Source organism: Oculatella sp. FACHB-28 (genome assembly GCF_014696015.1).
GTDB lineage: Bacteria > Cyanobacteriota > Cyanobacteriia > Elainellales > Elainellaceae > JAAUTN01.
In genome coordinates this window covers 1-115,343 of record NZ_JACJPJ010000043.1, presented here as the reverse complement: position 1 = coordinate 115,343, position 115,343 = coordinate 1, and the positions used below count along the sequence as shown (strand labels likewise).

At 49.9% G+C, this 115,343-nt stretch carries 93 protein-coding genes, 1 tRNA gene and 1 pseudogene (1 of these 95 running past the window's edge); 42 read left to right on the top strand and 53 right to left on the bottom strand.

What is annotated here, in order from left to right; translation table 11 throughout:
• Both H6F88_RS06800 and H6F88_RS06795 read left to right on the top strand, forming a co-directional pair.
• Positions 1-194, top strand: partial view of an NAD(P)-dependent oxidoreductase gene (locus tag H6F88_RS06800; RefSeq protein WP_190641981.1) — the 3' end only. It extends 679 nt beyond the left edge of the window; the window shows 194 of its 873 coding nt (coding positions 680-873); its start codon lies off the left edge, out of view; its stop codon occupies positions 192-194.
• A 216-nt stretch (positions 195-410) separates the two neighbouring features.
• Positions 411-764 carry a hypothetical protein gene (locus tag H6F88_RS06795; RefSeq protein WP_190641980.1) on the top strand — a complete coding sequence of 118 codons (354 nt, stop codon included), beginning with the start codon at positions 411-413 and terminating at the stop codon, positions 762-764.
• Positions 765-851: 87 nt separating this feature from the next.
• Here the strand turns inward: H6F88_RS06795 and H6F88_RS06790 are convergent, their stop codons facing one another.
• Positions 852-4,622, bottom strand: a complete 3,771-nt coding sequence (locus tag H6F88_RS06790; protein ID WP_190641979.1) for an NB-ARC domain-containing protein — start codon at positions 4,620-4,622, stop codon at positions 852-854.
• A gap of 562 nt (positions 4,623-5,184) precedes the next feature.
• Between H6F88_RS06790 and H6F88_RS06785 the strand changes: the two genes are divergently transcribed.
• Positions 5,185-5,649 carry a DUF4347 domain-containing protein gene (locus tag H6F88_RS06785; protein WP_190641978.1) on the top strand — a complete coding sequence of 155 codons (465 nt, stop codon included), beginning with the start codon at positions 5,185-5,187 and terminating at the stop codon, positions 5,647-5,649.
• A gap of 147 nt (positions 5,650-5,796) precedes the next feature.
• Here the strand turns inward: H6F88_RS06785 and treS are convergent, their stop codons facing one another.
• The 5 genes from treS to H6F88_RS06760 all read right to left on the bottom strand — a co-directional run bounded on the left by treS (position 5,797) and on the right by H6F88_RS06760 (position 12,931).
• Positions 5,797-9,282, bottom strand: a complete 3,486-nt coding sequence (gene treS / locus H6F88_RS06780) for a maltose alpha-D-glucosyltransferase (protein WP_190641977.1) — start codon at positions 9,280-9,282, stop codon at positions 5,797-5,799.
• A gap of 208 nt (positions 9,283-9,490) precedes the next feature.
• The gene (locus H6F88_RS06775; protein ID WP_190641976.1) at positions 9,491-10,696 is read right to left on the bottom strand and encodes a helix-turn-helix domain-containing protein; all 1,206 of its coding nucleotides are present in this window, start codon (positions 10,694-10,696) and stop codon (positions 9,491-9,493) included.
• Between the two features lie 156 nt (positions 10,697-10,852).
• Positions 10,853-11,563 carry a TVP38/TMEM64 family protein gene (locus tag H6F88_RS06770; protein ID WP_190642050.1) on the bottom strand — a complete coding sequence of 237 codons (711 nt, stop codon included), beginning with the start codon at positions 11,561-11,563 and terminating at the stop codon, positions 10,853-10,855.
• Between the two features lie 118 nt (positions 11,564-11,681).
• Positions 11,682-12,650 carry an arsenosugar biosynthesis arsenite methyltransferase ArsM gene (gene arsM / locus H6F88_RS06765; RefSeq protein WP_190641975.1) on the bottom strand — a complete coding sequence of 323 codons (969 nt, stop codon included), beginning with the start codon at positions 12,648-12,650 and terminating at the stop codon, positions 11,682-11,684.
• A gap of 74 nt (positions 12,651-12,724) precedes the next feature.
• A complete protein-coding gene (locus tag H6F88_RS06760; protein WP_190641974.1) occupies positions 12,725-12,931 on the bottom strand; it encodes a hypothetical protein in 207 nt (68 codons plus the stop codon).
• 406 nt (positions 12,932-13,337) lie between these two features.
• On the opposite strand from H6F88_RS06760, the gene H6F88_RS06755 reads away from it, so the two are divergent.
• The 5 genes from H6F88_RS06755 (at position 13,338) to accC (ending at position 19,321) form a co-directional block, all read left to right on the top strand.
• The gene (locus H6F88_RS06755) at positions 13,338-15,098 is read left to right on the top strand and encodes a protein kinase (RefSeq protein ID WP_199333485.1); all 1,761 of its coding nucleotides are present in this window, start codon (positions 13,338-13,340) and stop codon (positions 15,096-15,098) included.
• A 93-nt stretch (positions 15,099-15,191) separates the two neighbouring features.
• Positions 15,192-15,899, top strand: coding sequence for a magnesium protoporphyrin IX methyltransferase (bchM, locus tag H6F88_RS06750; RefSeq protein WP_242050433.1), 708 nt, complete (start codon positions 15,192-15,194; stop codon positions 15,897-15,899).
• Positions 15,900-16,212: 313 nt separating this feature from the next.
• Positions 16,213-16,689, top strand: a complete 477-nt coding sequence (locus H6F88_RS06745; protein ID WP_190641973.1) for a hypothetical protein — start codon at positions 16,213-16,215, stop codon at positions 16,687-16,689.
• 273 nt (positions 16,690-16,962) lie between these two features.
• On the top strand, positions 16,963-17,679 hold the full coding sequence (locus tag H6F88_RS06740) for a heme oxygenase (biliverdin-producing) (RefSeq protein WP_190641972.1): 717 nt from the start codon (positions 16,963-16,965) through the stop codon (positions 17,677-17,679).
• A gap of 286 nt (positions 17,680-17,965) precedes the next feature.
• Positions 17,966-19,321 (top strand): acetyl-CoA carboxylase biotin carboxylase subunit, encoded by a 1,356-nt coding sequence (gene accC, locus H6F88_RS06735; protein WP_190641971.1) that lies wholly within the window; start codon positions 17,966-17,968, stop codon positions 19,319-19,321.
• Between the two features lie 129 nt (positions 19,322-19,450).
• Here accC and H6F88_RS06730 read toward each other — a convergent pair whose 3' ends face one another.
• The gene (locus H6F88_RS06730; protein ID WP_190641970.1) at positions 19,451-19,738 is read right to left on the bottom strand and encodes a YggT family protein; all 288 of its coding nucleotides are present in this window, start codon (positions 19,736-19,738) and stop codon (positions 19,451-19,453) included.
• 183 nt (positions 19,739-19,921) lie between these two features.
• Here H6F88_RS06730 and H6F88_RS06725 point away from each other — a divergent pair, with 183 nt between their 5' ends.
• The 5 genes from H6F88_RS06725 (at position 19,922) to H6F88_RS06705 (ending at position 24,297) form a co-directional block, all read left to right on the top strand.
• A complete protein-coding gene (locus H6F88_RS06725) occupies positions 19,922-20,041 on the top strand; it encodes a photosystem II reaction center X protein (RefSeq protein ID WP_190641969.1) in 120 nt (39 codons plus the stop codon).
• A gap of 367 nt (positions 20,042-20,408) precedes the next feature.
• Entirely contained in the window at positions 20,409-21,257 is an 849-nt protein-coding gene (locus H6F88_RS06720) for a Ycf66 family protein (RefSeq protein WP_190641968.1), read from the top strand.
• A gap of 106 nt (positions 21,258-21,363) precedes the next feature.
• Positions 21,364-21,825: a biopolymer transporter Tol gene (locus H6F88_RS06715; protein ID WP_347277672.1), complete on the top strand. Its 462-nt coding sequence runs from the start codon at positions 21,364-21,366 to the stop codon at positions 21,823-21,825.
• 70 nt (positions 21,826-21,895) lie between these two features.
• Positions 21,896-22,438, top strand: a complete 543-nt coding sequence (locus tag H6F88_RS06710; protein WP_347277252.1) for a Tol biopolymer transporter periplasmic protein — start codon at positions 21,896-21,898, stop codon at positions 22,436-22,438.
• A 338-nt stretch (positions 22,439-22,776) separates the two neighbouring features.
• Positions 22,777-24,297, top strand: a complete 1,521-nt coding sequence (locus tag H6F88_RS06705) for a trypsin-like peptidase domain-containing protein (RefSeq protein WP_190641967.1) — start codon at positions 22,777-22,779, stop codon at positions 24,295-24,297.
• Here the strand turns inward: H6F88_RS06705 and H6F88_RS06700 are convergent.
• Positions 24,294-24,497, bottom strand: coding sequence for a chlorophyll a/b-binding protein (locus tag H6F88_RS06700; RefSeq protein ID WP_190641966.1), 204 nt, complete (start codon positions 24,495-24,497; stop codon positions 24,294-24,296). The two genes, H6F88_RS06705 and H6F88_RS06700, sit on opposite strands and share 4 nt — an antisense overlap.
• 80 nt (positions 24,498-24,577) lie before the next feature.
• Positions 24,578-25,591 carry a succinate dehydrogenase/fumarate reductase iron-sulfur subunit gene (locus H6F88_RS06695; RefSeq protein ID WP_190641965.1) on the bottom strand — a complete coding sequence of 338 codons (1,014 nt, stop codon included), beginning with the start codon at positions 25,589-25,591 and terminating at the stop codon, positions 24,578-24,580.
• Positions 25,592-26,516: 925 nt separating this feature from the next.
• Here H6F88_RS06695 and H6F88_RS06690 point away from each other — a divergent pair.
• Both H6F88_RS06690 and H6F88_RS06685 read left to right on the top strand, forming a co-directional pair.
• The gene (locus H6F88_RS06690) at positions 26,517-26,927 is read left to right on the top strand and encodes an AbrB family transcriptional regulator (protein WP_190641964.1); all 411 of its coding nucleotides are present in this window, start codon (positions 26,517-26,519) and stop codon (positions 26,925-26,927) included.
• Between the two features lie 248 nt (positions 26,928-27,175).
• Positions 27,176-28,021 (top strand): CPBP family intramembrane glutamic endopeptidase, encoded by an 846-nt coding sequence (locus H6F88_RS06685; protein WP_190641963.1) that lies wholly within the window; start codon positions 27,176-27,178, stop codon positions 28,019-28,021.
• Here the strand turns inward: H6F88_RS06685 and cbiE are convergent.
• The 4 genes from cbiE to H6F88_RS06665 form a co-directional block, all read right to left on the bottom strand.
• Positions 27,993-29,276, bottom strand: a complete 1,284-nt coding sequence (gene cbiE / locus H6F88_RS06680) for a precorrin-6y C5,15-methyltransferase (decarboxylating) subunit CbiE (RefSeq protein ID WP_190641962.1) — start codon at positions 29,274-29,276, stop codon at positions 27,993-27,995. The genes H6F88_RS06685 and cbiE overlap by 29 nt on opposite strands.
• Positions 29,277-29,282: 6 nt before the next feature.
• Positions 29,283-29,960, bottom strand: a complete 678-nt coding sequence (locus H6F88_RS06675; protein ID WP_190641961.1) for a response regulator transcription factor — start codon at positions 29,958-29,960, stop codon at positions 29,283-29,285.
• Positions 29,961-30,558: 598 nt separating this feature from the next.
• Positions 30,559-30,918: a carbon dioxide-concentrating mechanism protein CcmK gene (locus tag H6F88_RS06670; RefSeq protein ID WP_190641960.1), complete on the bottom strand. Its 360-nt coding sequence runs from the start codon at positions 30,916-30,918 to the stop codon at positions 30,559-30,561.
• A 118-nt stretch (positions 30,919-31,036) separates the two neighbouring features.
• Positions 31,037-31,345, bottom strand: coding sequence for a BMC domain-containing protein (locus tag H6F88_RS06665; protein ID WP_190641959.1), 309 nt, complete (start codon positions 31,343-31,345; stop codon positions 31,037-31,039).
• A 170-nt stretch (positions 31,346-31,515) separates the two neighbouring features.
• On the opposite strand from H6F88_RS06665, the gene carB reads away from it, so the two are divergent.
• Positions 31,516-34,848, top strand: coding sequence for a carbamoyl-phosphate synthase large subunit (carB, locus tag H6F88_RS06660; protein WP_190641958.1), 3,333 nt, complete (start codon positions 31,516-31,518; stop codon positions 34,846-34,848).
• Positions 34,849-34,981: 133 nt separating this feature from the next.
• Here carB and H6F88_RS06655 read toward each other — a convergent pair whose 3' ends face one another.
• A complete protein-coding gene (locus H6F88_RS06655; protein WP_190641957.1) occupies positions 34,982-36,619 on the bottom strand; it encodes a peptide ligase PGM1-related protein in 1,638 nt (545 codons plus the stop codon).
• A gap of 735 nt (positions 36,620-37,354) precedes the next feature.
• Between H6F88_RS06655 and dacB the strand changes: the two genes are divergently transcribed.
• From dacB to H6F88_RS06630, 5 genes are all read left to right on the top strand, one after another.
• Positions 37,355-38,854, top strand: a complete 1,500-nt coding sequence (gene dacB, locus H6F88_RS06650; RefSeq protein ID WP_190642045.1) for a D-alanyl-D-alanine carboxypeptidase/D-alanyl-D-alanine-endopeptidase — start codon at positions 37,355-37,357, stop codon at positions 38,852-38,854.
• Positions 38,855-39,269: 415 nt separating this feature from the next.
• Positions 39,270-39,662, top strand: coding sequence for a BON domain-containing protein (locus H6F88_RS06645; RefSeq protein ID WP_190641956.1), 393 nt, complete (start codon positions 39,270-39,272; stop codon positions 39,660-39,662).
• Positions 39,663-39,815: 153 nt separating this feature from the next.
• Positions 39,816-40,352: a DUF937 domain-containing protein gene (locus H6F88_RS06640; protein ID WP_190641955.1), complete on the top strand. Its 537-nt coding sequence runs from the start codon at positions 39,816-39,818 to the stop codon at positions 40,350-40,352.
• Between the two features lie 41 nt (positions 40,353-40,393).
• On the top strand, positions 40,394-41,515 hold the full coding sequence (locus H6F88_RS06635; protein ID WP_190641954.1) for a DNA topoisomerase IB: 1,122 nt from the start codon (positions 40,394-40,396) through the stop codon (positions 41,513-41,515).
• Between the two features lie 153 nt (positions 41,516-41,668).
• Positions 41,669-42,850, top strand: a complete 1,182-nt coding sequence (locus H6F88_RS06630) for a ferrochelatase (protein WP_277881903.1) — start codon at positions 41,669-41,671, stop codon at positions 42,848-42,850.
• A 127-nt stretch (positions 42,851-42,977) separates the two neighbouring features.
• On the opposite strand, the gene H6F88_RS06625 is transcribed toward H6F88_RS06630, so the two are convergent.
• From H6F88_RS06625 to H6F88_RS06605, 5 genes are all read right to left on the bottom strand, one after another.
• A complete protein-coding gene (locus H6F88_RS06625; RefSeq protein ID WP_190641953.1) occupies positions 42,978-43,379 on the bottom strand; it encodes a fasciclin domain-containing protein in 402 nt (133 codons plus the stop codon).
• Between the two features lie 110 nt (positions 43,380-43,489).
• Positions 43,490-44,797: a CO2 hydration protein gene (locus H6F88_RS06620; RefSeq protein WP_190641952.1), complete on the bottom strand. Its 1,308-nt coding sequence runs from the start codon at positions 44,795-44,797 to the stop codon at positions 43,490-43,492.
• 164 nt (positions 44,798-44,961) lie between these two features.
• On the bottom strand, positions 44,962-46,518 hold the full coding sequence (locus H6F88_RS06615; RefSeq protein WP_190641951.1) for an NADH-quinone oxidoreductase subunit M: 1,557 nt from the start codon (positions 46,516-46,518) through the stop codon (positions 44,962-44,964).
• Between the two features lie 16 nt (positions 46,519-46,534).
• Entirely contained in the window at positions 46,535-48,397 is a 1,863-nt protein-coding gene (locus tag H6F88_RS06610) for an NAD(P)H-quinone oxidoreductase subunit F (RefSeq protein WP_190641950.1), read from the bottom strand.
• 598 nt (positions 48,398-48,995) lie between these two features.
• Complete coding sequence (locus H6F88_RS06605; RefSeq protein WP_190641949.1) at positions 48,996-49,631, bottom strand: peroxiredoxin; 636 nt, start codon at positions 49,629-49,631, stop codon at positions 48,996-48,998.
• 270 nt (positions 49,632-49,901) lie between these two features.
• Here H6F88_RS06605 and ureE point away from each other — a divergent pair, with 270 nt between their 5' ends.
• The 3 genes from ureE (at position 49,902) to ureG (ending at position 51,809) form a co-directional block, all read left to right on the top strand.
• A complete protein-coding gene (gene ureE / locus H6F88_RS06600) occupies positions 49,902-50,396 on the top strand; it encodes an urease accessory protein UreE (RefSeq protein WP_190641948.1) in 495 nt (164 codons plus the stop codon).
• Between the two features lie 76 nt (positions 50,397-50,472).
• Positions 50,473-51,120, top strand: a complete 648-nt coding sequence (locus H6F88_RS06595; protein WP_347277671.1) for an urease accessory protein UreF — start codon at positions 50,473-50,475, stop codon at positions 51,118-51,120.
• Between the two features lie 68 nt (positions 51,121-51,188).
• Positions 51,189-51,809, top strand: coding sequence for an urease accessory protein UreG (gene ureG, locus H6F88_RS06590; RefSeq protein WP_190641947.1), 621 nt, complete (start codon positions 51,189-51,191; stop codon positions 51,807-51,809).
• Positions 51,810-51,885: 76 nt separating this feature from the next.
• Here the strand turns inward: ureG and infB are convergent, their stop codons facing one another.
• From infB to H6F88_RS06565, 5 genes are all read right to left on the bottom strand, one after another.
• Complete coding sequence (gene infB, locus H6F88_RS06585) at positions 51,886-54,996, bottom strand: translation initiation factor IF-2 (protein WP_190641946.1); 3,111 nt, start codon at positions 54,994-54,996, stop codon at positions 51,886-51,888.
• A 448-nt stretch (positions 54,997-55,444) separates the two neighbouring features.
• Positions 55,445-55,708: a YlxR family protein gene (locus H6F88_RS06580; protein ID WP_190641945.1), complete on the bottom strand. Its 264-nt coding sequence runs from the start codon at positions 55,706-55,708 to the stop codon at positions 55,445-55,447.
• Between the two features lie 113 nt (positions 55,709-55,821).
• The gene (nusA, locus tag H6F88_RS06575) at positions 55,822-57,204 is read right to left on the bottom strand and encodes a transcription termination factor NusA (protein WP_190641944.1); all 1,383 of its coding nucleotides are present in this window, start codon (positions 57,202-57,204) and stop codon (positions 55,822-55,824) included.
• 128 nt (positions 57,205-57,332) lie between these two features.
• On the bottom strand, positions 57,333-57,794 hold the full coding sequence (gene rimP, locus H6F88_RS06570) for a ribosome maturation factor RimP (protein WP_190641943.1): 462 nt from the start codon (positions 57,792-57,794) through the stop codon (positions 57,333-57,335).
• A gap of 257 nt (positions 57,795-58,051) precedes the next feature.
• On the bottom strand, positions 58,052-59,551 hold the full coding sequence (locus H6F88_RS06565; protein ID WP_190641942.1) for a hypothetical protein: 1,500 nt from the start codon (positions 59,549-59,551) through the stop codon (positions 58,052-58,054).
• Between the two features lie 170 nt (positions 59,552-59,721).
• On the opposite strand from H6F88_RS06565, the gene H6F88_RS06560 reads away from it, so the two are divergent.
• Entirely contained in the window at positions 59,722-60,612 is an 891-nt protein-coding gene (locus tag H6F88_RS06560) for an alpha/beta fold hydrolase (protein ID WP_190641941.1), read from the top strand.
• 151 nt (positions 60,613-60,763) lie between these two features.
• On the opposite strand, the gene H6F88_RS06555 is transcribed toward H6F88_RS06560, so the two are convergent.
• The 3 genes from H6F88_RS06555 to H6F88_RS06545 form a co-directional block, all read right to left on the bottom strand.
• The gene (locus tag H6F88_RS06555) at positions 60,764-61,543 is read right to left on the bottom strand and encodes a circadian clock KaiB family protein (RefSeq protein WP_190641940.1); all 780 of its coding nucleotides are present in this window, start codon (positions 61,541-61,543) and stop codon (positions 60,764-60,766) included.
• A 27-nt stretch (positions 61,544-61,570) separates the two neighbouring features.
• Positions 61,571-62,902, bottom strand: coding sequence for a type IV pilus twitching motility protein PilT (locus tag H6F88_RS06550; RefSeq protein WP_190641939.1), 1,332 nt, complete (start codon positions 62,900-62,902; stop codon positions 61,571-61,573).
• 342 nt (positions 62,903-63,244) lie between these two features.
• Positions 63,245-66,364: a response regulator gene (locus H6F88_RS06545; RefSeq protein ID WP_199333483.1), complete on the bottom strand. Its 3,120-nt coding sequence runs from the start codon at positions 66,362-66,364 to the stop codon at positions 63,245-63,247.
• A gap of 317 nt (positions 66,365-66,681) precedes the next feature.
• Here H6F88_RS06545 and dxs point away from each other — a divergent pair, with 317 nt between their 5' ends.
• Positions 66,682-68,589, top strand: coding sequence for a 1-deoxy-D-xylulose-5-phosphate synthase (dxs, locus tag H6F88_RS06540; protein ID WP_190641938.1), 1,908 nt, complete (start codon positions 66,682-66,684; stop codon positions 68,587-68,589).
• 182 nt (positions 68,590-68,771) lie between these two features.
• Positions 68,772-69,722 carry a PleD family two-component system response regulator gene (locus tag H6F88_RS06535; protein WP_190641937.1) on the top strand — a complete coding sequence of 317 codons (951 nt, stop codon included), beginning with the start codon at positions 68,772-68,774 and terminating at the stop codon, positions 69,720-69,722.
• 7 nt (positions 69,723-69,729) lie between these two features.
• Here the strand turns inward: H6F88_RS06535 and H6F88_RS06530 are convergent, their stop codons facing one another.
• Positions 69,730-73,326, bottom strand: a complete 3,597-nt coding sequence (locus tag H6F88_RS06530) for a PAS domain S-box protein (protein WP_190641936.1) — start codon at positions 73,324-73,326, stop codon at positions 69,730-69,732.
• A gap of 726 nt (positions 73,327-74,052) precedes the next feature.
• Between H6F88_RS06530 and H6F88_RS06525 the strand changes: the two genes are divergently transcribed.
• A complete protein-coding gene (locus H6F88_RS06525) occupies positions 74,053-75,288 on the top strand; it encodes an S-layer homology domain-containing protein (protein WP_190641935.1) in 1,236 nt (411 codons plus the stop codon).
• 248 nt (positions 75,289-75,536) lie between these two features.
• Here H6F88_RS06525 and H6F88_RS06520 read toward each other — a convergent pair whose 3' ends face one another.
• The 4 genes from H6F88_RS06520 to H6F88_RS06505 all read right to left on the bottom strand — a co-directional run bounded on the left by H6F88_RS06520 (position 75,537) and on the right by H6F88_RS06505 (position 78,556).
• Positions 75,537-76,160 carry an L-threonylcarbamoyladenylate synthase gene (locus H6F88_RS06520; protein ID WP_190641934.1) on the bottom strand — a complete coding sequence of 208 codons (624 nt, stop codon included), beginning with the start codon at positions 76,158-76,160 and terminating at the stop codon, positions 75,537-75,539.
• A gap of 77 nt (positions 76,161-76,237) precedes the next feature.
• Positions 76,238-77,140, bottom strand: a complete 903-nt coding sequence (gene prmC / locus H6F88_RS06515) for a peptide chain release factor N(5)-glutamine methyltransferase (protein ID WP_190641933.1) — start codon at positions 77,138-77,140, stop codon at positions 76,238-76,240.
• Between the two features lie 130 nt (positions 77,141-77,270).
• Positions 77,271-78,077 carry a Tic22 family protein gene (locus H6F88_RS06510; RefSeq protein WP_190641932.1) on the bottom strand — a complete coding sequence of 269 codons (807 nt, stop codon included), beginning with the start codon at positions 78,075-78,077 and terminating at the stop codon, positions 77,271-77,273.
• Positions 78,078-78,482: 405 nt separating this feature from the next.
• A tRNA-Pro gene (locus H6F88_RS06505) sits at positions 78,483-78,556 on the bottom strand.
• A gap of 141 nt (positions 78,557-78,697) precedes the next feature.
• Between H6F88_RS06505 and H6F88_RS06500 the strand changes: the two genes are divergently transcribed.
• The gene (locus H6F88_RS06500) at positions 78,698-79,138 is read left to right on the top strand and encodes a DUF4332 domain-containing protein (RefSeq protein ID WP_190641931.1); all 441 of its coding nucleotides are present in this window, start codon (positions 78,698-78,700) and stop codon (positions 79,136-79,138) included.
• Positions 79,139-79,193: 55 nt separating this feature from the next.
• Here the strand turns inward: H6F88_RS06500 and H6F88_RS06495 are convergent, their stop codons facing one another.
• Positions 79,194-79,712, bottom strand: a complete 519-nt coding sequence (locus tag H6F88_RS06495; RefSeq protein WP_190641930.1) for a GNAT family N-acetyltransferase — start codon at positions 79,710-79,712, stop codon at positions 79,194-79,196.
• Between the two features lie 308 nt (positions 79,713-80,020).
• Between H6F88_RS06495 and H6F88_RS06490 the strand changes: the two genes are divergently transcribed.
• Positions 80,021-80,746 carry a hypothetical protein gene (locus tag H6F88_RS06490; protein WP_190641929.1) on the top strand — a complete coding sequence of 242 codons (726 nt, stop codon included), beginning with the start codon at positions 80,021-80,023 and terminating at the stop codon, positions 80,744-80,746.
• Positions 80,747-80,762: 16 nt separating this feature from the next.
• Here the strand turns inward: H6F88_RS06490 and H6F88_RS06485 are convergent, their stop codons facing one another.
• From H6F88_RS06485 to H6F88_RS06475, 3 genes are all read right to left on the bottom strand, one after another.
• Positions 80,763-81,371 (bottom strand): DUF3318 domain-containing protein, encoded by a 609-nt coding sequence (locus H6F88_RS06485; RefSeq protein ID WP_190642041.1) that lies wholly within the window; start codon positions 81,369-81,371, stop codon positions 80,763-80,765.
• A gap of 22 nt (positions 81,372-81,393) precedes the next feature.
• Positions 81,394-82,605, bottom strand: coding sequence for a M20 family metallopeptidase (locus H6F88_RS06480; protein ID WP_190641928.1), 1,212 nt, complete (start codon positions 82,603-82,605; stop codon positions 81,394-81,396).
• Positions 82,606-82,782: 177 nt separating this feature from the next.
• Positions 82,783-83,913: a glycosyltransferase family 4 protein gene (locus tag H6F88_RS06475; RefSeq protein WP_199333482.1), complete on the bottom strand. Its 1,131-nt coding sequence runs from the start codon at positions 83,911-83,913 to the stop codon at positions 82,783-82,785.
• Between the two features lie 219 nt (positions 83,914-84,132).
• On the opposite strand from H6F88_RS06475, the gene H6F88_RS06470 reads away from it, so the two are divergent.
• Positions 84,133-84,498: a VOC family protein gene (locus tag H6F88_RS06470; protein WP_190641927.1), complete on the top strand. Its 366-nt coding sequence runs from the start codon at positions 84,133-84,135 to the stop codon at positions 84,496-84,498.
• A gap of 12 nt (positions 84,499-84,510) precedes the next feature.
• On the opposite strand, the gene H6F88_RS06465 is transcribed toward H6F88_RS06470, so the two are convergent.
• Positions 84,511-87,267 carry a CHAT domain-containing protein gene (locus H6F88_RS06465; protein ID WP_190641926.1) on the bottom strand — a complete coding sequence of 919 codons (2,757 nt, stop codon included), beginning with the start codon at positions 87,265-87,267 and terminating at the stop codon, positions 84,511-84,513.
• An 821-nt stretch (positions 87,268-88,088) separates the two neighbouring features.
• Positions 88,089-88,301, bottom strand: a complete 213-nt coding sequence (locus H6F88_RS06460) for a hypothetical protein (protein ID WP_190641925.1) — start codon at positions 88,299-88,301, stop codon at positions 88,089-88,091.
• 213 nt (positions 88,302-88,514) lie between these two features.
• Between H6F88_RS06460 and H6F88_RS06455 the strand changes: the two genes are divergently transcribed.
• Complete coding sequence (locus tag H6F88_RS06455) at positions 88,515-89,402, top strand: Ycf66 family protein (protein WP_190641924.1); 888 nt, start codon at positions 88,515-88,517, stop codon at positions 89,400-89,402.
• A 13-nt stretch (positions 89,403-89,415) separates the two neighbouring features.
• Here the strand turns inward: H6F88_RS06455 and H6F88_RS06450 are convergent, their stop codons facing one another.
• A complete protein-coding gene (locus tag H6F88_RS06450; RefSeq protein ID WP_190641923.1) occupies positions 89,416-91,026 on the bottom strand; it encodes a S8 family peptidase in 1,611 nt (536 codons plus the stop codon).
• A gap of 293 nt (positions 91,027-91,319) precedes the next feature.
• Between H6F88_RS06450 and ileS the strand changes: the two genes are divergently transcribed.
• Positions 91,320-94,259 (top strand): isoleucine--tRNA ligase, encoded by a 2,940-nt coding sequence (gene ileS / locus H6F88_RS06445; RefSeq protein WP_190641922.1) that lies wholly within the window; start codon positions 91,320-91,322, stop codon positions 94,257-94,259.
• A gap of 32 nt (positions 94,260-94,291) precedes the next feature.
• On the opposite strand, the gene H6F88_RS06440 is transcribed toward ileS, so the two are convergent.
• On the bottom strand, positions 94,292-95,257 hold the full coding sequence (locus H6F88_RS06440) for a hypothetical protein (protein WP_190641921.1): 966 nt from the start codon (positions 95,255-95,257) through the stop codon (positions 94,292-94,294).
• Between the two features lie 300 nt (positions 95,258-95,557).
• Between H6F88_RS06440 and H6F88_RS06435 the strand changes: the two genes are divergently transcribed.
• The 3 genes from H6F88_RS06435 (at position 95,558) to H6F88_RS06425 (ending at position 100,937) form a co-directional block, all read left to right on the top strand.
• Complete coding sequence (locus tag H6F88_RS06435; protein ID WP_190641920.1) at positions 95,558-95,734, top strand: hypothetical protein; 177 nt, start codon at positions 95,558-95,560, stop codon at positions 95,732-95,734.
• Between the two features lie 417 nt (positions 95,735-96,151).
• Positions 96,152-98,806 carry an ATP-binding protein gene (locus H6F88_RS06430; RefSeq protein ID WP_190641919.1) on the top strand — a complete coding sequence of 885 codons (2,655 nt, stop codon included), beginning with the start codon at positions 96,152-96,154 and terminating at the stop codon, positions 98,804-98,806.
• A 373-nt stretch (positions 98,807-99,179) separates the two neighbouring features.
• Positions 99,180-100,937 (top strand): protein kinase, encoded by a 1,758-nt coding sequence (locus H6F88_RS06425; RefSeq protein ID WP_347277670.1) that lies wholly within the window; start codon positions 99,180-99,182, stop codon positions 100,935-100,937.
• Here H6F88_RS06425 and H6F88_RS06420 read toward each other — a convergent pair.
• Entirely contained in the window at positions 100,920-101,864 is a 945-nt protein-coding gene (locus H6F88_RS06420) for a phosphorylase (RefSeq protein WP_190641917.1), read from the bottom strand. The genes H6F88_RS06425 and H6F88_RS06420 overlap by 18 nt on opposite strands.
• 209 nt (positions 101,865-102,073) lie before the next feature.
• On the opposite strand from H6F88_RS06420, the gene psaI reads away from it, so the two are divergent.
• Positions 102,074-102,187: a photosystem I reaction center subunit VIII gene (psaI, locus tag H6F88_RS06415; RefSeq protein ID WP_190641916.1), complete on the top strand. Its 114-nt coding sequence runs from the start codon at positions 102,074-102,076 to the stop codon at positions 102,185-102,187.
• A gap of 83 nt (positions 102,188-102,270) precedes the next feature.
• Positions 102,271-102,756: a photosystem I reaction center subunit XI gene (locus H6F88_RS06410; RefSeq protein WP_190641915.1), complete on the top strand. Its 486-nt coding sequence runs from the start codon at positions 102,271-102,273 to the stop codon at positions 102,754-102,756.
• Between the two features lie 160 nt (positions 102,757-102,916).
• Here H6F88_RS06410 and H6F88_RS06405 read toward each other — a convergent pair whose 3' ends face one another.
• From H6F88_RS06405 to bioB, 9 genes are all read right to left on the bottom strand, one after another.
• On the bottom strand, positions 102,917-103,036 hold the full coding sequence (locus H6F88_RS06405; protein WP_190641914.1) for a photosystem II reaction center protein J: 120 nt from the start codon (positions 103,034-103,036) through the stop codon (positions 102,917-102,919).
• Between the two features lie 88 nt (positions 103,037-103,124).
• Positions 103,125-103,250: a photosystem II reaction center protein L gene (locus H6F88_RS06400; protein WP_190641913.1), complete on the bottom strand. Its 126-nt coding sequence runs from the start codon at positions 103,248-103,250 to the stop codon at positions 103,125-103,127.
• 8 nt (positions 103,251-103,258) lie between these two features.
• Complete coding sequence (gene psbF, locus H6F88_RS06395) at positions 103,259-103,393, bottom strand: cytochrome b559 subunit beta (protein ID WP_190641912.1); 135 nt, start codon at positions 103,391-103,393, stop codon at positions 103,259-103,261.
• Positions 103,394-103,535: 142 nt separating this feature from the next.
• Positions 103,536-103,781, bottom strand: coding sequence for a cytochrome b559 subunit alpha (psbE, locus tag H6F88_RS06390; protein WP_190641911.1), 246 nt, complete (start codon positions 103,779-103,781; stop codon positions 103,536-103,538).
• A 159-nt stretch (positions 103,782-103,940) separates the two neighbouring features.
• Positions 103,941-104,954 carry a photosynthesis system II assembly factor Ycf48 gene (locus H6F88_RS06385; RefSeq protein ID WP_190641910.1) on the bottom strand — a complete coding sequence of 338 codons (1,014 nt, stop codon included), beginning with the start codon at positions 104,952-104,954 and terminating at the stop codon, positions 103,941-103,943.
• 60 nt (positions 104,955-105,014) lie between these two features.
• A complete protein-coding gene (locus tag H6F88_RS06380; RefSeq protein ID WP_190641909.1) occupies positions 105,015-105,380 on the bottom strand; it encodes a rubredoxin in 366 nt (121 codons plus the stop codon).
• 122 nt (positions 105,381-105,502) lie between these two features.
• Positions 105,503-105,997, bottom strand: a complete 495-nt coding sequence (gene lspA / locus H6F88_RS06375) for a signal peptidase II (RefSeq protein WP_190641908.1) — start codon at positions 105,995-105,997, stop codon at positions 105,503-105,505.
• A gap of 74 nt (positions 105,998-106,071) precedes the next feature.
• Positions 106,072-106,656 carry a biotin transporter BioY gene (locus H6F88_RS06370; protein ID WP_190641907.1) on the bottom strand — a complete coding sequence of 195 codons (585 nt, stop codon included), beginning with the start codon at positions 106,654-106,656 and terminating at the stop codon, positions 106,072-106,074.
• A gap of 83 nt (positions 106,657-106,739) precedes the next feature.
• Positions 106,740-107,843: a biotin synthase BioB gene (bioB, locus tag H6F88_RS06365; RefSeq protein ID WP_190641906.1), complete on the bottom strand. Its 1,104-nt coding sequence runs from the start codon at positions 107,841-107,843 to the stop codon at positions 106,740-106,742.
• Positions 107,844-108,537: 694 nt separating this feature from the next.
• Here bioB and H6F88_RS06360 point away from each other — a divergent pair.
• The 4 genes from H6F88_RS06360 (at position 108,538) to H6F88_RS06345 (ending at position 112,619) form a co-directional block, all read left to right on the top strand.
• Positions 108,538-110,646, top strand: coding sequence for a BamA/TamA family outer membrane protein (locus H6F88_RS06360; protein ID WP_190641905.1), 2,109 nt, complete (start codon positions 108,538-108,540; stop codon positions 110,644-110,646).
• A gap of 472 nt (positions 110,647-111,118) precedes the next feature.
• The gene (locus tag H6F88_RS06355; protein WP_190641904.1) at positions 111,119-111,367 is read left to right on the top strand and encodes a hypothetical protein; all 249 of its coding nucleotides are present in this window, start codon (positions 111,119-111,121) and stop codon (positions 111,365-111,367) included.
• A gap of 288 nt (positions 111,368-111,655) precedes the next feature.
• Entirely contained in the window at positions 111,656-112,438 is a 783-nt protein-coding gene (locus tag H6F88_RS06350) for a class I SAM-dependent methyltransferase (protein WP_190641903.1), read from the top strand.
• 40 nt (positions 112,439-112,478) lie between these two features.
• A complete protein-coding gene (locus H6F88_RS06345; RefSeq protein WP_190641902.1) occupies positions 112,479-112,619 on the top strand; it encodes a hypothetical protein in 141 nt (46 codons plus the stop codon).
• Here the strand turns inward: H6F88_RS06345 and H6F88_RS06340 are convergent.
• From H6F88_RS06340 to H6F88_RS06330, 3 genes and pseudogenes are all read right to left on the bottom strand, one after another.
• Positions 112,595-113,734, bottom strand: coding sequence for an alkene reductase (locus H6F88_RS06340; RefSeq protein ID WP_190641901.1), 1,140 nt, complete (start codon positions 113,732-113,734; stop codon positions 112,595-112,597). The genes H6F88_RS06345 and H6F88_RS06340 overlap by 25 nt on opposite strands.
• Positions 113,735-113,961: 227 nt before the next feature.
• The gene (locus H6F88_RS06335) at positions 113,962-114,261 is read right to left on the bottom strand and encodes an isochorismatase family protein (protein ID WP_347277251.1); all 300 of its coding nucleotides are present in this window, start codon (positions 114,259-114,261) and stop codon (positions 113,962-113,964) included.
• Positions 114,262-114,360: 99 nt separating this feature from the next.
• Positions 114,361-114,855, bottom strand: a pseudogene (locus tag H6F88_RS06330) (transposase).
• Positions 114,856-115,343 lie beyond the last annotated feature (488 nt).

Genomic DNA, 115,343 nt, shown 5'->3' with positions numbered 1-115,343 from the left:
ACGAATTCGGCTGTTTGATGGTAAAGGTTTTGGAGCTTTCGATGGCAAAAGTTAGCGCTTGCCGTCAAGCAGATGTGAAAATGGCTGCACCCAGACCCGCCGACCTTTCTATGGATAGCTCATTGGCATTCAAGTTAGGATTTAACCCGGCATCAGTTGAAGCTGAGTTACAGACTTTAAAAGAACGACTGTGAGGGGGAAAGGGGCGATCGCACTGCCCTATAAATAGGTTAAGCAACAGCCAATCATCTTCCAGGCTTTCATCCTCGCGCCCATACAATTCCTCGAATGTGCTTTCCGCAAAATATTGCATTAAAACTTCTCATGCAAATGATGAAAGCCGCTTTTTGTAGCTTTTGTAACAGTTTTGTAAATTAGGAGTATTGAAAGCGATGTAAGGAGGGAACGGCATGAAACCGTCCACGAAACCATCTATGACCTGGCAAGAATATCAGGAAGTAGAACTAGTCTCTCGTCAGTCACCCAACGGGAAACTACCCAAGTTCGGGGCAAAACTTAATAGCCTTTGGCAAACCATGCTAGCGCACCTCAAAGTATCCTCTGAGCCACAAGTTTGGCAGACTCGCAACACAGCAGGGGAAATTGTCTGGAATGCCTACAATCCCACAACGGGACAATCCCTTGATCAGGTCTCTGAACAAGAAGTGCGAGCTTGGCTGGAAGAACGTCACTACCAATACAGCCTCACTGCTCGTAAAAATCTCCAGCAGCTTAAGATGCAGCAGCTTTGCCAAATGCCGTAGCACGGTGTGCCCTGATTAAAGTTCGTCGTTATGCAGAAGCCCCCGCACAGCGAGGGCTTCTGCATAACATGACGAGAATGACTACAGCTATTCCACGGCTCCAAGTGCTTTTAGGGTTGCTTTTTGAGCTTCTGTCAGCCCCACTACATCTGTAATGACCATTCCTTCATAGGGTCGGGCAGCTCTTAAAGTTTGTAAACATTCGGCTGTTTCAGCATTCCAAAGTTTGATTCGCTCGTCAAAGCTGCCGCTGAGCAAGATGGAGTCCGTAGATTCGTTGCTCTCATTTTCCGGACTTGTTTCGGAAAGAGATTGACTAGAAGCAAACCCCAGTGCAGAAACTAGGTTAGTGTGTCCGCGTAAGGTTTGAGTGCAGGTTCGGGTAGGAAGATCCCAAAGTTTAATGGTTTGGTCAAAGCTACCGCTAGCCAATTTGTCTGCACCACTGAACACAACAGAAATAACAGGTGCTGTATGCTCCTGAAGTGTGGAAATACAATCCCAGGTAGAAGTGTCCCAAATTTTGATGGTCAGGTCATAGCTACAGCTTGCAAACTGCTGTCCGTCGGGGCTAAAGTCTCCTGCCCAAACTGTGTTGGTATGTTCTCGCAGAATATGAATGCATTGCCCCGTTCCGATATCCCAGACTCGAATGGTGCGATCGAACCCAGAACTCACTAACCAGCGCAAGTCGGGACTAATATTTACAGATGTGACAGGGGCAACGTGTCCCTGCATGACGCTGATGCATTTGCCGGTTTGCACTTCCCAGAGCCGCACGGTTTGGTCGTAGCTGCCGCTAGCTAGCAGTTGTCCGTCGGGGCTAAAGGCGATCGCCCACACCCAGCTTGTATGTCCTTTCAAGGTTTGTAAGCACTGTCCAGTTTGCCAGTTCCAAAGTTTGATTGTGCGATCGGCACTACCGCTGGCTAAAACGACTTTCTTGTTCTGCTCTGCATCAGGATAAATGCTGATCGGGATAGGGGAAAAGGCGACTGACCAGACTCGGTTGGTGTGTCCTTGCAAAACTTTATGAATCTGACCCGTCTTTAGATTCCATAGCTTGACGGTCTGATCTTCGTGACCAGCCGCCACAATAGACTGCGTTGCATTCAGGCTTAAAGATAGAATGGCGTTGGTGTGTCCTTTCCAGGTTTTGGTGCACTGCCCCGTTTCAACATCCCACAGTTTCGCAGCATGATCATCACCGCCACTGGCAAGCAACCGTCCATCGGGGCTAAAGGCAACCGACCAAACGCGATTGCTGTGTCCCTGAAGCGTTCTGATGCACTGCCCCGTTTTCAGATTCCATAGTTTGATCGTCTGGTCATAGCTGCTGCTAGCTAACTTCTGTCCATCCGGGCTAAAGGCAACGGAAGTGACTGTACTAGAGTGAGCTTGCAGTATGTTAAGACAGTTACCTGTCTCTGTATCCCAGAGCTTCACCGTTTGGTCAAAACTGCCGCTAGCTAGCGATCGCCCATCGGGGCTAAAGACGACGGATTTAATCCAGTTGGTATGTCCTAAAAGGGTTTGCTGACATTCTCCCGTGCTGGCATTCCACAATTTGATTGTTTTATCTTCAGAACCGCTGACTAAGGTTTTGCCATCAGGGCTGAAGGCAATCGACCAGACTCGGCTTTCATGGTCGGTAAGGATGTGAGCACACTCATCCACAATTCCTAGCAGGCTTTTGTCGGTGTCAACCTGAAGGCGATTAACAGGAGCATTCACGTCCCAGATGCGGATGGTCGCATCCTGACTGGAGGTCGCAATTCGCTGTCCGTCGGGGCTAAAGGCGATCGCGTTCACCGAATACGTATGTCCCCGAAATGTCTTCAGGCATTCCCCGGTTTTAACCTCCCAGAGCTTTACCAGATAATCATCGCTGGCACTCGCTAAGAATTCACCATTGGGGCTGAAAGCGAGGGCCCACGTCCAGTGAGCGTGACCGCTACAAATGAGTAACTGCTTGCCCGTAGCAATCTGCCAGATATGAATTTCGCCGCTGGTGTCACTGGTGGCAAGCTGCTGTCCATCTGGGCTAAAGGCGACGGAAATCACGCCTCCAAAGGTTTCCGCAAACACAGATTTAGAGAGATCTGAGCCAGCAAAGTTGACCTGACTCAAGTTTGTTGCAGGTAGATACGCCTGCCAAATGCTGAGGTGAGAAAAATCTGCTCCCGTCAAATTCACCTGAAGTTGGCTCATCAGGTTGAGTACGTTACCACCAAGATATCCAGCCGATGCCCCAGACTGCCGCAGCGATAATACCATCTGATTTAGCTGGTCTACCATGTCTTGCTTGCTGTCATAGTGAGAGATCAGACGGTCGATCAGCGGCTGCAAAATCATTCGGGTCTGGCTATGACGGACATAATCTTTAGACTGCGCTTTGATCAGGGCATAACGATTGAGCAAAGCGATTTCGGTTCTGGCGATCGCCCAACTCATCTGCTCAATCAGTTCATCGGTCATGTATTCCATCACCACGGGCTGCTGGGTAAAGCTAGCCAATCCTCGTCCCATTAAGATAGGTGAGCTTTCAATCAGCGATCGCTGCTGCAATAACTCCAGCACTGCCGCCAACTTTGCCTGCGGAATTTGAGGCACGATGTCGGACTGAAGTTCTGCCAGGGTGACAGGTTCCCGGTTTATAGCTAACCAGTACATGACCTGAAGCTCCAGAGCAGACAGCCTGTTGATTTGGTGAGACAACAGATCGCGAATCCCGTCAAAGATGATGTTGCCTTGAGTCAGAAATTCAGCAATGTTGCCAGATAGCGAATCTTTGATTGAGGTAGCAGCAATTTTCAGCGCAAGGGGATTGCCGCGATAACACTCCACCAATCGGCTGGTTTCATTCTGCGACCCGATTAGCCCTTTTGCTTGAAGGATTTTTTGTCCTGCTGCCTCGTCTAGCCCACCTAACTGAAGCACTCGCACAGGCAAAATGTCCCCTTCTAGGTACGCAATTTCGGGTGGCTTTTCGCGACTGGTGATGACCAAACAGCTCTGGTGAGCGACTTCACCCACTCGCTGTAAAAATTCTCCGTAGTCCTCATAGTTGACTCGATAGCGGCTTGAACGCTGACGCAAATCGCTATCAGTTTCCCCGCGCAAAACCGTGTCAAAATTGTCTAGCACGATGAGACAACGGTGCTGCTGAAGATAGGGAAGCAGTTGTGAAAGCTGTCCCTCAACTGTATCCGCCAAGTTGATTTCTTGATGGTCAGAAAAGAACTGAATCAGCATTTGCAGCAGTTCGCGCAGGGGAGGTGCATTGCGGAGCGATCGCCAAATCACATACTCAAATGCATCCCTTTCACTCGTTACTAGCTGTTGCGCCAGTTTCACCGACAGAGCAGTCTTACCCACACCACCTAAACCCAAGATGGCAACGAGGCTAGAGCGCTGCTGCCCCTCTACCGCCTTATCCCCGACAATCCAGTTTTCTAGCCGCTGCAGTTCTGCTTCTCGACCATAAAACACCGCAATGTTGAGCGCTTCTCCCCAATCGGTCTTGGGTGAAACAGGCAGATTCGGTTCTAACGCAACCAGGTTGGGAAAGAGTTGACCGCTCCCTTTTACTTCAGGGACTTTCTCCTGCCACTGCGATCGCTTCAGGACACTTTGAAAGTTATGTTTGGTTACCTTCTGCCCCAGCGCATCAGACAGCAACTGCCATAGTCGAGAGCCTGTGTCCTTGATGTAGCCAAAATCGTAATCCGATGATTTGGCTATTTCCCTATATGACTGTCCTGCCCAGGACTGCCGAAACACCAGCTCTTGAACTTTTGTTAAGCGCCCTTGCTCTAAAAGCCGCTCAACCCGATCTAACGCTTCGTCAACTGTCATCAACTTCAAGGCTTAGGGGCAACGTTGAACTTAATTAAAAGAATAAGAAGTGGGGAGTAAGAAAGAATTTAAATTAACAGATTGTCAGAGAAGCAGTTTGAAAGCAAGATCTGCTTGAATTCAAGCTGTTACAAAGATTACAGAATGCTTATTAAGGCTATCTGGGTAGAAGAAAAATAATTACAGTACAAAAACCAGAAACTCCTCTTAATTCTGAAGTGGGACAACGTTTTCCGCACCACCCAAAATCAGGGTTTTTACCAACATTTGCAGATTTTGTTCTGTATCAATGAAATCTAGATCAACAGGCGCTTAGGTATGTTACCGCACTTTTACCTAGATTCTGCCTGACATTATCAGACCTTTACCTGACCTTTTGCCGACCGACAACCGTAACCTTAGCCAGCTAATTTGGGAACGATAGATGTGAGGACTGTAGTATATCCAACTCCTTCCCCAACTCTGCATCTATCCAAGGATGTGTTTGGTTCAAGCCTTACTAAGGACCTGTGGACATCACCACAACGGTTACAGCTAATAACAATTCTCTTATCACACACCTATGGACCATAAAAACGCTGGTAAAAGTTCCCATAAATCTCAACGCGATCGCTTATCCGATAAACCGAATGCACTGGTTGTAATCGATCCAACTGCTCAAGATCAGCAAGCTTTAGCTTCAAAAACGCTGCCACAGGCAGAAATTCTCCTGCTCGACCCTCAGCGAGACGGAGTACAGCAAATTACTGAAGCTTTACAGCAGCACCAGGATTTAACCCAGGTTCACATCTTCTCGCATGGCTCCTGTGAAAACCTCAGCCTGGGCAGTGCCCGCTTGTGTTTAGACACCCTGGAATATTACGCCTGGGATTTGCAAGCCTGGTTTCCTGCCCATGCCTTTGCCGCGCCCTCAGTCCAGCTACACGGCTTTGGTGCCGCTAGAGGAAACGCAGTTGAATTTCTGGAACGCCTACACCAACTGACTGGTGCCAGCATCGACACTTCAGATTTAGCGAGTTGCGTGTAGGAAGTTATAGCGTTTCTTCAAAGAGGAGCTACACATGGAAGGGCACCCCGCTTTGCGGGGTGCCCTTCCATATGTAGACCTAATTCTTGGAAAGTAATTTTTTGTGGGCTTAGCGCGCAAAAAATTACTCTCTAGAGTTTTTAAACCCTATTCCCCCACTTCCGTCAAAATTCGTCGTAGCGGATTCTCCACCCAATCGGGACGGCTGTTGAGTTCGCAACTGAGACTGTACAGCATTTTTTCGAGCAGGTAGCTGTCAAGCAAAACCTGTAGCTCTTGTTGAGATTTGGGTAGGAAGTTAGAACTGTTAGCCGTATTCAGGTAGGCATGGAGGAATGCAGCGCTGACCCAACGTTCCCAAAACTGCACCCACTGCTCCATCACAGGCAACATTTCAGGGCGAATCATGCCGTTCTCGACTTCGTTTCGTAGGGCTACATTAGCCGCATAACCAAAGGATTGCAGCATTTCGGCTACGTCTCGTAGGGGCGATCGCTTCATCCGCCGTTCGCTCAGGTTGCGACTAGGTTCTCCCTCGAAGTCAATGATGACAAAATCTTTGCCCGTATAAAGCACCTGCCCCAAATGGTAATCTCCGTGGGTGCGAGTCCGCATCGCGGTAATTTTTTGATTCAGCACAAGCTGAAATCGGCTCATCAGATGATCCTGACGGTTGAGGACAGTTCGTGCTAGCTCCTGCGTTTTGGCGGGCAAGAATTTGAGCCGTTGCTTCAGTAATAGCAACGTTTGTCCAGACAGGTTTCGTGCATATTGGTAGATTGAGCGCTGATAAAAGGACGAAAACGGCTCTGGGGCAAAGTCAGGATTTTCTGCATCAGAAGCCAGCGCAATGTGAAGCTCAGCCGTACATTGTCCTAGTAGCTTGGCGTTGGCAAGGTAAGAGCCAATCACCTGAGAGGCGAGAAGCTGAGTTGAGGGATCGAGGTTGTGAGAGGTTTCCGGAGAAGATGGATAGGAGCGGGAAGCCATCGAAAAGGCGGTAGACGAGTTTCCATCCCAGTGTTTGCCAGTCTCTGAATCCTCAAAGTTTTCTACCAAGGCAAAGCTGGACTGCAACTCTAGCAATGAACCAGACGGTACAGGGACCTCGGTCATACCGGAGTGCTGCACCATGATGTGTTCAAAGTAGTCGCGCAAACTATCGAGGGTGTAGTCCCAGGTGTTGCGGGCATCCAGGATGTATTCCTGCAAGATGCCGACGGTCATGGTGTCTGTCTGAGGACGACGATATTCTAGTACGCCCGCAATTCGGGTGAAGTGCTGAATCTGTTTTTTGTCGCTAAGGAAGCGTCGCACTTCCAGGTCAGGGTTGTTACCAACTTCAATTTTGCGGAAGAGCTTCAGGATCAGATGATCCCCATAAATGATTGAGGTGTTGCGAGTAGCCGAACGCAGCAAGGTTGGCTCAAACTGGGTTGCACCTTCCATAAGCTGAGGGAACAGATCCGTAACGCTGGCACTGAGTTCGCCCAGTTTGCCCTGATAGGAATGGTTGTGGACGATCGCATTCAGTAAAGAAGCCAAAAAGTCTTTATCGGCGATCGCATCATACAAAACCTTAGTTTCATCCTGCCCCTTAAGCTCAAGTTTTGCTACGACGGTATAGGACAAGTCTGTTAGCAGGTGTTGTGCCTCTTTGCCCTCTGCGTAAGCAAGCAGCAAAATGTACGTTTGAGGCTCTCCCTGAATGTATTCCACCTCTAACCAGACAATCTGAGCTTCGGTGTCTTTGTAGGGCACTGGCACAATTTCGGTGATGTGGGCAGCCTGTATTGCCCGACCATTGCCGATATACCAGCGACACTGATTTAAGTAGTCTGGCAGGACAGACTCTAGAGCGATTCGCGCTTCTCGCTGGGCAAACACATTTTGCCAGGGCGCATCAACCGCCAAAACAGGCAGTTGGCTTTGCGGTTTAGCAAGCTGAGCATCATTGGGCTGATACTTCAGCGTAAACCAGTAAAAGGTATGGGGAGCGATGCTGAGGAAGTAGGGAGCTTCGCCGATCGCCGGAAACTCGGTGCGCCCAAAAATCTCAACCGGCACCATGCCTTTAAACGCAGACAGGTCTAGCTCTACCGTCTGGACAAAGCGAGACAGGTTAGCGACAACGAGAATATGCTCATCCTCATAGGTGCGGGTGAAGGCCAACACCTTCCGGTTTTCGGGATGCAGTAGCTCAAAGGTGCCACGCCCCATTGCCTTAAACCGTTTGCGAGTGGCAATCAGACGCTTCATCCAATACCAGAGGGAGTTAGGATTCGCCTGTTGCGCCTCGACGTTAACAGCTTCGTAGTGATATTCTGACTCGACGATTACGGGCAGATAGAGGCGATGGGGATTGGCGCGGCTAAAGCCTGCATTACGGTCAGAGCTCCACTGCATTGGGGTACGAACGCCGTTGCGATCGCCCACATACACGTTATCGCCCATGCCAATTTCGTCACCGTAGTACAGCACCGGAGTTCCAGGCAGGGCTAGCAGGAGACTGTTCAGCAGCTCAATCCGACGGCGATTGTTACCCAATAGCGGAGCCAAACGGCGACGAATCCCCAGGTTCACCCGCATTTCCTGGTCTTGGGCGTAGACCCGATACATATAGTCGCGGTCTTCATCTGTCACCATTTCCAGCGTTAGCTCATCGTGGTTGCGTAAAAACAGCGCCCACTGGCAGTTGTCGGGAATCGAAGGAGTCTGCTGAAGAATGTCAAAAATTGGGAAGCTATCTTCCATCCGCAGCGACATAAACAGGCGAGGCATTAACGGAAAGTGAAAGTTCATGTGGCACTCGTCGCCTTCGCCATAGTAGGCGGCAGCATCTTCCGGCCACTGGTTTGCTTCAGCCAACAGCATTCGGTTAGGAAACTTGGCATCAACCTGCTGTCGCAATTGCTTGAGGAAGTTATGAGTTTCTGGCAAGTTCTCACAATTGGTGCCCTCTCGCTCGTAGAGGTAGGGCACGGCATCCATTCGCAAGCCGTCTACGCCCATTTCAAGCCAAAAATCGAGAACTTCAAATACTGCCTGCCGAACTGCGGGGTTGTCGTAGTTCAAGTCCGGCTGGTGAGAATAGAAGCGGTGCCAGTAATAGGCTTTAGCGAGAGGATCCCAAGCCCAGTTGGAGGTTTCAAAGTCCTGGAAGATGATTCGGGCTTCCTGGTATTTTTCGGGGGTGTCGCTCCAGACATAAAAATCGCGTTCGACGCTGCCTTTGGGAGCCCTTCGGGCCCGTTGAAACCAGGGATGCTGGTCGGATGTGTGGTTGACGATTAGCTCGATGATGACGCGGATGTCGCGCTGATGAGCCGCAGCGAGAAATTCTTTGAAGTCATCCAGGTTGCCATAGATGGAGTTGACGCTGGTGTAGCTGGAAATGTCGTAGCCATCATCTCGCAAAGGTGAAGGAAAGAAGGGCAGCACCCAGACCGCAGTGACTCCCAGGTCTTGCAGGTAGTCGAGCTTTTCGGTTAGCCCCCGAAAGTCGCCAATGCCATCGGCGTTACTATCGGCGAAGGCGCGGACGGGCACCTCATAGATGATGGCATCCTTGAACCACAGCGGGTCTTCTTGGAGGACTGAGTTATGTACTGCGTTTTGTGTTGTCTGCACCATTCAGTTCAATTCCCTCTATGCGTCCTTCGCAAACTATGTAAACGGGATGCGTTCAGATTCCCAGGTCAGTTATTCCAGCCTAATGAGCTATTCCAGCTCAATGAGCAACTGATGTCATCTGCAAAAAGCAAAGCCCGATGCACGTGTATTTTACGAGAGAACTGGGGGCGATCGCCTCCGACTCCCGATGTAAACTTGAGGACTTTTGCTATATCTTGATCGACTGCGATCGCAGCGATCGCAACAGCAAACAGAGCCGCATCTGCACCGCGTCATCAAATCGATGAGGATCTAACCCAGTGAGCGAAGCAATCTTACCCAAACGATAGCTGAGCGTATTTCGGTGAATTGAAAGCCGTTTTGCAGTTGAGGATGGGCAACAGTCTTCGGCAAAGAAGGCATCCAGTGTAGTTAGCAAATCTGGCTCATGGTCAAGTGGACTGAGCAAATATTTAGCCAGATCGATTTTGGTTGCTTCGTCTGCGACACCGACAAAGGCAGCAACGCCCAATCGCCCTAAACAATGAACTTGGTTTTGTCCCTGCAAGCGGCTTCCCAGAGACAGAGCCGCCTGAGCATCCTGATAAGACTGCGCTAACCCCCGAATGCCCGGATGATAGCGACCAATTCCCAGGTTGATCGACGCTCCGCCTGTATCGCTTCGCAGCCGCGCTAGCAGCGCATCTGCCGCCCGCCTCAACGCCGTTAAATTTGCCCAGGAAGAGTTAGTTGAAGGATCAGAATCATCATGACTCGCCCAACTGCCCAAGTTTTTGGTGTTGCTTGCTTTCAGGACAGCAACTTCGCCTCCGCCTAAGTCGGCGCAAATCGTGTCATTGGGCAAATGAAAGAAACTCACAATGCTGCCGATGACTAAGTGTGTGCGTCGCCGTTTGTCTGCCTCGCTGACCGTTTCTCTCACTCCCAACTTAGAAACATAATCAGTTGCGTCCACCAGAATGACTGCGCGGGGAGGCGACAAATCCATTCCCAGGTCCTTAGCCTGACGCAAGGCAACTTCGTCTTGAACCCGACCATGCAGCAAATCATAAATCAGCTGATTCTTAAACTTCTGTTGATTGGGTAACTGATCGAGGATGGCAGCCTGATTGATCACCAATTCCACTAGAGCTTGAGCTAACCGAGGAGAAATCGGTTCTCGATTCAACGATTCTCCAACCACCACCTCTCCCACTTGCGTATCGTAATGGAGAGGAATGCGGAGATGCTGACTAACCGTTTTCCATTGATTCCAATCAAAAGCAAGTCCCACCAGATAAGGATCGCTACTGGTGAGAATGGTGCCCTGGTCATCGATCACAAAAACGGGGGCACACAAAAGCTCGGCAACCCTAGCGGTGACGATGTTAGCAAGTTGGACAAAGCGAGTAGAGGCAAGCGATAAAGCTCTCATGGTTGGATAACTGCCACAAAATTCAAAGTAGTGCCCCAGGTAAAATACTTTGATTAAAGATGACAGTATCCGTGAGTCTTCGTAGGGCTGTCATCTTTCCAAAGAGGCAGACGGAAAGCGCAGCATCCCCCTAAGTGCAGACTCCTCGAACCGAGGCTATTGTAAGTTTTCTGCTAGCGCTTTGCGGGCGAGGTGGGTGGTGTAAACGGTGACTGCAACAGTTGCGAGAAACCCAATGATCCGAATTGCCCATTGAACACTCAAGTTAGTGGGTTGGTTTTCGGTACCAATTTGGGCAAGGTTACCTGCCAGGGAACCAATGTAAACATACAGAATGGTGCCGGGAATCATGCCGATCGCCCCCAACACATAATCTTTGAGTGAAACGCCTGTGAGCCCAAAGGCGTAATTCAATAAGTTGAATGGGAAAATCGGGGAAAGCCGGGTGAGCAAAACTATCTTTAAGCCTTCTGCGGCGACAGCTTTGTCAATTGCTGCAAATTTCTGATTGCCAGCAATCTTTTGGCTAACCCAGCCTCGCGCCCAATAACGTCCGATTAGGAAGGCGGCGATCGCCCCTAAAGTTGCCCCAATAAATACATAAACGGCTCCCAGCACTACACCAAATACGACCCCTGCGCCTAAGGTTAGGATAGAACCGGGAAGGAAGGCAACAGTCGCCACGATGTAAAGGGCAATGAATGTGATGCCACCCAACATACCCAGGCTCTCAATCCATTCCAATGCATTCTGAAGCAGGTTTTGAGGATAAAACCCTGGTGATGTGGCACTGTTGGCTAACGCTGGAGATGTGATTAAGAGAAGGGCGATCGCTACTCCTGCTAACCCATACACAAATTTGAGCATCCAATAAAACATCTGACTGAGCAGCATAGTGGAATAGCAATGACTAAAAACGGAGTCTGCTGCCCAGATCTGCAACTTCGTTAGAGAAGTCACAGATCCTCTTTAGGGCATGAGTTTTTTAACAGCATCCACCACCGGTGTAGTGCCAGGTGGAGTCTGTGACGATCACGTCTTGCGGAAACTGGTGACTAAACTGAGCAGCGGTTTTATCACACACTGCCAGGGGAACTCCTCGCTCTAACCTGTGACCCGCACCATCATTTAACTCAGGTTCAGCACCGCTGTAGATTGCGGTTTTACCTGTAAAAACACAGGCTCCATCATCGGGCACCGGTACCTTAAAGGAAACAGAATCTAAGCTTTCTAGCAGGAGGGGAGTATCTAAACTATAGCTTTGAACATCTAGTAGCCGATAAGGACGACGGGCACGAATTTCTACCTGTCCAAAGCCAATCGCGATTAGATGTTGAATATATTCGTCATAAGTGAGTGCTCCAGATAGGCAAAGGGCGCGTAATCGCTCGTCTTGCTGAAGGTGGGACGGAATCGGACGGGTGGCGATCGGGTCACTCATGATCAGTCGTCCACCCGGTTTTAATACTCGATATGCTTCGGAGAGGGCTTGCTTTAGGTCAGCTGGCTCGAAGATGTTAAACAGGCAGTTTTGCGCCACTACGTCTATTGAGGCATCGGGTACTGGCAACGCAAAGGCATCTCCTTCTAGGATTTTGACGAAGTCGGGGGTAAACCAGTCGTTTTCTTGAGCCGCAAGCTGTAGGTTACGAGTCGCGGCGAGTCGCATTTCGGCGACGGGGTCAACGGCGACGACTCCTGCTGGTTGGCGACAGAAGTAAGCAAATTGCAGGGCTTCGAGTCCGCCTCCTACGCCGATGTAAAGTACGGTGGGGTTGCCAAAGAGTTCGGTGGGATGCACCGTCGAGCCGCAGCCGTAGTTCATCTGCTGCATAATTTTTGGGATTTTTAGCCCTGGCAGTCGGATGGGGGGTGTACTGACGCAGCACAGCCCAATTTGAGGGATTTCGGCGGCTTCGGCGTAGAGTTGGGCAGTGGTTTCGAGATAACTCATGAGGAGAGGGGGAGTCTTATATTTTCCAGGTGATCATAATATGTTTTCTTGATTTCACATTTGGGTGGGGTGGGTTAGGCAATGCCGTAACTTACTGTGGATTTTATTTGTTTGTTTAGCGGGATTTGCTGCTGGGGGGTTCCCCCAGACCCCCGTTGGGGGACGGGCGCGTCCCCCACGCCCCCTCCGCAAGGAATTGGGATGGGTGGCAGGACGCGCTTCGCATCGGTGAGTGGCGAGGGGGTTGCTTGGGGGGAAGGGCGATCGCCCTTCTCTTTCATCCTCAGCCTTCCGTCCTCATTCCCTACTCTTGGCAGTATCACAGTGTTAATTTCAAATGCAAAACTTTCGGTGCTTTTTCAGACACGATTACACTAGATGTTGATGGGTGTAATACGCTGCTGCTCAAATTGATTGGATCGGGCCATTGGTCCCCAACGAATTTCAACTGAACGGGTGATTCTGTCAAACCGGATCGACCCGTTAGCATCAGGAAAGATGTGAGTAGAACAGAATTTTAATCAGGGTGTATGGGTAGGGGCGAAGCGTTTGGTAGATAAGCTCTGAATTAGAGTAAGGATTTTTGCCCGAACGCTTCGCCCCTACGGAAATGTTTGTACGCCGTTAGCGATCGCCACCTCCCCAGCAAAATTAACAGTCCAACCCACCCAGCCATAGCGCCGCCCTATGGACAGCCAAGCTCCACTGCTGAAACGAGGCAACCGCGCCCTGGCCGCTATTGTGATTACCGATAGCGTCGGTTTTAGTGCCCGCATGTCAAGCGACGAAGAGCATACGCTGAACCTAATTCAGCGTGACCTCCAGATGATGCGACAGATTTGCCAAAACACCGAAGGGCAGGTACTCAAATCCACTGGAGACGGCTTGCTAATGTATTTCGTTAGCGCAGTCCAGTCCGTTGCCTGTGCCATGAAAATTCAGACTACTATCGCTGAGCAGGCAGACCAGCGATCGCCCGAAGACGTGCTAATTCACCGCATTGGCATCCACCTGGGCGACGTGTTTTTTAGCGAAACCGACGTAATGGGCAACGGGGTCAACATTGCCGCTCGTCTGCAAACTGAAGCAAAACCCGGCGGCATCTGCATTTCCCAAACCGTCTACGACGTGGTGAAAGATCGGCTAGTGATGGAAGCGGTCTATGCTGGGCCATTGAAGCTAAAAAACATCCAGCAGCCTGTTCCCGCCTACCAGATTTTGCCTGCCCGTCATTCTGACGCGACTTCCGTCCATCCTTTGGACACTTCAGCCCCTTCTAATCTGCTCGGCTCTGCCTCCGAAGAAACGCTCCTCGACACGATCATTGACGGTCGCTACCAAATTCATCGAGTTCTAGGAAGAGGTGGCTTTGGGCGAACCTACTTAGCCTCAGACATGCAGCGCTTTGGTGATCTGTGCGTTCTCAAAGAATTTGTGCCAACCAGCCGCGCCGACTACACAGTACAAAAGTCGCGCCAACTGTTTGAGCAAGAAGCCAGAGTCCTCTACGAAATTCAGCATCCGCAAATTCCTCGCTTCCTCGCCTGGTTTGCCGAAAAAGGGCGGCTGTTTCTCGTACAGGAATACATTGATGGCAAAACCTACGCCACCCTCTTGAGAGAAAAGCTGCGCCAAGGGGCCGCTTTTTCCGAAGCCGAAGTGACTCGATGGTTGGCTGATTTGCTACCCGTTTTGGAGTATCTGCACAGTCTAAACATTGTTCACCGAGACATTTCACCTGACAACGTAATGTTGCCAGATGGTCAAACACACCCGATGCTGATCGACTTTGGCTTGGTCAAGCAAGCGGTAAATCAAATTTGGGCAGCTTACGCAGAAGAGGGTTCAACCGTGAGCCAGGCTTCCTTTGTCGGCAAGCTAGGCTATGCGCCTCCAGAGCAGATTCGCATGGGGCAGTGTTATCCCTGTAGTGACCTGTATGCACTGGGCGTAACGGCGATCGTTTTGCTTACGGGGCAAGAGCCGAATACCCTCACCGAGCGCGATTCCTTAGAATGGTGCTGGCAGTCCTATGTGCAGGTGAGCGATCGCCTTACCCAAATTCTCAACAAAATGCTGTCTGAAAAGCCCAAAGATCGCTATCAGTCTGCCGCTGAAGTAATGACAGCGCTGGGACTAACAGGCGCAGCCAGCAGCCCTCTTCCCAATCCCTCTGTCCGCTCTAGCCGACCAACAAGCAATGTCACCCAGCAGCAGCGCTCGCCTATTCCCCCTCCTAAACCCTTACCCGTCCTCGATCCTAAATTTGTCGAACGCTGCCGCACCGAGCTAGCCCGCTGCATTGGACCGATGGCAGACTACATCGTGGAAGACATTCTGTCCCAAACGCCTCACCTGAAACCTGAACAGCTGGTGCAGGCGATCGCTGCTGAAATTCCCAATTCCAAGCAAGCAGAAACATTTCAGCAGAAATTGCGATCGCGTTGACGCGATTGAGCAGTTGTACCGCGCATCATTCGTCATAAAGTATAGGAAAGTTTGCTTAAGTCAAACAGCTGTTGCCTACGCTCAAAAAACTTTATGAATTCGATGAACACAGTTAGCGATAAAACAGTGGATGACAAGGCGGTTGTCCAGGAATACTTTAACGCCACAGGCTTTGATCGCTGGCGGCGCATCTACGGCGACGGTGAAGTCAACAAAGTTCAGCTAGATATCCGCAAAGGGCATCAACAGACCGTTGATACCGTGCTGGCATGGCTCCAGGCTGATGGCAATCTAGCAAACTTGACAGTTTGCGATGCGGGTTGTGGAGTCGGCAGTCTCAGCATTCCGCTAGCAGCAGCAGGTGCAAAAGTTTACGCCAGCGATATTTCTGAAAAAATGGTAGGAGAAGCCCAGACCAGAGCCACAACGGAATTGGGGCAGTCAGACAATCCCACCTTTGCCGTGCAAGACCTGGAAGCGCTGAGCGGCAACTATCACACCGTGATTTGCCTCGATGTGCTGATTCACTATCCCCAAGATAAGGCGATCGCCATGATCGATCACCTCAGCAACCTGGCAGACTCTCGCCTGATCCTCAGCTTTGCCCCTAAGACCTTTGCCTACAGCCTGCTGAAAAAAATCGGCGACTTTTTCCCCGGACCCAGCAAAGCAACCCGTGCCTACCTGCACAAAGAATCCAACATCGTCAAAGGGTTGGAGGCAAGAGGCTGGAAAGTACAGCGCAACGCCATGACAAAAACCAGCTTCTACTTCTCTCGGCTACTAGAAGCCACTCGTTAAGCTCTACATCTGGAATAGCGAAAGGCAAAAGGGTGAGGGATGAAATGGACTTTCATCCCTCACCCTTTTACCTCCCTGTAACCTTGTTCACGAACGATAAGGACTCATACCAATTCCAAAAACAGATGGAAGGGCACCCCGCTCCACGGGGTGCCCTTCCATCTGTTTTTGGAGAAACGTTATCATACGGTTGACGCAATCATGGACTAGCCGTTTGAATAGGCAGGCTAGGAGAACAAATTGGCGATGGCCCGGTCTTCTAACTAAGCCTTCTAACTCAGGCTGTAATTCTGACCCCACTCCAGCTAGAGTGATGCGAACAAAAAAACTTTTGGCAGGTCTGTTTCTCGCTGCGGGTTCCGCTATTGTTATCGCCTTCGCCCACAGTGTCATCACCGGAGACACTGGAACTAGATCCTCCCGACTAGTGGGAGGACTCCTATTTGGGGCACCCCCGATTGCCCTGGGAGGCTGGCTACTCGTTGGCGCATCCCGTCCTAACCCACGCCACGATCACATTAATTTACGTTCTATTTTTTACCGGTTGCTCAAGCAAAACAGCGGATATTTAACCGTGACGCAATTTGCTGCTGCTGCCAACCTGCCCAGAATGACTGCGCAATCCTATTTGGATGAGAGAGCCAAAGAATTTGATGCCAAATTTGCCGTCAGCAAAGACGGTAGCCTTGCCTATCAGTTCTACGTGCAAGACCAAAAAGGGGCGCATCTCACTGAAACTTTACGCGAACGACTCGCTAACTCTGACTTTAACGACATCACCATCATGTAAGGTGCTAGCTCTAAGCAGTTTGTGAGAACACCTTACCGCCGGACAGGTGTTCTCACAAACTACTTATGAAGCCGACAAGCATGAAGCCAACAAGGTTGTGTGGCTAGCAAGAATTGTCGCGTAAGAATTTTTAACAAAATCTCTCATCAAATCGGATTACTCTAACAATTTGGGAAGCTTTTTAACATTGTTTCTTAGCATTGTTAAGTAGCCTTGTTAAGCTTCGGCACTCCAGCAGGCAAATTTAATGTTGGGATTAGTAGGACTTTAATAATGACCAGTAATTTAGCAACCAAGCTGCGAGAGGGCACCAAAAAGGCCCATACAATGGCTGAGAACGTCGGCTTTGTGAAGTGCTTTCTCAAAGGAGTTGTAGAAAAGAACTCCTACCGAAAGCTGGTCGCCGACCTCTATTTTGTCTACTCGGCAATGGAAGAAGAAATGGAGCGCCATCAGCAGCATCCAATCGTTTCTAAAATCCATTTCCCAGAGCTAAATCGCAAGGAAAGTCTGGAGCGCGACCTGCACTTTTACTACGGAAACAACTGGCGCGACCAAATTGCTCCGACCCCTGCGGCTAAAGCATATGTAGAGCATATTCGTCAGGTCTCTGCAACGCAGCCTGAGCTACTCGTAGCACATTCCTACACCCGCTACCTGGGTGACCTGTCAGGCGGTCAAATCCTCAAAGGCATTGCCCAGCGTGGCATGAACCTGAGCAACGGTGAAGGAACCGCTTTCTACGAATTCAAAGACATTCCTGACGAAAAGCAGTTCAAAGCAAAATATCGTCAGGCAATGGATGAATTGCCCGTGGACGAGGCGACTGCCGATCGCATTGTTGACGAAGCAAATGCCACCTTCGGCATGAATATGAAAGTCTTCCAGGAACTTGAAGGCAACCTGATTAAGGCGATCGGTCAAATGCTGTTTAACAGCCTCACCCGTCGTCGCGGTCGCGGCAGCACCGAGTTGGCAACTGCTGACTAACTCATCAAGCTCTAAGCTCCTATCCTAAAAACTATTTGGGGAGGTTAATTTTTCGTAGACTAGCCTGCGAAAAATTAACCTCCCCAAGTTGCTTTAAGCCTGGTGGTAAGACAAGCTACAAGCGGTGTCTGCCGCATGATAGGATTAACTACTGGTTACGGACTTCCGATCCCTGTCTCTAAACATTTGAGTGGCTAGATGCCTTCGTCATTTCGCTGAAGCATGACTTCCCAGGGTGACTCGGAAAAGTTTGTCTCGCCTGACCCTCACCCGCTAAAGCTGGAAGATGCGTTTTTCCAAAATTTTGATTGCCAACCGTGGGGAAATTGCCCTTCGCATCCTTCGTACCTGCGAAGAGATGGGAATTGCCACCGTTGCCGTTCACTCCACAATCGATCGCAATGCGTTACATGTTCAGCTGGCAGATGAGGCGGTCTGCATCGGTGAGCCTCCCAGCAGCAAAAGCTATTTGAATATTCCCAATATTATTGCCGCAGCCCTGACTCGCAACGCTACTGCGATCCACCCGGGCTATGGTTTTTTGGCAGAAAACGCCCGTTTTGCTGAAATTTGCGCCGATCACCAGATTGCCTTTATCGGTCCTTCCCCTGAAGCAATGCGGGCAATGGGCGACAAATCAACTGCAAAAGAAACGATGCAGCGGATTGGTGTGCCTACTGTACCCGGAAGTGATGGGCTGCTAACCGATGATCAGGAAGCCTTGGCGATCGCCAACAAAATTGGCTATCCCGTCATCATTAAAGCAACAGCGGGCGGTGGCGGTCGCGGAATGCGTCTAGTTCGAGATGAAAGCGAATTAGTGAAATCTTTTCTAGCGGCTCAGGGTGAGGCGGATGCCGCTTTTGGTAACCCCGGCGTTTATCTAGAAAAATTCATCGAACGACCCCGTCACATCGAGTTTCAAATTCTTGCTGACAGCTACGGCAACGCCATTCACCTGGGAGAGCGAGACTGTTCCATTCAGCGACGGCACCAAAAGCTGCTAGAAGAAGCTCCCAGCGCTGCTCTCACCGCAGAACTGCGCGAAAAAATGGGATCTGCTGCTGTCCGGGTCGCTCAAGCGATCAACTACACGGGTGCAGGCACTATCGAATTTCTGCTTGACCAATCGGGACATTTTTATTTCATGGAGATGAACACCCGCATTCAGGTTGAGCATCCCGTCACCGAGATGATTACTGGCTTAGATCTAATTGCTGAGCAAATTCGCGTCGCCCAGGGAGAAAAGCTACGTCTGACACAGGAGCAGGTGGTATTTCGCGGACATGCGATCGAGTGCCGCATCAATGCTGAAGATCCTGACTACAACTTTCGTCCGCACCCCGGACGCATTAGCGGCTATTTGCCTCCTGGCGGTCCCGGCGTGCGAATTGATTCCCATGTTTATACCGACTACGAAATTCCGCCCTACTATGACTCGTTGATTGGCAAGCTGATTGTCTGGGGACCCGATCGCCCTGCCGCAATTCAACGAATGAAGCGAGCCTTACGAGAATGCGCGATCACAGGTTTACCCACCACGATTGGCTTTCACCAAAAAATTCTGGAAACTGCCGAATTTGGGCAAGGCAAGATCTACACCAACTTTGTTGAGCAAATGATGCGTCCCCCTGAAAAGTAAGTCTGTGGATGCGAAGCATTCGGTCAAGATTCAGTGCAATGACCGACATTTTGATCGAACGCTTTGCCCCTAACCCGCTAGAACTCAAGCATTTTCAGTCTTGCAGTAATTTCCTGCCTGGAAATTGCCTCAGTAAGCCATCATCGTCAGTAGCCCCTGCTGCCCCAGCAAAATTTCACGCAGCAGACTAAAAATTCCAACCCAAATAATAGGGGTGATGTCTACTCCACCTAAAGGAGGCACAAGCTTACGCAGTGGGATCAAAAAAGGTTCTGTGGGCAAAGCCACCAGAATGAATGGCATCCGATTCAGTTCGGCTTGAGGATACCAGGTCAAGACGATGCGAATAATGAACAACAAAATCAGCAGCCCCAACAGAGGAGCCAAAACCCAATTGGCGATTGCAACAGAGGTCATAGGTGCTAAAAATTAAGCTTTGTAACCGAGTCTATTCATATTCTACCGCCCCTCGAACGCGGCTTTAGACCTGCTCCAACTTAGAATTGCAGTAAAATCTAAAGCCAAATAGACTTCTCAAAGGATTAACAGCCCGATAAGATTATTAATGAAATAGCCTTCCAAATTTGGGGATCAAAACTCATGACACCATCTTTAGCAAATTTCCTATACAGCCTGCTTGCAGGAGCAGTCATCATCATTATTCCAGCAACCGTTGCCCTGATCTTCATTAGCCAAAGAGACAAGATCCAGCGCTCTTAGTCGGATGAGGTTATTTGACTCAGGTTTGTGAATTGAGCAGAGCCAGAGATTTTCAGAGTAGAAGTCATTTGATTCTGAAAATCCCTGGCTTTGTAGATCTAAGCTTCCGCATGACTTTTAGGACTGTTTAGATAAACTTCTAACCCAACTCCTGAAGTTTTAGTGTCTAGGTAGTCTTGACACAGAGCAGTATCCTCATTTAGCTTGGCTAGTTAATGCTTGTAGCGGTTTGGCTGAAAGACTTAGGTCAGTCAGCGATTCGGTTAGAGTAGAGATCATTACAAAATCAACAAGCGAATTGGTTAAACAAGCAAATCGATTTAACTAAAAGTCGCTTAGGATTAGGACATACTTACGGAGAACTGCAATGGTGGATGCTGGGCTGGGTTTGAACAGCATGATTACCCCGACGCTAGCAACGGTCAACATCATCTCAAACGCAAGTAGCCTTGTGGGGGTTGGTTTGGCCCTCTCAGGCGTAGGGCTTTATTTCCTGCGTTCGGTGCGCCCTAACTTGGCGCGAGATCATGACATTTTCTTTGCAGCAGTGGCGCTGGTTTGCGGTGGCATTCTGTTCTTCAATGGCTGGCGGCAAGACCCGATTTTGCAGTTTGGTCAGTTTATGCTGACGGGTTCTGCCATTTTCTTTGCGGTTGAGAGCATTCGTCTGCGGGCTGTCGCCACAGAGCAGGCAAAGCGCACAACGCCTGTTGTCGATGATGATCGTCCTGTGAGCCGAGTTTATCGGGCTGAGTTAGACGAACTGGATGCCCTAGATGAAGAACCTCGGCCTATCACCCGCCGGATCAGAGGCACACGCGATGCTCGCCCAAATGACGAATACGGTGAGGAAGTGCGTCGTCGTCCATCCAGCCGAGGCAGCAGCGATCGCCTCGGTTCTGGTGACCCTTACAGTGATGCGTCAAGCCGCCCTCGTCGCCGTCGTCCTCCCTCTAGTGGAACCGAGCGTCCAGTGTCCCGCCGTCCTGATGTAGACGAGTACTGGGGTGATACAGAGGACAAACCGATTCGCAGCAGTCGTCCTAGCCGCAGTTCCGATTCTCCCCCATCTTCAAGACCCAGAAGAACCCGCCCTCCTCAAGATGCGCCTCGCCGCAGTCGAGTTGAGTCAGAGCGATCGCCCTCTGACTACGTTGACTATCAGCCAATTGACTACACCAGCGAAGACCAGGATAATCCACGTGATTATGATTAGCGACAACTAAACGCTAGCTCCTCAAGTGGTCAGGCATTTTGGCATTTTCAAGCGCTTTCAGCAGTGGATAGGGTTAAGCATTGGCTTGATCCTGTTCACTTTTCTTATTAACTGCCAACAAGATGTAGCTTGGGCTGATGACTCCTTAAATGGTTTGAACAGCCTGTATACCGATGAGCAACCAGCCTTAAGCGGCAATAGGCAATTTATTGCTTACGTATCTAACCGAAACGGTACTCGCAGTCTTCTGCTGTTTGACTTGAAAAGTCAGGAATTTGTCGATTTGCCTCGGTTAAATCGCCCGGATGCGATCGCCGAAAACCCCGGCGTTAGCAACACAGCCCGCTACATTGTGTACGTTGCAAGCGATCGCGGTAGAGCCGATATTGAGCTATATGACCGCGTTACCGAACAAGTCCAGGTTCTCACGGCTGGCTACCGAGGCTGGGTGAGACACCCGAGCATTAGCCCTAACGGACGCTACATTACCTTTGAGACGGGCAGCAACGGACAGTGGGATATTGAAGTGATTGATCGAGGCACAAGAGTTGAGCTAGATGTTCTGTAGAGTGAAATCAGAGAATTAAACCGCAATTCCTCCTTGTCCCGCTCCGCCTTGCCCCCTCCGTCTTGCTCCTGTGAAACCTGCTGCTGTGAGATCTGTTTTAGCGATTTTAGTTTTGGCGATCGCCCTGTCTGCTCTGCTGATTGGTTGTTCAGGCCCACACTATCTCAGCTTTCCCTTTGACCCCAACGGACGCAGCCTCAACAGCCCCTATGCAGAACTATCTCCTAAAGCTGCTAGCAGACATCTTGTTTTTGTCTCAGACCGAGCAGGCAGTCAAGATGTCTATGTGTATGACCTAATCGGGCGGCAATTGCTCGACTTACCTGAACTCAACAGTCTAGATATGACTGTTGCCGATCCAGACATTTCTGAAGATGGTCGCTACATTGTTTTTGCAGGGAATCGGCAGGGCGAATCTAATATTTATCTGTATGATCGCCAACTGTATCAGCTTCGCAGTCTCACCAACGCTCTTAAAGCTGAAGTTCGTAACCCCAGCATTAGCGCTGATGGCAGCACTATCGCCTTTGAATCCAACGCTCAGGGGCAGTGGGACATCTTAATTTATACCCGTGCTGGCGATCCCCTAGACATTCCCATGAATCCCCGCTGAGGTTAGAGGAGGTTCGAATTTGATCTGTACGCTAGCACTTATAACATTTCTCTAGATGGGAGGGCACCCCGCGACGCGGGGTACCCTCCCATCTGTAACCCTAATTTTTGAGTTGGTATTACGCCTCAAAAAGTGATTCGTGCTGGAAGATTATTTCTTATTTAAATCTTCATTGCAACAGCGATAGCTGTCACACAAACCCTACCCAACCCTATCCCGGATAGCCAAAATAGAAGGATGAAGAAGGTATCGGATAAACGGAATCGGCGATCGCCATCAGGTATCTCCTGAATAGCTCTTTGAAATCTGTTCCCTAGCAGTTGCACCACAATTCCAGCATGAACATCAAACTCCTCAGCCGTGTAGCCACATCAGGAATCATCGCAGCAGGAACTGCCATTGGTCTCACCACCCTTGATGCATTTGTTCCGGTTGACCTGCTGAACGTTACTAACTTGGGTCAGTCCGGCTCCAACCAAGCGCTGGCTCAAGATGTGGAAGAAGACACCAACGTTCGGGTCTATGAAACGGCAAGTCCAGCGGTTGTTTCTGTAAATGCAGGAGACGGTTCAGGTAGTGGCAGCATCATTAGCCCAGACGGACTGATTCTGACCAATGCCCACGTTGTGGCAGGTAGCCGTACGGTGACAGTGCGTTTGTCGGACGGTAGAGAGGTTCAGGGCGATGTTATTGCGTTTGGGGAAGAGGGATTAGACTTAGCCGCAGTTCGATTACGAGGACAGAGCAATTTGCCCTACTTAAGGTTGGCTAACTCTGGCTCTGTACGCGTTGGACAAAGAGCCTTTGCGATCGGCAACCCCTTTGGACAGTTTCAAAATACTTTTACAGTGGGTATTGTCAGTCGAATTGACCAGGATCGGGGACTGATTCAAACTGACGCAGCAATTAACCCCGGCAACTCTGGCGGACCACTCCTGAATAACCGAGGAGAATTGGTTGGAGTTAACACCTCCATTTTTACAACGGGTAGCACTGCGGGAAATATCGGCATTGGGTTTGCCATTTCAGTCGATCGCGTTCAGCCATTCCTCACAGCAGTGCGAGAAGGAAGTGCCCCCACTGTTGCTCAAACCAACCGCCCCCAAATTAATCGTCCGCCTGAGGCGATCGCAGTCAACGGTCCAATTGTTAGGGGTAATCTAGGCGACGGCAGCAACGTCTTACCAGTAGACAATAGCTACTTCAACCTTTACACCTTTGAAGGCAGAGCCGGACAGCAGATTGAAATCACAATGAGTAGCAACCAATTGGATGCTTACCTGATCTTGCTGGCACCCGATGGTAGCGATCTGACTCAAGATGACGACAGTGCTGGCGGTACCAACGCTAGGCTAGCAACGACTTTGCCAGCTAACGGAACTTATACAATCCTGGCAAACTCCTATGCCGCAGGGGAATCAGGAGATTATGAATTGCGCGTAGCTTCGGCTGGGTCAACCCCTCAACCGCAAGCGGGGCAACCGACCGTCCAAGGACAACAGCCTCGACAGCAACAGCAACCCACCCCATCCGGCGTAATCTTGCAAGAGCAAGGGGTACTGAGCCCTGGTGGACCAACGCTATCTGACAATAGCCTCTACCGCGAACATGTTTTTCGCGCAACGCAGGGGCAGACGGTGACAGTCACGATGGAGAGTACAGAATTTGACACCTATCTGATCCTGGTGAACGAGCAGGGCGAACCACTCGAACAAAATGACGATCGGTGCCAGCAACAAACGCCAGAGTGCCGCAACTCTGAAATTAGAGTTACGCTACCCCAAACGGGTACCTACCGGGCGATCGCCAATGCCTACGATGCCAACGGTCAAGGGCGCTATACCCTCACAGTGCGCTAGCGTAGCCCCAGCCAGGTAAAGAAATCTTCGCGAGTAAGCAGCTCCAAAATCAGTAGCGCAAAGAACCCGATCATGGCAAATCGCCCATTGATCCGTTCAGCATAGGGTGTCCAGCCGAAGCCAGGCTCAGGCTGGACAGCCGTTTCGGCTGTGGAATCTGGAGTAACTTCGGGTGTGGGTGTGATTTTTTCAGAAGTCATAGGAATTGAGTCATTCAGAATAGGAATTTTGAGCATTCGTAAGAAATGCTAATCCACTAAAGGATTCTAAAGGGCTGTTGCTAGTTTGACTGCGACTCCAGATTTTGCACAGATTCGATTAGCGATCGCACCTCTGCTGCCCCTTCAGATGGCTCAAATTCTAAAGGAAACTTTCCTCGAACTAGCATCCGCAAGCCCAAAGGTCCAAGGCTAGCTAAACCTCGCAAGTCCCTAAACGAATCACCAACTACTTTTAGTCCAAACTGGCGCTCGTCAATCCAGCCGCCCTGCTTCACCAAATCAATCAAAACCTTGCGGTGCCGCACCGAACGGCTACTGCGCTCATCCTTGCGGTCTAAAATTTCCTGTTTGATTTTGCCAATCTGATCCATTGGCGCAACGTCCATCGGGCAAACCGCATTGCAGTAATAGCAGCGTGTACAGCCCCACACTCCATGAGTACCCTGGTTGTAGTTTTCTAGCCGAGCTTCCGTCTGGTCATCCCTGGAGTCAGCCACCATTCGAGCCGCTTTTGCCAGCGCATGAGGCCCAACAAAATCTGCATTCACCTCGCGCGCATTGCATTCTGAATAGCAGGCTCCACAGAGAATGCAGTTGCCATTTTGATTTAGGCGATCGCGCTCTTCTGGGGTTTGCAAAAACTCACGTTCTGGAACCTGTCGCGCCTTAGTGCTGACATACGGCTCAACCGCCTCGAGGTTATCCCAGAAGCTCTGCATATCCACTACCAAATCTTTGATCACGGGCATATTTCCCATTGGGGCAACCGTGATTGTTGGAAGTTCAGACCCATGATTCGAAGTTGCAGACGCTTGGATTTGTTGCAACCGAGCAATTTCGCTACCAATATTTTCCTTACAGGCTAGGGCAGACCGACCGTTAATTCGCATTCCACAACTGCCACAAATTGTGTTGCGACAGTTCTTCCGAAACGCCAAAGTACCGTCCTGTTCCCACTTAATTCGATTCAGACAATCTAAAACCGTATTGCCAGGTTCAACTTCTAATTCGTAAGTTTGGATTCGTGGAGTGCCGTCTAACTCCTGCCGAACCACTTTAAACAAAACTTGCATAGTCAAAGCAAATTCCAGACTCTTGATACTCAGCACTGATGCAATCTTTTGTGGGGATCAGTCAGTGCCTCTATATCTATAGTCTAAGCCGAAACTCCTTGAAACTCCTTTGACAAGGAGAATAACTTCACCTAATGCGCGGCGGGATAATGAAAGAGAGCAGCCAAAAACGCCTTGACCACAACCTCCCACAATCGTTTTCTGAAGGATCCCCCTTTCGTATTTATCACTACCAACCGCAAAACAACACCGATACAATCCAACTTAGGTAGCGAGATCAGGGTAAGGATTGCGAGTGTCTAGGTAAAGATTACGCTACTTACAATCACCGCTTATTTAGAACCAACCCCTACGCAATTTCTGAGTCAGATGGTTTGTGAAATCACGTCATTGGAGAGCGAATGCCTTGATAAACTTCCCAGGATTGCTACCAGCATGAGGGGAAGTAAATGAGTACAACATCTAGTCTTTACATGGCTTTTTTGCTTTTTGGAGTTGACAGTTCTCAGTAATCATGTATCGACTTTCAATCGCTCTTAGGATTCAAATCAACTATCTGATCTACTTCTGATATTGGTTAACCTCCAAATTTTGCCCCATGGATTTGACATACAGATCTCTATGGCTGAGATTAGGAAGATTGGCAATAAGTACCTTAGCTTAATTAGCAATGCACACTGCTAAGAAACGCGATGAAAACTCCAACTTAGCAATATAGGGTTAAGTCAATCCCGATACTCCTAAATTAGTCTTTCAGATTTTGCATAGGCTTTAAGCAGAGCATGATGTTTAACTAGTCTATTGTTTAGGTTCTTCAGTAAATTCTTGTCATATCAGTGACCTTTAGGGCTATATTTTTATATAGAAAAGGTTGGCATTAGCTCTAATTTGCTATCTTGAAGTCTGAAAGGACACCTTAAAGAAGATGACTGAAACTGTAACGGCTCCTTTAACCGGAAAAGCGCTACTTCAAAAAGTAAAAGAACTTTCCCACTTGCCTCGTCGAGAAAAAGCGAGACGGTGCGGATACTATACAGTTGGCAAAAATAACCAGACCCGCGTTAATCTTGCAGATTTTTTTGAAGCCGTACTAGCAGCCAAAGGAACTCCTTTGAGTGCAGAGGGTACAAAAGATGGACGGGGTCGAGAACCAACCTATCGAGTCAGTGTTCATAAGAATGGTCAGATAGTTATTGGTGCAACTTATACCGAAAAAATGGGATTAAAGCCCGGTGATGAGTTTGAGATTAAGTTAGGCTACAAGCACATTCACCTCATTCAGATTGACAGTGATAGAAATGGTTCGATTGACCTGGATGAGGATGAAGATCTCTAAAAAGCGAATGCTTTGATCGTGGTTTGTCAAGACCAACTTTGGGCTGTAATCCTCTCAAGATAAATAAGTAGATAAGTAAGCTAATCATTAATACTTGGAGAAATTACCGTTCAAATCTAAATCTACGCATGACCGTTCACATCAGAAATATGCATGAAGGCTCATGCCGTTGAGCAATCTGTATCCAATTCGTCTTGTTTTGGTACACCCTTTCCCGACTTTTGCTCGAAAGTTCTAGGCTGTTCGGTATGAGCTTTGCAGTTTTGACTAAAGCCCCTGCGCTGCTAAAGATCTTCATTTTCTTTCTCACCTGGGCGATCGCTTGGCTACCCATTGCGATACCGCTAGCGATCGCGCTTCACTGGCATCCTCCAAAACCCCTTGTCCCCTCGCAAAAGCTGCCTCTGCTAGCCTCGCTTTACCTGCTAGCACCTGCAATTTTGTGGGGGGCAGCCCATTTAGAGGGGACATCGTTCACCGATTACGGCTTGTCCTGGAATCCATCGGTACTGGGTTCAGTAGGGTTGGGGTGGTTGCTGGGGGTATTGGGTTTAGCGATTCTATTTGTGGTTCAGCAAGCTCTAGGTTGGCTACGCTGGCAGCGCCCAATTCAAACTAAGGCGGAAGGCAGTCATGCTGCCACTGCTTTGCTTCAGCTATTGCTGCCGACTTTGCTCCTGGGATTGTGGGTGAGCGTTACAGAAGAGTTAATTTTTCGTGGGTTTCTGATTAACCAGCTTCAGCAGGACTACTCTGTCTGGATGGCAGGGGCGATCGCCAGCCTAATTTTTGCGCTGCTACATCTAGTTTGGGAGGGCAAAGAAAATATTCCTCAACTGCCAGGACTGTGGCTGATGGGAATGGTGCTGGTGCTGGCGCGATGGGTGGATGGTGGCAGTTTGGGCTTAGCCTGTGGACTTCATGCTGGATGGATTTGGGCGATCGCTAGCCTGGATGCAATGGAGGCGATCGCTTACACCGGAAGCGGTTCAACCTGGCTTACTGGGTTAGGCGGCAAACCGCTAGCTGGAGTGATGGGAGTTTTATTTTTGTTAGCCACAGGGGCTATTCTATGGGAGTTTGGCTTAGCGTAAGCAGCGTCACCGGGTTGAGTGGCGTAAATCGGGTTAACGACCCAACTGGCACCGAGCGAGAAAGCTGCACCTGCAGCAAATGATGCTGCCAGCATTTTGCCTGGGGAAGTTGATCCCGCCATAGCAAAGCCGTAGTGAGACGTTCTAGCGTCGCTAAGGCAAGCACCAGAACGCCTTTAGGGGCTAGCCGTTGGGTGCAAAGATCAAGAATTTCGCTCAGGTTACCGCCACTGCCGCCGACAAAGATACGGTCTGGGTTTGGCAGGTTTTGCAGTGCATCGGGAGCGCTGCCGTGAATTGAGGTAATGTTTCTCACCTGAAAGCGATCGCAATTTTGCTGAATTAGGGCGGTTCCAGCAGCGGTTTGCTCAATTGCGTAGATCTGCGACTGCGGAAACAGGCGAGCAATCTCAATGGAGACAGAGCCCGTGCCCGCGCCAATATCCCAGATTACCTGCCCCGGTCGCAGTGCTAGTTCGCCCAAAACCAGCAGCCGAATTTCACGCTTAGTCATCAATCCAGGGCGATCGCCAAAGCTGAAAAAACTCTGATCGGGCAGTCCCAAGGCAGGTAACTGTTCCAAAGTTAGAGCTTTCTGTCGATCGGTGCGGAGCAGCACAACTACATTCAGGGGCGCAAAATCCTTCTCAGCTAACTCGTTTGCGGGGAGGGTTTGAATGCGTTCCTCGTTGCCTCCCAGGTTTTCACACACCCAAATCTCATACTCGCTGGGCAAGTCCAGCGCTAATAGCAGCCGGGCGATCGCCCCAGGCGTATTCTTAGGATCGGTTAGCACAGCAATTTTGGATTTGCCCTGCTGCAATGCCTGGGTGAGTTGCTCAAGCGATCGCCCATGCGCGCTGATCAGTTCTGTGTCCTGCCAGGAAACTTTGACCCGACTGAAGGCAAGCTGCACGGAACTGAGATGCGGGTGAAAGGTAATTTGGTCGGGCGGTAGTTCTGCTAGCAGCAGGCGACCGAGCCCGAAGAAGAGGGGATCGCCGGAGACGAGGATAGCGATTAAGGGGCTAGGGGCTAGGGACAGGGGGACAGGGGAAGGGAGGAGGGTGCGGAGGGTGGCGATCGCCTGATGGAAGTCTCCCAGGATGAGACGCTGGGCGGGGTGGTGGGGAAAGTAGCTGAGGTGGCGATCGCTGCCGACTAGCAGGGTGGCTTGTTGGATCAGCTTTTGCACTGAGTCAGGGAGTCCTGCTGCGCCGTCTAGCCCGATGCCAATAACCTGGATAGGTGTCATGTCGAATTACACTAACCCCGATCGCAATGCGGCAACCGCTGCCTTGATCCGGTCATCTACAGCTAGCTTATTCATGATGGTGCGAACGTGAGCTTTGACGGTACTGAGACTGAGATAAAGCTCACCTGCAATTTCAGGATTGCTTTTGCCGTCTACAATCAGCCGCAGTACTTCAATTTCTCGCTCTGAAAACTGGGCATTGCTCACCGTAGGCGGAGCGGGCTTGAGATATTCAACCACGTGGTGGGCAATTTGCGGATCGAGATAGGCCCCACCTTCACGGGCACAGGCGATCGCCACCTTGAGCTGGTCTAAACTCGTACCCTTCACAAAATAGGCATCTGCCCCACTGGAGAGGGCAGCAATCATTTCGGTGTCATCTGTGTGAGAAGTAAACATAACGATTCGCATCTCAGGCAACTTTGCTTTAATCTGCTGAGTTGCTGCAATGCCGTCCAGGTAAGGCAATCCAATATCCATCAGCACCAGATCGGGGTTGAGCTTAAACGCAGCCTCTACCGCTCGATAGCCATCTTCCGCCTGACCCACCACCGTGAACTGAGGGCAATCCTCCAAAAACTGCTCCATTCCTAGCCGCATCACCGGATCATCCTCAACCAGCAAAATCTTTAACGGCTGAAGGTCGGGAACCGGCTTCCCGGAAACGTTTTGGGCAGGAGGCATAGGTGAAGCTCCTCAAAGAACAGGCGTAGCACTCATTCAAATTCTTCCAGTTTTAGCAGAAGAAGGTAGAAGCCAGAGTCCTACTAGTAGGCGATTTTAACCTGCATCAAATTATGCTCAAGAAGACGCACCTCCCCACCCTGACGATGAGAACCTCGTTGTTTAAGATAGGGCGATCGCCATTTCAAGTGAGAATCATCTCACTGAGAACTGCATCATTCCAACTTGGAGTGGGAATCACCTCACTTTAAGTTGCACCATTGTCATTTCAAGTAGGAATGATGTCCCTTGAAACTACATCGTTGTCACTTCAGATCAGAATGGTGTCACTTAAAACTGCATCATTGCCGTTTCAAATAGGAATAATGTCCCTTGAAACCGCATTACTCCTACTTCAAATAAGAATTGCGTTAGCCGGGGCCACAACTTAGCCCTATCCATGCAGCTATTAGCCGGTAAGTTGGGCAAAGCAGATGTGTAAACCAACAGAATTTAGGGGAATGTTGGGTTCCGCTTTGCTGCACCCAACCTACTGGGGTGGCAGGCTTAGTTTGCTGGGTTAGGAGTTTTGCAGTGACACAGAGTCAGCGATTTCTATCTACTGAGCTCTGAGTCCTCCGTTACCAGGAAGTCGTCTAGGTTGCTCAACCGAGTCACGGAATTGCTCAACCGCTTCGGTGTAGGCGATCGGCAACACCCCTTCTACGTTTTCGTGGGGACGGGGAATGATCACCCAAGATTCTAAGGTGCCGCCATAGCACTGCTCCGCGGCTACGATGCCCGCATCCATTGCAGCTTTGACTTCAGAGACATCTCCGCGAATATTGATCGTAAACCGAGCGCTTCCTGCTCGCAGGTAGCCGACTAACGTGACCCGCCCTGCTTTCACCATTGCGTCTGCCGCTGCAAGCACCGCCGGAAAGCCTTTTGTTTCTAGTGACCCAACCGCAACTGGCATCGCTGATCCCTTCCTCGTAAATACGTAAATGAATGACTGTAATTCAAGATTAATTGTACGAGCCTTCGCTCTGAAATTGCTGAGGTAAAGCGATCAGTTTCAGCTTTGCCTAGACGGGCTAAACGCGGAATTGCTCGACTTCATCCGTAAAAGCGATCGGCAAAACGGACTCAATGTTTTCGGGTGGATTTGGCACAATGTAGTGCGAAAGGACGAGACCATCCTTAACCTTATTTCCAGCTTCAACCCCAGCGGCGATTGCAGGCTTCACCTCAGAAACGCTGCCTCGAATTGCCACAATAAACTGTGCCCGTTCAGCCAAACCATAATAAACCAGCGTTACCCGCGCCGCCTTGACCATCGCATCGGCTGCCGCTAGCACTGCCGGAAACCCATCTGTTTGAATCACGCCGACCGCCATTGGCATGGTTTCAGCCTCCTCGAAAGCTTGCGACCCCGATAATAGCAGAGATCTAGATGTTGCAGTCCTACTTTTTTAGCAAAGCTAAGAAACTTGAATCATCTGATTCAAAACGATTTAGTTGAAAACCTCTACAATAGGTGGGATTTACCAGCCATGACCTTTCTGGTGCCCCTATGCCACGCCGTAACGACTTACACAAGATTCTATTGATTGGCTCTGGCCCGATTGTGATTGGGCAAGCCTGCGAATTTGATTATTCTGGAACCCAAGCCTGTAAAGCCTTAAGAGATGAGGGCTATGAAGTTGTGCTGGTAAATTCAAACCCAGCCACGATCATGACTGACCCAGAGACGGCTAACCGGACTTATATTGAGCCGCTCACGCCAGATCTGTTAGAAAAGGTGATTGCCCGAGAGCGCCCCGATGCACTGCTACCAACCATGGGCGGACAAACGGCGCTCAACTTGGCAGTGACGCTGGCAAAAACTGGAGTCTTAGACAAATATAAGGTTGAGCTAATCGGTGCAAAGCTGCCTGCGATCGAGATGGCAGAAGACCGCAAGCTGTTTAAGGAAGCAATGGGGCGAATCGGGGTTGCGGTCTGTCCGTCTGGGTTAGCAGAGACGATGGCTGAAGCAAAGGCGATCGCCCTTGAAATCGGCACCTACCCCCTGATCATTCGTCCCGCTTTTACGATGGGCGGCTCTGGTGGCGGTATTGCCTACAACCAAGAAGAATTCGAGGAAATTTCCCAGTCTGGTCTGGATGCCAGTCCCGTTTCCCAAATTCTGATTGAGCAGTCGCTTTTGGGCTGGAAGGAATATGAATTAGAAGTGATGCGCGACTTGGCAGACAACGTCGTGATCATTTGCTCGATCGAAAACCTTGACCCGATGGGCATTCATACGGGTGACTCGATTACCGTTGCCCCGGCTCAAACCCTGACCGACAAGGAATATCAGCGATTGCGGGATGCCTCAATCAAGATCATTCGGGAGATCGGCGTTGAAACGGGTGGCTCCAACATTCAGTTTGCGGTGAATCCGGTCACGGGTGAAGTGATCGTGATTGAGATGAACCCGCGTGTATCCCGCAGTTCTGCCCTTGCCTCGAAGGCAACCGGATTCCCAATTGCCAAAATTGCAGCAAAGCTGGCAGTGGGCTACTCGCTGGACGAAATTCCAAATGACATTACCCGTAAAACGCCTGCTAGCTTTGAGCCGACGATTGATTACGTGGTCACCAAAATTCCTCGCTTTGCCTTTGAAAAATTCCCTGGCTCCAATCCGGTCTTGACGACGCAGATGAAGTCGGTGGGTGAAGCAATGGCGATCGGTCGCACCTTCCAAGAATCATTCCAAAAGGCGCTGCGATCGCTTGAAACAGGTCGGGCAGGCTGGGGCTGCGATCGCGCCGAAAAGCTACCTAGCCTGGAGCAAATCCGCGCCGGACTGCGTACTCCAAACCCTGAACGGATTTTCACCGTGCGCCATGCAATGCTGATGGGCATGGGCGCTGAGGAAATCTACGAGCTAACTTGCATTGACCCCTGGTTCTTAACCAAGCTCCAAGAACTGCTGGAAACGGAGAAGTTTTTGAAGCGATCGCCCCTAAAAGACTTGACTAAAGACCAGCTTTATGCCGTTAAGCAACAGGGCTTTAGCGATCGCCAAATCGCCTACGCAACCAAAACTACTGAAGACGAAGTGCGTAGCTATCGTCAGCAGCTTGGCGTGATCCCCGTTTATAAGACAGTGGATACCTGTGCCGCCGAATTTGAGGCGCTCACGCCCTACTACTACTCCACCTATGAGAGTAGCTTTGAGGCACTGACGCTAGACGAAGCGCTAGCCAATCAGCTTAAAACCCATAACACTACGCTCAACACCGAGTCAGAAGTGCTGCCCTCTGATCGGCGCAAGGTGATGATCTTGGGCGGCGGTCCGAACCGCATTGGTCAAGGAATTGAGTTTGACTATTGCTGCTGTCATGCCTCTTACGCCCTGCGTGCCAAAGGGTTTGAAACCATCATGGTGAATTCCAACCCTGAAACCGTTTCGACTGACTATGACACGAGCGATCGCCTCTACTTTGAGCCACTGACCAAAGAGGATGTCCTTAATATCATTGAAGCCGAGCATCCCGAAAGCGTAATCATTCAGTTTGGCGGACAAACGCCGCTGAAACTGGCAGTTCCGTTACAGAGCTACCTGGAATCGACTGACGCAGAATCGATAGAAGGGAAGCCATCTGTTCCCACAAAAATTTGGGGTACTTCCCCTGACTCGATCGACACAGCAGAAGACCGCGAAAGATTTGAGAAAATTTTGCGCGAACTGGGTATTGAGCAACCCCCTAACGGACTTGCCCGCAGCTACGAAGAAGCGGTACGCATTGCTCAGCAAATCAACTACCCGGTTGTCGTGCGTCCTAGCTATGTGTTGGGCGGACGGGCAATGGAAATTGTCTACTCTGATGCTGACCTGGAACGCTACATGACCTATGCGGTTCAGGTTGAGCCAGATCACCCCATTTTGATTGACCGATTTTTAGAAAACGCGATCGAGGTGGATGTGGATGCGATCGCTGACCAAACCGGACAGGTCGTGATCGGCGGCGTGATGGAGCACATCGAGCAAGCAGGGATTCACTCTGGCGACTCTGCCTGCTCTATTCCTACAATCTCACTCCACCCCGTTGCCCTGGATACCATTCGCACCTGGACAGTGCAGCTTGCCAAAGCCCTCAAGGTAATTGGCTTAATGAACATTCAGTTTGCCGTGCAGGGCGAACAGGTTTACATCCTGGAAGCAAATCCCCGCGCCTCTCGCACCGTTCCCTTTGTCTCAAAGGCGATCGGTGTACCCCTGGCCAAAATTGCGGTGCAGGTGATGTCAGGCGAAACTCTGGAGTCTTTGGGCTTCACAGAAGAAGTAATTCCCCAACACATTTCAGTCAAAGAAGCAGTGCTGCCGTTTGAGAAATTCCCTGGCACCGACACCATTCTTGGTCCAGAAATGCGATCGACAGGAGAAGTTATGGGCATCGACACTGACTTTGGCAAAGCCTTTGCCAAAGCTGAACTCGGTGCAGGTCAACGCCTTCCCCTCAGCGGCACCGTCTTTGTCTCAATGAACGATCGCGACAAAACTGCGGCTGTGCCCGTTGTCCGCGATCTGATGGAACTCGGCTTAGAAGTGGTCGCTACCGCAGGCACCCGGCAAACCTTGCAGGAACACGGACTGGACGTAGAGCTAGTGCTAAAGCTGCACGAAGGTCGCCCCCATGTGCTGGACTGGATCAAGAACCAGAAAATTCAGCTGATTCTCAATACGCCCGCGGGGGAAGCTGCTCAGTTGGACGATCGCCTGATCCGTCGAACTGCTCTGTCCTACAAAATTCCTACGATTACCACGATTGCTGGAGCGAAAGCGACTGCTTCGGCAATTCGCTCTCTTCAGTCTCAACCCCTGGACGTAAAGGCGCTTCAGGACTACAGCGCTTGAGGACTATTTGAGAAATCACAAATGTCTTGTAAGGGCGTAGCATTCGGGCAAGAATCTCTGATTTATTTCAGAGACTACTTACCGAATGCTACGCCCCTACGGGATCTAGGGTTTTAGATTGAACTTTGCACTCTTATCCCTCTCCTCGTCCGTTCCATTGGATTGGCAGCATGGGGGTTGAAGGATGACTAGAATAGCTATTTTGCTCTGTAGTTTCTGAGTCGAGGACTTGAATTACCCGATTGTAGATTTCCTCAGCTTGTTGGGGCGAGTTGCCGATGCTGGTCAGTCCCACTTTGCCGAACTCTGACAAGCAGCCCATCAGGTGAAAAACGGTGCCTGTCTCGGTAATGCTGTTAAAGTGCAGACGATGGTGGGCAATGATGTCCATCAGGTCGCTGGGCAATAGCCCGCGATAGCGGTCTTTTTGCAGGTTGTCAGTAGCAATGTAGTATTTAGGCACACCCTGCTGATTGTAAAACTGCCCCGTGGGGCGATCGTAACGCCCGTTAGTCAACAGTTTTAGCGTCATAAACGGATGGGTAGTGCCACCTTTTCGCAGGTTGATTTCGATCGCTTGAAATTCCCACTGTTCGCCCGGAGCGGCACCGTCGCCAGCCCGTCGCACGGCAATAAAGTCTACACTGTAGCGCTCTAAAGCTCCCCGTGCTGCCAGGGCTTTGCCGACTTTCCAGCCCCATTCCTGCAAACGCAACCGATAGGATTCATCAGCGGGGAAGCTGCATCCCAGGAAAATTTGTCCGTCTGGGCCGCCCAAGATCTGATCATGAGTAGAGAGGATTTCAACTTCGCCGCCAGGCGTGATACGTCCTTGAACGCTGGGCGATCGCTTTTCCTCACCCTCGATAAAGGCTTCAGCGATCGCCCCCAATTCTGGAATGCGACTGCTAAAGTTATCCCAAGTTTCAGTGTCCGATTGGAAGCTGAGCGACTCAAAGCGATCGCGTATTTCCTGAACCCGTTCTGCAGTCGAGGCATTTCCGGGGGCAAGGTGCTGAATCGGTCTGAGGTCAAGCAGTGCATTCCCCTGCCCTGAAAAGCCTTCGTTTAGCTTGATGACCATTCGCTTTAGGTCAGGCTGTCGTTCCCAAAGTTCGACCGCTACTTTTGCTAAGTCTGCCGGGTTCCAGACCAAATCACTCCCATCAGGATGCGGCACCTCAGCTTCGGCAAAAATTTCTCGACTGCCGCTCTTGGTGCCCCAGTAGAGCAGACTTGGATCAAGCCCTAGCAGCGGTATATTTAGCTGTAAAGCCAGATCCCGTTCTAGCGTCGTGGCATTAAAACAAGTCATATAGGACCGCTCTGCACGAATGGCCTGCCGAATTCGCTCGACTAACCGGGGGCGCTCTAAAATCTTTTCGGTCAAAGAGCGGGGGGATGAATCGTAGGCGCACAGAAGGAGGAGGCGATCGCGGGCTTGGGAAAACGGCACCCCTGGCAAAAGCTGGAGGTAGTACTCAATCACACTGGGGTGAATCGGCTGTGAGGTGACGTAGATCAGCCGAGTGCAAGGATTTTGCAGTCGAATCAGAGAAAACAGCAGACGTTCTTCATAGTGATGCACTCCCTTGATCTTGAGAAGCTCCCGCTGATCCAGGCTGAGCGAGGGAATCACCAAAATATCGCAGTCGTTATGGTCGAACTGCTCTACGGCTTGCCAGCGATCGCGTAGCTGAAGCTGAAGCTGCCGAAACTGCTCCAGGTCTTCGCTATACATTGTCGTCGAAGGAATAGTTAAACTTTGCATGACTCCCCCGCCTAGTTGCACAGATTGAAATGAGATTCGAGCTATGAGCGATTCTATCCAGGTATTGTGTTGAATATATCCCTGTCCTGCGGTAGAAATATCCAGGACGGCACCCTACTTCTCAACGGGGATCAACAGTTCGGCAGAGATCAAACTAACGCCAAAAGGTTGCTCAAGTTCCCTTAACCCAAGGCTTAAAACTTTCTCTTTCGTTTGGCAGAGAAGGTTGAAAGCAACCTATACGACGCAAAAGATTAATAGTAACTATACGTAAGTCTTGACATCTCCTACACTGATCATGACTCATCCTTAGGGTTTCTAGGGAATCTAGAAAAAAGTCTTATTGCATTTGCTCGTTTCTGGTTTTGCGCTTATTTACACAGCAGAGTTTGTTACTTTTCTGGGAATCACAGACTCTTTTTGAAATTCCCTACTGTCTAAATACTCTTTGGCGTTGCTTAATTTTGTGGAAGTTTGGAATGAATCAAAAATACGGCGTGTTAGTAGGAAACTGCTGTATTCCGTACTGCACAATTGCAATGGAGTCAGATTGCCTCCTGTAAGAGGATGTTTGAAAAGTCTAATCTGTAACCAAAAGTTTGTAGGGGCGTGGCATTTGGGCAAGAATTTTCGGTCTATTTTAGAGTCTATCTGCCGAATGCTGCGCCCTTACAGAGGACATTTGCTACTTTTCAAATACCCTCTAAGTTCTGTGTAGAAGAAGTTGGGATTGTGATGCTTATAAGAGGGCTTTTTCGGGTTGGGTTGGGACTAGTAGCGATCGCCATTCCACTTAGCATCGCTTCGGTTAGAGCACAGACTGCTGCTCAAATCCCCGTTCCTGTAGCTCAAGCAAACTCTGAGACGAGTTCAGAAATCTGTCCGACTCAGTTGGCAGATGAGTTGCAGGCGATCGCCAACCGTCCCGAACTTCAACGCTCACGTTGGGGCATCTCCATTCAGACCCTAGCAATAGGTGAAACGCTGTATGAGCAAGAGGCGCAGCGCTACTTCATTCCAGCCTCTACAGCCAAACTGTTGACGACTGCTGCGGCGCTACATCAATTGGGTAGCTCCTTTCAAATTCGCACTTCCGTGTATCAAGCAAACGATCCTGACGAGATGGTTTTGCGAGTTGTGGGACAGGGAGATCCTAGCTTCACAGATGCAGAACTGCGGCAACTGGCGCAGCAAATTCGCGATCGCAACATCACTCACATCGATCGCCTGATTGGGGACGACCAGTACTTTCAAGACCCAATTCTTAACCCCAACTGGGAATGGGAAGATGTGCAGGCAGGTTACGGTGCTGGGGTTAATAGCCTGATTCTGAACTTGAATACGATCGCCCTCACCCTTTCACCTCAAGCAGTAGGACAACCCCTCCAGCTTTCCTGGAGCGACTCGGCAGAAGCCCTGCGCTGGCAGGTTGAAAACAATTCCATCACTACAGCAGCCGAAACGCCAGAATTTTTGCAGCTTGAGCGAGAGTTGAATCAGCCGAGCTTACGAATTTCAGGGCAGTTGCAGGTTGGGGGAGAGCCAGAAGTTGAAGCGATCGCCATTCCTGATCCTAGCCAGTATTTCTTGCGTCGCTTCCAGCAAATTCTAGCTGAAGCGGGAATTACGGTCGGACAAGTTGCAGTGGCGACAAGTCCCGCTAACGGAGATGAGCAAGCGCTCGCCACCGTCACATCTGCTCCCCTGTCGGAACTGTTGATTCAGGCAAATCGGGAGAGCGAGAATCTTTATGCCGAAGCGCTGTTGAGAATCTTAGGTGCGACTCCGGCAAACTCAACCGATTCCACGTTGGAAGCCGGAATTGCTACGGTTGAAACGACCTTAGCCGAATTAGGCGTTGATCCTGAAAGTTACGTGCTGGCAGATGGATCGGGATTGTCTCGCCACAATTTGGTCAGTCCAGAGGCGCTGGTGCAAACTTTAAGGGCAATCGCTCAATCCGCCGAAGCAGAGGTTTATCGAGAATCATTGGCGATCGCTGGGGTCAATGGCACTCTGCAAAACCGCTTTCGAGAAACTCTTATTCAGGGTAGGCTGTTTGGCAAAACCGGAACGGCAAGCGGCATTGTCACTTTATCGGGCTATCTCGAATTGCCTGATTATCAACCATTAGTTTTCAGCATCTTGGTGAATCAGTCTGACCAGCCCGTGCGAATCATTCGACAGGCAATCGATGAAATGGTGCTGAAGCTAGCTCAGCTTCGTTCCTGCTAAAAGAATTACCTCACTAGATAGAGTTGCTATTTAAACAAATCAAACTGTTGACGTACTTCCATTTCTACTTAAAAGAAGGCTGTCAAAGTAGAACTTCCTAGATAAACAACTGTAGGTATATGTAGACGTAAAATACTTTGCCTTACAACAGGGGCTAGGTGCTAGAGCCCTCTACTCACGGAGGTTTTAGCTACTGATCTAGTCTCTTTTGCGAAAATTGAAATAGCTAAATTCATCCGCAAAAATATAGATAATTCCTCCTTTGATCCTTCATCAAAAAATTAAGAGTTTCACTAATTCTTGCTAAATCTGATTTCTTCTTTCTACTAACCCTAAGAATGATGTTGTGCCACTAGAAAACTTCCTAACATAGCTGACAAAGCCAAATAACTTAACGAAGAACGAAGGAGTTTTTATGGGTTGGTTACAAAGACTGTTTGGTAAAGAAGAGCAAGAGAAAAAGCAAAGAGCCCACGGTGGACAGGGCAACAGAGCCGCTCAAAGCGGTGGTGGTGTTGCTCAGGCACCCGCTACAACTCGGCAATCCAGCACACAGTCCATTCCGCCAGAGCGGGTCGGTTTGGATGGACAGTATGACGAAAGCGGCTTAGCTAAGCGAGTCGCGGCGGCGTTTGATGATGATCCTTCTCTAGATGACATCGACACTCTTTATGTCGCCCAGACTGGCGGCACTGTTGTCCTGAAAGGTAAAGCGCCCAGCCAACAAATTTTGAGCAAGATGGCAACGGTTGCCAAAGGCGTTCGTGGAGCTAGTGCAGTTGATACCAGTCAAGTCACGATTGGCTAGTTTTATTTCCGATTACCTAAGTAAAGGCAATCACGACTTTTAGTGGGGTAGAGCAGGGGAGAGGGTACGAATTTGGTAAATTGCCGAATTTTGCCCTCATCCCCACTTTTTCACCTCAAGCAGACTAAGTTGAGTTTTGAGATTGGAAGATTTATGGGACTTTTTGATCAGGTACTTGGAGCAATCGACAATCCAAATCAGCATGCTAGCTCCAACCAAATTAGCAGCATTTTAGGTGCAGTTCAGCAATTGTCGGGCGATCGCAACGTACCTCCCTCGACTACCCAAACTGTTTTATCCATTGTCGGTCGTCATGTTCGCTCTGCCTTGCAGCAAAAGCGCTCTGCTGGACACAGCGATGAGGCAGAAACGCTAGTCGAACAGTTCAGCGGCACTCATGCTAATTCCGCCGCGGTTCAGTCGCTTTTTGACCGACAGCAGGAAGAAGAAACGGTACGGGATACTGCTAGGCAAACCGGACTGGACATGAACACTGTTCGAGCCATGCTGCCTATACTAATTCCGATTGTGTTGAATTTACTGCAATCCGGAGCCAGCAACCAAAGAACTCAGAACAGACGCGGTTCTAATTCAGTACTGGATACGTTTTTGGGTGGGCAGGATGGACAAGTTGATATCGGGGATGCGGTCGCACTGGCGAGTCAGTTTCTCAACCAGCGATCGCGTTAAGCGCTTTTAGGCAAAATCCCAGAGTGGGTCTGGTTACGACAATGCAAGCAAAGACGGCTAAGGTTCAAAAGAAAACAATTCACAAGCAGCTAGAGGCCGTGCTGGTTACAGACCCAGTCAAGTCTGCAAAAGTGGCGGGTCTGCGTTACGTTTGTGACGATAGTCCAGGAATTCGGCGCAAACGGTCTGGCAAAGGCTTTAGCTATGTCGATGTGAATGGCGATCGCGTCCAGGATGCGGTGGTGCTAGAGCGAATCAAAGCCTTAGCCGTTCCCCCAGCTCTCACAGATGTGTGGATTTGCCCCTTGGATAACGGTCACCTTCAGGCGACCGGACGCGATGCCAAAGGACGCAAGCAATATCGCTATCATGCCGACTGGCAAAAAATTAGAAGCCAGACCAAATTCAATCGAATGATTCCTTTTGGTCTGGCTTTGCCATTGATTCGACAAATCACCGAAGAGCATTCCAAACTGCGAGGAGTACCCCGTGAGAAGGTCTTAGCAGCAGTTGTACAACTGCTAGGAGCGACTTTCATTCGGATTGGTAATCCTGAGTACGCGGAAAAAAACAAGTCCTTTGGCTTAACTACCCTGCGAAATCGCCACGTTGAAGTCTCAGGATCTACAATTCGGTTTCACTTTCGCGGCAAGAGCGGAGTTGAGCATGAGATTGAATTAGATGATCGCCGTCTCGCCAAGATTGTCAAAAGCTGCCGTGAACTTCCTGGATACGAGCTATTTCAGTACATCGACGAAGAAGGACAGCGACAAAAAGTTAGCTCCGAAGATGTCAACGACTACCTGAGGGAAATTACAGGCGAAGAGTTTAGCGCTAAAGACTTTCGCACTTGGGCAGGTACCGTTTTAACAGCAATGGAGCTAAGCGAAATTGGACCCTTTGAGTCAAAAACTGCTGCCAATCGAAATATTGTTCAGGCGGTCAAGGCAGTTGCAAAGCAACTTGGCAACCGACCTGCAACCTGCCGCAAATACTACGTTCACCCTGGCGTGATTGATGCTTACCTGGAAGGCTGGCTGCTGCCAATTATGGAGAAATCTCAAACAATAGAGCAGGCTAACCCGAACGATCTCCGTCCGGAAGAACAGGCGGTATTAGAAGTTTTAGAGCAAAATTTTGCAAATACAGGTGGTAAGAAGTAACTATCCCATGCCCAGTGGGGGGATGTTACTCTAAGGGAGATACCTGCTCAGGCAGTAGGGTTTCCTGAGGTGATCTGCACCAGATGGTCACTTCAATCAAAAAAACAGAATTTATCAAACGAGGTGCAAAGAGTGGTTGCTACTCCTGAAAAATTGCAACAGTCTGAAGAAATTCAACAGCCAATCTTAGAGCAAGCTGCCGGTGGCGATCGGGTAGCTGTCTTGCTCATGGGTTATGGCGAAGTCGAAAGTTACGAAGATTTTGCTAATTACAACGAACAGGCGCTAAATCTGCTCACCGCTAAGTTTGCGCCTGTGCCAACCTGGATCTATCCCCCGTTGGCAAAGCTGCTGGCTGTGTTTGATCTGCACGAATGGAGCCACCAGCACGATCACTTTATTTCACCTCACAATGCCATTTTTGAACAGCAGCGGGCAGGCATCGAGCAGAATTTGCAGGCAAAATGGGGCGATCGCATCCAAGTTTTCAAAGCCTTTAACTTCTGTGCTCCCTTCCTGCCAGAACAGGTTTTGACCGAAATCAAAGCCCAAGGTTTTGACAAGCTTCTGATCTATCCGCTGCTGGTCGTGGATTCTATCTTCACCAGTGGTATTGCTGTTGAGCAGGTCAACAAAGCGTTAGTGCAACTAGCAGACGGCACAGAGCATTGGGTCAAGGGAACCCGCTACATTCCCTCCTTCTACAACGAGCCTGCCTACATTGATTTGATGGCTAAGCTGGTTGAAGACAAGATCGCGAAGGACTTAGCAGTGGCTCACCTGCCTTCCCAGACAGGCATCGTGCTGATGAATCACGGTTGCCCCCACAAAGCAAAAGGCTTTACCTCTGGGATCGATGAGAGTCAAGCGCTTTACGAACGGGTACGGGAAAGGCTAATCCACCGCTATCCCTTGATTTCGGTAGGTTGGCTAAACCACCAAACTCCCCTAATCGAATGGACTCAGCCCAATGCAGATCTGGCTGCTAAGAACCTGATTGATCTGGGCGCAACGGCACTAGTATTCATGCCAATTGGCTTCGCCACCGAAAACCATGAAACCTTGCTGGATGTAGATCACATCATTCACGGATTGCGTCGTAAGCATCCTGAAGTCACCTATGTACAGATGGCTTGCGTCAACGACCATCCTGAATTCCTGCAAATGGCAGCAGATTGGGCAGATCCCCAAATCGAAGCGTTGCTTTCAGAGCAGGCTTTGGCGGTGAATCCATCTTTGGCAGCAGCTCAAGCCCAGTCCTATCACACTCATAGCCATGATCACAATCATGATGGACATCATCACCATCATGACGATCACCACCATCATCACTAAGACTTTCTAAAGAAAGTAGTTTAGAAGCGATCGCCTCTCAAGGGGCGATCGCTTCTTCATTTCTGTACCATGCTCCGCCGGGAACGAGAAAAAACAAGGGGAAATGAGGGGAAGGCGATCGCCCCACTTATCCCATCAAGATCACCCGATCCAAAACATGAATCACACCATTGTCCGCCTCAATATCTGCGGCTAAGACCGTTGCATTCTTCACCTCAAATCCATCAGCAGTGTTGATGGGAATGGTAGAACCTTCCACCGAAGTGAGTGAATTGACCTTCTCCAAATCCGCTTTCATCAGCTTGCCTGGAACGACATGAAACGTCAGAATTCTGGCGAGCTGAGGTGTGTTTTGTACCAGGGTTTGTACGGTTCCAGGTGGCAATTTGGCAAAGGCATCATCATTTGGCGCAAATACAGTAAACGGGCCAGGGCTTTTCAAAGTTTCTACCAAACCAGCCGCCTGAACTGCTGCGACCAAAGTTTGGAAAGAGCCTGCACCTACTGCAATATCAACAATGTCAGCCATTTTCACCTCTTATAAATTTGTTAATAGATTGCGTAAGATGCGCTAGCCGTAGCGTAACGCATCCTCCCTTGATGCTTCGGTGCGTTACGCTGTCGCTAACACCACCCTACTTATCGGTAGTCTGGATCTTGAATGTTCCGCAGCCTTGCTTCGGGACGCTTGAAGCGATCGAGCTGTGATTCAAAAAATTCCCGATTTGCCTGGAGGTGCTTAGGATTGGGGTCATCCAGTGGATAAAGCAAAGCGGTTCTAAGCGCCTGAATTACGGCTGATGTAACGCAGTACATCGATCGCTGAAAGCTAATCCCCAGCTGAATCAGCATGTCGTCCTCGCCCCGGCAATACTGTTTGTAATAGTCCAGCAGGTATGGGGGCAAGAAATGCAGCATATCCTGCATTAGCAGTGTTGGCGGAATGCCTGCGGTGCCAACGGGGAATACATCAGCGTAGAGAATGCCGTAATGGAAATCCTTCTGGTCGTCAGGCACCTGTTTCGCTTGAGCATTGTATGACTTGGTGCCCCGAAAGGGAGAAGTGCGGTAGAACACAGCTTCAACGTAGGGCAGTGCGGCTTCATACAGCCAGGTAAAGCCTTTGGACTTCGGAATGATTTCGTAGCATTCACCTCGAATGTAGACGTTGTGGTAGATAGGGCGACCGGCGATCGCAAAAATCCCGTTCACCAAAAAGTTCATCGCTTCTGGGACGCTGGTGAGTTTGCCCTCGTCGTACAGGTCGGACATTTCAAAGAAGACGGGAGCCATCACTTCCCAAAACAGCCCCAGGTTGCTGTAGTAGGACATCTGCCGCACCTGTTCGATGAACATATCGGGAAACATCTTGTACATCCCCATCATCACCGGGTTGTGTTTGAAGTAGGCTTTGATGGCGCGATCGGCGTTAGCAATGTATTCTTCACTGTCGAGGTAAGGGTCAAAGCGGTTGATCGGAGCGTACATGTTGCGATGCCAAAGCATCACCCGCATACACTCCTCGGCGAATTCCATGTTGACGCGATCGTGCCACAGGTGGTGCAGCAGTTTAGGCAGCTTACGCTGAACTTCGCCTTTTTCGATAAATTCCAGCAGTTCAGGGTGAGCAGTAGCTTCGCCGCGCCAGATGCGGAGATCAGCATCGTCCCCGGCGTAATGATTATGCAGTTCTAAATATTCTTTGGGTAAAAAGTATTTGAAAAAGGGCAGCGGTTCGAGGAAGACGCGCTCGGCAATGTAAAGCAAGTCACGCCAGTAAAAGTCCATTGGCACGGCATAGGCTTTGTAAATGCCGATGATTTGCTTCAGGTTTTCAGGGCTGTCAGGCAGCATTGCTTCGCCTGCTTCGAGCCGATGGATGATGTCGGCAAATTCGTGAGTAGAGGGGGGAAGTTTGGTTTTGGGGGTGTCGAGAGTGGTAGTCATGATTCGGGAGTAGGAATTTTCTTAAGGGGAGTTAGGGGCTAGGGGCTGGAGGCTAGGGTGTGAATTAAAACCTTTTTAGCCTGCAAGTTTCCCATTCTGAACAGCTTTTTGAACCGCTCAAAGTGCCCCAGTATGGGGAATTTAGGGAGCGAAATGCAGTTTACTCAAGGTTCCAGGCTGGGAATTGTTGCTACTGGTGCAAGTTCTTGATTGGCTGCAATGGAGCGATCGCTTTCAACTTTGCCCAGCACCCCATTCTCAATTGGAACGGCAGCTACCATCGCGTTGGTAGTGGGTTCGCTCCAGCGCACCAACCAGGTCGGTTGAACGCCCAGGAAGAAGATTAGGGCAGCAAGAATAAAGGCAGGGACCTTTTCGGAGAATTCAACTTTGGGAAAGTAGGCGATCGCATTGTCCAATTTTCCAAAACAGGTGCGGTTCAACAAAATCACAAAGTAAACAGCAGTTAAGCCTGTTCCCGCTACGCACAATAGCGTTTGTACAGGAAATGCAACGAAACTACCCTGAAAAACCAGGAACTCAGCAATAAATCCAGCCATTCCCGGAATACCTGCACTTGCCATTGCGCCTAGAACGAGCAGAGAACTGACGGTGGGTAAGCCACGAATCGGATTCATCAAACCGTTTAGTACATCAAGTTCGCGAGTGCCAACTTTGGCTTCGATAATACCGACCAGGTTAAATAGAATTGCCAGAATCAAACCGTGTGCCACCATTTGGGAAACGGCACCGACTAGGCTCAGTTCTGTAACGGCAGCACCGCCCAGCAGAACATAGCCCATGTGACCAATGGAACTGTAGGCAACCATGCGCTTGATATCTTTTTGGGCAATAGCAGCGATCGCTCCATAAAGCACGCTCACTGCCGCCCAAGTTGCCATCCAGGGAGCTAGCACGCTCCAAGCATCAGGAAATAGCCCTAAGCCAAACCGGAAAATGCCGTAGGTGCCTAGTTTTGCCAACACACCGCCCAGCAGAATTGCGACAGGGGTAGAAGCCTCAACGTAGGTGTCAGGTAGCCAGGTATGCAGCGGCACTAGTGGAATTTTGATGCCAAACCCGACCAGCAGCACACTCAGCAAAATCACCTGCAAGCCCAGCGGCAATGCCTGTCCCGCAAGGGACTCGTAGGCAAAGCTAGAAGCACCCGTAAGCAAAACCAGTCCGAGGAAACCCGCTAGAATCAGTGCACCAGAAGTAGCCGTGTAGATCAGGAATTTAGTCGCGGCATAACCCCGCTTCGCTCCTCCCCAAATCGAGATCAGCAAGTAGAAAGGAACTAGCTCCAGTTCATAAAACAGGAAGAATAGCAGCAGATTTTGAGCAAGGAATGCTCCAGCAACTCCGCCACTAATCAGCAGAATCAACGCATAAAACAGTCTCGGACGTTCAATTTCCGCTTTATTGCTAAATACAGCAATCCAAGTGAGCAGGCTATTGAGCGCCAGCAGAACGAGGGAAAGCCCGTCTACGCCAAGCTGATAGTTCAAACCTAATGTCTCGATCCAGGGCAGATATTCCTGCAATTGCAGCCCAGAGACGCTTGGGTCAAACTGGGTCATCAGAAAGACTGTCCAGGCTAAAACTGCGCCAGTAATGGCTAAAGTCCCGATGCGAACCTGTTTTGCGGAAAAGATGCCTGGCAGAAATCCGATGATGGCTGCCCCCAAAATAGGGAGCCAAATTAATACGCTAAGCATTGATTAAGTCTCCTATTTATTGAGCAAGGGGGAAGGGTAGGCGGATTAGCAGTGACCAACCCATCAGGACAGTGATTACCACAACTCCTAACGCAATCGTTAGCGTATAAAACTGGGTGCGCCCGGAGTTGCCATATTTCAAAGTTTCACCACCAAAAATGGAAGCAACACCAATGAAATTCACAAAGCCATCAACGATGTAGCGATCGCCCCAATCCACCATTCGCGATATCACATCAACGCTGCCAACAATCGTGGAGCGATAAATTCTGGGGGTGTAAAAGTCATACGCTAGCAGGTCACGCAGTGGTCGCCAGAGAATGCCAACCGGCTTAGAGACGGTCTGACCGATGTAGATGAGTCCGCCCAAGCTGATGCCGAAAATGCTCGACCAGATCAGCAGCAGCGCCATGTCTTTGTTCAACACTGCCCAATCAGGTAGGAGTGAGAGACTCTGTAAAATCAGCGGCAGGTGAAGCGTGAAACCAACCAAAATCATCATCGGCAGGACAATCGTCCACAGGTTCTCGGGCGATCGCTCCGTCATCTGCTGCCGCTTGCCAGCAAAAATCAGCCCAAACACACGAGTCACGCTGAATGCTGACAGAGTATTAACCACTAGCAGAATCGCGACCACAACCGGACGAGTTGCCCACAGTCCATCCGCTAATTCCAACATTGCCCAAAAGCCGCCCAGCGGAGGCAGCGCAATCAGCCCTAGTGCACCCACAATAAAGGACAGTCCGGTAATGGGGCGGCGGCTCCATAGCCCACCCATTTGAGTCAAGTCTTGGGTGATGTTGTTTAGCACAATGGAACCCGTACTCATCACCAGCAACGCCATTGCCAGAGCATGAGTCAATACCAGCAGAAAAGCGGCTTCAGTTTGCTGTGCGCCGACCGCGATAAACACCAATCCCATATATGCGCTGACCAGGTAGGATAAAGCGCGTTTGATGTCGATTTGGGCGATCGCAATCAGCGTTCCACCAATCGCCGTCACCGCTCCAATGGCAATCATGGCCGTCAGTGCAAATGGAGACAGCGCCAGCACAGGCTCTAGCTTCACTAGCACCCATGCCCCTGTTGCCACTACCACCGAGTTTCTCAAAATCGTGCTGGGCAGTGGGCCTTCCATCGCCTCATCCAGCCAAAGGTGCAGCGGAAACTGAGCGCACTTACCCATTGGTCCAGCAATCAGAGCGAGCGCAACTAGGGTCGCAACTTTCGGATCAACCTGCGCGGTCTGCGCCCACTGTGCCAACTCATTAAAATCCCAGGTGCCTGCCAGCGGATACAGTGCCAACACGCCCATCAGCAAAAACAGGTCGCCCACCCGCTTTGTCAGGAACGCATCTCGTGCGCCTGTCACCACCAGTGATTGGTTTAGCCAGAATCCCACCAAAAGGTAGGTTCCCAGCGTCAAAACCTCTAGCAGAATGTAGCTAAAGAACAGAGAATTGCACAAAATCAGAGAACACATTCCGGCTTCAAACAGCGCCAGCAGCGCATAAAACCGTGCCCAGCCCCAATCCATTTCCAGGTAGCCAACGGCGTACCACTGCGCCAGAAAGTTAATTCCCGTCACCAGAATGGTTCCGCCAATCGTAATTGCCGAAATCTCCAGCGGAATTGTCAGGTCTAAATCTGCTACTTGCAGCCAGGGAATGAATTGATACTGAGCAGGCTGATTCCAGACTGCTGAAAACGCCAGCACCGCATGAAAAAACGCCACAAGCGTCATGATCAGGTTCACATAACCCGCTGGTCTAGGACCCGTGCGTCGAATCACTGAAGGAAACCAGGCAATCGACAAAAGCATCCCCACCAGCGGATAGCAAGGAATGAACCAAGCTGTTTGAGCTAGGAACTGAAACATCTTTACTATCCTTCAAAGCTTAAAGTTCGGAAACCGTCCCCCCTTTCCAAGAACTCCCCAGGCAATTTGGGCATATAGGGATTTCTATAAGAAATGGGATAACCATCACTAAAAATCTATTGAAAATTAGCTTAACGTAGAAACCTAAAGAAAATGAGAATTGTTTGATAGAAATTTCTTGATGTGAAGTAGAGGTTCTACTTATACCTTGCTGCGCCTTGGGAACGTGACCTGGCGTTGCATGGGCTAAATAGCTAGCAGATGTTGCCGTAGGTTAGGTTTACTCAGCAGGAATTAGTCCCCGACAAAGGCGATCGCCTCTCATCCCAAACCCGTCTGTAGAGTAGCGGAATTGGTAGGGGCGAAACATTTGGTTACAATCCTTGCAACCGAAGCACAATTCTTTTGCCGAATGCTTCGTCCGTACACCCAATAGTGCTTCCTCACGAAACGGATTCCGTATTAGAAATCATCAACGTATCAGAAATCATCAAGCGTATCGCCTCCAGCAAACAGGCTGGGCTTGGACAACAAAAAGACCCTCTTCCAAGTTGGAAGAGGGGTAAAAACTGAAACATTACGGCTCAAGCCTCGTTGCCTACTTGTTAGGCTGAGGCGTTGTGCGTAGGTAAGGCTTAACTTCAGTAACGCCTTTGGGGAATTTTTGCTTTGCTTCTTCGGTAGAGATGGTAGGAACGACCACTACATCATCGCCATCCTGCCAGTTTGCGGGGGTTGCAACGCTGTAGTTATCAGTCAGTTGCAGTGAGTCAATCACGCGCAGAATTTCGTCAAAGTTGCGTCCTGCACTGGGGGGATAGGTCAACGTCAGACGCAGTTTCCTGCTGGGGTCAATGACGAAGACTGCCCGAACGGTAACTTTTGCGTTGGCATTGGGGTGGATCATACCATACAGGTCAGCTACCTTCTTGTCGTCGTCTGCCAAGATGGGGTAGTTGAGCGAGGTGCTTTGGGTTTCTTCGATGTCGCCAATCCAACCTTTGTGAGATTCAACATCGTCAACGCTGAGGGCGATCGCCTTGACGTTGCGCTTGTCAAATTCGGGCTTAAGCTTGGCAACTTCGCCTAATTCTGTGGTGCAGACAGGGGTATAATCCGCAGGGTGAGAGAATAAAATCACCCAGCTATCGCCAGCCCAGTCATAAAAGCTAATGTCGCCCTCGCTGGACTTTTGAGTGAAATTGGGAACCGTATCGCCGAGTTGAAGTGCCATAGCTAACTTCCTGTGATTTTTAATACAGATGCAAAGCGTTTACTTTGCTTATCATGCCATACAAACTCCGGTTATCCGATCGGAGTTTAGATCTTATTTATGATTTTAGCGTGACCAGAAATATTATTAGCCGTAGCTGGGGTGAAAGGTTTACCCATAACAAGCGTACAGGAGAACCAGAGCAAATTTAACCTTTGACTACTTGGTGAGCTTTAGAGCTTTCTAAGAAATGAATAGCTTATCAGAAAAAGATTATTCTGACAGAATTTCATGCTGAGTTTGACGCAACGTTTGCCCGCTGATCCAACTGTAGTGGCTGAGTTTACTTTGGCTCTGACGGCTGAAGAAAGGGTGCGATCGCGCCACTACTTTCACACGGATGAGCAAGATTTTTATCTCAACCTACCCAGAGGCACGGTGCTACAGAACGGCGACCTGTTGCAAACTGAAGCTGATGGTCAAATAGTTCGTGTGAGTGCCAAGCCAGAACCTGTCATGACTGTGACAGCGCCATCCATGCTCGATTTGCTCCAAGCCGCCTATCATCTGGGCAATCGCCACGTACCCCTAGAGGTGACAGCAACTCATTTACGCTTTTCGCCCGATCCGGTGCTCAAAGCAATGTTAGAGCAGCGAGGGCTGCATGTGTCCGAAGATATTGCCCCATTTCAACCGGAAGCCGGAGCGTATGGACACAATCACGCCGCCAATCATCATGCCCATCCCCCATCCGTTCCGGCTCAAGCCCACCACCATGCCCAATGAAACGCAGCTAGATCCAACTATTTCTCCTCCTACCCCTTCGTCCCTGCACTCCTCCACCTCCTCGCTCCTCCACCTGATGCAGTTGGTCAGTCCAGCACTGCCTGTGGGAGCCTACAGCTACTCTGAAGGATTGGAAACCTTAGTGCAGTCCGGTAACTTGCCCGATGCTGAAAGTCTACAGCGCTGGCTGGTTCAAGAATTGCGCTATGGGGCGGTCCGCTTGGAGGGAGCGGTAATGGTGCGAGTTTACCAGGCTGCGACCGCCTCCAACCCATCTAACCTAAACTATTGGAATCAATGGCTCTCAGCCTTTCGCGAAACTGAAGAGCTGCGGCAGCAAAGCTGGCAGATGGGTCGCTCCTTGAGCCGATTATTGCTAGAGCTACAGCCGCCGCTAGAAGGTTTACTCCAAGCCTGTGGGGAACCTTGTAATTTTGCAGTTGCTTTTGCGATCGCCTCTCATTCCTGGCAGATCGACTGCAAAACGATGATCTTGGGCTACCTCCACAGTTGGTCAACTAATTTGGTGAATGCGGGAGTCAGACTAATTCCGCTAGGACAAACAGCTGGGCAGCGTTTGTTGCTAGAGCTTTATGCCGAGATTGAAGCTACAACATCCTCCATCTTAGAAATGAAGGACGAAGATTTTGGCAACTGTAGCTGGGGGGTGGCGATCGCCAGCATGAACCATGAAAGCCTCTATTCCCGCCTGTTTCGCAGTTAGGTTTGCAGTTAGAAATATTGCGTTCCCATAAGCTATCATCTGCAAATTCTCGGTATAAGGGGGAAAGGATGCATACATTTCGAGTAGGAATTGCAGGTCCAGTCGGATCGGGCAAAACTGCGCTGGTAGATGCGCTCTGTAAAACAATGCGCGATCGCCACAACATCGCCGTTGTTACCAATGACATTTATACCCAGGAGGACGCGCAGTTTTTGGTGCGGAGTCAGGCGTTGGAGCGCGATCGCATCGTTGGCGTAGAGACGGGTGGCTGTCCCCATACGGCAATTCGGGAAGATGCCTCGATTAACTTAGTGGCGATCGAGCAACTAGAACAACAGTTTAGCGACCTGGATCTAGTCTTCGTTGAAAGTGGGGGAGATAATCTAGCTTCTACCTTCAGTCCAGAACTGGTTGATCTGACTATTTACGTCATCGACGTTGCCGCTGGCGACAAAATTCCCCGGAAGGGTGGTCCAGGAATTACCAAGTCCGATCTCTTAGTCATCAACAAAATCGATTTGGCACCGCTAGTCGGAGCAGATCTCACGGTGATGGAACGAGATGCCCGTAAAATGCGGGGCGAAAAGCCCTTTGTGTTTACAAACCTCAAAATCCGGCAAGGACTGGAAACGGTAGTCGATCTGATTCAGCTTCACATGGGTAAGAGTATCTCGGTAACAGCGAAATAAAATAACCATAAAAAAGTAGGGTGGGCAATGTACCCACCCTACCCAATTTGGTAACTCTGCTTGTGATAAGCAAAAGTTAGACAGATAGCGATCGCCGCTTGGAGATCAGACGGTAGGTTTCAATAATGTCACCGACTTCCCAAGCGTTGAAGTTGTCTATGCCAATACCGCATTCGTAGCCAGCATTGACTTCCTTCGCGTCATCCTTCATCCGCTTCAGCGAATCCAAGTTGCCCTCAAAGACAACACTGCCGCTGCGACGAACCCGCACCTTACAGTTACGGATTGCTTTACCCGACTGCACATAACAGCCTGCAACTGCACCACGACCCACTGGGAATACTGCCCGAACCTCCACTTGACCCAGAGGTTCTTCCACCATTTCTGGCTCTAGCAAACCTTCCATCGCGCCCTGGATGTCTTCCAACAGCTTGTAGATGATGTTGTACTCACGTACATCTACACCAGCACGGTCTGCTGCTTGCCTCGAACCACTGGCGAGAGTCGTGTTAAAGCCAACAATCACCGCATCACTCGCAGCCGCCAAATCAACGTCTGTTTCTGTGATTTCACCCGGAGCAGAGAGCAACACCCGCACCTGAACCTCTTTCTGAGGAAGCTGCTGTAGTGCTCCCAAAATGGCCTCGACTGATCCCTGTACGTCTGCCTTCAAGACCAGGTTTAGCTCCTTCAGATCGCCTTCCTGCGCCTTCGCTGAAAGCGTATTTAGACTGACCCGTCGGGATGCCATTGCCTGCTGTAGGCGAGACTGACGCTGTTGATCCGTTCGGCTAGAAGCAGTCGATCGCGCCTCCTTCTCATCCAAGAAGACCTCAAACTCGTCACCCGCAGCAGGTACATCGCTCAGACCCAATACTTCCACAGCAAAGGAAGGTGAAGCGCTGTCTACCCGCTTACCTCGATCGTCAATCATGGCGCGGACTTTGCCAAAGGCAGAACCTGCTACCAGGACATCGCCGACCTTCAGCGTTCCGTTCTGAATCAACAGAGTTGCTACAGGACCTCTAGCTTTATCCAGGTTCGCTTCGATGATTGTTCCTCTAGCCGGACGGTCTGGGTTGGCATAGAGGTCTTCCACCTCTGACACCAGCAACAGCATTTCCAGTAGGGTATCCAGGTTTTCACCATTGATCGCGCTCACTGGAACCATAATGGTTTCACCACCCCATTCCTCTGGCACAAGTCCAAACTCGGTCAGCTCCTGCTTCACCCTGTCTGGCTGAGCTTCTTCTTTATCGACCTTGTTGATCGCGACTACAATTGGCACTTCCGCTGCTTTTGCGTGACTAATTGCCTCAATGGTTTGAGGTCTTACACCGTCATCTGCAGCGACGACCAGCACAGCAATGTCTGTAACCCTGGCTCCTCTTGCCCGCATCGCAGTAAACGCCTCGTGACCTGGTGTATCCAGGAAGACGACCTGCTGCGTATTGCCCTCATGCTCGACATCGACGTGGTAAGCACCAATGTGTTGCGTAATGCCGCCTGCTTCGCCCTGAGCCACTTTGGTTTTGCGGATCGAGTCGAGCAGAGTGGTCTTACCATGATCGACGTGTCCCATGATCGTGACCACAGGAGGACGACGCTGGAGGCTTTCCAGGTCGGTCGCATCGATCATTTCGGTGACTTTCTTCGCCTCAGCCTCAGCCTCAGCAGTCTCTACTGTCACGCCCATTTCCTCTGCCACCATAGTCGCAGTGGGAATGTCCAGAATCTGGTTGATGTTGGCGATGATGCCCTTGAAGAAGAGCGCTTTGATAATCTCTGTTTCAGGGACTACCAGCTCCTCAGCCAAGTCGTGAACAGTCAAGCTGCCCGTCAGAATTAGATGCTCTGGACGCTCAACTTTTGCTTCTTCACGGCGATCGCGGCGATAGCTTCTAGAAGATTCCCGCCCTTTGCTCTTTTGAGTTGGGCTAGAAACTGCTACAGGCTTCACCTGTCCTGGACGGCCTTTTGGCTTAGGTGGACGTGCTAAGGACAAGCTGACCTGTACAGGAGAGTCCTCATCATCTGCGTTCAGAACATCTTCCAGTTCTTCTTCATCCTCATCCAGCACAGGCTGGGCGCGGCGCTTCGCTTTGGTTGCTTTTGCCGCTTTTGGTGTTTCTTGCTCTTCCTCTTCTTCCTCCCAACCCTTAGTCCGTTTGGGAACACGAGGCAGAGTGGGTCGCCTTAGCTCATCTAGCGGTCCGGCTACAGGCTCAGTACCAGTTTTGGCCGTTTCAGTACCGTCAGCGCCATCCGATGATCCAGGCGCACCAGGACGAACCGGTTTACGCCGTAGTTCGATAACAGGCTTTGGTTTTGGAGCAGCTTGTTCTTCAGTTTCTGTGATTGGAATCTGCCTACCGCGATCGCCTCTCAGAGCAACCCGTTCTCCTCTCTCAGAGGGGGCTCTAAGCTCAGGTCTTGCTGAGTCAGATGAGCGAACCTCAGGTTGATCGGTTCTAGCCCGTTTTAGCGTTGGTCGATTTGTCAGGTTAGATTGCGGCGGACTCGCAACCTTGGCAGCCGGTCTAGATGGAGGCGCAATGAGGTCAGGCACCTCTTCCTCTTCAAGAGATATCACGACGTCGTCGATCGGCTCAGCAAAAATACTAAGCTCATTAGATTCAGGCACTTCAACTTCTTCAGAAATGCGATCGCGCAGATCCTCTTCTACCTCAGCTTCTTCTACTACAGCGGCCGTTTCAACAGTTTCAGGACTATCCGGCTGTGAACGCTGTGGTCGGCTAGGAGGCCCTGCTAGACGGTTTACAGGGCGTGCAGGAGAGCTAACGGGCGGCGCTGCTGCGTCATCGAATGAGGACGGATCAGAGATTGGTGCCTCAGCTTCCGCTTCTGCTCGCTTGGGAGGAGCCGCTAATGGACGATGACGACGAATTTCAAGAATCTGTTGCTTTTTAACGGGTGGCTGCACGCCAGATTTTCGAGCTTGAGAACCACCATTGTACTGAGCCGACGAATTAGGCTTATTGGCAGAAGAGTGACTGGTGGTGTGCTTCTCGGCAGCGGATCGAATCTGAGCGGCTTCAGCTTCTGTAATAGTGCTGCTGTGGCTTTTGACCGCAATGTTGAGCTGATCGCAAACTGCCAAAATATCCCTATTGTCCAAATTCAATTCCTTTGATAACTCGTAAATTCTCACTTTGCCGTTGTTCATCCACGCTTCCTCTTCGTACCGGACTTGTTGTCACATAATGTTCTGCCGCTCTTTTGATGAAACTACGCTAAATCTACTCAAGCCGTGCATTTAACCTGAAAAGCTACAGATTTTGCTATTTCCATGATCCTACAGATGAAGGATTTTGGGCATATCTTGTAACTTTCTCCCATAGTTCAGACGGCTGCCCTGGAAAAATAAGCAGCTTCTTTTACTATCTTGCCTGAACTTTCAGAAAACTGGTGGCAGCCTCCAACCAGATCGTTAGCAATGAAAAGGCATAGCTATACTAATGCTACACGGTGACTACAGATTACCTCCAAACTGTCTCCGCATTGAATCCATCTGAAGTTAGCTGTAAGTTCAGTGTAATTACCCAAACGAATCTCTACTAGGGGCAGTATGTTACTCAATACATTGCTGATACTGCACTCAAAGCAGATATCACCTAGGACTGGGAACTGGAAGCTGATAGACGTTGCCACAATATTTGATAAATTGTCTCGGGAACACAAGCTTTGAGCGATCGCCCCAGTCGGTTTTTCTTTTGAGCTGTCCGCAAACAGCTTTCCTGCGGACACAGGTAAACTGATCGCCCTTCACCCTGATCTAATTCTACCGTACCAGATGGGTGTACTCTGACAATTCGCCAGAAGCCTGACTTTAGTGCAACCCTGCGGCAGCTCACGCAGCGGCGATAGTTTGGCAACATAACCCCTACCAGATCAATGCAAATAAATTTGCTCACTCCCGGATCATCTGTGCCAGATCATCTATGAGTGAATGAAGGCACATGCTTTGAATAGCCCTAGCGGCCGGGCATATCTATGGTCTAAAATCCGCCTGAGGCCGCTTGATTGCATTATCTGCTTCAACCCCGAATCCGTCTGCTGAGACAGTAGTGGGTTCAGGGGAGGGATCAAATTCTGGCTCTTCCAAGTCAAGATTTTCAGATTCCGATTCTAGTTCTGACTCAAATTCTGATTCCAGTTCTTCATCTTCCTGCCACTCCTCTTCCTGAGCTTGACGGCGTTCTTCGGCTAGAGCTGCCATTTTCTGGTTTTCCGCTTCATAGTCATACTTGGCTGAATCTTTGATGTCAATCTTCCATCCAGTCAAGCGAGCTGCCAAACGCACGTTTTGACCCTCTTTACCGATCGCCAGACTCAACTGATCTTCTGGAACTAGCACATGCGCCTGCCGATCTTCTGGGTTAATGAGGCGTACCTCGTCTACTCGTGCTGGACTGAGGGCATTAGCAATATAAGTGGCGGGGTCAGGCGACCAACGAATTACGTCAATCTTTTCGCCGCGCAGCTCATTTACCACCACCTGAATGCGTGAACCCCGTGCGCCGATGCAAGCTCCTACCGGGTCAACATCTCGCTCCAGGGTGTCTACCGCAATTTTAGTGCGAGGTCCAACGGAACGAGAGGGTGGATTGGCTTCTCGGGCGACTGCGACAATCCGCACAATTTCATCTTCAATCTCGGGAACTTCGGTAGCAAATAGGTCAACGACAAGTCCTGCATCTGCTCTAGATACCAAAAGCTGTGGTCCCCGGTGTGATCCTTCCGAGACGCGCTTGAGAAAGACCTTAAAGACTGCGTTTGCGCGATAGTTGTCGTTCGGCAACTGATCGCGTTTGAGTAGCTCTGCTTCTACTTCAGGTTGCCCAAAGCCGCTGCTGACTGCCATGATTACAGACTGCCGCTCAAATCGCAGCACCCGCGCTTGAGGTAGAACGGTTCCTTCAAGATCCTGGAATTCTTCTTGAACGAGCTTGCGCTGCTGATCCCGCAGCTTTTGAGCGAGTACCTGTTTCGTTTGGATGGCTGCCATGCGCCCAAATTCGCCTTGATCAGGTGTGACATCCAGTACAACAGTGTCACCAAGTTGCGCTTCTGCTGCGACTTCTTGCACTTCCTGAAGAGCAATTTGGTGATCAGGTGTGGTCACTTCTTCCACAATGGTTTTTGCAGCAAGGACGCGAAACCCTTCATCCTCAATGTCTAATTCGACTTCAAAATTGTTGAAATATTCTTCGTCAAAGCTGGCACTGTCGGGGCGGTGGGTGCGACGATAGCGCTCATATCCTTTGAGTAGGGCTTCTCGCAGGGCAGCTTGAACCGCGTGTTTGGGCAAGTTGCGCTCACGGCTGATGCCGTCAATCATGTCTTGAAGTCCGGGTAAGCTGACCATTGACATAGAACTAACCTCCTGCTTTCCGAGTTTTCGGTTTTGTATTTTGTTTAGTGATGGTTCCGTTAGCTTGTTTTAAGTTTTGGGTTCTAAACTTTGGAACCCGAAACTTAAAAGACAAAGCTCAAAACGATTTAAGGACTTTCGTCTAGCTGCACTGTGTCAATCAAGTGGCGTGGAATAGCGATCGCCCGTCCTTTTTTGTTTAAATAAAGTGCTTCTTCATCGCGCCGAATCAACTTCCCAGCCCAGGATTTGTGTCCTTCATGCGGCTCTGTTGTCGTCACAACTACAGGGAAACCCTTAAAGGAAATGAATTCTCGATCGGTCGTCAGGTTACGAGGAATTCCAGGGCTGGAAATTTCTAAAACGTAAGCATCAGGAATCACATTTGCCTCGTCTAAGGCCGCTTCTAGCGCTCGACTCATTTGCTCACAATTTTCCAAACTTACATCGCCCTGAGAATTACGGATATCTACCCGCAAAATGGGCGGATGTTGATTAGTATGAAAAACAGCCGTAACGACCGCTAAGCCCAAGTCTTCGGCGATTGGGGCTGCTAGATCAACAATTTTAGGAATTAAAGGATGAGCCATCTTTCTCTCAAGATGCTGTACAGATATTCTTAGAGTGCTGTACAGGTAAAAATTGCCTGTAATCCATCAAACCGGATTGCGTTGCAATAAAAAAAGTGGGGTCTGGCCCACTTCCACCGAAATGATGTCCAAAATGTGACGAAACGCAGGGTTGCCCTTCATCACTGATAAGTCTAGCGCATTCAGTTCAGAGTTGTCTGAATAAGCTGCTGTAAGGAACTACAGGTGATCAAAGTGGCTCGTTTACTTTAAACAACTTATTTCCTGCCGCCAGTTTGAGTAATTTGGTAAAGCATTTGAGTTTGTTCGCGAAGCTTCTCTACGTCTTCTTCGGCAATCCGTCTAACGTAGTTAATCTTGACTTCATCCAGCCAGACTGCTACTAGAGCTTCAATTTCCTCCAAGGTATGCCCTTTTTGAATTTCAGCTCTAAAAGCTTTGACGGTGTTGTCGATCAAAGTTTGAGTCAGGGCTGCCCCCGCTGGGTCTTCCTGTAGTGAATCAGCGATCGCCCCGTATACAGTTTGATAAAGCTGAGCAATCACCTGCCGGGTCAGTTGATCGGGGAGATCGCCAATTCCAGGCAAGTGCTTGACTCCTTCATAAAGCGGTAACTCTTGTAAAGCTTTGCTGGCGTTGTGGTGCAACAAAGCCTCAACATCCGGTCTGACTTTGGGCAAAACCTGGCAAACCAGAGTTGAGGATAACCGCTTGGAAATTAGGGTAACTTCATCGACCTCGTTCAGGTTAATGTAACGTGGACCTACTTCTGGCTTGAGCAGCGTTCGAGCAATATCTCCTTGCCGAATCAGATTTTGAAGTTGCTCAATTACGCGAATCACGACGATTTCGGTTAGCTCGACCGCGTAGTTAGCAATAATTCCTCGAATAATGCGATCGCGTAGTGGATCAAGGTTAATCAGGTTAGATTGATTGATCCGCGTAGTTAAAGGAATAATTCGCAGGAAGCGCCAAAACGGCAGCAGCAGAAGCACGTCATACCAGCGCCATAGCATTGTATCTAACCAACTGGTGCCTTTGTAGCGGCGGCTGAGATACCACGTTCTAGCTAGAAACTCGACTCCAAACAGGGCAATAAACCAGATGTCGATTTTGATAAATTCATCGGTGGGTCTGCCGTTAAACCCAATGCTGCGATAGTAGTTGCTTTGAATCAGCGGCTCGATACGCTCGTCGAAGAAGCCCATCTGTCGAGCAAAGCCGCTTCTAGCAAGATATTCAGGACTCCAGAAAATAGTAAATGCTTGTTTTGAAGATTCGATTTCCTGTCCAGTCTGGTCTTCAATGTGCCTTCGCATCCGCTCCTTGATCCGTTCCAGAGTGCCTGACTTGTTGGCAATTTCAAACGGATCTTCGTCAACCATTGCTTCACTGCGGCTCTGCAACTCTGACAGAATAGGCCGCATCTGTGGCGATGAAATAGACTGTTCCCCTTGTTGGCGTACCTGCCGCTCTAGCTCATCTACCGCAGCAAGATAAGCTTCGGTGGTGCGGTTTGGCTCAATTCCTTTGAACTGATGACCGTACCAGTCAATAAACCGTGAAGAGCTAATCTGGCGCTCGCTCCAAAGCGTAATCGGCGGAATTTGCCTCAGATAAAAGTCTCTTAATGGAATGTAGCTGTAATCAAACAGCACCAGCGCAAAATTTAACAGCGCGATCGCTGCCATGATGCGTTCGAATAAACGTGCTCTGCGCCGAGCTTTAGTAACTTTAGAGCGTTCTAAGGCTGCCATAAAGAGACTTAATTAGGATTTGACCCATTGTGTTCAAATATGCTGTTTTATGAGCCAAATTACTATCTGCAATCGGTGGGATTTCAGCGCTGCGATAGGATCAACTAGGATCATTTATATTGCTTCACACTAATTCTCAGAATCGCATTTTTCTAAAGTACGCCTAGCTTATGCAAACATCGACCGAAACCCAAACAGGAGCCTATTGGCAGTGGCGAGAACAGCCTATTTACTACGTGCGAAGTGGCGATCGCCATCCTCAAAGACCGCCCCTGTTGCTAATTCATGGGTTTGGTGCCTCCACCGACCACTGGCGCAAAAATATCGAGGGGCTAAGCCGTGATTTTGAAGTCTGGGCGATTGACCTACTAGGCTTCGGACGCTCCGCCAAACCTGACTGGCAGTATAGCGGTGACCTCTGGCGTGACCAACTGCACGAATTTATCACCAATGTGATTGGTCAACCTGCGGTGCTGGCTGGCAACTCTCTTGGTGGCTACTCAGCCCTATGTGTTGCTGCACAACGCCCTGAATCAGCTGTTGGACTAGTCCTGCTTAACAGCGCCGGACCATTTACCGAAATGCAGCTTACCTCCAAGCCTGACCCTTTCAGGCAAACAATGGGCACGCTGATCCAATCCTTTCTGCTCCAGCCGCTACCCAGCTTCTTGTTGTTTCAGTATGTCCGACAGCGCTGGGTAATTCGTCGAACTTTGGAAAGCGTCTATTTAGACAAAAGCGCCATCACGAACCAGCTTGTTGAAGATATTTACCGTCCTTCTTGCGATTCGGGGGCTGCAAAAGTCTTTGCCTCAGTGTTCAAGTCACCTCGTGGCGAAAAAATTGACGTTTTGCTTAATCAACTGACCTGCCCACTGCTACTGCTCTGGGGTGAAGGTGATCCGTGGATGAATGCTAGAGATCGAGGCGCTCAATTTCGGCAGTACTACCCGCAACTGATGGAACATTACCTACAGGCTGGACATTGCCCCCACGATGAGGTGCCCGACCAGGTAAATACACTATTGCGAGAATGGGTGCTGAATCTAGGCGAAAGGTAAAAGGCGATCGCTTTTCTCTCTTGCGAAGACCCGATTCATTGCGTCTTTAAACCTTGTACTGATTCCCTTTAAGGCTGCATATTTTGAAAAGTGCCCCGCGTACCTTTCAAAATGTGCAGCCTTGTGTAGAAACGGTATTACAAACTCAAGCTCAAGAAGTAGAGAGCATTTGCAGAATTTTAGCCGCGTCCTCTAAGTTTCCGGCAATACGTCGAACTGGCTTCGGCCAAACCTTAACCAGGGTTGGAGTAGCCGCAACTTGATCTGCTTCTGCCTGCTCAGGGTGCTTGTAGATGTCAACAACTTTCAGCGTGTAGGGTTGCTGAAGAGATTTTTCTAAGAGCTGATGCAGATTTTGCAGAATACGTTCTGTAGCGGAATTATGTCCTGCAATAAACAACCGCAACACGTAGCCTTGGGAAGGCGGATCTAATTTTTGAGGTGACCAGGAAAGCGCTGTGTGTCTGCTTTCGAGTGAGTAGGAGTGAGGTTCTGCTTGAAGCCGAACGACCAGATCATGCTCCTCCCAAAGCTGGGGAAATTGTTGGCGATAGCTAGCTAAAACAAGCGGGTCACAGAGTTCTTTCTGCCGAGGATCTGCCTCCCAAACTAAATCTTCCATTGCAAAAATCGCATTAAGCAATGCTTGATGGGATAAAACTCGGGGACAAGCCTCTGCAGAGATTTGAATTTGCTGTGTTTTAGGGTCAAGCCAACGGTCAATGGTTGCTGTGTAGCAGGGCAACAAAAAATGGGGAGGCTCAACCAACCCCAGCATCTCCTGCAATACTGAACAAAGTTGCAGATGCCAACGGCTCTGCTTGTGGGGATCGATGCAATACACCAAATCCCCACCTGGCGTAAATAAAGCAATTCCCTTAAAGAGACCTGGGTTCTGAGTTTTGAGTGCTGAATCGGAACTGTAACTCATGACTCAAAACTCACAACTCATAACTCCCTAAACGCGACCGCGCAAGATTTGTGCCATTTCATTGGGTTTAGGCGACATTTCCAGAGCCGTTTCTTCAGTGATCCGCCCTGCTTCGTATAGCTTGTAGAGCGATTGGTTCATTGTACACATGCCGTCAAAGGTACATCTGGGAATAATTGCTTCAACTTCGTCAATTTCCCCACGCCGAATGTAGTCTTTAATTGCGTCCGTGTTGATCATGATGTCGTGGAAAGCAGCCCGTTTGCCGTCCGTGGTGCGACATAGACCTTGAGCGATGACAGCAACCAGAGATTCGGCGATCGCCACCCGCATGGGAGCCTGCTGATCTGGCTCATACAGGCTTAGAATCCGCTCAATCGTCTTCACGGCACTGTTGGTGTGCAGCGTTCCCATAACCAAGTGTCCGGTTTGGGCTGCTTTAAGTGCCGTGTTCACCGTTTCCTTGTCTCGCATTTCACCAATCAGAATCACATCTGGGTCTTCCCGCAAAGAAGACTTCAGTGCCCGGTCAAATTCGAGCGTGTGAATTCCGACTTCCCGCTGTTTGATCAAAGCTTTGCGGCTCTGGTGGACATACTCGATTGGGTCCTCAATCGTGATGATGTTTTTGGGCATCTCCTTATTGATGTAGTCCACCATTGCTGCCATCGTTGTGGACTTACCAGAACCCGTTGGACCTGTCACTAACACTAAGCCTTTGTGATAGTGACAAATGTCTTTAAATACCAGGGGCAGATTCAACTGCTCAATGGTCAGGATTTTCAGCGGAATCAAACGCATAACCAGCGCCGGACCCCTGAGCGAATCGAACAAGTTTACCCGTACCCTGGCAAAGTCGTATTGAGCCGCTCCGTCAAAGTCAAGCGTTTCCTTAAACCGCTTGATTTCCATGTCCGACAGGATTTCTTTAAGCCAACTGAAAAAGGTTGACTCATCCGTAACAGGGTAATCCGTAAGGTCCATTTCACCCCGGTTGCGGAAGCGAGGAACCTCACCCACACCTGCATGGATATCAGAAAATCCTTTATCAAAGGCTTCTTTGACAAGCTGCGCCAAGGTAGGCGAACCAGGCGTGACTTTATTAACCCGCGAACTCTGCACTGGAGGGGGTGCAGCAGGTCGATGTCCTGCTGGCGGTGGCGGCGGTTTCACAGCCGGGGCAGTAGCCTCGTGGGTCATAGGAGCGGTGTTCACCGAAGTAGCTGTAGGGGTCCCCAAAGTTTGAGAAGGCACCTGCGTAGCTCCGGCAGATGCATGGGGCGCAGCCTGTCTCGGGGGCGGGGGAGGGGGAACCCGATGAGCAGGAGGAGGGGTGAGCGGACGCTGTGCTTCTGTCATAAACTACTTCTCAGTGAAAGAGTTTCAGGATGCCTCAGATTTGGTTGAACCAAAGCCGAAACCTACTCTGGGCAATTGAACAAGATGGAGAAATTGAGTGGCTTGCGAGAAGGGAATGCATAACTTCCCCCCTTTATACCTGGTTTTTTACAAAAACTTCTAGAGTCTCAATTTCAGTTTATATATGATTGCCTATAGATTGCCCAAAGCTTGAGTGATTCTTGCAGCTTGTTACTGTGATTTCTAGAGCGATTCAATCAAGCCAACTCAATCAAAAAGTGAAGCCAGGGCAAAAATTTCTTCCTCATTTTTTCTCTAGCTTTTGTAAACCCTGTTCTACAGCTATACGGGCTGCTGAAGCTGCTGACGATGTAGCTCTAGGGTCGTTTTAACTCTCTGATACTCCGCTTCAAGACTAGTCAGCTTTTCCTGGATTTCGGCTTCGCTGATGCTTGTTTTGTTGATTTGATCAGGATGTTCCATCGTCCAGCGTTCTAGTCTTTGGCAGATATCCGCCAGGTGGGTGGCTCCGACGGCAGCACTGGTTGACTTCAAGGTGTGAGCAGCTTGCTGCAAGGCACTAGGGAGATCAGCAGTTCCTGCTTCGCGCATAGCCCGCAGTAGGCGAGGTGCATCTTCCAAGTAGATGTCAATGATTTCAAACAGGACGTCCCGATTTTGTTCTCGCCCGATCGCCTGCAGCTCTTGTAAAACTTTGAGGTCAATGGCTGGTGATAGTTCGTTTCTGGAGAGCGGTTGGCATTTTTTTAGCGCTTGGACTAATTTCTCGATCCGAATTGGCTTGCTGAGATAGTCATCCATGCCCGCGATGAGGCATTCTTCGCGATCGCCCGTCATTGCTCCTGCTGTCATCGCAATAATGCACGGACGATTTGCGGGTTGCCAGTCCTGACAGATCTGGCGAGTTGTGGCGATGCCGTCCATTTCTGGCATCTGCACGTCCATCAACACAACGTCATAGGTTTGGCGATGTAGCGACTCCAGCACCTCCCGCCCATTGCAAACGACATCGGCTCGATACCCGATGCGTTGGAGGAGGTGCAAAACAACTTTTTGATTGACAACGTTATCTTCTGCTAAGAGGATCTTCAGCGGCAACTGTTGAGGCAGGGGTAGCTCAGTCGGGCTAGTGACGGATTGGGGTGGCTGCATCTGAATCGGTTGTCTACCCAGAATGCGAACTAAAACGTCATGAAGTTGAGCTTGCTTAACAGGTTTGTGAAGCAATGCCTTGAAGCTGGCGATGGTTGTTGCATGGGCATCTCGCTCCAGGTTGACCATTGAGGTTAGCATGACGAGCGGCAAACGCAGATAGCCTGGTTGCCTACGAATCACGGTTGCTAGGGTTAGCCCGTCCATGTTGGGCATCTGCATATCGAGAATGGCAATATCAAACAAGTTGGGTTGGGTTAGCCAGCTTAAAGCCTCTGTACCAGAGGCAGCAGCGCGGCTAGACATGCCCCATGCCTGAGCTTGAAGGGTGAGAATTTGGCGATTGGTGGCGTTGTCATCGACGATCAAGAGTCGCTTTCCGACGAGATAATCTGCGTGAAGGGAGCGATCGCCCGTTTCAAAGTTAGGCGCTGCCTGAGTCAGGATCGTGAAATAGAAGGTGGAACCTTGACCAACCTGGCTCTCAACCCACATTCTGCCGCCCATCATCTCACTCAAATTTTTGCTAATGGCAAGTCCTAGTCCGGTCCCTCCATAGCGACGATTAGTAGACGAGTCTACCTGGCTAAACGACTTAAACAGCCGATCCATGCGGTCTGCCGGAATTCCAATGCCCGTATCTTTGACTGCAAATTGAATCTTGTAAACCGGGCAAAACTCGTTATCTAGTTTTTTGTCTGCCGATTTTTGAATTGACTCGACGGAGACGATTACCTCACCTGAACTTGTAAATTTGACGGCGTTGCTGATCAGGTTGACTAGAATTTGGCGCAGTCGGGTGACATCTCCCACAATGAATTGAGGGGTTTGAGGCTCGATCAGGTAGCCCAATTCCAGACCTTTTTCGGCAGCTTTAGGTGCCAGTAAGTCAAGGGATTCTTCGATGCATTCACGCAAGCTGAAGGGTTGGCGTTCTAAATCGAATTTGCCAGATTCGATTTTAGAAAAATCCAAAATGTCGTTGATGATAGTGAGCAAAGCATCGCCGCTGGTGCGAATGGTTTCAACGAAGTCTTGCTGCTGCGGGTCAAGCGGAGTGTCCAACAGCAACCCGGTCATACCAATGACTGCATTCATAGGGGTGCGAATTTCGTGGCTCATGTTTGCCAAAAATTCGCTTTTTGCCCGATTTGCGGCTTCGGCTTCTCGTTTTGCTCGTTCTAGAGCGAAGTTCTTAAGCGCTAGTTCTTGGCGCTGAAGCTTTTCCTGCTCTAATAGGTGAGCCTGCGTGAGTGCGATCCCAACTTGGGCAGCGACAGCTTCTAGTAGCTCGATTTCATCATCTGTCCATTCGCGGAAGTGATCGCACTGATGTAGCTCGATGATTCCGTTTGGCTCGTTGTTATACGAGGTGCGGACTGCTAGCAGCGACTTTAAGTGAGCTTGATGATGGATTGCGAGTGCAGGAGATAGAAGTGGTTCTGCGTAGACATTAGGGAAGGCGATCGCCTGATCACGAGCTAGCAAACCCTGCATGTAGGGATTGTCAACAGCAGGAATTTCCAACTTTAGAACTGACTGATATTCAGCTTCTAAATATTCAGCTACACAAGGAGCTTTGGGCACTGGTGCAGCAATGTAAGTGCGGATTACGCAGTGGTTTACTCCAAATGCTTGACCAATTTGTGTTGCTGTAGTTTGAAAAATCTGTTGAATGTCCAAACTTTGGCGAATTTCCTCGGTGATTTTCTTCAGTAGCAAGGCCCGATGGATTTGGTGCTGGAGGCTATCTTCTGCCTGCTGTCGCTGTTTCAGGGCTTTTTCTACAGTTTTCAGGTTATGGCGCAGTTCCAACTGAGTGACAACTTGACGTGCTAAAACTCGCAGAGTTTCTTGTTGCTCAAGGCTTAAGTTTCGCGGCACAAAGTCAATGACACAAAGTGAGCCTAATGTGAAACCATCGGGCGTGACTAACGGCGCACCCGCATAAAACCGAATATGTGGATCTGCAGTCACTAGAGGATTGTTAGCAAATCGTGGATCTGCCAGAGCATTAGGTACAATCAGCAAGGCTTCGGGCTGGAGCACCGTATGGGCACAAAAGGCAACATTTCGTGGGGTTTCTGATGCGTCCAGCCCAACTTTTGACTTAAACCACTGTCGCTTAGCATCGACTAAACTAACCAACGCGACGGGAGTTTGGCAGATCTGGGCGGCCAGCCGAGTCAAGTCGTCAAAAGCAGCCTCAGGAGGAGTATCAAGAACTTCACATCGGTTAAGTGCTTGCAACCTTAAAGCTTCATTTTCTGGCAATGGAGCGACTTGCATAAGCGATCGCGAGATTCAGATTAAGATTCAGTCATTAATTATCAGCATTCCCGGCTCAATTATGTCTTGCTCACTTGGATAAATATCAAGAATGCCGCTCTCATTATATAAACGATACATATATCAAGACTTTTGCCTTACAGTCCTACAACGCTGTGGTGTACGGGATATTTTCTGCTCTTTGGAGATGGGTTATGTCAACTACCAAAGATAAGAAATACTGTTAGCCCCGAAAAGTAGTGCTAATCACAACCCTAGATTGGATTAGAGTGAGATAAGCAATAAGCACCGTTAAAAACTTAAAAGGTATAATCCGTATGCATCTGAGTGAATTGACTCATCCCAACCAGTTGCATGGTCTGTCGATTCATCAACTTAAGCAAATTGCCCGCCAGATTCGAGAAAAGCACTTGCAAACAGTGGCTACCAGTGGCGGTCATCTTGGTCCTGGCTTGGGTGTGGTGGAGTTGACTCTGGCTTTGTATCAAACTCTAGATCTTGACCGAGACAAGGTGACCTGGGATGTTGGACATCAGGCTTATCCGCACAAGCTGATTACCGGACGCTACGACCGCTTTCACACGCTGCGGCAAAAGGACGGCATTGCAGGTTATTTAAAGCGCTGCGAAAGTAAATTTGACCATTTTGGTGCAGGTCACGCCTCTACCAGTATTTCTGCGGCATTAGGGATGGCGCTAGCACGGGACGCAAAAGGAGAAGACTTCAAGGTCGCAGCGGTGATTGGAGATGGCGCTTTGACAGGGGGAATGGCCCTGGAAGCGATCAACCATGCTGGACATCTGCCCAACACCAATTTGCTGGTCGTGCTGAATGACAATGAGATGTCAATTTCGCCTAATGTGGGCGCGATTCCTCGCTATCTCAACAAAATGCGACTTAGCCCTCCGGTACAGTTTTTGGCTGACAACTTAGAGGAGCAGTTTAAGCATCTGCCCTTTGTAGGTGACTCTCTTTCCCCAGAGCTAAATCGAATCAAGGAAGGGATGAAGCGGCTAGCTGTTCCTAAAGTCGGGGCAGTGTTTGAGGAACTGGGCTTTACCTACATGGGTCCGGTTGACGGTCACAACTTGCAAGAGTTGATTTCAACCTTCCAGCAGGCTCACCAACATCCGGGACCCGTGCTGGTGCATGTAGCAACGGTAAAAGGGAAAGGGTATGCGATCGCCGAGCAAGATCAGGTAGGCTACCATGCTCAGTCGCCATTCAACCTGGCAACTGGAAAGGCTCTTCCTGCTAATAAACCCAAGCCTCCCAGCTACGCCAAGGTGTTTTCCCATACGCTGGTTAAACTTGCTGAGAATAACCCCAAAATCATTGGCATCACGGCAGCAATGGCAACGGGAACTGGGCTAGATAAGCTGCAAGCAAAATTGCCCAAGCAATATATTGACGTGGGAATTGCTGAACAACATGCAGTGACGCTAGCAGCAGGACTTGCTTGTGAAGGAATGCGTCCTGTTGCGGCGATCTACTCAACCTTTTTGCAGCGTGGCTACGACCAGATTGTTCATGATGTCTGTATTCAAAAGCTGCCTGTGTTCTTTTGCTTAGACCGGGCAGGCATTGTGGGTGCAGACGGCCCAACCCATCAAGGGCTATATGACATTGCCTATCTGCGCTGCATTCCTAACATGGTACTGATGGCTCCCAAGGATGAGGCTGAGCTTCAGCGAATGGTGGTGACAGGCGTTAACTATACAGAGGGGGCGATCGCCATGCGCTATCCTCGGGGCAATGGTCACGGTGTTCCCCTAATGGAAGAAGGCTGGGAACCGTTCCCCATTGGCAAAGGAGAAATTTTGCGCCAGGGCGATGACGTTTTGCTAATCGGCTACGGCACGATGGTTTACCCAGCTATGCAGACTGCTGAAATCTTGAGCGAACACGGGATTGAAGCAACAGTAATCAACGCCCGCTTTGTGAAACCGCTTGATACTGAACTGATCGTTCCGTTAGCGAAGCAGATTGGGCGCGTTGTCACCCTTGAGGAGGGATGTTTGATGGGCGGCTTCGGCTCTGCCGTTGCAGAAGCCTTGCTCGATCAGGATGTAACAGTGCCAATTAAACGCATTGGTGTGCCAGATACGCTGGTCGATCATGCTAAGCCGGAAGAATCCCTAGCGGCTTTAGGATTAACTCCACCTCAAATCGCTGAGAGCATCTTAAAAACCTTCAGCCCTCAACCCTCAGCTGTGAGTGTCTAATCGGAGTTATTGATGTTCATAGAACGTGCCTTGCGTGCAATGTGAGGCACGTTCTTGTATTGCCGCGTCGTGTTTCTTGAGGAACTGACCTGGGTACTTTGGGAGTGGGAGATAGGGAATCCCAAACCTGTTCTGTCGTGAAGTTCTGTAAGTAGATGCAGCAACCCTCTTTTCAAGGAGATATGAATTTTGTAGATTCTGCGGTCGGCGAACAGGATAAACCGTTGATTCTCTTGGTCGATGACGATGCGGTGATTCGACTGCGGCTGCGTCGTTTTTTAGAACAGGAAGGATATAAGGTTGCTGAGGCGCAAAACGGCATAGAGGGTTTGACCGCATATACCTGTCTACATCCCGATATTGTTTTGTTAGACGCGCTGATGCCAGAAATGGATGGCTTTGGCTGCTGTATGCATCTGCAACGCCTGCCAGGTGGTGCCCGCACCCCTGTGCTGATGATTACGGGGCTGGAAGATCGAGAATCGGTTGATCAAGCCTTTGCAGCGGGTGCGGCAGATTTTGTAACGAAGCCAATTCACTGGGCGGTCTTACGTCAGCGAGTACGGCGGTTAATTCATCAGACTCAACTTCAGCGTAAGTTAGAGGCGGCGAACCAGGCATTGCAGCGGTTAATTTCGATCGACAACTTGACGCAGGTAGCCAACCGTCGTCGATTTGACGAGTATTTGGGTCAGGAATGGAAATGCATGGTGAAAGAGCGATCGCCCCTCTCCCTGATTCTTTGTGATGTTGATTTTTTCAAAGCTTACAACGATACCTATGGGCACCAGGCAGGCGATCGCTGTCTTCAGCAAATCGCTAAAGTGCTTGAAAATACCCCCAAGCGCGCGACTGATTTGGTTGCTCGTTATGGAGGCGAAGAGTTTGCGGTGATCTTACCCAGTACTCCGATTGAGGGAGCAGTGCAACTAGCTGAGCTAATACGGGCGGAGGTCAAGGCTCTGTCTATTCCCCATTCCTACTCGCCCAGTCAGATTGTGACGTTGAGCATGGGAGTTGCCTTTGCGAGTAGCTGTAGTGATACAAACTACGAAGCCTTGATTGCGGATGCGGATGCAGCCCTCTATAAAGCCAAGGCTTTAGGACGCGATCGCGTTGTTGCTGACGAGTAAATTTGCTTTAACCCTCTTGCAGGTTGGACTGAGCGGCTGAGGAAATGGCTAGTGGCAGTGTCAGCCAAAAAGTAGAGCCAACATTGGGAGCGCTGTGAACCCCAATTTGACCGCCGTGAGCGGTAATAATCTGGCGGCTGAGATAAAGTCCCAAACCAATGCCGGTGGAATGACGTGATTTTGGACCCCGAACATAGCGCTCGAAGAGGCGATCGCTGACTTCCTGACTCATGCCAACGCCATTGTCTTGAAAGTTAAACCGAATCATTTCCTCTTCAACGGTGGCGCTGACGGTCAGGTCTACCCCTGGAGGATTGTGGTTAAGCGCATTGGTAATCAAGTTCTCGAACACTCGTCGTAGCTGCAGAGGGTCAGCCGTGACGAGCGGCAAGTCTGGCGGCACCAAGTTTTTTAGTGTGGCTTGATTTTTTAGCACCAGTGGTTCCAGTTCTTCTAGAATGACCTGCGTCAGGAGCCCCAGTTGCAGCAGTTCGCAGTGTAGAACAACACCTTGGGTTTCACCCGCATGGGCTTGCAGCAAAGAATTGATCAGTTGAAGCTGGTGTTCGCTGCTTTGCAGCATTCGGGTCACAATTGAGCGAGTGATGGGAATGATCTCTCCAGACTGATTCAGCAAGTTCTTCAGCACCAGCGACACGCCCATGATTGGGGTGCGCAGGTCATGAGAAAAGGCATTGAGAAACTCGTCTTTAAGCTGATTGAGTTGTTGCAGCTCCTGCATCTTTTGCTGAAGCTGGGCAGTACGTTCTTCGACCTGCTGTTCCAATCCAGCGTTGAGGGACTGCACCTGTTGATAAAGCTGGGACTGCTGGATAGCGATTGTCACCTGGGTAGCCAGGCGATCCATCAGGTCAGCTTCAAAGGGTTGCCACTCGCGAGGATTGGAGCATTGATTGACCACGAGTGAACCAAAAAATCGACCATCTGGCATGATGGGGACGGCAATTCCAGCTCTGATCTGATATTGCTTGTAGTATTCCTTCAGGTATGGAGGAGATTTAGCTTGTTCCGTGTCGTTGAGGATGTAGATGCGATCGCGCTCAAAAATGTCTCGGACTTCCTCGTAAATGGAGCTGTCTGTCACCGAGCCTAAAGTAGGCAGAACGTTTTCAGCGACCGATTCAGCAACGACGATGCTGATCCCAGCTTCGTTGTAATGGCTGATTGAAACTCGGTCAGCTTTCAGCAGATGTCGTACTTCTACGGCTGCTGTGTTGAGAATTTCGTTTAGGTCGAGGGATTGGCGAATGCGAAGTGCGATTTCTCCTAAAAGGCGATCGCGCTCTGCCGAAGCCCGTAGCTGATGTTCTGAACACTTGCGTTCTGTGATGTCACGTACAATCGCCAGCACTTCATCCTCACCGCTGACCACCACCCGCGCTTCATAGTCCCGTATGTAAAAGATCTCAGACGGCGCAATTTGCTCTGAAGTCATTTGTCGGTAGAGCTGGTTAGCGCGGTTGTTGCTGAGGCGCAACTGATATTCAAAAAGTTGAATCTCACCTGTTTTCAGCGCTTGCTCAACATAGTGCATCCGCTGCTCAGCCAGATCGGGCGGCAGCACTTCATACACCGTTTTCCCGATCAGTTGGCTGGGCGGCAACAAAACATCTCCGTCTCTTTCTGCTTTACAGTCCAGGTAGGTGCCGTCTCGGCTGATTCTAAACATCAAATCGGGAATTGCATTAACCAGGGCCCGGTTTCTGGCCTCACTTTGGCGAATGGCTGCCTCGGTACGCTTCCTCTCTGTAATATTGCGAACCCCTGCAACCCGCATTGTTTGCCCCTTGTACTGAATTGCTTTAACGCAAACAGCAGCGAAGAAGTGGGTGCCATCTTTCCTAACGCCCATCGCTTCATATTCGTAGGGCTGATTGGGTGAGGTGAGCGATTGCCAGGTGCGTTTTACCGCTTCCTGGTAACTGGGTGCAACCAGATCCATCACGGACATGCCAATCATCTCGGCGGCAGAGTAGCCCAGCAGTTGTTCGGTGGCAGGGTTAACGTCAATAATTTTGTTGAAATCGTGAATGATGACGGTTTCAAAAGTGGCATTGAAGAAGCTTTGGAGTCGATCTTCGCTGTCGCGCAGTTCTTTTTCGACCCGCTTACGATCGGTGACATCCTGCACCACTGTAAGAACTTCATCCTGCCCACTAACTACAATGCGAGCCTCGTAAGCATGAAGCCCTGATTCTTCTGGGAGGGAATATTCACAGGTTCGCAGTTCACCTGATGCTAGAGTTTGTTGAATTTCACGCCAAAACATATCCGCCACGTCAGCGGGGAGCACGTCATGCAAGTAGCGTCCGACGATCGCTTCACGGGGTACGTCAGCCGACACTGCATTGCCCTTGAAGTCAAGATATCGACCGTTTCGGCTGAGGCGAAACATCAGGTCGGGGCTGGCGTCTAACATTGCCCGGTAGCGAGCTTCGCTGTCGCGCAGGTCTTGCTCAGCCTGTTTGCGATCGGTAATATCGACCAGAACTCCATCCCACAGCAGGTCGCCGTTGTCTTGCCGCTCTGGGCGAGAAAATCCTTGAATCCACTTCAGTTTGCCGGACGGCGTGATGATGCGTCCTTCCCAGTTCCAGGGTTCCAAAGCGGCGGCTGAATCAGCGAGCGCCTGCTCAAAATTGGCTCGATCGGCTGGATGACAAAGGTCAGCAATCAGCGAAAAATCTGCCTGGACTGCCTCCGGATCTAGTTCTAGTAACTCCTGACAACCAGAACTGGCATAAAGCACCCGACGACTGCCGTCGGCACGGCAGAGAAACTGGTAAATCATGCCAGGAACGTTTGCCGCAATCTGTTTGAGCCTGGATTCGCTCTGCCGCAAAGCTGCTTCAACCTGTTGGCGAGCGATCGCCCCACCAATGCTAGCTGCCACCATCGATAGTGCAGCTTTTTCGTCCTCAGACCATTGGCGTTCGCTCTGACAATCATCGAAGCCAATAAAGCCCCACAGTTCGCTATTGATCCGAATGGGGACGACCAAAATCGCTAGAATGCCCTGGGCTACTAAGCATTCCTGCTCTTCGGGAGGCATCTCTCGCGTCACCCCACTGACAATTTTTCCAGCGGCGATCGCCCGATACCATTCCGTTGCACTGGGGCTAGAAAACGAAAAGCTCTGGAAGGCGGGGTCATGAATGTGGGCTGTAATTGACTCTCGCACCCATTCCAGCTTTTGATTGGCGACAGGCTCTCCCGTTTCTGGGTGAGGCTGAATGGTAAAAATATGGACGCGATCGACCCCTGTCGTTTTGCCTAAAATTGCTAGTGCTCTAGTAATCGCTTCACAGTAGTCATCCCCCATTAACAACTGGCTAGTAGCTTCTGCTACCCCTTGGAGGAGGTGGGAACCTCGTGATCGCAACTGGTTGTGATAGCTGGAATGAGCAGGGATATCTGTCGGGACAAGATCTGTTGGGACAATAGCAAGATCTGTTGAGGCAAGCCGATGCCCAAAGCTACGGCTGGATTGGGCGATCGCCAAAACCTTCTGTAGCCGGATGAATGCAGCTTCATCCGCACAGCAGTCTCGCAGAGCTTGAAGGCGATCGATGTCGAGAATCATAACACTCCCGATGGCGACAGTACGGTGGTTTGGAGGGCTTCGTAGATACCTATATATCTCATCAAAACCTGAACTTTTAGTCTTTCTTAATCATTAAAATAGGTCTACTTTTCCCGCCTGTTGTAGTCACGACAATCCTATCTGTAGACGAAGATAAATCGCTGGTGAAGACTGGTGAAACCTGAGAATCTTCATGACTTATCTAAGCTCGTTCTTAGGTTTCTAGTACTTCAGCATGAGTGAGCAGTTTTACGGAAACTGCATAACTTTTTTCTCACTAGGATGAAGAAGGTTCCAAAGAATTTAATCGGATACAAACTATCTTTCTGAAAATTTTTCCTGGAGAAGGTAAGGGTGGTTGGGAATATGACTCTAGAGCTGTCAAATTATTCCTCAGTTCTGGTTCAAATGTAACTAGCCATATCTCCAGGAATTCACCGTTACTGCAACAAATCTTTAGGATGTTCGGGATTCTTAGGGGCAACTAATCTACGCAGATTTCGTCGTCACCGTTGTAAATCTTGTAACAGCCTCCTGATGAGATATTGAGAGAAAAAGAAAGTTAGCACGAGTGGCGATTGCCGAAAAACGTGTAATAAAAACCTTCTACTCACTTTTTGAACAGAATTAAGAGCTTTTCTTGATTGAACCAACTGAGGAACTTTTTATACCTCTATAGGGTCTATTAATTCATCCAGTTCAGCATTTTTTGGAGAACGCTCTCCCATGTCTAGTTTCAATTCTTGGCGATCTGGTACCGCCTTATTAACAGCACTTAGCCTGACCGCGGGAGCCGCTGCACCCTTGGTGATTCAGGCTCCTGTGCAAGCACAAACTAGCTTTTTTGATGTCCAGTCAAGCTACTGGGCAGCACCCTTCATTCAAGAGCTAGCCAGACGAGAAATTATTAGTGGTTTTCCTGATGGCAGTTTCCGTCCCGATGATCCGGTTACTCGCGCTCAGTTTGCCGCAATGGTGCGTAAGGCTTTTGATCAAGCTCAAGTCCGCAATTCTGTGAACTTTGTCGATGTTCCCAGTAATTACTGGGCTTATGAAGCGATTCAGGAAGCCTATACCATTGGCTTTTTGACGGGTTATCCCGGTAATGTGTTCAACCCCAACCAAAACATTCCCAGGGCGCAGGTGTTGGTTTCCCTAGCGAATGGTTTGGGCTATACGGCCAACGGTTCTGTCGGCAGTGCCCTGCAAATCTACAGCGATAGCAGTAGCATTCCTGAATACGCTCAAACCAGCATTGCTGCTGCGACTCAAGAGCAAATTGTGGTGAACTACCCCAATACTCAGGTGCTAAACCCTAACCGACCCGCAACTCGTGCAGAGGTGGCGGCGTTTATCTATCAGGCGCTGGTGAGTTCAGGCGATGCAGTTGCGGTTTCTTCACCCTACATCGTGGGTCAAACTCCAGTCGTACAGCCTGCTGTCAGGATTCCCACTGGTACAGTAATCCCAGTGGGCTACGGGGATGCTGACAAAATTTATGTCTCGCCAGAGGAGCCAGATCCTGTTCCGGTGACACTGCTGGTTGACCGAGATATCATTTCGGCTGACGGTACGGTGTTAATTCCGGCTAATAGCCAAGTGATCGGTGAGGTGCGAATTGCTGGGGATGGGGCACAGTTCTACGCTGAAGAACTGGTCTTAACCAATGGTTCTCGTCTGGTGATGGATGCTACTTCTCAAGTTGTTACGACAACTGAAGTGATCCGCCGAGGGGCTAGCGTGCGTGAAGTCATTACGGGCGCTGCTTTAGGTGCGGGTGCAGCAGCGGCTGTGGCTGGTGTGACAGGCGATCGCGCGATCGCCACTGAGGAAGTCCTGGGTGGTGTGGGTGCTGGTGCGTTGCTCAACTTCTTCTTAGGTCGCGATCGCGCCACATTGATTTCGATCGATCCCAACACCGATCTAGATCTAACGCTCAATTCACCTCTAGCATTGCGCTAGTGCTGAGCTAGAAACGCCATTTCAACCCGACACATTTGCTGAAATGGTACGAGAAACGTGCTATCGCAACCTCAAAAGGCACGTTTCTCTTCAATTAAAGTCGGGAGGGGATGAGGGCAAGACCTTTATCCCTTTTATCGATTGAAATTACAACATTTCTCTAAAAGCAGATAGAAGGGCAACCCGCTTCGCGGGTTGCCCTTCTATCTGTAACCCTAATTTTTGGAATTGGTATTACTTGAGAATTGCTATAGCTGGATGCTGCCTTGCCGTAAGATTTTCCATTGGTTGTCCTGCCACCGGATGACAGTAGAAGGAACTCCCTGAGAGGTCGCTGGATCAAGCTCAGAAGGTTTTGCAGGAGACAGCGTTTGTTCCAGCTTGTCTAGTTCTGACGAGGGGAGGGTGAGAACTTCTGGAAACTGGGCAGCGATCGCCTCCATTGTCTGCAGCGGAGGTTCTCCCGAGCGGTTGGCACTGGTGGTGGCGAGCGGACCTGTTTGCGACAGAATGTGACGGGCGATCGCACTATTCGGCACTCTAATTCCAATCGTGGTTGGGTCAGTTGGGTTGACTGCAGCGGGCAGATGACTGCTCGCAGGCAACACAAGCGTCAATGCACCAGGCCAATACTGCTCAGCGACTTGTTGCCAAATTTGTTTTTCCTCAGCACTGCCTGCTGTAAACTCCCACAGATCTGCACTGTTAGCCCCCATTAAGATTAGCGGTTTGGTCTGGCTGCGCTGTTTTGCCGCAAAAATTAGCGCTGCCCGGTCGGGTCGCACTGCCAACGCCGGAACGGTATCCGTGGGGAAGCTAACAAGGCGATCGCCAGAACGAGCCGCAGCAATCAGATCGGAGAGGGAGTGCATGGAAAGGATGAGAAGTTCTTGTAGGATGGGTTGGTTAGCACGTAACCCATCCTACAAGAACTTCTCATCCTTCACCCCTAACTTCTGGCTGCCAGCGCAAACCGCTCAATTCCTGCTAAGTCTGCGTGAATTTGAATGTCTTGATAGCTACCGTGTTGGTGGAGTAGGGCCGCAACGGTTTGAGCTTGACCTGCCATCATCTCAATCAGCCAGATACCGCCAGCTTGTAAATAATCGGGTGCCGTGCTGATCAGGTGACGAATGCTATCGAGTCCATCGTCACCACCATCCAAAGCTAATTGAGGTTCATGTTTGGCGACTTCGGGTTGCAGTTCAGACATCATTGAGCTGGGAATGTAAGGCGGGTTAGAAACGATGCCGCTGAGGCTGCGCTTGAGTGGCACAAGCGGCTGAAACCAGGAGCCGTGGTGAAATTGAATCTGATCGGTTAAGTCATACCGCTGAGCATTGATTTGAGCGATCGCCAAGGCTTCAACACTGAAATCTACTGCGTGAATGGTTGCCGATGGAAAGGCAGTTGCCAATCCCAAGGCGATCGCCCCGCTTCCCGTGCCCAGATCTGCCCAGTGTCCTTGCCTTAGCTTGGGATTTGAGACGGTAGCGGCGATCGCCAAATCAATTAAAAGCTCGGTTTCAGGTCTGGGGATCAAGACAGCGGGGGAAACGGTCAGAGAAAACTGTCTCCAGGGTGCGACTCCTACCAAATATTGGACAGGAACGCTGTCCTCTAACCGGCGCTGCCAAAGTTGCATTACTTCTTCTAAAGGCAGCTTTAACGGTACCTTTTCTTGATTACGGATAGTTCCAGAATATAGGTGCAGCCGATCCAGACCTGCTGCTTCTCGCAAAAGCCACTCAATTTCAAAGCTGGGGATGTGAGCGATCGCCGCCTGCTGTCGAGCATCTTGCCACCATCGCCAAAGCTCTTGGCCAGATACTTCAGCTAGAGGTTTCGTCATCTGCACTTGTAGCTCAATACGATATAGGGGCGCTTCACGAACCGCCCCCTACGCCATTCTCACATCAAACACAAAACCAACAGCACTCAAACACTTACGTTGTAATCCGGGATCTTACAATTCCGTGAGCCTATTGAGGTCGAGCAGGTTGCCCTTGAGCAGGTTGCCCTTGAGCAGGCTGTCCTTGAGCAGGCTGTCCTTGAAGCGATCGAATGAATTCAATAGTCTCCCTAGGAGGAACCAGCAAAATCTGATTTAGCTCTGGGTTATCGCTATCCTGCAAAGTTTGAATCAGACTTTCCAAATTGACTACCTGAATCGTCATTGATTCAGCCAATTCCGGTTGGCTTTCTCTCAGTTGAGCCAGGAGGTTCTGCAACTCAGCCTGATTGAAGAACATGGGAACAACCTGATTTTGTCCCTGTTGAATGGTCAGGTAACCACCATCTTCGGCAGTCGAGCGAGCCAGGAAAACTGGCACACCGCTAAACTCCTCAGGATTTTCGCCACTCTGCTGAAGCACAGAACGAGCTGACTCAACCTGCTCCGTCGTGGGTACAAACGTAAACTCTAGAGGCTGCTCCTGGTTTTCGTTAGCCACCGCTAGCTCATAGACTTGGGCTAAAGAGACAGGCACAACCTGCACATCCGTAGCAAGCTCTGGATCGCTTTGACGCAGATTGTCGAGAGAGGCTTGAGCATCTTGGCGGCTAATGAATACTCCTGCAACGGCTGGTGCTGCCTCTTCATCTCCCAAAACGGCAACTAGAGGGACACCTTGTGCATTGGTAATCATAAAGACGGGCACGGACTGTAGTCTTTCTACAACCTGTTCTGGCGTCAATGCCAATGCTCGATTGGCTCCACCTAGTAGGGAACCCAGTAGAATACCCCCGACTAGGCTGAGTGTCGTACTCCAGCGAACTAATGACTTCATAACTGCTCCTGATAACAAAAACTGCAACGGGATTCATCCAATGCTGAGTGATTTAGCAGCATCGTTTTGCAAGGTCAAACCCATTGCCCTGTAGATTGACCGCCTAGTTAAGCATCTACCGGACGGACAACAGCAAGCCTTTGACCTTTCAACATAACATCAGACCTTTAAATTTACTTTCGATGTATCCAGGACAAAACCAGGACTGATTGAAATTTGAGCTTTTAAGGTTTTCCTGAACTGATGTCTTCTCGACTCGATGACCTGGTCAATGCAGAAATGGTTCCAAGCGCAATGCGTGGAAGACAAGGTTTCACAGTATTGATGTAGCCAAGCCATCGTGCTAATCGCAAAAAGCAATCAGGCTGAAAGCTGCTAACTTCACCCAATACTAGCGTTCGGTAATCGGGATGACAGGATTTGAACCTGCGACATCCTGCTCCCAAAGCAGGCGCGCTACCAAGCTGCGCTACATCCCGTTAATGTCACACATCAGTATAACCTGCTTTGCAAAAACCAACCGATTGATTTTTGGGGCAAACTCTTTACAAGGATGTCTCATCACAAACTATAAGATGGAGGAAGCTCCTGAATTTCATTCACCCTAAGCAAGAATTATTATGGGAACTGCTCAGCGTACTCGCCACAGCACCATTCAACCCGCTGATTGGAATATTGCTCAACTGCCTGGGTTGAGCAAGGAGGATTGCGATCGCCTAGCTGCCAGTGGCATTCACACCACGCTACAGCTACTCGAAACGATCAAGACGGTTCCTGAGAAGCAGGCTCTGGCAGCGCAAATCCAAATTCATATTCAACACGTCAACAAGTGGCTAGCACTATCTGACCTGGCGCGTGTGCCCATTGTTGGCTGTCAGTATTGCGGTATGTTGCTGCACGCCGGGATCAGTTCTGCTACCCAGCTAGCGCAAATGTCTCTGCCCAGGCTGCATCAGCAAATTTTGAAGCTGCACGTCTCGACCCTGCACAATCAGGATCACTGCCCGTCTTTAGATGAATTGGCGAATTGGATACGACAGGCGCGATCGCTAAACATTTAGCTAAATATTTAAAGGAATGAGGGGAGGATGTTCTCCCCTCATTCCTTTGATCGAATTACTCTGGATACCAAAACATTCCTTTAATACCTTCTGGGTCGGGCATAAAGCCTAGACCCCGATAAAAGTCTACGACTTGAGGATCAGCAAACAGCGTGATGTTGCTAATATCTTCACTTCGCAGCTTCTTAATCACCTGCTTCATCAGCGCCTTCCCCAACCCCTTTCCCTGAAAGTCTGGATGCACAACCACATCCCAAATGGTTGCATTAAACGCATGGTCAGACGTAGCGCGGGAAAAACCAATCAGCCGTCGCTGAGTGCCTCGATGTTCCCACATTGAGACAACTAAAAAGCTGTGTTGGATTGCCTTCTTTACTTTTCGGAGCGGACGGCGCGACCAGCCTACGGCATCGCACAGTTCCTCCAGATCGTAAAGATCAATTTCCCGCTCAGTGCTAAAAAAGATGCGACCGTCAGTGGTCGTGGCACCTTGAGCGGTATACCCCTCTCCTGGAGCTGGTTTTGAGGGGGTAGCTGTGTCAGAGGCGCTAAATAAGCTTTTCCAAAAACCCATGCAGGCGTGGTTAGAGTAGTGAAGGTTAAAGAGTGGTACTTGCTAGTATATCTCCCGCGCTCCATCATCGTTTCAATATGATCAATACCATTTCCATTTCAGAGCCACATGTTTAGGAGTGTGTTCCGCAGAGACAGGGCATGCCCCCAGATATGTAGCTTTACGGAGTGGGTTCGCTAACAACATTAATTGAAATGGGGTGGTGCAATTTGTCGGAGATTGCCCTAAAGTTAGGGTTTTCTAGTAAAAGACTCTTAGCCCTTTCGCATCTTACCTCTTGACCGGGCAGGCAAGGTTTACTCCCAATTATGGCTGCGGGCTTGAAATCATCGACGCTGGAACTGCTAAAGCGCTTTAACCGAGCGTTTCCTCAGTTTTATGAGCAGTTTGTTAGTAGTGAAATCCAATTGCAGAACCTGCGACTAGCCTATCAGCTTTACAAAAGTAAACAGGCAGTGATTGAGCTGAAGCCGGAGGGTAGCAAAAGTGCCTTGCATTTTGCTTATCGCAATCAGTCTTTTTTGCTCAGCGATATTTTTGGTGTGCTGGCTGCCTACGGTCTAACGATTCACAGCCTCAGCCTGTACGGGCAAATTTATCCGCCGATGCTAGTGTTCATTAAGCTGGTGGTGTCGCGGGGCGGCAAGGCATTAGCTGACAAAACGGCTGAAAACGTTTGTCGGGCAGTGCGTGAGGCACTGGCAGGGCGATTTGAAGTTGAGGAAATGCTGGCGGTAGAATTCAACCTGGATGCAGGCTTAGAACAGGTGGAAACAGAGTTCTACGTTGATCCAGTCTTTCACTTGCCTGCTTTGCTAATTGAGGCGGACAACCAGCCGGGTTTATTCTACAAGGTGATGTACTCCATTTGGCAGGAAGATTTGCTGGTCGTCAACGCAAATTTGCTAGTCTGGCGAGGAAGAACGCGCCTGATCCTGTACTTGCTAGGACCTAATGAGAGCTTGATTCCAGAATATTTGGGGCAAAAGATTGCTGAAAGCGTCAGGCAACGGCTGTTAGGCAGACGCTTTTAAAGAGCGTACTACGACTTTATTCTCGACGCAGAGTTTGGGGAACTCCGACGGGGGAGAGTCCGGCAATCGCCTTCAAATTCTGCACCCGCAGCAGTTCGGTAAAATCGAGCTGAGAGCGTCCTTCGATGTGGGAAACAGATTCGATTGCTGCCATCAGGTGACGGGCAGCATCGGTTTCGCTGTAACCTCGGCGAACGGCAACCCGTACAGCTGCTTCATCGGCTTCGAGTTCACGTTCAGAACTGTAGTTTTTTCGCCAAATCTGAGTTCCAGCAAGGCTGGTTAGCCCGCCTGCGGTGACAGCGCCAATAATGTCACCCTGCACCAATTCAAAGATGGTGCCGACGACCCCGGCTGCGACTAGACCCTGGTAGATGTTGGGCTTGAGCCAGTTAACGCTGCCCAACCAATTGACGGTTCTCAAGATCAGCAAATCTCGCTGGGGTTTGGAAAGCTGGCTCCAGAGGTCAAAGTTGATAAAAACCGGACGAGTCTGATCCCAGGGTTTGGGAAGTTGGGCGGCAATGACAGTGGGCTGTTCCGGTTTGCTCTTGATTTTGGCAAACATGCGACCGGATGCAGGCAGCAGATCCACAAGTCGATAAATTTCGGAGTCTGGATTCATCATGGGTGAGGAAGGGGCTGCGCTAGTTTACACAAAATTTTTCCACACAGCGGACAAAGATTTCTACACCCATTCCCAAGACGGTTTCGTCAAAGTCAAAGCGGGGATGGTGATGGGGATAGGCTAAATCACGCTCAATGTTGGCTGCGCCCAAAAAGAAATAGCAGCCAGGAACCTCTTGTAAGAAGAAGGACATATCCTCACCGCCCATGGTCTGGCATTCTGGGACGATGCCTAGCGGGGTCTCGATCACGGTTTCAGCGACGGAGCGGACGAGGGAGGCGATCGCCGAATTATTCACGACAGGGGGATAAATCCGCTTGTAGTCTAGCTCATAGCTTGCGCCGTGACTCTGGCAAACGCCGCTAACGATTTGTTCCATCCGCTGTTCAAAAAATCCTTCAAGTCCGGGATCAAAGTAGCGTACCGTGCCTTGAAGTTTAGCAGTGTTGGCAATGACGTTGCGGGCATGTCCGGCATGAAAGCTGCCGATGGTGACAACGCCCGCCTTAAGGGGATCAACGTTGCGCGACACAATCGTTTGCAGCGCGTTCACGACTTGAGCGCCAACGACGATAGAGTCAACGGTTTGGTGAGGCATTGCGCCGTGTCCACCTCTGCCCTTAATGGTGCAGTCAAATAGCTCAACAGCTGCCATCATTGCACCATCGCGAACCCCAAGTGACCCCAACGGCAGGTTGTTCCACAGATGTAAGCCGATGATTGCGTCCACATCAGGATTTTTTAGGACTCCCGCTTCTACCATCGGTTTGGCTCCACCGGGACCTTCTTCAGCAGGTTGGAAAATCAGTTTAACGGTTCCAGCAAAATCGGGATGTTGAGACAAATAATAGGCGGTGCCAAGGGCGATCGCCGTATGTCCATCGTGACCGCAAGCGTGCATGACCCCATCATGCAGCGAACGGTAGGGCACCTGGTTAAGTTCTTGAATCGGCAATGCGTCCATGTCTGCCCGAATGGCCAGCACAGGTCCAGGACGGTTGCCAGGAATGATTGCCACAATCCCAGTTTCGGCAATTCCGGTTTGATGCTCAATGCCCCACTCTTGTAGCTTTTGGGCAATCGCTTCTGCGGTTAGCCGCTCTCGAAAGCCTAACTCTGGGCGCTGATGAAAGTGTCGTCGCCACTCTACCAATCGCGGCTGTAGGGCTTGAATTTCTGGACGAATTCGGGATTGATCAACGTGGAGTGGCTTGAGAGAAGTGGCGACCATAATTTTGAAGAGACTCCAGGCGGTGAAGAATTCCTATCGTGCGGGATATTTCTAAGGTAGCGGATTCCCGTACATTCAATTGAGTTGAATTATGATTCCAAAACGTCTCAATTAGGAACCCCACTGCCGGGTCAGAAGGAAAAGGGGGAGAAGGGAAAGGAGCCCTGTTAATCGAAGTTAATCGCGTGGACGAGGAACGCGAAGGCGGGGCACTTGCGGGGTGATCATCAGCTTTTTCCACAAATCCTCGTAACTTTCTGTCATGGCTTCGACGGTGAAATGGGCGATCGCCACTTCTCTTGCTCGTCGTCCTAGTTGCGATCGCAGAGCTGGATCATCTCGCAATTGCCGAATTGCTTGAGTGAGTCCATTCACATCATTTTTGTCGATCAGCAGCCCAGTTTCCCCGTGCCATACCGCTTCTGGAACGCTGCCTACGCGAGTTGCGATGACTGGACGTGCTGCTAGCATTGCTTCAACAATCGCCAGGGGAAATCCTTCTGAGCGGGAAGGGAGTGCGATCACATCAAACCCTGGTAAATGCAAGCGGGGATTATCTACCCATCCCGGTAGGCTGACGCGATCGCTAATTCCCAAGTTAAATGCCAGTTTTTCCAGGGCAGTTCGCTGTTCGCCTTCGCCTAAGATGACGACTTCTACCCCTTCAAGGGGAGCGATCGCCTGCAACAGCACTTCATGCGCTTTCATCAGGTCGAGCCGTCCAACACTGCCAACGACGAGCTGTTTATTTGTCTCAACAGGAGATTCGGGTTCGCCGAAATCGGGCACCCCATTGGGAATCGATAGGACAGAATCTCGTCCAAGGGCATAGAAGTCTTCCATGCGCTGAGCGCTTGCCTTACCCACAGCAACATGAGCATCGACTCGCAAGGAAATAGCTCTAGTGCGCCAGAGGGCGATCGCATCGGTTGTTCGCAGTGGCAGTTGGTCAACTCGCACAACACGAGCATGAGGCAGCATCAAAGCAGCCGTTAAGCCTGTTGCACAAGCCCAGGGCGTACATAGATTAGCGTGAACGATATCGGGCCGGAGCCGCAATAAGGTATGCAGGTGGGCAGCAAAGGCTTGAAGTCCACGAGGAGGCAAGATGAATCGGTCTGCTTGGGGACGGCGATGGGCGATCGCCTCCACCACAGTCTGAGAAACGCCCACTACGGATATCTGAATCTGGTCTGAAGCAGTAGCGACTAAATGCCCCAGGCTTATCTCTGCACCGCCAATCCCAGCCGCATCCGTATAGGCAACCACTCGCAGTGGTCGATCAGTCCCAGCTTGGACAGTTGTCATGCAGACGGACCGTTTGAAATTTCAGTTGGCTCGCGGTTGCTCAATCTCCTCGATTTGCAACCGCACCAGAGAGCTATCCTAATTTCACAGCCGTCATGTTGTCATATTCCCCTCGAAAGAATTGTACTAATTCCAAAAATTAGGGTTACAGATGGAAGGGTACCCCGCTCTGCGAGGTGCCCTTTTTTGAGAGGGATGTTGTTACTTTTTGCTTTGCCTATGAAGTTTGAATGTAGTGCTGCCTTTGTTACGCTGGCTACGACTCGGCTAGAGGATCTGGTCAAGTTCTACGCTCAGTTATTCGGTCAACTGCCACAGCCTCATCTTCCCAATCGCTATGCCGAGTTTCAGCTTCCGGGTCTGCGATTGGGCATTTTTCAGCCAAAACAGGAGAATGAAGCAGAATTTGCAGGAGAACGAGGCAAAATCAGCCTGTGTTTGGAGGTGAAAAGCCTTGAGGAGGCGATCGCCCACCTCACTGCACTAGGCTATTCACCTCGGGGTGAAGTGGCGATCGCCTCGCATGGCAAAGAAATTTACGCCTATGATCCCGACCAAAATCGACTCATTCTGCATCAGTCTTGAACTCGACTCGCTCTAGCGTTGTGCTAAAGCACTCCAGGCTTGAATCGCCTCTTGCGTCCAGAGCCAGTTATTGCTTAGCGCTTCCGCCTGGAAATTAGTCGGGTCGCTCATCATCACCATTTGGTAAAGCTTGACCGACTTACTCTCCAGGTTGCTTTGCTCATTAGCAGATCGCTCAGATGCAGCCTGTTGCAGTGCCAGGGCAATTCCTGCGTAGGCGTTAAGCGCTTTCTCCCCTTGCAAAAGCTGCTCAGGAAGGGGCAAGTCTGCATTTGCAGTCTGGCTACTCGGCTGAGCCTTCAGATTAGCTGCCTGCTGTTCCTCCAATAGCGAGAGGGCTGCAACCCATTCTTGAATCGCCTCACTGGGTTGGCTCTCAGCATAGTAGGCAAAACCTAGCGCAATTCGGTAATCTGCGTTGTTTGGCTGCTCTCGAACTGCCGCTTCCCAATAGCGACGAGCATCGTTGATGCTAAAGTCAGCCTCTCCAGCTTGAACTGCCTGCCACGCCAGTCGCCCGTGCAAGAAGTTAATTTCAGGCTGATCGATCTCAGCTTGTGGCACGGTAGCGAGGGCTGCGGTCGCTTGCGGTAGAGCATTGCGATCGAGCAGAGCATTGACGGCTTGTCCGCCTTCGGCAAATTTCCCCTGGTTAAAGTGCTCGATGGCGATCGCCGTCACGTTTGTCGTATCCGCAGAATTCAGCTCAGCCTCACCTACGTCGGGTAGCTCTGTTCCTTCTGTTTCTAGCGTCTCAGAAATGCTTGACCCTGGCGGCAGCAAGTCATCCGGGTTGGCTCCTCCTGAACTAAACCAATCCCTAGGCACGACTAAGAAGCTAATTAAGGCGATCGCTGCAATGCCAGCTACCCCAACTAGCGGTAAGACAAAGCGGGGAAGCCGCCGAGTCGGGCGCGCAGGCCGGGGTTGGACCGCAGGCTGAATAGCGGTCGCAACACCCGTAGAACGGGGCTGAGGTGCAGTCTCTTCGTCTGGTTCAAGCGGTCTGATCGAGATTGAGCCAGAGTGTGGCGTGACAGGAAGTCCATCGTAAATCCACTGGTCAGACTCAGTCTCAGATTCGGTTTGAGTTTTTGGAGGTGCAGCCCGATCCGCAGAATGAGTTTTTGCTTCGCCATAGGTTAGCCCTGAACCGGGTGCATCTTTGACATGAACAACTTCTGTATCTAAACCCTGCGGGTCTTCCTTACTAGAAAGCTGTTTTAGCAAACCGGCTACGACAGACGCCTCATCCTCATAATCTAGGTCTGTTTCGCCGTCTAATTCCTCGTCAAGCTCCGTTTCATACTCTGAGTAGTTTCGATTTCCGTCCTCTGTCAGGTCGCCCAAATCGTCATCGAGAACTGATTCCCAGTCATCAGGACCGAGATAGCGAGAATCTGGAACTGCATCAGCGGTCAGTGGAGGAGTTGATCTTGCCGCAGCTTGAGAAACGTCATAGCCCTGCGGAATCAGCATCAGCCGATCGGCTGGATTGTCGAGGGTGCGATCGCCCTCCGTCAAATAGCCATCAAACTCTGAGTGCAGATAAAGAATCGGCAACGCCCAATAAAGCTGATGGGAGCCATAGGCAGAAATTAGCCCTTGCCGCGCCCGACTGAGGCTGAGATCAATTGGGTAGCCCTGCTTCAAATTGCGGTAAAACAGGCGGCTCAACGTCAGTGCCACGTCGTCTGGAATGCGCTCTGCCATCGCTAGCACCGCCGGAATGCCACGCCCGACCAGCGCCTCCGCTAGATTGCGCTCACCCACATCTGACATAGGGTCAGCCGCAGCCGTGTAAGCGCCACGACACGAGTTAAACACCGCCATACGGATGCCATTGTTGACCAGTAGCCCTGCCAGGTCATCTCCTGTCAAGATTTCGGTCAGCCCCGTTTTATTGTTAACCAGATACAAATTGCCGCCAGAAGCGCCCAAGTTGCTATGCCCCGCATAGTGCAGAACCTGGAATTGCCCCTGTTCTAGCGCCTGGGTCAGTTGTTCGCGACCGGGCTGATCGAGAATCGTCAATTGGATTTCGGGCAGGGTTCCTGTCAGGCTTTCTGGCAAAGAACCGCTTTGATGGCGCAACTCCTGCTGAAGGTGCGTGGCTTCTCGCTTTAGCTCTAGCCGCTTTTGGTCAGTCGGAGCCGCGATCACCATCAGGATACGCAGCGGTTGGTCTGGCTCTTGGGGAAGGGGTGATACAGGCAGCGTTAGGCTAGTGCCCGGCTGGTAGCGAGAAAAAACGACTCCAGTCCCCGTTGCTACAGGTCGAGGCGGCAAGCTTAGCCCATCGCGCTGGCGCATTCTCTCAGCGGGTGAGTCAGTTTCGTGCAGCACTTCCCAGGGTAGACGGGGCAGACGTGAACCCTTTAGCCCTAGCCGTAGCCGCAAAACCTCACCGCGATGTTGGGCGATCGCCTGTGCTGTCATCCAGCTATCGCGCAAAGTGCCTTGAAACAAAGCGCCATAAAGCTGCTGCCCAATTTCTGCCAAACTGAGGGGCGGCAGTGATGATTCAGCATCAGCAGAATGGTCTAAACTGCGGGACAGTTCAAATCCACCAATGCGATTAACTCTATCTCCTTGCAATACACCCAGCAGAGGATCGTTCATTAGCTGCCGTGCCTGAGCTAGCCAATCTTCAACTGCCCAAGTGACCTGCTCTTCTGCCAAAGGTACACCGGGTGCGACTCGCTCAGTCCGCACTAAATATTCTTCATTCCCCACCGGGGTCACAGAAATGTGAAACTCCTGGGTCACCGTTACCGTGCTCTCCTGACTTCTGATTTGGTAGTTCTGCTCGATCGCTTTACGGGAGGAAGGTCGTACTCAACCGGACGAATCAAAGGCTCAAAAAGTTACCTGCTGTAGAATCTTTTTCTCTGCAGCAAACAAACTCCCAGCGGAATTTTTCTGAAGTGAAATGAGCAACAGTAAACCCGCATCTCGTTTCAAACCCCAAAATGTCCGACTTAACCCCAATTTTATTCCGGATGGCAACCCGCTTCCCAGAACAGTGGAATGGTAGATGCACCCTGATTTAACTCCCTAGCTCACTTGTTTGAGTTGGGGAGTTTTCTTTTGCATAAACCAATCGAAATGCTGCTTACTGAGCGACGACTTGAACTATTAGATTGAACTATTTGAATGATTACAGATCAATTACAGCTTCAGCTTTACGAATAATCTTAAGCAGGGTAGATACAAGACCTATCCCTACAATCCTCAAAATCATCCTGTTAGAGATGAGGGGTGATACCCCCCACGATTGAAACCTTAGATAAGGAGATAAGTGAAATCCATAGTGTGCCTCTAATCCAGCAAAACTACGGAGTTTTTAAAGATTTAGTAATGCGGGTATAAAGCAGATGTGAGGTACAAATTAAGTTTGCTGAGTGAATATATGACAACCCCAAACGGGTTGTGAAGGGTATATTTTTCATCTCACAAACAAATTTTGTAGACCATCAAGATGAACGTTTCACCAGATACCAGCAGGGTCAGTAGCAACCAAGCAGTTGGCGTGCCAAAGCTTTGACAAGCCCTGCTCGCCCAAGGATAAATTTTCTCTCAAAAATTTCTTAGCGGGTTGACTGAACTTTGGTAGAGCGATAGGACAGGGTCCCAACAAGCAGCAATAGCTGAATTTGCCAGGGAGCAGAAAATAAGCTGAAAACCAAACTGAGGATCGCCAATGCCAGAAGAGCGATCGCCAATTCCTCAGAAAACCTCTCAACCTTGTCGTAGAACCAGACGGCTGCAACTGCGGCAATCAATGAAGCAATAAACCACATTTTTTAACCCAGACGAACGAAAAGTTCATATTTAGTAAAATACGCTACTTTCTGTCCAGTTTTATCGAGCAGTCGGTTCACCCTAGTGGGCGATTTACGCAGCGTACCCGCACCCGCTCGAAACTCAGACCTAAATTCCAGAGTTTTAGTTGCCTGTCGCGAAGTGGAGCAATCTCAAGCAAAATAGAGTATGCACTCAAACGGGGGTGAACTATGCTCGCACACATCCTGGCGTTGACTATTGGTTTTGGCAGCTTTGGACTTTATATGTCTGCCTTCTTCTTTCCAGAAGTTCATCGCAAAAATGACTTTACCTGGAGCGGGGTTGGGCTGTTTTATGCCCTTGTCCTGTGGGTATGTGCTGGACGAATCACTGGTGGAGTGCTGCTGGGGCAGACCGCCAGCGTTGCGCTGCTGGGCTGGCTAGGCTGGCAAACGCTGGCACTGAGGCGGGCGCTTACTCCCCGTGACCAACAAACTCAGCTACCCGGCTCAGCCAAATCTTTGGGTGAAGCATTCCAGAACGGGTGGAAGCAGCTTCAGACGACGCTACCGCAACGATTGCAACGATTGCCGTTGCTCAATGGACTGGTGCAGCCGATCGCGGGTCTATTTTCAGGGCTATTTGCGGCAACCGCCACCTTCATCCAAAACTTGCTCAAGCCCAAACCAAAGCCTAAGCGATCGCCCAAAAACCGTCCTGCTAAATCTCGTGCCGCTCAGCCTGCATCGCCAGTTGAAGGGAGTGAGGCAGAGGCAGAAGTCATTCTTGAGGCAACGATTGCTGAGCCGGGTGGAGCCGCTGACTTAGATGAATTTGATGAGCTAGATGAGTTAGATAAATTTATTGAATCAGTAGACGCTACAACGAAGCCTGCTACCCCTAAACCAACTCCTCCAGCAGAAGTGTCAGAAGCGATCGCCCCTGAAACTTCTGAAGCTTTACTGGAATTGCCAATCGAGGAAGTCCCGTCTGTTGCCACTCCAACGACTGAATCCCCGGCTTCAGAAGACTTAGGAGAATCAGGGAGCTCAGGAGAATCGGGAGAATTGGAAGATTTAGATGGGGCGATCGCTTCTCACAACAATTCTCCTAGCTAAACAAACCCTCAGATCAAGGCACTGTAATCCCACTAGACTGAGCAGTCTCGATCAAAATTTGCTCAATCTCATTAGGGGTCAAACTAGGATTAGCGCTGAGCATGAGCGCCACGACACCCGCAACATGAGGTGTTGCCATTGAGGTGCCAGACCAATCAGTCTCATAGGCACCACCTGGAACTGTAGAGCGAACCCTAACACCAGGAGCTACAAAAAAGGCAAGGGGTCTTTGCCCAGCAGGGGTAGAGAAATCAGCCACTTTACGCCGAACGTCGATCGCCCCTACACCGATTCCCAAATGCTTCACCCCCAGCAGCGCAGGCTCAATCGGCTGGGTTGCCCCAAAACTCTCTCGCTCATTGCCAGAGGCCATCACAGCCACTACACCTGCTCGTCTCGCATACTTCAGCGCCAATCTGGTTCGGAGCATAGCTGGGTCACCAGGATAGTTGCCCAAACTCATGCTGATTACCTTTGCGCCATTTTGCACCGCATAGCGGATGCCCGCTGCAACGTTCGCATCAAACTTGCGGAAAAAATTGTCCTCCTCGCTGTCAATCACTCGAATCGGCATGATTTTGGCGGCGTAGGCAACCCCCGTCACGCCAAACCGATTCCGGGTGGCGGCAATGGTGCCCGATATATGCGTTCCATGCCCGTAGAAGTCCCTGACATCGTTGCTGTCACGTCCTGCGAAATTCCAGCCATGAACGTCATCGATAAAACCATTGCAGTCGTCATCTAACCTATTGTTTGGAATTTCACCCTGGTTTTTCCAAATGTTGGACTTCAAGTCAGGGTGATTAATGTCAACGCCGGTGTCTAGTACAGCAACGGTCACGTTCTGCCCTGCATGTCCCTTTGCCCAAGCTTCTGGCGCTTTGACTAAATCTAATCCCCAGTTGCTGCCGCCCAAGTTTTGCACCGCTTTGAAAGGTTTTTGCCCCGCAGCACGGGCAACCGCTGCCGCTGCATCAATCAATCCGTAGCCATAGGAGAAATTGAATCTACCCACTGAATCTGGGAAATTATTCAGGCTCAGCCTATACCGCCCCATTTCCCCAGGATAGGCACTGCTGACCCGAATTAAGTAATCTTTCCCTGGCTTGACGGTAAAGGTCAGGCTAGAGTTAGTACCCCGAACTGTAGCATTGTCGTTTACTGAAATGATGCGATTTGTGTGGGCATCTAAGAGTTCCAGGTAAGCATCAAACCACAAAGATTTAAGCTGAATATGAAGCTGTTGCCCTTGCTTTAATCCAGCTAAGCGATAGCTGTCTGCGTAAAAGCTGGGTGAACCTGGATAAGGCTTATCGCTGCGGCTGAGTCTACCTTGAAGCTTTATCTTTAAGCCTGCTGAGGTTGAGCCTGCTGAGGTTGGATAGTCAGCAAATTTAATTTCGGGGTAGCTCTGTGAGAGGCGAGCGGTAGAGGCGATCGCAGTGGAACAAGAGTCCCTACTTCTAAAAAATTCATTGCGGCGGGTTGTGAGATTAGCTGACTGTTCCGTCAATCCGTTTGCCGATTGAGAGGAATGCTGCCGCAGCTGATGAGATTGCCAGCTTTTGCGAAGAAACAGCTTTTCAGATAGCTGCAAATTTGGAGATTTTGGGAACGGAGACATAGGTGCTTGAGGTAAGGCTGTGGTTGGCTTCCTAGCTGGTTTTAACCAAGTTTTGATTACTTCTGACTGCCAGGATTGGGAGAGGTAGATGCACCTACAGTCATGCACTCCGAGTTTTCGACCAGGTTAATCCAGGATTGCAAGTCCATGCTTAGAATCGGGGTCAAGAAACCGTATCAAGAAAGTTGAAGCTTGAGGAGCTTCTAGCTCATAATGGTTCGATAACTCACAGTTCGATCTTTTATCGTTCGAGCGTTCACTTAGTTATTCCCCTAAACTATCCCCCGGCGATCGTGACAGAACCAGGAAGCTACAAAGATACCGTTAACCTGCCCAAGACTCAGTTTGATATGCGGGCCAACGCAGTCAAACGAGAGCCAGAACTGCAAAAATTTTGGGCAGACCATCAGATTTACGAGAAGCTTTCTCAAACCAATTCGGGGGAGCCGTTTATTTTGCATGACGGGCCGCCCTACGCAAATGGGGCGCTGCATATTGGTCATGCGATGAACAAGACGCTGAAAGATATCATCAACAAGTATCAGTTGCTCAAGGGGCGAAAGGTTCGCTATGTCCCAGGTTGGGACTGTCACGGGCTGCCAATCGAGCTAAAAGTGCTTCAGGCGATGAAGCCAGAAGAGCGGCGGAATCTGACCCCGATCGAATTGCGCCATCGCGCTAAAGAATGGGCTTTGGGGCAACAGCGGCAACAGTGTGAGAGCTTCATGCGCTATGGCGTTTGGGGCGACTGGGAGCATCCTTACCTGACGATGACTCCAGAGTACGAAGCGGCTCAGATCGGTGTATTCGGACAGATGGTGCTGAAAGGCTACATTTACCGGGGACTGAAGCCGGTGCATTGGAGTCCCAGTTCATGCACAGCTCTGGCAGAGGCAGAATTGGAGTATCCAGAGGGGCATACTTCGCGTAGTATCTATGCGGCGTTTCCAGTGGTGAGCCTGGCGGAGTCGGCGCAGGCGTTCTCCCCCTACCTTCTAGAATTGGGCGTGGCAATCTGGACGACAACTCCCTGGACAATTCCAGCAAACTTGGCGGTGGCGGTGAATCCGGAGTTGACCTATGCGGTGGTTGAGGTCAGCGAAAAGGATGTGAGCGCCGATGACTTAGGGGCGATCGCCCAACAAGCGACAGAAACAGGCAAGTCTTCCGGTATCTTCTTCCGCTATCTCATCGTCGCCAAAGAACTGGTCGAGCGATTGTCTAAGTTATTGAATGTCTCGCTCACCGTCAAAGCCGAACTGCCTGGGAAAGCACTGGAACTTTCCACCTATCGCCATCCGCTGTTTGAGCGGGAAAGCCCGATTGTGATCGGTGGTGATTACGTCACAACGGAATCTGGAACAGGGTTAGTCCATACGGCTCCCGGTCATGGTGAGGATGACTTTAGGGTCGGTCAACAGTATGGGTTGCCCGTTCTTTCACCGGTTGACGATGCGGGTAACTTTACCGCAGAGGCAGGACCATTTGCTGGACTGAACGTGCTGAAGGACGCAAATGGGGCAGTGATTGAGGCGCTGATGGAAGCAAAATCGCTGCTCAAGGAAGAAACCTACGCCCACCGCTATCCTTACGACTGGCGCACCAAGCAGCCGACAATTTTCCGGGCGACAGAGCAGTGGTTTGCTTCGGTGGAAGGCTTCCGGGATGAGGCGTTGAAGGCGATCGCCCAGGTTCGATGGATTCCCGAACAAGGTGAAAACCGGATCACGGCAATGGTGGCAGATCGTTCTGACTGGTGCATTTCCCGTCAGCGCAGTTGGGGTGTTCCCATTCCCGTGTTTTATGACGAAGAAACGGGCGAACCGCTGCTGAACGAGGAAACGATCAATTACGTTCAGTCCATCTTTGCTGAAAAAGGCTCCGATGCCTGGTGGGAACTTCCAATCGAGGAATTGCTACCCGAACCATACCGCAGCAACGGTCGCAGCTACCGCAAAGGCATGGATACAATGGATGTCTGGTTTGACTCTGGCTCCTCTTGGGCAGCGGTAGCTGAACAGCGAGAGGGACTGCAATATCCCGTGGAGATGTACCTGGAAGGGTCAGACCAGCACCGGGGCTGGTTCCAGTCCAGCTTGCTGACTAGCGTAGCGACGAATGGCTGCGCCCCGTACAAAACGGTTTTGACTCACGGTTTTGTCCTGGATGAGCAGGGCAGGAAAATGAGTAAGTCACTGGGCAACGTTGTCGATCCGAGTGTGGTGATTGAAGGCGGCAAAAACCAGAAAGCGGAGCCGCCCTACGGTGCAGACGTGCTACGGCTGTGGGTGTCGTCGGTGGACTATTCCTCGGACGTGCCACTGGGTAAAAACATCCTCAAGCAAATGTCGGATGTCTACCGCAAAATCCGCAATACGGCACGATTCTTGCTGGGCAACCTGCATGACTTTGATCCGGCAAAGGATGCTGTTCCTTATGAGCAATTGCCTGAGCTGGATCGCTATATGCTGCACCGGATGACAGAGGTGTTTACGGAAGTGACGGAGGCATTTGAGAGCTTCCAGTTCTTCCGCTTTTTCCAGACGGTGCAAAACTTCTGCACAGTTGATCTGTCTAACTTCTACCTCGACATTGCCAAAGATCGGCTGTACATCAGTGCAGCAGATACTCTCCGTCGCCGTAGTTGTCAGACTGTGTTGGCAGTGGCGATCGAGAACCTGGCACGGGCGATCGCCCCTGTCCTTTCCCATATGGCGGAAGACATCTGGCAATTCATCCCCTACTCCACTTCTCACGAGTCAGTATTTGAGTCGGGTTGGGTGAAGCTAGAGGACGAGTGGAAAAATCCTGAACTGGCAGCATCCTGGCAGCAGCTTCGGCGCATCCGATTTGAGGTGAACAAAGTACTGGAACAGGCGCGGGCAGAAAAGGCGATCGGTTCTTCCCTGGAAGCAAAGGTGCTCCTATATGTACCCGACCTGGAGCTACGCCAAAAGCTGCAATCGATGAATCCGACAGATAGCCTCAGCAGCAATGGGGTTGATGAACTGCGCTATCTATTCCTCACCTCTCAGGTTGAACTGCTACACAGTCCGGCAGCGTTGGCTGACCTGAAGTATCAGTCACAGTCTGATGCGCTCGGTGTGGGTGTGGCAGATGCCGACGGGCAAAAGTGCGATCGCTGCTGGAACTATTCCATTCACGTGGGTGAATTTAAGGAGCATCCGCTGTTATGTGAGCGTTGTATTCCGGCTCTGGCGGGCAAGTTCTAGAGCGGGCAAGTTCTAGAACAGAGGCAGCAAAATTAATTGGCGTAAAGTTCTTCTGGGCCGTCGTGAGTGCAACTGTCTTTGACAAACTCGGTCGGCTCAGGACAGCGGTAGGCTGCTTCCAGATGAACCAGAGCAATGACCCGACCATTCAACCTCAAAACTCCCCAAGAACTAGGGGTGGTGTTGCGGATGAAGACTCCAGTCAAGGCAGCAGTTGGGGCAGCGGCTTGCTCAGCAAAAAGTTGGTTGACTGCTTCAGTTTCTAGCTGGGTTGGAAAGCCAAAGTAATACTGCGGCTGCAGGAGAAATCCTCGTTCTTCGTTGTAGGCGATCGCTTCCGCATCAAGTCTGTAATATCGATAGGGCTGCTGAGCTGGAATCAACAACGCTAGGGAAGGACTGTGCGGAAAGGAAACGCTCACCGCTTGAAATAGCTGTCGCAGTTCACCCGGCGAAATTGTATTGGTTTGAATCGAATTCAACAGAGACGGGGTAAACAATTCCAAAACTTGAGGCAACGATTGATCGAGATCTTGTTGAATTCGGTCAAATTCAAGGCTTGCTTTCTCAAATTCTTCTCTTTGCCTTTGCTCAGTTTCCTGGCGGTCAAGTCGCGCAACAACATTTCCCCGAACTCTGTTTGCCGCTTGCAGTCCAAAAAATAGCACGATGGCTACAACTCCCGTCAGAGGCACCAGACGGTTTAACTTGCGCTTTAATTCAGGTGAAACTTGAACATCGGGTAGCTTGGCACGGCTAGCACTTGCTTCAGCAAATAGCGTAAGGCTGAGCAGAACGTGGATCACGATCAGCGTAAAAGTTACCCACGCCATACCAATGACTGATGCCCGGACGTAGATTCCTATCGCGTCAGGAAGAATATCCCATCCGATAAATTCGTCAATTGTCCATAGCAGCACACCAACACTAGATAAAGCTAAAGCACAAACGACTAGATTGGTGATCAGTCGAAGCAAAAATCGATGATTGAATAACATGACAACACTCAAAGGAAGTTAGCGGTTGAGTGAAGTCGATTTTTGGTCATTGATCAGTAGCTGTTCACAAATGACAACGAACAAAAATCAGAAAAGTTACTGCACTCAACCAGCAGTCGCTATAAGTTATTCCTGCTTTTGCTTCAGTTTTTGGAGTGTATTCTCAACATCTTGATGGAAGCTTTATAAAAGCGATTCAATGGCTGTAAGGACGTTTCACAGAAATAGTCGATTAATCAGCAAAAACTGTAGATTAAGTTAGACACGGAAACCTAGTGTTTACAAAAATTTTGAGTTGGGTTGCGCTCTGCTCCACCCAACCTACGCGATACTTTTAAGCCGCATTTGAAATTTGGCGCAGTCGGCAAAAACGATGTATTGAGTCAGATTGTTGTCAACGAGCATCAGGGGGGTATCGTTTCATTGGCGATCGCACGGGCATGGGCAACTTCGTCAAACCAATTTTTGTCGGTCTAACCCGGTTAGAACCATTCTGAGGATCAGCATCATATCACAGCGCCTGCCTCTCCAATTCAGCGCTAGCTTGAGCAATACTTGATTAACAAACTATTTGATGAACGTTGCCCTAGACGATCATCTACCAGTTAGAATCGTCTGCGTATTGCTTTGTATTGCTTTGCCCTAAATTCCCTGTTGATCAAGTCCCAAGGTTCTCACTTTCTCTATTGCAATCTTAGATGGCTCGTGACAGACGCACCCAGACGGCATGTGCCTCTCATGACCCGCTAGTCGTTAGGACTGGCTTGGAACTACATATGCCCCAGGATTGGAGATTGAATTTACTCTGTTTTTTGGCAGGAGTGCGGCTTTGTCGTAGAAAAGCAGATTTAGTTCAGTCCGGATCCTCATCATTTAGAAAGCGGATGCGTGCTGGTGTTGCTGAAACGTTTGATTCCAATTTTTCGGAGTTCCTATAAAATTCCTCTCCAAACTGCTCTGGTATTGCCTTTTACACTACAAGTTGGGCTTGCGGTTGGGCTGACCTGCTACTTTTCCTTAAGAAGTGGTCAGAAAACGGTTGATCAAGTGGCCACCCACTTAACCGACGAAGTTTCCATGCGGATTCAGCAGCAAGTTGCTGTCTTAATGGAAACGCCTCACATCGTTGCTCAAACCAATGTAGATGCGCTGCGGCTAGGTCAAATTGATCTGCAAAATGCAGCTCGCCTTGAGCGTCACTTTTGGAAGCAGATGCAGTTGTTTCCTAATTTGCGCCCGATCGCCTTTGCTAACCAGCAGGGAGAAATCCATGCAGTCGATCGCCTGAAGGACGGCACGCTGGTGATTCGTGTCATGGATGAATCAACTGGCGATCGCTACCACACCTACATAGCCGATGAACAGGGCAAGCGCGATCGCCTGATTGAAACAGATAATACCTTTGATCCCCGAGAGCGCCCCTGGTACGTTGCTGCTGTCCAAGCTGGAGAACCCACCTGGACAAAAATCTATCCCTACTTTTCCTCCTCAGATTTGGCTATCAGTGCTGCTCGCCCAATCTACAGCGAAACGGGTGAACTTTTAGGCGTTACCAACGCGACACTGTCTCTTGCTCATCTTTCCAGCTTTTTACAAGAGCTGGAGGTTGGTCACTCAGGGCAGACCTTTATCATCGAGCGAACAGGAGAGTTGGTAGCAAGTTCAACTTCAATGCGGTCTTTTTTGCCTGCTCAAGCTCAAGCTAGGCAACGGCTCGCAGCAGTTGACAGCGAAAACAAAACTATTCAAACAACGGCAGAGCATTTGCTCCACCACTATAGCGATCTGGATGCAATCGAACACCGCGAGCAACTTGATTTTGAGATGAACGGTGAGCGACAGATTGTACAAGTTACTCCCTTCAGCGATCGCTACGGTCTCTCCTGGCTCGTCGTGGTAGTCGTGCCAGAAACTGATTTTGCTCCCTACATTGCTGCCAATATCCGGTCTACTACGCTGTTGTGCCTGATCGTTATGGTAGTGGCAACCGTAGTCGCAGCACTTACCTCTCAATGGATTGCCCAACCCATTCAACGTCTTAGCCGATCGTCTAAAGCATTAGCAGAGCGAACGATGTCCTCGTGGCGTTGGCAAGAGTTAAGTCAGCCCATCCAAGCCACAGGCATTTATGAACTAAGTGTTCTGGAACAGGCGCATAATCAAATTGAGGCTCAGTTAAAAGACTCTATCACCGCATTAGCCAAGGCAAATGAGCAGCTAGAAATGCGGGTCGAGCAGCGAACGGCTGAACTACAACAGCGTACCAATCAACTCCATCAAGCCTTGCAGTTTGAGGCGCTGCTCAGGCGCATTACTGACAAAGTCCGGGACAACTTGGATGAAGCACAGATTTTGCAAACCGCTGTGCATGAGCTAGGGCAGGAATTATCAGTTGCTTGTTGCAATGTTGGAATGTACGACGCTGACAAAACTGCTTTCACGATTTGCTACGAATATACGACCTTGCCTGATTGTCGGGGAGCCACTCTTGCGATCGCCGACTCTGCCAGTCCTGCTGTTCATCAACAGCTTTTGTCGGGGCTGTCCAGCCAGTTCTGCTTTAATACCGCAGATCCTCTCCGATTAAGAGAAAAGCCTTATGCCATACTGGCGTGCCCGCTTTTGGACAATCAGGAAGTTTTTGGGAATTTGTGGTCGTTCAAACCGAAGGAGCAAACGTTTACTGACCTAGAAGTGCGGTTAGTTGAGCAGGTGGCGAATCAGTGTGCGATCGCCATTCGTCAGTCTCGCTTATTTCAATCGGCTCAAGCTCAAATCGAAGAATTGAAGCAACTGCATCAGGTTAAAGATGATTTCCTGAATACGGTTTCTCATGAGCTTCGCACGCCGATCTCAAATATGAAAATAGCCATTCACCTGCTCAGAATTGCTGCTACACCAGAGCGAAACCAGCAATATCTAGACATTCTGCAAGCCGAATGTGCGAAAGAAACAAACCTGATTAATGACCTGCTAGATCTACAGCGCCTAGAGTCAGAACATTACTCCATCACCCCTGAAACGATTGTTCTACAAGACTGGATACCAGACGTGATTAGCCCGTTTCTGACCCGATCGGGCGATCGCCAGCAACATCTTCAGGTTAAAGTTCCAGCTGACGTGCCGCCAATTACTTCAGACCCCAACGTCCTCGAACGGATTTTGGCAGAACTGCTAAATAATGCCTGCAAATATACCCCATCGGGTGGTGAAATTTGGCTGGAAGTCAGTCACGCTGAGAATTATACTCATGTCAATTCTGTCCTCGCATTTACGATTAGCAACACCGCCGAAATTCCAAAGGCTAACCTTTCTCGCATTTTTGAAAAATTCTACCGAATTCCCAACACTGACTTCTGGAAGCAAGGAGGTACGGGGTTAGGACTAGCACTCGTGAAAAAGCTCACAGAACAGCTAGGAGGAACGCTCACGGTAGAGAGCCAGCAAGGGCAAACCACGTTTGCTGTTTTGTTGGCAGGAACGAGCGAGGAGAAGGGCTCAAGAGAGATAAAGGATGAGGAGGTCCGAGGAAGTAGTCTCTTACCCTAGCTCCTAGTCCCCAACTCCTAGCCCCTCTTTTCTCTCTTGCGGAGTAACTCTCGTGGAATTTTTTGCAGCAAGAGTTTCATTAGTATGGAGGGGAGCATTTTCTGAAAGATGAAGGTTAATTTGAGATAGAGAGCAGGTTCTACCGCCCGATCGCTTTGCCTTACCCAATGTTGTCTATGTTTGCTGTGCTGAACCCCAATGGTTAGCCCTTTAGCACAGAGATATTGCTTGACGATGGATACCTTTACACATGAATTTTGCTTCATGTTCAAAAGCATCCTATAAAACAGCAGTCTCGTATAGCAATGGGAAGTAATTAAAGCTGTTAACTGTTGAATTGTGTGCGATCGCCCAATCCTTGATGAAAGTACCAGTGCCAGGCGATTTACTAGACAGGCGTTACCGAGTGCTTCGCACTTTGGCAAAAGGGGGATTTGGGCAAACCTATGTTGCTGAAGACACTCGCTTACCTGGCAACCCCTGGTGTGTGGTGAAACAGCTCAAACCTGCTAGCGATGACCCCAAAGTTTTAGGAAATGCCAGACGGCTCTTTTTGACCGAAGCAGAAACGCTACAGAAGCTCGGCAAGCATGACCAAATCCCTCAACTACTGGCCTACTTTGAAGAAGAGGACGAGTTTTACCTGGTCCAGGAACTCATTGAAGGGCACACGCTAACGTTTGAGCTGCGCCAAGGCAAAAGCTGGAGTGAAATTCAGGTTTGTCACATGCTGCATCAGGTGTTGAGTGTGCTGGCATTTATCCATCATCAGGGGGTCATTCATCGCGACATTAAACCCGACAACTTGATTCGGCGGCGGCATGACCACAAGCTGGTTTTAGTAGATTTTGGCATCGTCAAGCAGGTAGTGGCGCAGGGGCAGCCCAAGACGACTATTGTTGCGGGTACACCGGGCTACATGCCAACAGAGCAATGTTTGGGAAAACCACGCCCCAGCAGTGACCTTTATGCTTTGGGAATTATTGGCGTGCAGGCCCTGACTGGACTCAGCCCATCTGATTTGCCAGAAGACCCTGACACGGGTGAACTTATCTGGCAACCTCTGGCTCCGGTAGGTGATGAGCTGGTGGCAATTCTCAGACGCATGGTGCGGTTTCACTTCAAAGACCGTTATCAGTCAGCCGAAGAGGTTCTGCAAGCAATTGAGCCGTTTTACAGCCGCTACAGAGCTGCAACCCTACCTCCCTTAATTGAGCAGTTTGATGCAGCTCCCAAAGAGTTGGGGCAGCCCGAGGTGCCTTCTCCAACGGATGCAGTAGAACTACCTCCGCTGCCCGTACGAGGGGTCTTTTCAGCGGTGACCGAACCAGACTCTACGGTAGTTTGGCAGGACTCGGTGGGATCTGATGTCTTACCAGAATCACCCGCACTTGAGGAGCCAGAGTCTACAGCGTTTATGCTGCCCGTTTCGCTCAACGATTCGCCGCTGTCACCCCCAGAGGATGTGCTTCCAGTAGAGCAAGCTGATAGGGCAACGATGGCGATCGCCCCCCTCCCGACTTCCGCCACCCCTCGCTGGCAAGCGTTGGTTCCTTTTCAGCTGCGTTCCGCTCCTCTAAAGATTGTGGTGGGGGCAGGTTTGAGCGTGATGATTCTAGCGGCAGCTGTGATCGCTCATTTTGCCAATATTGGCGCTGAGCAAACTGCCCGCATCACCGACCCAACACCGGACATTGACTCCCGCCCAATTCCCCTCGTGTGTGATGAGTCACCGCTGCCGCCGCTGCCCTCAGGGGAGCCTGACTATGAATATTCTGATGGCGTAGCTTATTACGGCTCGGTTGGGGATGGTGATCTGCCAGCCGACGGCAGAGGCACCATGATTTTTCCAAATGGCTATCGTTATGATGGCGAATTTCAAAACGGCAAGCGTAACGGCTGCGGCACGCTCACCTTTGAGAATGGCAGAAAGTATGTGGGGCAGTTTGAAGACGACCAGTTTAGTGGGGTAGGAGAGTGGATCTTAGAGAGTGGCGATCGCTACATCGGCGAGTTTAAAGACAATCGCTGTGATGGTAAAGGCAAATTTATCTTTGCCAATGGTGAGACGGCAGAGGGAATCTGGCAAGACGGCAAACTGCAAGGCAGTGACCTATCGTGCGATCGCTAAAGCAACGTTTTGCAAAAGAGTGAGTGGACTGCACTCTTTTAGAATCTGCATTTGCTCTGGGTTTCGGACCAGCAATGCGCCTGCAAATCCTAGCGAGTTAACTTCGATCGAGTTGAAACTGGATTGCGATCGCGGCACAATCAACATCCACTCCCGCGCCGCCAGTAGGTTGTAAGGTGCTGATTGTCGTGTTCCTGTGATTTCACCTTCTAACAAGCCAACAGCCCGCAATAGCGTGTGATAGCGTTCCAGTGTCGCTTTAGCAGCATCCAGTGGAGATGCCATCTCACCTTCCCAACGGATTAACGCATGGCGAAACGGCAGTTCTGGAATCGTGCCAATTGGATGCTCACTCACCGCACGCTCAAACTGAGCTGCAGCAAACAGGGACTCAATTGGCACTCCCATGCCATCGGGTGCAAACGGCATTGGCACGAGTTGCAAATGCTTGTGCCGCTGGCTGGCCCCTGCCCTCTGCCCTGCATTGTAGAAGACGAGTCCATCGACCTCAGCCAAAGTCATCCACATTGCTTCAAAGTCCTGTAAGTTAAGCCAGTCCTCCTGCTCTTCAAACGCTCGGGTGATGATCAGCAAATGATGATCAACTACATTAAATTTGTTTAGCAAACACAAGTGAGTCGTAGAAAGATTGGCAACAAACAAATCCTCTTCGTAGGGCAAGAACGGGTTGAAATCCTTGTTGGAACTTGCTTTTGGAGTTTTTTTCTGCGCTTCGTCTTTGCGAACTAGATTAGCTACAGTGCGAACAATAAACCGAATGCCTGCTTGCTCAACAAATTCGCACGCTGTGGGAATGGATAGAAGTGCTTTGTGGGCGATCGCCCACTCAGTCTGTTCTCTTACTCGTTTCCATAGACTTCCAGGCTGCGACAAGTCTATCTCTTTCGCATTTTTTGCGTTGACCATAGTTCGGAAATTGACAGTTCGAAGATTGATGTTCGAAAATTAGCGTTCGAAGATTGGCGTTCGGAAATTGAAAGATTGAAAAATGAGCGGCAGTTCTCAGTCACTAACCAGGCGACAAATTTTGTTAAAAATCTTTAGCAATCAACAATTTGCTCTCATTTCACAGTAGATTCTGTTCTAATGGCTTTTTCTAATTAGGAAACTTAGTTATGGCAGCCTCATACTTACCCTCGATTTTAGTTCCCATTGTGGGCTGGGTCTTTCCCGCTGTAGCAATGGCACTGCTGTTCATTTACATCGAACGCGAAGACTCCCCCACCTGATAATAGCTGCATCGCTAGCTGTATCAGATTTTTCCTCGGAAACGAGATAGGCATTACAGAAGAACACTTGGAGATACCTAAATATGACGACAGAAGTAGTCAAGCCTGCTGGTGATCCTCAGATTGGCAACCTGGCCACCCCAATTAATTCCTCGGATTTCACAAAAGCATTCATCAACAATCTGCCCGCTTACCGAGCAGGTCTGTCTGCTCAGCGGCGGGGATTAGAAATCGGCATGGCTCATGGTTACTTACTGTATGGGCCATTTGCTTTCACTAGCCAATTTCGCAACTCCAACGTTGCCGACATCGTTGGCTTAATTGAGGCAGTGATTTTGGTAGTGATTCTGACGATCTGTTTGTCGCTTTATGGCAGCGCAGGCGTGAAGAAGCCAATTGCTACTGTCACCACGCCCAATCCTCCTGAGTCTCTAGGCACTTCAGAGGGCTGGAGCGAGTTTGCAGGTAGCTTTTTGGTGGGTGGAATCGGTGGCGCAGCGTTTGCTTATCTGATCTTCCAGGTGTTTGAGTCTGGAGTGCTGCAAACCTTCGGCAACTTGGTTGGTTAGTCTTACATAACCATCCTAAACATAGCCATCCTAAATGGTCTTTGAAAGCACCCGCTCCCTGAGTGAGTGCTTTCAAAGTTTATGAAGCAAATTAATAAATAAAAAGGGAGGCAGGGTTTAACCCGCCTCCCTTTTGTCTTTCTAAAAGCTGACTCAGTTCTTAGATTGAAGAACCTAAACCTGCGTAAGCACCGTAGAAGAAAAGTCCCAAAATTGCGAGTGCGCCTAAGCCAGCGACTGTTGCGACTACCCACAAAGGAATTCTGCCAGTTCCAGACATTGTTTTACCTCCTAACTCACACGAAACACAGCACAGAAAATAGAACCAAACTAATTTGAAATTCTCCTTGATGGAGAACTATCTTAAGCTAGTTGAAAAAGTAGCTTGAAAACAAAATGCCAAGTACGAAAACTAACAGCAAGCCGAGGTATAGAGAAGTTCTATTTAACTCGACTGGTTGCTTGTTGGGGTTTGAACTTCTGGTTGGTGGCATGGACCCTCCTAACGGTGAATAAACTGCATTGATGCGATCGCACCCAAGAAGAAAATCGTCGGAACCGCAAGGGTGTGAACGGCTATCCATCTAACGGTGAAAATTGGATAAGAAACGGGTTGATTAGGGCTGTTGCTCGTCATAGTCTATCTTTGTCACTCGTGAAACTGTTGTGCAAAACTGCTGTCCAATAAATCGTTTAACTTATTGGCTGCCATCAAATAGGCTGTCTGCTTTAAGCTGGAGTTTTAGTTGGAAACCTGTACCAACTCCTGCCATTAATTTCTATCGGATAAACTCTTCAATTTGCTGTTTACCTTCAAAACGGTCTTGAACGATGGGCACTTCTTGGCGAGTTTGAGTGTAGTATTCGTTAGGTCTAGGTGTGCCAAATGCATCATATGCCAGACCTGTGCTAACAAATAGCCAACCTGCAATAAACAGTGCGGGAATGGTAATACTATGGATTACCCAGTAGCGAATGCTAGTAATAATGTCAGAAAACGGACGTTCTCCAGTAGTACCTGCCATTCAAGTTCCTCCCAATAACAACTGAATCCTGATCTATATCATACGAGAGTAAGCAAAGAGTCACAAGCAAACCTAGTCCTAACTGCAAACCTAATTTAGATTTGAGAAGCGTTCAAAACCACTAGCTTTGTGCTTCTAGGAAATAGTTTGCTCTAGCTTCTAAGCGGCTTGCGATTGAGGTTCATACCTCAACAGCGTACCGCGTTGACCTAAGATGAATCCGCGCTCCGGTGTAACAAAAACAATCCGGTACAGATTAGATGGAATGTTCTCTACACCCCGATCTTTTTCCCAAGTCACACCACCATCGGTGCTGCGGAGCAAGTTGCCACTGCCTCCAGCCACCCAAACTTCTTCGGGTGTGCGATAAGCCAAGTCGAGCAATCCCCAACTGGTCGAAAATTCTGGGTTGGTTGCTTCATCCCATTCTTCAGTGCTGTTGGGTTCGCTGAACTGGACGATTCCACCTCTAGCCAATAGCCACAAGCGACCGTCTCGGCTAAAGCCCATGTTTTGCAGCTTCCGAGAACTGGTGCGGTTGTGGGGTTGCCAAGCTTCTTGTCCGGGTTCCCAGGTTGAGTAGAAGTTACCACGGGCTGAAACGGCAACGTACTTACCATCGGGCGATCGCGCAATATTCCGCAATACCCCGACTGCCTCTTGCACCATTGCCTGCCAGGTTCTGCCACCGTCCTCAGTTTGATAAATCGCACCGATGTCGGTGGTCATCTCAGCCGACTGTTTCGCCAGAGCGGTAATGGTGTTGGGTGAACCCGGCAATTTATCACTGAGGGGCACCCGTAGCCAGGTCTTACCGCCATCCGTGGTGTGTAGTAGGATTGCAGGTTGACCCACGACCCAACCTTCCTGTCCGGAAAAGCTAACCGAGGTGAAGCTATAAACCTGCCCCTCATCAAGTTCCAGCGCACGAGGTTGCCAGGTTTGCCCACCATCAAATGTTTCTAGCAGTGTAGAACTCTTTCCAACCAGCCAGCCATGCTCCAAGTCATCCGTGAAGGAAACGTCAGAAAGGGTGGCTTCAGTAGAAAGCGCAACGGGCTGCCAGGAGTTATAGCTAATAGACGGTAAAAAGGACCTGGTACAGCCAGTACAAAATAAGACCGCTGCCAATAATATTACAATTCGTTTCAAAGGTTTCAGGATCGGGTGCATCAGAATTTGGTTCAACGGTTTTCAAATAGCTTGGTCAAAAGAGTTGGAAGGGCGATCGCCCTACTGCAACCCATAGAGGCTGAGGAAAAACAAAACGCCTAACGCCAAGGCACCAAAAATCAAAAGGTTTTTTTGACCGGGCGTTAGGGTATTTACACCTAATCCGTAACGAAGATTTTCCTTGAACCCAGAGGGATTTCCCATGGGTCCAATATTGCTAAACTGCCGGGTAGAAGCATTGCACACCGGGCAGCGCCAGTTTGAAGGCAACGCTTCAAAGGGTGTGCCTGGAGAAACGTTGCGCTTGTCGTCCCCTTTGGCAGGTTCATAAATGTAGCCACAAGCACCACATTCATGGCGATCTAGCGGCTTTGGCTCAGTAGACTCGACAGTGTCAGGATTTTTTGGATCAGCTTCAGTACTCATGGTTACGCATACCTAGAGGTGGACTGGACAACAGCCAACACTAGCCAAACTTAAATATCTGTTAAAAATCATTCTATACAGAACTTAACCACAAATCTAATTTTTCTCAGATTTTCCTGGCTTCATTTTTCTGTTTTGCCACTTGAGCGTGGCCCGTTTGAGCGGGGAGGGTTATAGAAAACAGCGATAAGCAGACAAACAATGCCGATATTAATAAAGACATCCGCCAGGTTAAAAACAGGAAACCGAACCAGGCGGAATTCTAAGAAATCTACGACTTCTCCAGCGGCAAAGCGATCAATGCCATTTCCTAAAGCGCCTCCCAAAATGAACCCGTAGCCTGCCTGTTCCCAGCGATTCATCACAGGGCCAAACCAGGCGAGCGCCATCAGTCCCAGGCTTACACCCAACGACAGCCAGCGCAACCAGCCACCTGATTCGCTGAACAGGCTGAATGCAGCTCCGGTATTGGTCACATAGGTGAAGTGGAACACGCCATCCACAACCGGGATAGAGTCGTTCAATTCCATTGCCTGCACGACCCAGTATTTTGTGATTTGGTCTAGCACCAAACCCAGGAAGGCAGCAACCCAGAAAAATTGGTTCTTAATATTCATGAATGCAGACTAGAGGGTTGCCGAACAAAATTTCTACAGTTAAGTAGCTAACCATAATAATTGAACATCTTTACCTAGTAGAACATGAGATGTCGCAGTGCAAAGGCGAGAACTGTGACGGCACACACTACAGCAAGCTGTCCCGGAATCGGATAAATAGAGAAGTTTAAGACTGCTTGAGGAAAGGATAGGGCGTTAATGTCAACCCAGCGCAACATATAGGTTGCAATCAGATATCCCAATCCCGTTGCGTGAATGATGAATAGCCCAGACAGGCAGCTAAAGGCGAGAGATTCCAGGCGTGACGGCAACCGAAATGCGAATGACCCACAGACCCATGCTCCCGGAATGAAGCCCAACAAGTAGCCGAAGCTGGGCTGATAAATGTAGTCCAGCCCACCCCCCTGAGTAAACACTGGAAATCGGGTTAAGCCCAGAATCAGATAGGCAATTTGTGAAAGGGCGGCTGCCCGCTTCCCGCCCAGACATCCAACTAACAAGACGGCCCCTACCTGAAAGTTGACTTGCAGGGAATAGGTTTGTACGCCGTCTTGACTCCAGTTCCAGGGGAGGTTGGTGGTGAACGCTTCCAAGAAGGTGCCACCGATGGTGAGAATCAGACCGATTAAGGCCCACAGGAGTTCGGTGGGAGGGGTCACTTTCAAATCAGAGGAAGGGGCTAGGAGCTAGGGACTGGGGGCTAGGGGTTTGAAGGTTAATTTTTTGTGCGAGACACAAAAAATTAACCTTCTTCAAATGCTGGAACGGGAGCTTCGCCGCCCTGGAGTCCGAGTTCCTGGAGCATGGCTTGGTCTTGCTCCGGGGGTTGTCCGAGGGTGGTGAGGTAGTGCCCGACTAGCATAGCGTTGATGCCTGATCTTAGACCAAGCGTTTGCAGTTCGCCCATGACGGCTTCGCGTCCGCCTGCGTAGCGGATGATCTGCTGGGGCAGGATCAGACGAAAAATAGCGATCGCCTTCAGCGCTTCGTAAGGATCAAGTTTGGGGCGATCGCCTAGAGGAGTGCCCGCTCTGGGATTGAGCAAATTCAGCGGCACCGACTCGACTTCTAGCTCACGCAGAGACAGCGCCAGGTCAACCCGATCTTCCCAGCTTTCGCCCATGCCCATGATGCCGCCCGTGCAGGCTTGAATGCCAGCGGCTTTGAGGTTTTTGATAGTTTGGACGCGATCGCGCCAGCTATGGGTGGTGGCGACATTAGGAAAGAAGTTTTCTGACGCCTCCAGGTTGTGGTTGTAGCGGGTGACTCCGGCTTCTCGCAACGCTTCAGCCTGTTCGGGGGTGACTTCACCCAATGCACAGCAGGGCTTGACATTGGTTTCTGCAATCACTTGTCGAACGGTTTCTAGAACTTGCTCGAACTCGGCAGATTTGCTGTATTTAGGACCACGCCCCTGACTAACCAGGCAAAACCGTCGGGCTCCGGCGGCTTCGGCTGCCCTGGCTTGAGCCAAAATTTCCTCGGTCGGCTTTAGTCCATAAACGGGTGAGTCTTCTCCGGGATGGTGAGCCGACTGAGAGCAAAAGCCACAGTTTTCAGAACAGTTGCCAGACTTGACATTAATAATGCTGCACAGGTCAACGATGTTGCCGCAGCAAGCTTGCCGCACGCGATCAGCTGTTTCGCACAGCAACAAAATGTTCTCTTGACCTTCGATTTGAGTCAGGGCGATCGCCTCTTCACGACTGAGGCGGTGTCCGGCAATGATGCGATCGCTCAGTTCTCTGAGCTGGTTGCTGAGAGGCTGCTTGTTCGGAGACAGTGTTGCACTATCGGAATGCTGCTCCGAATCTACAGATAAAGGAGATAAAGGGGTTTGAACCACGTTCTACCTTCTGGTTACAATGCTGAAATTTTACGTTCTAGAGATTGTCCCACACAAGCTATTCGTTACATCTGTTACTTGCTTAAGACCAAAGCTGTGCTGGTGGATCGTTAATAGGAACTTAGACAAAAGAAAATCGGTCAGAGTAAATAACATTTCGAACCGTTTGAACTGCGATCGCCACCCTTTTTGATTTGTAACCCTAACTCAAAACTCAAAGTCTAGAAATTAGAACTTGAGTTGTTTTCGTCACCTCTGTCCGTCTCGAATTTTCGTCACCTTTCACCCTAACTTACGCCACAGATTCTTACAGCAATTTCTACTTGGATAAACCACAAATCCCTGTAGGGGCAGTTCGCGAACTGTCCCTACGCTAAGGTCCGCTGCCTTTAGATAGAGCGCTTAAGCCCCTAGTTTTGCTTGCTCTACAAGCAAGGGCGTGATCTCTGATTTTGGGCAGGTCTTCCTGTATAGTTGGCTGATAAGATCTTTGCTTTGGCAGAGACAAACAGTTTTACTGTTTTGCTAATTCATCAGGCAAGGATGAATTTTATCAGTAGGTATCATTATCTGATTTGAGCAAGGCAAATTGAGTCATTTGGGCAATGGATGAATGAGTTGGGTTGAGACGCGAAGAAAAGGGTTGAGCGATTGAGTCCGGAGATTTCAATGAATTTCTAGAGTTGAAGCCGCTATGCGTGTTCCTGTTTTCGCGTTTTGTACTTTAGCAATGTTGTCGGTTGGAGAAGTGAGGGCGATCGCGCTTCCAGAGATGCTGATGGCTCAGGAATTTTCTCAAACGCCTACCGAGGCTGCTCCGGGTAGCCAAATTCCTTACTATCAGGACTACCAGCCAGCAGCCAGCAGCGCTGCCCCGATGGCAACGCCTGCGGCTGCTAGCTCAACTGCGGAAGCAATGTCTGACGCGTCTCCAGCATCTTCGTCAGACAGGACTGCTCAATCTCCTGATTTTCCTAGCCCAGTTTTGCCGTCCACTCCGCCTGCTATTGCTCCCGCGCAAACCAGTCCACCTCCGCCAGTTAATCTGTTGCCCGAAGATGTCGTGGTGACTGCGACTAATGTTCAGGTTGTGGGTGTGGAGCCAAACCTGCGACAGATCGTTCTAGAAAACATTCAAACGCGACCGGGTGGGGCAACCAGCAATACTCAGCTTCAGAGTGACATAGCAGCAATTTTGGCGACGGGGCTGTTTGCCGATGCGAATGTCATCAGTTTTGAGAACCCGGATGGGTTAAGTGTAGTGTTTTCGGTAGAACCGATTGTGGTGCGATCGCTTCAGCTTTCAGGGGCGCGAGTGTTGCCGCTAACCGTGGTCAACCAGATCTTTCAACCGCAGCTAGGGCAACCCGTTGACCCAACCGCGTTGAGAGAAGCCGTTCAGCAAATTAACCAGTGGTACGTTGAAAATGGCTACACCTTGGCGCAAGTGTTGGCGCTGCGTCCTAGCCCTCAAGGGGTTGTCACCGTTGAAGTGTTGGAAGGTGTGATTGGCGATATCAACATTCGCTTTGTGAATGAGGAAGGCGGCACTGTTGATGAGGACGGAGAACCGATCGAAGGACGCACTCGCGAAGACTTCATTCGCCGTGAACTTCAGCTTCAGCCCGGACAGGTATTTAACGAGAATACGGCTCGGCAGGATTTGCAGCAGCTCTATGCCCTGGGTTTATTTGAAAATGTAGACATTTCGCTCGGCGGCACCGCGCAACAAGTGGATGTCACCTATAACCTGGCGGAGCAACTGTCTCGTTCATTTAATGTGGGCGGTGGCTACAACGACGATAGTGGATTGTTTGGTACCGTCACTTATCAGGATCAAAACTTTGGCGGCGTGGGTGAACGCATCAACGCGGATGTGCAAATTTCTGCCGAAGATTTTCAGTTTGGCACAAATTTCACCAGTCCCTATCGAGCCAGTAATCCCGATCGCCTGGGCTACAGCGTCGATGCGTTTCGCCGTCGCACGCTTTCTCGCACGTTTACCGATGAGGTGCTGTTGCCGAATGGCGATCGCGTCCGAGAAGGACGATTTGGCGCGGGCGCTTCTGTCTCACGTCCTTTAGGGGAATGGGATGCTGAACTGGGGCTGAACTACACTCGCGTCAGTTTGCGCGACGGCGATGGCGAAATTTCTCCTCGTGATGAGGAAGGGAACCCGCTTAGCTTTAGCAACACGGGCATTGATGACCTGACGACCCTGGAGTTTTCAATGACGCGCGATCGCCGCAACAATCCAGTGAACCCCAGTGAAGGAAATGCCTTAACGCTCAGCACCGAGCAAACCATCCCCATTGGCAACGGCAGCATCTTTGGTAATCGCCTCCAGGCAAACTACGTGCAGTATGTTCCCGTCGATGTTTTGGAGTTGGATGAGGCAACCGATCGCAACCCTGAAGTCTTAGCGTTTAACCTTCAGGGTGGTACAGTGCTGGGTGATTTGCCGCCTTACAATGCCTTCAACTTGGGTGGAGCAAACTCAGTTCGCGGCTACCGAGAAGGCAGAGTGGGTACGGGTCGCAGCTATGTTCTGGCATCAGCGGAATACCGTTTTCCCGTCTTTGATCCAGTTGGGGCAGTGGTATTTGCTGACTTTGCTTCTGACCTGGGAACGGCAGATGAAGTCTTAGGAGAACCGGGCAATGTACGAGACAAACCCGGATCGGGATTTGGCTTTGGAGTTGGCTTGAGAGTCCAGTCACCTTTGGGGCTGATTCGGGCTGACTACGGAATTAATGATGATGGGGAAGGAAGACTACATTTTGGTTTTGGTCAACGGTTCTAAAGGGCGATCGCGAGGTGTACAGCAATTTCCACTTGTGTAAGCCACAAACTCCTGTAAGGACAGTTCGCGAACCGCCCCTACACTAACGTGCCTTTCCACTTCTCAAAAAGTCTATAACTTATCACCTTGACTAAATACCGTTCACTCAGATATGCTCTCACGTTAAGGTTGTCTTTTTCACTCACGGCAACCCACTAAACCCAAAGATCTAGCGCCGCTCAAAGCTGTGTCCAGCAGCAATGAGCGACTAACCCCCAAACTGGTAACAGCAGTCTGGCGGCTAATGGTGAATTTTAACACTCCCTTAGCCACCCCGACTTGTCATGTCAAAGAAAGCGTTGCTGATCCTTTAAGACATGAAAGTGAAAATAAACTCACTTTTAGTTCTCTCACTCACTTATGCAACGTGTGAATTAGTGCGGGGTGGCTAGTTTTTTGGGGTTTCCTCAAAAACCTCAAGGAGTTACAACTCATGTCTCAATGTTTCTTGGAATCTCCCAACGCATCCCCTGTTGAGAGAGAAGTTGCCGCTATCCAAAGTAGTGAGCGCGATCGCCTGCGAGTTCTCATCATCGGTTCTCGCGATGGTGTAATCGAAACAATTCACGACTTATATCATCGAGGCTTTGCTGAAGTGAATGCGTGGAGTCCACTGTTACCTGCACCCAGTTCTGGTGAAGTGATGAGTATTTTGACACGCGATCGGAGAAAGGGAGAGTAGAAAGAGAGGGAGGAGGGGGCAATCGCGCCCTCTTCCTTGATTCATTTAACGGATTCTGCACCTCAAGCTCACCCAATCTGATGCACAGATATGAATTCAGAGTAGTCTTCACATCTTTATGCCCCAGTAGTCATGAGGTGCTGAGATTCTGAATTTATGCGGAAAGTTTCTATATAACCTCCGCAAGCAGAGGTACTATACGGCTTTCAGTTACCCATCGGGAGTGTACTTTGGTGCTGTTTAGGGGTGGTAAATAATAAGCAGGTGCTAAAGATTTGAGGAGGCGGGATGGCATTCTACGATGTGATTGGTAAAACCTATGCTCAAACAAGAAGAAGCGATCCACGCATCACTAAAAAATTGCTAGAGATTTTGGCATCCTCACCAGCTTCTACGATTGCGGATATTGGTGCTGGAACAGGTTCTTACGCAAGTGTTTTGGCTGAGCATGGGTATCGTGTTTTTGCAATTGAGCCATCAGAAACTATGCGGAGTCAGGCGATCGCTCATCCTGCAATCGAATGGATGGATGCATATGTGGAGAACTTGCCGCTATCCGATCAATCTGTGGATGCAGCTATCATCATGCTTGCTTTCCACCATTTTCCAGACTATCGGCAAGCATTAAACGAGATGCATAGAGTTGTAGGAAACGGACAAATGATATTCTTCACCTACGACCCAGAGATGATCTCCAGCTTCTGGTTGACTGAATATTTTCCCTCATTCATTAGAGATGTTGAATCCACATTTTTGCCAATTCCAAAGTTGCTAGAGGAGATTCAATCGATTACGGATAGTGTAGCAAATGTGATTCCCTTTCCTTTGCCAAATGACCTATCAGATTCATTTGCAGCAGTGGGTTGGGCGCGACCGGAACTGTACCTAGATAGTGATATTCGCAATGGTATCTCTTCGTTTAGCAAGATTGATGATGATGAGTTAAATAGTGGTCTATTCCGCTTAAGCGAAGATTTAGAGAGGGGCTGGTGGGATCGCAAATATGGGCATCTACGCCAGCAAAGCGAGTATGATGTCGGCTACCGCTTTTTTCATCGCTCAGCCGTATAACAATTCGGGTGCAACGGATCGAACGAAGTCAATAGGTGAGATGCAAAGATCCCTGCAACCGCTGACCCGAACCGTTAGCCTGTGCATTCAGGCGATCGCTCCCATTCCATTTCTCCCAACCGCTCAATTTTTGAGAGATGAGATAGAAATTAATGGCTATGTTCTAGTGTTGGCTGATTGAAGGAATGGGTAATCGGTGTAACCCTTCTCAAAGCCGCAGTTTTCAATTGAATCATTGCAGGGAGGCGCATAAAACGTGGCAGAATCAGGTGCGTTGAGAGGCGCGTCAAGACGAAATCGCTCTGGTAAATCTGGATTGGCAAGAAACAAATTACCAAACGAAACCAAATCAGCATTGTTTTCTGCCAATGCGGCGATCGCAGTTGCTTTGGTGTAGCCACAATTGACCATGAGCGTACCTTTATAAAGCGGTCGGAACAGGCTCGTGGGAATTTTCTGTCCACCGTGACGCAAATCGGCTTCGCTGGCTTCCATCAAATGCACATAGGCAAGGTCAAAGGCATTGAGAGCATCAATCGCGTAGCTGAAGGTTTCAATCGCATTGGAGTCTGCCATACCGTTGTAGGTGTTGCTGGGAGAGAGTTTGATGCCTACTCGTTTTGCACCCCAGACCTGAGTAACCGCTTCCGTAACTTCCAGCAGAAAGCGAGTGCGATTTTCTAACGAACCGCCGTAGCGATCGCTCCTCTGGTTGGCATTATCCTGCAAAAACTGGTCGATGAGGTAGCCAAACGCTCCATGCAGTTCCACGCCATCAAACCCTGCGGCTAAAGCGTTTTCCGCACCCTGCTGAAATTGATGAATAATTTCTGAAATTTCATCAAGTTCTAACGCCTTGGGTGTTACGTAAGGCTGCATTCCTTGAGGCGTGAAGGTTTGTCCCTGAGCGGCGATCGCGCTGGGACCAATCGGTGTGGCTCCTTCTGGATGCAAGAGTGGATGAGCAACCCGTCCAGCATGCCAGAGTTGCAAAAAAATTCGCCCACCCTGCTGATGGACAGCATCGCTCACGAGTTTCCATCCGGCTGTTTGCTCAGCGGTAAAAATACCTGGTGTGTTGGCATAAGCCGTGCTGAGCGGCGAGACTTGGGTCGCTTCAGTAACGATCAAACCTGCCGATGCCCGTTGAGCATAGTACTCTGCGTTCAGAGCCGTAGGGATTTTCTTTTCCCCCTGACCCGCGCGGCTACGAGTCATGGGAGCCATCACCACTCGATTAGGTAGTGTCAAAGAGCCCAATTCAAAAGGTGTGAACAGGTCGATTGTTTTGCTCATCGTAGGGTATTCCTGATGGTACTTCTATGTTTATGGGCGATTACCCCGCAGGGGGAACTGCTTCGCATCGCAACTACTTGTTAATCAATTTGGCTAGAATTTCTTCGTACATAATGGTTTGGATTATTTTTCCAAAATCATACGACCATGAAACCGCTAACTCTGCCATCACCTGATTGGTTGAAGTGAGCATCACTCCATGCCTTTCCATTATCCGCAGTGCTGTTTCATCTGCCAGCGTTGTTGCCGATCCACCAACATCCGACGACCACCTGAACTCCGTACCCATCTTCCACCGCACTAATTGCCGGGTAGACAATGCAAACATCATTGGTTAGCCCTGCCATAATCAGCTTTTTCCTACCCCTTGTCTCCATTGCTTGCTTGTAATCTTCGTACTCCCAGCAATCCACCATACCAGGACGTCTCACTCTCTGCTCGTATACCTCTGGCGCGATCGTCTGCAAATCATCTAGCAGTAACCCTTGAAACTGTGTTTCCATACTGCTGGTTAAAATCAGGGGCACCCCAGCTTCTTTTGCCGTTCGAGCAAGGGCGCGAGTGTTTTGGACAATTACATCATGGGGTAAATTACGAGCCAGCTTAGAGGATGCCTGAGAAGTGTACTAGGCTAAGCGATGAAGCATGATGCGAATATTAGCAACATAGATAAAAGCTTCTGAAGTTTGTGGAAGGACTTCGTAGTCTTTACTGAGGCGACGATACCGGTTGAACCAGCCAAAGGTGCGTTCTACTTTCCATCGCTGTGGAACAGGAACGAAGCCTTTGATAGCATCTTTTTGCAGCACAGGTTCACCAATCGGGCGGTATGTATCGGTGACAAAGCTTACTCGCACCCACTAATACAGTTTGTGGTTGATGCGTTCCTAAGTTCCATTGACTCGCTATACCCGGAAGTAGTGATAGACCGTTTTCCAGCAGGGGAAGTCAGAAGGTAACATTCGCCAAGCACACCCGGCACAAAGAATGTACAGAATCGCGTTGACGACTGCTTGCATATCGACTCTGCAAGGACGACCACCGGGTTTGGCAGCGGGAATCAAGCCTATCAGTAGTTCCCATTGTGCTTGAGTCAGGTTGCTCGGATACGATGTACTCATAGCTCTCGAAATGCTGTCTTGATTTGCTATTGACAGGTTATCGTTTCGAGAGCTTTTCTCCTTCTCAGACATCCTCTGAGAAGGAAACTTTCCAGGTAATGCACTCGAAAAGCACTTCATCCAGAGAGTTTCGAGAATAATAGCCTGGGATAGGGGTTATACGGAAAATTTCAGTACAATAAATTGTCGTACAGCAGAATTTGTCTATGAGGTTGTACCTAGAGACTGCTTGTTAGTAGCAAAAGTCTGTCAAAGAAGTTCTCATTCAACATCAATGCTATATCTGTTGTTATGTGAAGCCATAAAGTGAGGCAGCCTATGGAGAGATATAACCCGCTGACCCCCGCTGCATCGTTAGAGGAGAGGAAACAGCAAGCTCTTCATCAGTGCGATCACCTTAGCAAAGATTTTGCTAAACGTGCTGACCGTCACAAAGCTCGATATAAGCAGCTTCAAGTTACTAGTATTACGCTAGCTGTCTGCACAAC

Coding starts and splice junctions, on each gene's coding strand:
- H6F88_RS06470 (WP_190641927.1), top strand. CDS start 84,133: ATGAAGTTTGAATGTAGTGCTGCCTTTGTTACGCTGGCTACGACTCGG.
- carB (WP_190641958.1), top strand. CDS start 31,516: ATGCCACGCCGTAACGACTTACACAAGATTCTATTGATTGGCTCTGGC.
- H6F88_RS06410 (WP_190641915.1), top strand. CDS start 102,271: ATGACGACAGAAGTAGTCAAGCCTGCTGGTGATCCTCAGATTGGCAAC.
- H6F88_RS06775 (WP_190641976.1), bottom strand. CDS start 10,696: ATGAGAGCTTTATCGCTTGCCTCTACTCGCTTTGTCCAACTTGCTAAC.
- prmC (WP_190641933.1), bottom strand. CDS start 77,140: ATGACGAAACCTCTAGCTGAAGTATCTGGCCAAGAGCTTTGGCGATGG.
- H6F88_RS06790 (WP_190641979.1), bottom strand. CDS start 4,622: ATGACAGTTGACGAAGCGTTAGATCGGGTTGAGCGGCTTTTAGAGCAA.
- H6F88_RS06455 (WP_190641924.1), top strand. CDS start 88,515: ATGCTCGCACACATCCTGGCGTTGACTATTGGTTTTGGCAGCTTTGGA.
- H6F88_RS06385 (WP_190641910.1), bottom strand. CDS start 104,954: ATGCACCCGATCCTGAAACCTTTGAAACGAATTGTAATATTATTGGCA.
- H6F88_RS06720 (WP_190641968.1), top strand. CDS start 20,409: ATGGTGGATGCTGGGCTGGGTTTGAACAGCATGATTACCCCGACGCTA.
- H6F88_RS06730 (WP_190641970.1), bottom strand. CDS start 19,738: ATGACCTCTGTTGCAATCGCCAATTGGGTTTTGGCTCCTCTGTTGGGG.
- H6F88_RS06685 (WP_190641963.1), top strand. CDS start 27,176: ATGAGCTTTGCAGTTTTGACTAAAGCCCCTGCGCTGCTAAAGATCTTC.
- ureE (WP_190641948.1), top strand. CDS start 49,902: ATGCTGAGTTTGACGCAACGTTTGCCCGCTGATCCAACTGTAGTGGCT.
- H6F88_RS06740 (WP_190641972.1), top strand. CDS start 16,963: ATGACCAGTAATTTAGCAACCAAGCTGCGAGAGGGCACCAAAAAGGCC.
- H6F88_RS06345 (WP_190641902.1), top strand. CDS start 112,479: ATGCAAAGATCCCTGCAACCGCTGACCCGAACCGTTAGCCTGTGCATT.
- H6F88_RS06670 (WP_190641960.1), bottom strand. CDS start 30,918: ATGCCAGTTGCGGTTGGGTCACTAGAAACAAAAGGCTTTCCGGCGGTG.
- H6F88_RS06705 (WP_190641967.1), top strand. CDS start 22,777: ATGAACATCAAACTCCTCAGCCGTGTAGCCACATCAGGAATCATCGCA.
- H6F88_RS06495 (WP_190641930.1), bottom strand. CDS start 79,712: ATGGGTTTTTGGAAAAGCTTATTTAGCGCCTCTGACACAGCTACCCCC.
- H6F88_RS06615 (WP_190641951.1), bottom strand. CDS start 46,518: ATGCTTAGCGTATTAATTTGGCTCCCTATTTTGGGGGCAGCCATCATC.
- bchM (WP_242050433.1), top strand. CDS start 15,192: ATGAATTCGATGAACACAGTTAGCGATAAAACAGTGGATGACAAGGCG.
- H6F88_RS06755 (WP_199333485.1), top strand. CDS start 13,338: ATGGACAGCCAAGCTCCACTGCTGAAACGAGGCAACCGCGCCCTGGCC.
- H6F88_RS06535 (WP_190641937.1), top strand. CDS start 68,772: ATGAATTTTGTAGATTCTGCGGTCGGCGAACAGGATAAACCGTTGATT.
- H6F88_RS06770 (WP_190642050.1), bottom strand. CDS start 11,563: ATGCTCAAATTTGTGTATGGGTTAGCAGGAGTAGCGATCGCCCTTCTC.
- psbE (WP_190641911.1), bottom strand. CDS start 103,781: ATGGCAGGTACTACTGGAGAACGTCCGTTTTCTGACATTATTACTAGC.
- H6F88_RS06565 (WP_190641942.1), bottom strand. CDS start 59,551: ATGGCAGCCTTAGAACGCTCTAAAGTTACTAAAGCTCGGCGCAGAGCA.
- H6F88_RS06380 (WP_190641909.1), bottom strand. CDS start 105,380: ATGAGTACTGAAGCTGATCCAAAAAATCCTGACACTGTCGAGTCTACT.
- H6F88_RS06580 (WP_190641945.1), bottom strand. CDS start 55,708: ATGTTGCCAAACTATCGCCGCTGCGTGAGCTGCCGCAGGGTTGCACTA.
- H6F88_RS06450 (WP_190641923.1), bottom strand. CDS start 91,026: ATGTCTCCGTTCCCAAAATCTCCAAATTTGCAGCTATCTGAAAAGCTG.
- H6F88_RS06400 (WP_190641913.1), bottom strand. CDS start 103,250: ATGCCACCAACCAGAAGTTCAAACCCCAACAAGCAACCAGTCGAGTTA.
- H6F88_RS06560 (WP_190641941.1), top strand. CDS start 59,722: ATGCAAACATCGACCGAAACCCAAACAGGAGCCTATTGGCAGTGGCGA.
- infB (WP_190641946.1), bottom strand. CDS start 54,996: ATGAACAACGGCAAAGTGAGAATTTACGAGTTATCAAAGGAATTGAAT.
- H6F88_RS06760 (WP_190641974.1), bottom strand. CDS start 12,931: ATGAAAGAGAAGGGCGATCGCCCTTCCCCCCAAGCAACCCCCTCGCCA.
- H6F88_RS06500 (WP_190641931.1), top strand. CDS start 78,698: ATGGGAACTGCTCAGCGTACTCGCCACAGCACCATTCAACCCGCTGAT.
- H6F88_RS06645 (WP_190641956.1), top strand. CDS start 39,270: ATGGGTTGGTTACAAAGACTGTTTGGTAAAGAAGAGCAAGAGAAAAAG.
- H6F88_RS06510 (WP_190641932.1), bottom strand. CDS start 78,077: ATGAAGTCATTAGTTCGCTGGAGTACGACACTCAGCCTAGTCGGGGGT.
- H6F88_RS06620 (WP_190641952.1), bottom strand. CDS start 44,797: ATGACTACCACTCTCGACACCCCCAAAACCAAACTTCCCCCCTCTACT.
- H6F88_RS06655 (WP_190641957.1), bottom strand. CDS start 36,619: ATGCAAAGTTTAACTATTCCTTCGACGACAATGTATAGCGAAGACCTG.
- H6F88_RS06520 (WP_190641934.1), bottom strand. CDS start 76,160: ATGCACTCCCTCTCCGATCTGATTGCTGCGGCTCGTTCTGGCGATCGC.
- H6F88_RS06550 (WP_190641939.1), bottom strand. CDS start 62,902: ATGACAGAAGCACAGCGTCCGCTCACCCCTCCTCCTGCTCATCGGGTT.
- H6F88_RS06675 (WP_190641961.1), bottom strand. CDS start 29,960: ATGCCTCCTGCCCAAAACGTTTCCGGGAAGCCGGTTCCCGACCTTCAG.
- H6F88_RS06690 (WP_190641964.1), top strand. CDS start 26,517: ATGACTGAAACTGTAACGGCTCCTTTAACCGGAAAAGCGCTACTTCAA.
- H6F88_RS06665 (WP_190641959.1), bottom strand. CDS start 31,345: ATGCCAATGGCGGTCGGCGTGATTCAAACAGATGGGTTTCCGGCAGTG.
- H6F88_RS06420 (WP_190641917.1), bottom strand. CDS start 101,864: ATGGTCAACGCAAAAAATGCGAAAGAGATAGACTTGTCGCAGCCTGGA.
- H6F88_RS06625 (WP_190641953.1), bottom strand. CDS start 43,379: ATGGCTGACATTGTTGATATTGCAGTAGGTGCAGGCTCTTTCCAAACT.
- H6F88_RS06485 (WP_190642041.1), bottom strand. CDS start 81,371: ATGAATCCAGACTCCGAAATTTATCGACTTGTGGATCTGCTGCCTGCA.
- H6F88_RS06340 (WP_190641901.1), bottom strand. CDS start 113,734: ATGAGCAAAACAATCGACCTGTTCACACCTTTTGAATTGGGCTCTTTG.
- H6F88_RS06695 (WP_190641965.1), bottom strand. CDS start 25,591: ATGCAAGTTTTGTTTAAAGTGGTTCGGCAGGAGTTAGACGGCACTCCA.
- dacB (WP_190642045.1), top strand. CDS start 37,355: ATGCTTATAAGAGGGCTTTTTCGGGTTGGGTTGGGACTAGTAGCGATC.
- H6F88_RS06405 (WP_190641914.1), bottom strand. CDS start 103,036: ATGTCTGGAACTGGCAGAATTCCTTTGTGGGTAGTCGCAACAGTCGCT.
- dxs (WP_190641938.1), top strand. CDS start 66,682: ATGCATCTGAGTGAATTGACTCATCCCAACCAGTTGCATGGTCTGTCG.
- H6F88_RS06605 (WP_190641949.1), bottom strand. CDS start 49,631: ATGGCACTTCAACTCGGCGATACGGTTCCCAATTTCACTCAAAAGTCC.
- H6F88_RS06555 (WP_190641940.1), bottom strand. CDS start 61,543: ATGAGTTACAGTTCCGATTCAGCACTCAAAACTCAGAACCCAGGTCTC.
- H6F88_RS06490 (WP_190641929.1), top strand. CDS start 80,021: ATGGCTGCGGGCTTGAAATCATCGACGCTGGAACTGCTAAAGCGCTTT.
- H6F88_RS06460 (WP_190641925.1), bottom strand. CDS start 88,301: ATGTGGTTTATTGCTTCATTGATTGCCGCAGTTGCAGCCGTCTGGTTC.
- cbiE (WP_190641962.1), bottom strand. CDS start 29,276: ATGACACCTATCCAGGTTATTGGCATCGGGCTAGACGGCGCAGCAGGA.
- H6F88_RS06640 (WP_190641955.1), top strand. CDS start 39,816: ATGGGACTTTTTGATCAGGTACTTGGAGCAATCGACAATCCAAATCAG.
- H6F88_RS06795 (WP_190641980.1), top strand. CDS start 411: ATGAAACCGTCCACGAAACCATCTATGACCTGGCAAGAATATCAGGAA.
- H6F88_RS06595 (WP_347277671.1), top strand. CDS start 50,473: ATGCAGTTGGTCAGTCCAGCACTGCCTGTGGGAGCCTACAGCTACTCT.
- lspA (WP_190641908.1), bottom strand. CDS start 105,997: ATGAATATTAAGAACCAATTTTTCTGGGTTGCTGCCTTCCTGGGTTTG.
- psaI (WP_190641916.1), top strand. CDS start 102,074: ATGGCAGCCTCATACTTACCCTCGATTTTAGTTCCCATTGTGGGCTGG.
- rimP (WP_190641943.1), bottom strand. CDS start 57,794: ATGGCTCATCCTTTAATTCCTAAAATTGTTGATCTAGCAGCCCCAATC.
- H6F88_RS06610 (WP_190641950.1), bottom strand. CDS start 48,397: ATGTTTCAGTTCCTAGCTCAAACAGCTTGGTTCATTCCTTGCTATCCG.
- ureG (WP_190641947.1), top strand. CDS start 51,189: ATGCATACATTTCGAGTAGGAATTGCAGGTCCAGTCGGATCGGGCAAA.
- psbF (WP_190641912.1), bottom strand. CDS start 103,393: ATGACGAGCAACAGCCCTAATCAACCCGTTTCTTATCCAATTTTCACC.
- nusA (WP_190641944.1), bottom strand. CDS start 57,204: ATGTCAATGGTCAGCTTACCCGGACTTCAAGACATGATTGACGGCATC.
- H6F88_RS06525 (WP_190641935.1), top strand. CDS start 74,053: ATGTCTAGTTTCAATTCTTGGCGATCTGGTACCGCCTTATTAACAGCA.
- H6F88_RS06530 (WP_190641936.1), bottom strand. CDS start 73,326: ATGATTCTCGACATCGATCGCCTTCAAGCTCTGCGAGACTGCTGTGCG.
- H6F88_RS06635 (WP_190641954.1), top strand. CDS start 40,394: ATGCAAGCAAAGACGGCTAAGGTTCAAAAGAAAACAATTCACAAGCAG.
- H6F88_RS06545 (WP_199333483.1), bottom strand. CDS start 66,364: ATGCAAGTCGCTCCATTGCCAGAAAATGAAGCTTTAAGGTTGCAAGCA.
- arsM (WP_190641975.1), bottom strand. CDS start 12,650: ATGAGTTATCTCGAAACCACTGCCCAACTCTACGCCGAAGCCGCCGAA.
- H6F88_RS06745 (WP_190641973.1), top strand. CDS start 16,213: ATGCGAACAAAAAAACTTTTGGCAGGTCTGTTTCTCGCTGCGGGTTCC.
- H6F88_RS06700 (WP_190641966.1), bottom strand. CDS start 24,497: ATGACTTCTGAAAAAATCACACCCACACCCGAAGTTACTCCAGATTCC.
- H6F88_RS06475 (WP_199333482.1), bottom strand. CDS start 83,913: ATGACAACTGTCCAAGCTGGGACTGATCGACCACTGCGAGTGGTTGCC.
- H6F88_RS06350 (WP_190641903.1), top strand. CDS start 111,656: ATGGCATTCTACGATGTGATTGGTAAAACCTATGCTCAAACAAGAAGA.
- H6F88_RS06480 (WP_190641928.1), bottom strand. CDS start 82,605: ATGGTCGCCACTTCTCTCAAGCCACTCCACGTTGATCAATCCCGAATT.
- H6F88_RS06355 (WP_190641904.1), top strand. CDS start 111,119: ATGTCTCAATGTTTCTTGGAATCTCCCAACGCATCCCCTGTTGAGAGA.
- treS (WP_190641977.1), bottom strand. CDS start 9,282: ATGGTGCAGACAACACAAAACGCAGTACATAACTCAGTCCTCCAAGAA.
- H6F88_RS06440 (WP_190641921.1), bottom strand. CDS start 95,257: ATGTTATTCAATCATCGATTTTTGCTTCGACTGATCACCAATCTAGTC.
- H6F88_RS06785 (WP_190641978.1), top strand. CDS start 5,185: ATGGACCATAAAAACGCTGGTAAAAGTTCCCATAAATCTCAACGCGAT.
- accC (WP_190641971.1), top strand. CDS start 17,966: ATGCGTTTTTCCAAAATTTTGATTGCCAACCGTGGGGAAATTGCCCTT.
- H6F88_RS06725 (WP_190641969.1), top strand. CDS start 19,922: ATGACACCATCTTTAGCAAATTTCCTATACAGCCTGCTTGCAGGAGCA.
- H6F88_RS06360 (WP_190641905.1), top strand. CDS start 108,538: ATGCGTGTTCCTGTTTTCGCGTTTTGTACTTTAGCAATGTTGTCGGTT.